The 115,343-nt window shown below is 45.3% G+C and carries 102 protein-coding genes (2 of these 102 running past the window's edge); 35 read left to right on the forward strand and 67 right to left on the reverse strand.

What is annotated here, in order from left to right:
• From FEM55_RS01700 to FEM55_RS01715, 4 genes are all read right to left on the reverse strand, one after another.
• Nucleotides 1–8 carry the 5' end (the start) of a hypothetical protein gene (locus FEM55_RS01700; protein WP_138279586.1) on the reverse strand. It extends 175 nt beyond the left edge of the window, so the window shows 8 of its 183 coding nt (coding positions 1–8); its start codon is at nucleotides 6–8; its stop codon lies beyond the left edge, outside the window.
• A gap of 86 nt (nucleotides 9–94) precedes the next feature.
• The gene (ytxJ, locus tag FEM55_RS01705; RefSeq protein WP_138279587.1) at nucleotides 95–433 is read right to left on the reverse strand and encodes a bacillithiol system redox-active protein YtxJ; all 339 of its coding nucleotides are present in this window, start codon (nucleotides 431–433) and stop codon (nucleotides 95–97) included.
• 175 nt (nucleotides 434–608) lie between these two features.
• Nucleotides 609–1,532, reverse strand: a complete 924-nt coding sequence (locus tag FEM55_RS01710; RefSeq protein ID WP_138279588.1) for a S1C family serine protease — start codon at nucleotides 1,530–1,532, stop codon at nucleotides 609–611.
• 158 nt (nucleotides 1,533–1,690) lie between these two features.
• Nucleotides 1,691–2,233 (reverse strand): hypothetical protein, encoded by a 543-nt coding sequence (locus tag FEM55_RS01715; protein WP_138279589.1) that lies wholly within the window; start codon nucleotides 2,231–2,233, stop codon nucleotides 1,691–1,693.
• A 113-nt stretch (nucleotides 2,234–2,346) separates the two neighbouring features.
• Between FEM55_RS01715 and FEM55_RS01720 the strand changes: the two genes are divergently transcribed.
• Nucleotides 2,347–2,745 (forward strand): DUF2958 domain-containing protein, encoded by a 399-nt coding sequence (locus tag FEM55_RS01720; RefSeq protein ID WP_138279590.1) that lies wholly within the window; start codon nucleotides 2,347–2,349, stop codon nucleotides 2,743–2,745.
• A 35-nt stretch (nucleotides 2,746–2,780) separates the two neighbouring features.
• Here FEM55_RS01720 and FEM55_RS01725 read toward each other — a convergent pair whose 3' ends face one another.
• Both FEM55_RS01725 and FEM55_RS01730 read right to left on the reverse strand, forming a co-directional pair.
• Nucleotides 2,781–3,824 (reverse strand): SIMPL domain-containing protein, encoded by a 1,044-nt coding sequence (locus tag FEM55_RS01725; RefSeq protein ID WP_138279591.1) that lies wholly within the window; start codon nucleotides 3,822–3,824, stop codon nucleotides 2,781–2,783.
• Between the two features lie 25 nt (nucleotides 3,825–3,849).
• Entirely contained in the window at nucleotides 3,850–4,515 is a 666-nt protein-coding gene (locus FEM55_RS01730; protein WP_171036434.1) for an SMI1/KNR4 family protein, read from the reverse strand.
• A gap of 269 nt (nucleotides 4,516–4,784) precedes the next feature.
• Here FEM55_RS01730 and FEM55_RS01735 point away from each other — a divergent pair, with 269 nt between their 5' ends.
• The 7 genes from FEM55_RS01735 (at nucleotide 4,785) to FEM55_RS01765 (ending at nucleotide 10,104) form a co-directional block, all read left to right on the forward strand.
• A complete protein-coding gene (locus FEM55_RS01735) occupies nucleotides 4,785–5,723 on the forward strand; it encodes a ring-cleaving dioxygenase (RefSeq protein WP_138279593.1) in 939 nt (312 codons plus the stop codon).
• An 84-nt stretch (nucleotides 5,724–5,807) separates the two neighbouring features.
• Nucleotides 5,808–6,434 (forward strand): alpha/beta hydrolase, encoded by a 627-nt coding sequence (locus FEM55_RS01740; RefSeq protein ID WP_138279594.1) that lies wholly within the window; start codon nucleotides 5,808–5,810, stop codon nucleotides 6,432–6,434.
• Nucleotides 6,431–7,147, forward strand: coding sequence for a pirin family protein (locus FEM55_RS01745; protein WP_138279595.1), 717 nt, complete (start codon nucleotides 6,431–6,433; stop codon nucleotides 7,145–7,147). The genes FEM55_RS01740 and FEM55_RS01745 overlap by 4 nt, the downstream gene beginning before the upstream one ends.
• Before the next feature lie 52 nt (nucleotides 7,148–7,199).
• Entirely contained in the window at nucleotides 7,200–7,502 is a 303-nt protein-coding gene (locus FEM55_RS01750; RefSeq protein ID WP_138279596.1) for a response regulator, read from the forward strand.
• Nucleotides 7,503–7,523: 21 nt separating this feature from the next.
• A complete protein-coding gene (locus FEM55_RS01755) occupies nucleotides 7,524–8,102 on the forward strand; it encodes a Crp/Fnr family transcriptional regulator (RefSeq protein WP_138279597.1) in 579 nt (192 codons plus the stop codon).
• A 142-nt stretch (nucleotides 8,103–8,244) separates the two neighbouring features.
• Entirely contained in the window at nucleotides 8,245–8,709 is a 465-nt protein-coding gene (locus tag FEM55_RS01760; protein WP_138279598.1) for a PA2169 family four-helix-bundle protein, read from the forward strand.
• A 159-nt stretch (nucleotides 8,710–8,868) separates the two neighbouring features.
• Nucleotides 8,869–10,104 (forward strand): PQQ-dependent sugar dehydrogenase, encoded by a 1,236-nt coding sequence (locus FEM55_RS01765; RefSeq protein ID WP_138279599.1) that lies wholly within the window; start codon nucleotides 8,869–8,871, stop codon nucleotides 10,102–10,104.
• A gap of 160 nt (nucleotides 10,105–10,264) precedes the next feature.
• Here FEM55_RS01765 and FEM55_RS01770 read toward each other — a convergent pair whose 3' ends face one another.
• The 3 genes from FEM55_RS01770 to FEM55_RS01780 form a co-directional block, all read right to left on the reverse strand.
• Nucleotides 10,265–10,567 carry a hypothetical protein gene (locus tag FEM55_RS01770; protein WP_138279600.1) on the reverse strand — a complete coding sequence of 101 codons (303 nt, stop codon included), beginning with the start codon at nucleotides 10,565–10,567 and terminating at the stop codon, nucleotides 10,265–10,267.
• 104 nt (nucleotides 10,568–10,671) lie between these two features.
• A complete protein-coding gene (locus tag FEM55_RS01775) occupies nucleotides 10,672–10,920 on the reverse strand; it encodes a hypothetical protein (protein ID WP_138279601.1) in 249 nt (82 codons plus the stop codon).
• A gap of 24 nt (nucleotides 10,921–10,944) precedes the next feature.
• Nucleotides 10,945–11,457, reverse strand: a complete 513-nt coding sequence (locus tag FEM55_RS01780) for a CinA family protein (RefSeq protein ID WP_138279602.1) — start codon at nucleotides 11,455–11,457, stop codon at nucleotides 10,945–10,947.
• Between the two features lie 252 nt (nucleotides 11,458–11,709).
• Here FEM55_RS01780 and FEM55_RS01785 point away from each other — a divergent pair, with 252 nt between their 5' ends.
• Nucleotides 11,710–13,317: an FAD-dependent oxidoreductase gene (locus tag FEM55_RS01785; RefSeq protein ID WP_138279603.1), complete on the forward strand. Its 1,608-nt coding sequence runs from the start codon at nucleotides 11,710–11,712 to the stop codon at nucleotides 13,315–13,317.
• A 227-nt stretch (nucleotides 13,318–13,544) separates the two neighbouring features.
• Here the strand turns inward: FEM55_RS01785 and FEM55_RS01790 are convergent, their stop codons facing one another.
• Nucleotides 13,545–15,176 (reverse strand): alpha-amylase family glycosyl hydrolase, encoded by a 1,632-nt coding sequence (locus tag FEM55_RS01790; RefSeq protein ID WP_138279604.1) that lies wholly within the window; start codon nucleotides 15,174–15,176, stop codon nucleotides 13,545–13,547.
• A 444-nt stretch (nucleotides 15,177–15,620) separates the two neighbouring features.
• Between FEM55_RS01790 and FEM55_RS01795 the strand changes: the two genes are divergently transcribed.
• On the forward strand, nucleotides 15,621–17,336 hold the full coding sequence (locus FEM55_RS01795; protein ID WP_138279605.1) for an alpha-amylase family protein: 1,716 nt from the start codon (nucleotides 15,621–15,623) through the stop codon (nucleotides 17,334–17,336).
• 200 nt (nucleotides 17,337–17,536) lie between these two features.
• Nucleotides 17,537–18,496, forward strand: a complete 960-nt coding sequence (locus tag FEM55_RS01800; RefSeq protein ID WP_138279606.1) for an MBL fold metallo-hydrolase — start codon at nucleotides 17,537–17,539, stop codon at nucleotides 18,494–18,496.
• Nucleotides 18,497–18,574: 78 nt separating this feature from the next.
• Here FEM55_RS01800 and FEM55_RS01805 read toward each other — a convergent pair whose 3' ends face one another.
• Entirely contained in the window at nucleotides 18,575–18,967 is a 393-nt protein-coding gene (locus FEM55_RS01805; RefSeq protein ID WP_138279607.1) for a cupin domain-containing protein, read from the reverse strand.
• A gap of 30 nt (nucleotides 18,968–18,997) precedes the next feature.
• The gene (locus FEM55_RS01810; RefSeq protein WP_171036435.1) at nucleotides 18,998–19,522 is read right to left on the reverse strand and encodes a DUF4142 domain-containing protein; all 525 of its coding nucleotides are present in this window, start codon (nucleotides 19,520–19,522) and stop codon (nucleotides 18,998–19,000) included.
• 165 nt (nucleotides 19,523–19,687) lie between these two features.
• Here FEM55_RS01810 and FEM55_RS01815 point away from each other — a divergent pair, with 165 nt between their 5' ends.
• On the forward strand, nucleotides 19,688–20,158 hold the full coding sequence (locus tag FEM55_RS01815; RefSeq protein WP_138279609.1) for a response regulator: 471 nt from the start codon (nucleotides 19,688–19,690) through the stop codon (nucleotides 20,156–20,158).
• A 296-nt stretch (nucleotides 20,159–20,454) separates the two neighbouring features.
• Nucleotides 20,455–20,820, forward strand: a complete 366-nt coding sequence (locus FEM55_RS01820; protein WP_229209049.1) for a hypothetical protein — start codon at nucleotides 20,455–20,457, stop codon at nucleotides 20,818–20,820.
• A 163-nt stretch (nucleotides 20,821–20,983) separates the two neighbouring features.
• Here the strand turns inward: FEM55_RS01820 and FEM55_RS01825 are convergent, their stop codons facing one another.
• On the reverse strand, nucleotides 20,984–23,671 hold the full coding sequence (locus FEM55_RS01825) for a PAS domain-containing hybrid sensor histidine kinase/response regulator (RefSeq protein ID WP_138279610.1): 2,688 nt from the start codon (nucleotides 23,669–23,671) through the stop codon (nucleotides 20,984–20,986).
• 239 nt (nucleotides 23,672–23,910) lie between these two features.
• On the opposite strand from FEM55_RS01825, the gene FEM55_RS01830 reads away from it, so the two are divergent.
• Nucleotides 23,911–26,019, forward strand: coding sequence for a PAS domain-containing sensor histidine kinase (locus tag FEM55_RS01830; protein WP_138279611.1), 2,109 nt, complete (start codon nucleotides 23,911–23,913; stop codon nucleotides 26,017–26,019).
• Between the two features lie 121 nt (nucleotides 26,020–26,140).
• Here the strand turns inward: FEM55_RS01830 and FEM55_RS01835 are convergent, their stop codons facing one another.
• Together FEM55_RS01835 and FEM55_RS01840 are read right to left on the reverse strand one after the other, a co-directional pair.
• The gene (locus FEM55_RS01835) at nucleotides 26,141–27,766 is read right to left on the reverse strand and encodes an NADP-dependent glyceraldehyde-3-phosphate dehydrogenase (RefSeq protein WP_138280605.1); all 1,626 of its coding nucleotides are present in this window, start codon (nucleotides 27,764–27,766) and stop codon (nucleotides 26,141–26,143) included.
• Nucleotides 27,767–27,871: 105 nt separating this feature from the next.
• Nucleotides 27,872–29,203, reverse strand: a complete 1,332-nt coding sequence (locus FEM55_RS01840; RefSeq protein WP_138279612.1) for an MATE family efflux transporter — start codon at nucleotides 29,201–29,203, stop codon at nucleotides 27,872–27,874.
• A 169-nt stretch (nucleotides 29,204–29,372) separates the two neighbouring features.
• Here FEM55_RS01840 and FEM55_RS01845 point away from each other — a divergent pair, with 169 nt between their 5' ends.
• From FEM55_RS01845 to FEM55_RS01855, 3 genes are all read left to right on the forward strand, one after another.
• Nucleotides 29,373–31,847 carry a TonB-dependent receptor gene (locus FEM55_RS01845; RefSeq protein ID WP_374756464.1) on the forward strand — a complete coding sequence of 825 codons (2,475 nt, stop codon included), beginning with the start codon at nucleotides 29,373–29,375 and terminating at the stop codon, nucleotides 31,845–31,847.
• Nucleotides 31,848–31,976: 129 nt separating this feature from the next.
• Nucleotides 31,977–32,426, forward strand: coding sequence for a response regulator (locus FEM55_RS01850; RefSeq protein WP_138279613.1), 450 nt, complete (start codon nucleotides 31,977–31,979; stop codon nucleotides 32,424–32,426).
• Nucleotides 32,427–32,479: 53 nt separating this feature from the next.
• A complete protein-coding gene (locus tag FEM55_RS01855) occupies nucleotides 32,480–35,716 on the forward strand; it encodes a PAS domain S-box protein (protein ID WP_138279614.1) in 3,237 nt (1,078 codons plus the stop codon).
• A gap of 62 nt (nucleotides 35,717–35,778) precedes the next feature.
• Here the strand turns inward: FEM55_RS01855 and namA are convergent, their stop codons facing one another.
• From namA to FEM55_RS01870, 3 genes are all read right to left on the reverse strand, one after another.
• Nucleotides 35,779–36,855: an NADPH dehydrogenase NamA gene (gene namA / locus FEM55_RS01860; protein WP_138279615.1), complete on the reverse strand. Its 1,077-nt coding sequence runs from the start codon at nucleotides 36,853–36,855 to the stop codon at nucleotides 35,779–35,781.
• A 115-nt stretch (nucleotides 36,856–36,970) separates the two neighbouring features.
• Nucleotides 36,971–37,177, reverse strand: coding sequence for a YwbE family protein (locus FEM55_RS01865; RefSeq protein WP_138279616.1), 207 nt, complete (start codon nucleotides 37,175–37,177; stop codon nucleotides 36,971–36,973).
• Nucleotides 37,174–39,456, reverse strand: a complete 2,283-nt coding sequence (locus tag FEM55_RS01870; protein ID WP_138279617.1) for an FUSC family protein — start codon at nucleotides 39,454–39,456, stop codon at nucleotides 37,174–37,176. The genes FEM55_RS01865 and FEM55_RS01870 overlap by 4 nt, the downstream gene beginning before the upstream one ends.
• 204 nt (nucleotides 39,457–39,660) lie before the next feature.
• Between FEM55_RS01870 and FEM55_RS01875 the strand changes: the two genes are divergently transcribed.
• A complete protein-coding gene (locus FEM55_RS01875) occupies nucleotides 39,661–40,212 on the forward strand; it encodes a GNAT family N-acetyltransferase (protein ID WP_138279618.1) in 552 nt (183 codons plus the stop codon).
• A gap of 92 nt (nucleotides 40,213–40,304) precedes the next feature.
• Here the strand turns inward: FEM55_RS01875 and FEM55_RS01880 are convergent, their stop codons facing one another.
• The 3 genes from FEM55_RS01880 to FEM55_RS01890 all read right to left on the reverse strand — a co-directional run bounded on the left by FEM55_RS01880 (nucleotide 40,305) and on the right by FEM55_RS01890 (nucleotide 43,247).
• Nucleotides 40,305–40,829 carry a ferritin gene (locus tag FEM55_RS01880; RefSeq protein ID WP_138279619.1) on the reverse strand — a complete coding sequence of 175 codons (525 nt, stop codon included), beginning with the start codon at nucleotides 40,827–40,829 and terminating at the stop codon, nucleotides 40,305–40,307.
• A gap of 111 nt (nucleotides 40,830–40,940) precedes the next feature.
• A complete protein-coding gene (locus tag FEM55_RS01885; RefSeq protein WP_229209050.1) occupies nucleotides 40,941–41,288 on the reverse strand; it encodes a hypothetical protein in 348 nt (115 codons plus the stop codon).
• A 285-nt stretch (nucleotides 41,289–41,573) separates the two neighbouring features.
• Complete coding sequence (locus FEM55_RS01890; protein ID WP_138279620.1) at nucleotides 41,574–43,247, reverse strand: glutamine--tRNA ligase/YqeY domain fusion protein; 1,674 nt, start codon at nucleotides 43,245–43,247, stop codon at nucleotides 41,574–41,576.
• 109 nt (nucleotides 43,248–43,356) lie between these two features.
• Here FEM55_RS01890 and truA point away from each other — a divergent pair, with 109 nt between their 5' ends.
• Complete coding sequence (truA, locus tag FEM55_RS01895) at nucleotides 43,357–44,106, forward strand: tRNA pseudouridine(38-40) synthase TruA (RefSeq protein WP_138279621.1); 750 nt, start codon at nucleotides 43,357–43,359, stop codon at nucleotides 44,104–44,106.
• Between the two features lies 1 nt (nucleotide 44,107).
• On the opposite strand, the gene FEM55_RS01900 is transcribed toward truA, so the two are convergent.
• The 4 genes from FEM55_RS01900 to FEM55_RS01915 all read right to left on the reverse strand — a co-directional run bounded on the left by FEM55_RS01900 (nucleotide 44,108) and on the right by FEM55_RS01915 (nucleotide 50,677).
• Nucleotides 44,108–45,697 (reverse strand): aldehyde dehydrogenase (NADP(+)), encoded by a 1,590-nt coding sequence (locus FEM55_RS01900; RefSeq protein WP_138279622.1) that lies wholly within the window; start codon nucleotides 45,695–45,697, stop codon nucleotides 44,108–44,110.
• 207 nt (nucleotides 45,698–45,904) lie between these two features.
• Nucleotides 45,905–46,867, reverse strand: coding sequence for an AAA family ATPase (locus FEM55_RS01905; protein WP_138279623.1), 963 nt, complete (start codon nucleotides 46,865–46,867; stop codon nucleotides 45,905–45,907).
• Between the two features lie 57 nt (nucleotides 46,868–46,924).
• A complete protein-coding gene (locus tag FEM55_RS01910) occupies nucleotides 46,925–48,295 on the reverse strand; it encodes a peptidylprolyl isomerase (protein ID WP_138279624.1) in 1,371 nt (456 codons plus the stop codon).
• Between the two features lie 90 nt (nucleotides 48,296–48,385).
• Entirely contained in the window at nucleotides 48,386–50,677 is a 2,292-nt protein-coding gene (locus tag FEM55_RS01915) for a peptidylprolyl isomerase (RefSeq protein WP_138279625.1), read from the reverse strand.
• Nucleotides 50,678–51,022: 345 nt separating this feature from the next.
• Between FEM55_RS01915 and FEM55_RS01920 the strand changes: the two genes are divergently transcribed.
• Nucleotides 51,023–51,505, forward strand: coding sequence for a hypothetical protein (locus FEM55_RS01920; protein WP_138279626.1), 483 nt, complete (start codon nucleotides 51,023–51,025; stop codon nucleotides 51,503–51,505).
• 12 nt (nucleotides 51,506–51,517) lie between these two features.
• Here the strand turns inward: FEM55_RS01920 and gloA2 are convergent, their stop codons facing one another.
• The 5 genes from gloA2 to FEM55_RS01945 all read right to left on the reverse strand — a co-directional run bounded on the left by gloA2 (nucleotide 51,518) and on the right by FEM55_RS01945 (nucleotide 57,036).
• Entirely contained in the window at nucleotides 51,518–51,907 is a 390-nt protein-coding gene (gene gloA2, locus FEM55_RS01925; RefSeq protein WP_138279627.1) for an SMU1112c/YaeR family gloxylase I-like metalloprotein, read from the reverse strand.
• 42 nt (nucleotides 51,908–51,949) lie between these two features.
• Complete coding sequence (locus tag FEM55_RS01930) at nucleotides 51,950–53,140, reverse strand: acyltransferase family protein (protein WP_374756465.1); 1,191 nt, start codon at nucleotides 53,138–53,140, stop codon at nucleotides 51,950–51,952.
• Between the two features lie 178 nt (nucleotides 53,141–53,318).
• Nucleotides 53,319–55,037, reverse strand: coding sequence for a GMC family oxidoreductase (locus FEM55_RS01935; protein ID WP_138279628.1), 1,719 nt, complete (start codon nucleotides 55,035–55,037; stop codon nucleotides 53,319–53,321).
• A 105-nt stretch (nucleotides 55,038–55,142) separates the two neighbouring features.
• A complete protein-coding gene (locus tag FEM55_RS01940; protein WP_138279629.1) occupies nucleotides 55,143–55,742 on the reverse strand; it encodes a gluconate 2-dehydrogenase subunit 3 family protein in 600 nt (199 codons plus the stop codon).
• A 238-nt stretch (nucleotides 55,743–55,980) separates the two neighbouring features.
• Nucleotides 55,981–57,036 carry an acyl transferase gene (locus FEM55_RS01945; RefSeq protein ID WP_138279630.1) on the reverse strand — a complete coding sequence of 352 codons (1,056 nt, stop codon included), beginning with the start codon at nucleotides 57,034–57,036 and terminating at the stop codon, nucleotides 55,981–55,983.
• Between the two features lie 123 nt (nucleotides 57,037–57,159).
• Here FEM55_RS01945 and FEM55_RS01950 point away from each other — a divergent pair, with 123 nt between their 5' ends.
• Nucleotides 57,160–57,687, forward strand: a complete 528-nt coding sequence (locus FEM55_RS01950) for a hypothetical protein (RefSeq protein ID WP_138279631.1) — start codon at nucleotides 57,160–57,162, stop codon at nucleotides 57,685–57,687.
• Nucleotides 57,688–57,691: 4 nt separating this feature from the next.
• Here FEM55_RS01950 and FEM55_RS01955 read toward each other — a convergent pair whose 3' ends face one another.
• Nucleotides 57,692–58,969: a sensor histidine kinase gene (locus FEM55_RS01955; protein WP_138279632.1), complete on the reverse strand. Its 1,278-nt coding sequence runs from the start codon at nucleotides 58,967–58,969 to the stop codon at nucleotides 57,692–57,694.
• Between the two features lie 274 nt (nucleotides 58,970–59,243).
• Between FEM55_RS01955 and hemA the strand changes: the two genes are divergently transcribed.
• Entirely contained in the window at nucleotides 59,244–60,503 is a 1,260-nt protein-coding gene (gene hemA / locus FEM55_RS01960) for a glutamyl-tRNA reductase (protein WP_138279633.1), read from the forward strand.
• 440 nt (nucleotides 60,504–60,943) lie between these two features.
• Here the strand turns inward: hemA and FEM55_RS01965 are convergent, their stop codons facing one another.
• The 3 genes from FEM55_RS01965 to FEM55_RS01975 are packed head-to-tail and all read right to left on the reverse strand — an operon-like array spanning nucleotide 60,944 to nucleotide 64,514.
• Complete coding sequence (locus FEM55_RS01965; RefSeq protein WP_138279634.1) at nucleotides 60,944–62,728, reverse strand: ABC transporter ATP-binding protein; 1,785 nt, start codon at nucleotides 62,726–62,728, stop codon at nucleotides 60,944–60,946.
• A 51-nt stretch (nucleotides 62,729–62,779) separates the two neighbouring features.
• Nucleotides 62,780–64,108, reverse strand: coding sequence for a DEAD/DEAH box helicase (locus tag FEM55_RS01970; protein ID WP_138279635.1), 1,329 nt, complete (start codon nucleotides 64,106–64,108; stop codon nucleotides 62,780–62,782).
• A gap of 49 nt (nucleotides 64,109–64,157) precedes the next feature.
• Nucleotides 64,158–64,514, reverse strand: coding sequence for a DoxX family protein (locus tag FEM55_RS01975; RefSeq protein WP_138279636.1), 357 nt, complete (start codon nucleotides 64,512–64,514; stop codon nucleotides 64,158–64,160).
• Nucleotides 64,515–64,543: 29 nt separating this feature from the next.
• Here FEM55_RS01975 and FEM55_RS01980 point away from each other — a divergent pair, with 29 nt between their 5' ends.
• Nucleotides 64,544–64,981 (forward strand): DUF6526 family protein, encoded by a 438-nt coding sequence (locus tag FEM55_RS01980; RefSeq protein ID WP_138279637.1) that lies wholly within the window; start codon nucleotides 64,544–64,546, stop codon nucleotides 64,979–64,981.
• 79 nt (nucleotides 64,982–65,060) lie between these two features.
• Here FEM55_RS01980 and FEM55_RS01985 read toward each other — a convergent pair whose 3' ends face one another.
• The 7 genes from FEM55_RS01985 to FEM55_RS02015 form a co-directional block, all read right to left on the reverse strand.
• On the reverse strand, nucleotides 65,061–65,708 hold the full coding sequence (locus FEM55_RS01985; protein WP_138279638.1) for a porin family protein: 648 nt from the start codon (nucleotides 65,706–65,708) through the stop codon (nucleotides 65,061–65,063).
• Between the two features lie 206 nt (nucleotides 65,709–65,914).
• Complete coding sequence (locus tag FEM55_RS01990) at nucleotides 65,915–67,249, reverse strand: APC family permease (RefSeq protein WP_138279639.1); 1,335 nt, start codon at nucleotides 67,247–67,249, stop codon at nucleotides 65,915–65,917.
• 49 nt (nucleotides 67,250–67,298) lie between these two features.
• A complete protein-coding gene (locus FEM55_RS01995; protein WP_229209051.1) occupies nucleotides 67,299–68,375 on the reverse strand; it encodes a hypothetical protein in 1,077 nt (358 codons plus the stop codon).
• A 22-nt stretch (nucleotides 68,376–68,397) separates the two neighbouring features.
• On the reverse strand, nucleotides 68,398–69,339 hold the full coding sequence (locus FEM55_RS02000; protein WP_138279640.1) for a hypothetical protein: 942 nt from the start codon (nucleotides 69,337–69,339) through the stop codon (nucleotides 68,398–68,400).
• Nucleotides 69,340–69,348: 9 nt separating this feature from the next.
• A complete protein-coding gene (gene purN, locus FEM55_RS02005; protein WP_138279641.1) occupies nucleotides 69,349–69,921 on the reverse strand; it encodes a phosphoribosylglycinamide formyltransferase in 573 nt (190 codons plus the stop codon).
• A 120-nt stretch (nucleotides 69,922–70,041) separates the two neighbouring features.
• On the reverse strand, nucleotides 70,042–70,737 hold the full coding sequence (locus tag FEM55_RS02010) for a TapB family protein (protein WP_138279642.1): 696 nt from the start codon (nucleotides 70,735–70,737) through the stop codon (nucleotides 70,042–70,044).
• A gap of 266 nt (nucleotides 70,738–71,003) precedes the next feature.
• Nucleotides 71,004–71,885, reverse strand: coding sequence for a geranylgeranylglycerol-phosphate geranylgeranyltransferase (locus FEM55_RS02015; protein ID WP_138279643.1), 882 nt, complete (start codon nucleotides 71,883–71,885; stop codon nucleotides 71,004–71,006).
• A 182-nt stretch (nucleotides 71,886–72,067) separates the two neighbouring features.
• Between FEM55_RS02015 and bshA the strand changes: the two genes are divergently transcribed.
• The 3 genes from bshA to FEM55_RS02030 all read left to right on the forward strand — a co-directional run bounded on the left by bshA (nucleotide 72,068) and on the right by FEM55_RS02030 (nucleotide 74,960).
• On the forward strand, nucleotides 72,068–73,207 hold the full coding sequence (gene bshA, locus FEM55_RS02020) for an N-acetyl-alpha-D-glucosaminyl L-malate synthase BshA (protein ID WP_138279644.1): 1,140 nt from the start codon (nucleotides 72,068–72,070) through the stop codon (nucleotides 73,205–73,207).
• Nucleotides 73,208–73,256: 49 nt separating this feature from the next.
• Entirely contained in the window at nucleotides 73,257–74,579 is a 1,323-nt protein-coding gene (locus FEM55_RS02025; RefSeq protein WP_138279645.1) for an NAD(P)/FAD-dependent oxidoreductase, read from the forward strand.
• A 135-nt stretch (nucleotides 74,580–74,714) separates the two neighbouring features.
• Entirely contained in the window at nucleotides 74,715–74,960 is a 246-nt protein-coding gene (locus FEM55_RS02030) for a DUF4834 domain-containing protein (RefSeq protein WP_138279646.1), read from the forward strand.
• A gap of 66 nt (nucleotides 74,961–75,026) precedes the next feature.
• Here the strand turns inward: FEM55_RS02030 and carB are convergent, their stop codons facing one another.
• From carB to nuoB, 5 genes are all read right to left on the reverse strand, one after another.
• The gene (gene carB / locus FEM55_RS02035) at nucleotides 75,027–77,870 is read right to left on the reverse strand and encodes a carbamoyl-phosphate synthase large subunit (RefSeq protein WP_138279647.1); all 2,844 of its coding nucleotides are present in this window, start codon (nucleotides 77,868–77,870) and stop codon (nucleotides 75,027–75,029) included.
• A gap of 187 nt (nucleotides 77,871–78,057) precedes the next feature.
• Entirely contained in the window at nucleotides 78,058–79,893 is a 1,836-nt protein-coding gene (locus tag FEM55_RS02040; protein ID WP_138279648.1) for a BamA/TamA family outer membrane protein, read from the reverse strand.
• 105 nt (nucleotides 79,894–79,998) lie between these two features.
• On the reverse strand, nucleotides 79,999–81,678 hold the full coding sequence (locus tag FEM55_RS02045; protein WP_138279649.1) for a hypothetical protein: 1,680 nt from the start codon (nucleotides 81,676–81,678) through the stop codon (nucleotides 79,999–80,001).
• Between the two features lie 120 nt (nucleotides 81,679–81,798).
• Entirely contained in the window at nucleotides 81,799–82,341 is a 543-nt protein-coding gene (locus tag FEM55_RS02050) for an NADH-quinone oxidoreductase subunit C (RefSeq protein WP_138279650.1), read from the reverse strand.
• A gap of 10 nt (nucleotides 82,342–82,351) precedes the next feature.
• Nucleotides 82,352–82,882 (reverse strand): NADH-quinone oxidoreductase subunit NuoB, encoded by a 531-nt coding sequence (gene nuoB / locus FEM55_RS02055; RefSeq protein ID WP_138280610.1) that lies wholly within the window; start codon nucleotides 82,880–82,882, stop codon nucleotides 82,352–82,354.
• 139 nt (nucleotides 82,883–83,021) lie between these two features.
• Here nuoB and FEM55_RS02060 point away from each other — a divergent pair, with 139 nt between their 5' ends.
• Nucleotides 83,022–83,750 carry a hypothetical protein gene (locus FEM55_RS02060; protein WP_138279651.1) on the forward strand — a complete coding sequence of 243 codons (729 nt, stop codon included), beginning with the start codon at nucleotides 83,022–83,024 and terminating at the stop codon, nucleotides 83,748–83,750.
• 380 nt (nucleotides 83,751–84,130) lie between these two features.
• Here FEM55_RS02060 and FEM55_RS02065 read toward each other — a convergent pair whose 3' ends face one another.
• The 3 genes from FEM55_RS02065 to moeB all read right to left on the reverse strand — a co-directional run bounded on the left by FEM55_RS02065 (nucleotide 84,131) and on the right by moeB (nucleotide 86,766).
• On the reverse strand, nucleotides 84,131–84,601 hold the full coding sequence (locus tag FEM55_RS02065; RefSeq protein ID WP_138279652.1) for an NADH-quinone oxidoreductase subunit A: 471 nt from the start codon (nucleotides 84,599–84,601) through the stop codon (nucleotides 84,131–84,133).
• A 122-nt stretch (nucleotides 84,602–84,723) separates the two neighbouring features.
• Nucleotides 84,724–85,680 carry a nitrilase family protein gene (locus FEM55_RS02070; RefSeq protein ID WP_138279653.1) on the reverse strand — a complete coding sequence of 319 codons (957 nt, stop codon included), beginning with the start codon at nucleotides 85,678–85,680 and terminating at the stop codon, nucleotides 84,724–84,726.
• A 39-nt stretch (nucleotides 85,681–85,719) separates the two neighbouring features.
• Nucleotides 85,720–86,766, reverse strand: coding sequence for a HesA/MoeB/ThiF family protein (moeB, locus tag FEM55_RS02075; RefSeq protein WP_138279654.1), 1,047 nt, complete (start codon nucleotides 86,764–86,766; stop codon nucleotides 85,720–85,722).
• A 230-nt stretch (nucleotides 86,767–86,996) separates the two neighbouring features.
• Here moeB and FEM55_RS02080 point away from each other — a divergent pair, with 230 nt between their 5' ends.
• Nucleotides 86,997–87,503, forward strand: a complete 507-nt coding sequence (locus tag FEM55_RS02080) for a GNAT family N-acetyltransferase (protein ID WP_138279655.1) — start codon at nucleotides 86,997–86,999, stop codon at nucleotides 87,501–87,503.
• Nucleotides 87,504–87,586: 83 nt separating this feature from the next.
• Here FEM55_RS02080 and FEM55_RS02085 read toward each other — a convergent pair whose 3' ends face one another.
• The 6 genes from FEM55_RS02085 to FEM55_RS02110 form a co-directional block, all read right to left on the reverse strand.
• Nucleotides 87,587–88,693, reverse strand: a complete 1,107-nt coding sequence (locus FEM55_RS02085; RefSeq protein WP_138279656.1) for a bile acid:sodium symporter family protein — start codon at nucleotides 88,691–88,693, stop codon at nucleotides 87,587–87,589.
• A 74-nt stretch (nucleotides 88,694–88,767) separates the two neighbouring features.
• Nucleotides 88,768–89,676 (reverse strand): RraA family protein, encoded by a 909-nt coding sequence (locus tag FEM55_RS02090; RefSeq protein ID WP_374756471.1) that lies wholly within the window; start codon nucleotides 89,674–89,676, stop codon nucleotides 88,768–88,770.
• Nucleotides 89,677–89,916: 240 nt separating this feature from the next.
• The gene (locus tag FEM55_RS02095; protein ID WP_138279658.1) at nucleotides 89,917–91,191 is read right to left on the reverse strand and encodes an amidohydrolase/deacetylase family metallohydrolase; all 1,275 of its coding nucleotides are present in this window, start codon (nucleotides 91,189–91,191) and stop codon (nucleotides 89,917–89,919) included.
• A 144-nt stretch (nucleotides 91,192–91,335) separates the two neighbouring features.
• Nucleotides 91,336–92,895: a SusD/RagB family nutrient-binding outer membrane lipoprotein gene (locus FEM55_RS02100; protein ID WP_138279659.1), complete on the reverse strand. Its 1,560-nt coding sequence runs from the start codon at nucleotides 92,893–92,895 to the stop codon at nucleotides 91,336–91,338.
• A gap of 22 nt (nucleotides 92,896–92,917) precedes the next feature.
• Nucleotides 92,918–96,352, reverse strand: a complete 3,435-nt coding sequence (locus FEM55_RS02105; protein WP_229209052.1) for a SusC/RagA family TonB-linked outer membrane protein — start codon at nucleotides 96,350–96,352, stop codon at nucleotides 92,918–92,920.
• A gap of 197 nt (nucleotides 96,353–96,549) precedes the next feature.
• Entirely contained in the window at nucleotides 96,550–97,647 is a 1,098-nt protein-coding gene (locus FEM55_RS02110) for a FecR family protein (protein WP_138279661.1), read from the reverse strand.
• 370 nt (nucleotides 97,648–98,017) lie between these two features.
• Here FEM55_RS02110 and FEM55_RS02115 point away from each other — a divergent pair, with 370 nt between their 5' ends.
• The gene (locus tag FEM55_RS02115; RefSeq protein WP_138279662.1) at nucleotides 98,018–98,470 is read left to right on the forward strand and encodes a hypothetical protein; all 453 of its coding nucleotides are present in this window, start codon (nucleotides 98,018–98,020) and stop codon (nucleotides 98,468–98,470) included.
• Nucleotides 98,471–98,547: 77 nt separating this feature from the next.
• Here FEM55_RS02115 and FEM55_RS02120 read toward each other — a convergent pair whose 3' ends face one another.
• The 10 genes from FEM55_RS02120 to FEM55_RS02165 form a co-directional block, all read right to left on the reverse strand.
• Complete coding sequence (locus tag FEM55_RS02120) at nucleotides 98,548–99,159, reverse strand: RNA polymerase sigma factor (RefSeq protein ID WP_138279663.1); 612 nt, start codon at nucleotides 99,157–99,159, stop codon at nucleotides 98,548–98,550.
• A gap of 319 nt (nucleotides 99,160–99,478) precedes the next feature.
• Nucleotides 99,479–99,877, reverse strand: a complete 399-nt coding sequence (locus FEM55_RS02125; protein ID WP_212748284.1) for a VOC family protein — start codon at nucleotides 99,875–99,877, stop codon at nucleotides 99,479–99,481.
• 315 nt (nucleotides 99,878–100,192) lie between these two features.
• Complete coding sequence (locus FEM55_RS02130; RefSeq protein ID WP_138279665.1) at nucleotides 100,193–100,651, reverse strand: RidA family protein; 459 nt, start codon at nucleotides 100,649–100,651, stop codon at nucleotides 100,193–100,195.
• 38 nt (nucleotides 100,652–100,689) lie between these two features.
• Nucleotides 100,690–102,171 (reverse strand): PQQ-dependent sugar dehydrogenase, encoded by a 1,482-nt coding sequence (locus FEM55_RS02135; protein WP_138279666.1) that lies wholly within the window; start codon nucleotides 102,169–102,171, stop codon nucleotides 100,690–100,692.
• A 22-nt stretch (nucleotides 102,172–102,193) separates the two neighbouring features.
• The gene (locus tag FEM55_RS02140; RefSeq protein WP_138279667.1) at nucleotides 102,194–102,628 is read right to left on the reverse strand and encodes a c-type cytochrome; all 435 of its coding nucleotides are present in this window, start codon (nucleotides 102,626–102,628) and stop codon (nucleotides 102,194–102,196) included.
• A gap of 118 nt (nucleotides 102,629–102,746) precedes the next feature.
• Nucleotides 102,747–104,489 (reverse strand): PQQ-dependent sugar dehydrogenase, encoded by a 1,743-nt coding sequence (locus FEM55_RS02145; protein WP_138279668.1) that lies wholly within the window; start codon nucleotides 104,487–104,489, stop codon nucleotides 102,747–102,749.
• A 166-nt stretch (nucleotides 104,490–104,655) separates the two neighbouring features.
• Complete coding sequence (locus tag FEM55_RS02150; RefSeq protein ID WP_138279669.1) at nucleotides 104,656–105,906, reverse strand: amidohydrolase/deacetylase family metallohydrolase; 1,251 nt, start codon at nucleotides 105,904–105,906, stop codon at nucleotides 104,656–104,658.
• A gap of 41 nt (nucleotides 105,907–105,947) precedes the next feature.
• Nucleotides 105,948–107,168 carry an aminotransferase class V-fold PLP-dependent enzyme gene (locus FEM55_RS02155; protein WP_138279670.1) on the reverse strand — a complete coding sequence of 407 codons (1,221 nt, stop codon included), beginning with the start codon at nucleotides 107,166–107,168 and terminating at the stop codon, nucleotides 105,948–105,950.
• Nucleotides 107,169–107,439: 271 nt separating this feature from the next.
• Nucleotides 107,440–108,546 carry a lactonase family protein gene (locus tag FEM55_RS02160; protein WP_229209053.1) on the reverse strand — a complete coding sequence of 369 codons (1,107 nt, stop codon included), beginning with the start codon at nucleotides 108,544–108,546 and terminating at the stop codon, nucleotides 107,440–107,442.
• A gap of 49 nt (nucleotides 108,547–108,595) precedes the next feature.
• On the reverse strand, nucleotides 108,596–109,309 hold the full coding sequence (locus tag FEM55_RS02165; protein ID WP_229209054.1) for a carbohydrate-binding family 9-like protein: 714 nt from the start codon (nucleotides 109,307–109,309) through the stop codon (nucleotides 108,596–108,598).
• A 346-nt stretch (nucleotides 109,310–109,655) separates the two neighbouring features.
• Here FEM55_RS02165 and FEM55_RS02170 point away from each other — a divergent pair, with 346 nt between their 5' ends.
• The 4 genes from FEM55_RS02170 (at nucleotide 109,656) to FEM55_RS02185 (ending at nucleotide 113,335) form a co-directional block, all read left to right on the forward strand.
• Nucleotides 109,656–109,937, forward strand: a complete 282-nt coding sequence (locus FEM55_RS02170) for a hypothetical protein (RefSeq protein WP_138279672.1) — start codon at nucleotides 109,656–109,658, stop codon at nucleotides 109,935–109,937.
• A gap of 139 nt (nucleotides 109,938–110,076) precedes the next feature.
• A complete protein-coding gene (locus FEM55_RS02175; RefSeq protein ID WP_138279673.1) occupies nucleotides 110,077–111,612 on the forward strand; it encodes an MFS transporter in 1,536 nt (511 codons plus the stop codon).
• 52 nt (nucleotides 111,613–111,664) lie between these two features.
• Nucleotides 111,665–111,916, forward strand: a complete 252-nt coding sequence (locus tag FEM55_RS02180) for a DUF6814 family protein (protein WP_138279674.1) — start codon at nucleotides 111,665–111,667, stop codon at nucleotides 111,914–111,916.
• 219 nt (nucleotides 111,917–112,135) lie between these two features.
• Nucleotides 112,136–113,335 carry an acetyl-CoA C-acyltransferase gene (locus tag FEM55_RS02185; RefSeq protein WP_138279675.1) on the forward strand — a complete coding sequence of 400 codons (1,200 nt, stop codon included), beginning with the start codon at nucleotides 112,136–112,138 and terminating at the stop codon, nucleotides 113,333–113,335.
• Here the strand turns inward: FEM55_RS02185 and FEM55_RS02190 are convergent.
• Complete coding sequence (locus tag FEM55_RS02190; protein ID WP_138279676.1) at nucleotides 113,325–113,828, reverse strand: GtrA family protein; 504 nt, start codon at nucleotides 113,826–113,828, stop codon at nucleotides 113,325–113,327. The two genes, FEM55_RS02185 and FEM55_RS02190, sit on opposite strands and share 11 nt — an antisense overlap.
• A 202-nt stretch (nucleotides 113,829–114,030) precedes the next feature.
• Here FEM55_RS02190 and FEM55_RS02195 point away from each other — a divergent pair, with 202 nt between their 5' ends.
• The gene (locus FEM55_RS02195; protein WP_138279677.1) at nucleotides 114,031–114,549 is read left to right on the forward strand and encodes a hypothetical protein; all 519 of its coding nucleotides are present in this window, start codon (nucleotides 114,031–114,033) and stop codon (nucleotides 114,547–114,549) included.
• A gap of 11 nt (nucleotides 114,550–114,560) precedes the next feature.
• Complete coding sequence (locus FEM55_RS02200) at nucleotides 114,561–115,094, forward strand: hypothetical protein (RefSeq protein ID WP_229209055.1); 534 nt, start codon at nucleotides 114,561–114,563, stop codon at nucleotides 115,092–115,094.
• An 11-nt stretch (nucleotides 115,095–115,105) separates the two neighbouring features.
• Here FEM55_RS02200 and FEM55_RS02205 read toward each other — a convergent pair whose 3' ends face one another.
• Nucleotides 115,106–115,343, reverse strand: the final stretch of a protein-coding gene (locus tag FEM55_RS02205) for an SMP-30/gluconolactonase/LRE family protein (protein ID WP_138279679.1). 773 nt of this gene lie beyond the right edge of the window; only the last 238 of its 1,011 coding nucleotides appear in the window; its start codon lies beyond the right edge, outside the window; it ends in the stop codon at nucleotides 115,106–115,108.

Below are 115,343 nucleotides of genomic sequence, written 5' to 3' on the forward strand. Positions count from 1 at the left end.
ATTTCCATATTCCAAATAGTTGAGTTTCTTCAAATATATGGAACAAATCCATTATTATGGAATATATCCATGCTAATTTTGCAGTATAAATCTTTTATACTTCGTGTACATGTTCCAATGTAGCTTTCAATGAAACAGCCTCGTGAGATGCATCGTACAAGCATTTTCCGTTTTTCACAACCAGAATCTGCGGGGATTCATGCTCAACATTGAAGTTACTGGCTATGGCCATGGATTCTTTTCTATTTTTAATCACATCAACAATATACAGCGGTATTTCCACATCGGGTACGGTACTCACATCTGTTTTCAGTTGCCGGTATGCCATCAGGCTGGTCATGCAACGCGGGCTATGTTTATATATAATTGCATAATTATCTGATTTATAGATATTCTGCACTTCTTCTTCATTATTGATTGTAATCCAGTTCATAATAATTTCAATAAAAGCTTAACAAAAATTTTGGCAATAATCATGATAACAATCCTTTTACCGGTTTTCATTCCATTGCGGTGACTAAAACAATTTCAAACCTGCATTAGCCGGAAATTTAAACGGTTAAAAATAAATTATGCCAAAGCATCCCAAGCTTCTTTCAGGCCGGCAATCATTTCTTTTCAGCGGGGACAATAATAAAATTCAGCAGTTCCGCATGTCTGATGACGGAAATGTTGGTAACTGAAAGAATGTGACGGTCAGTAAGTGCTTTAAATAGTTCATTGGAATTGCTGACAGGTTTGTTGTTGAACGAAATAATGATATCGCCTTCCAGCAACTGCGACCGGGAAGCGGGAGAATCCGGTTCTATGCGGGTAACGAAAATTCCATTGCGGTTCGGTAATTTGTAATGCTGCCGGACTTTCTCGTTCATAAGTACATCCTGCAACTGAAGACCAAGATATGCTTTGAAAACCTTTCCGTCCTGAATCAGCTGGCGGGCAATTTCTTTGGCTGTGTTGATACTGACCGAAAAGCTGAGTCCCTGAGCGCCCTGAATGACAGCTGTATTTACACCAATGACTTCCCCATCCGTATTAATCATGGGACCGCCGGAATTTCCCGGGTTCAACGCTGTATCCGACTGAATGACGTTATCGACCATTCTTCCCGACTGCGTCTGAAGGGTTCTGCCCAGGGCGCTTACAACGCCGGTCGTTACGGTGTGCTGATAGCCATACGGATTTCCGATTGCAATCACAAACTGTCCGATCTGCAGCTGACTGGCATCTCCCAATCTGGCCACAGAGTAGCCTCCGGCGTAAATTTTAAGTATGGCAAGGTCAGTATCCGGGTCTTTTCCGATTAGTGTTGCCTCGATTTCATTTTCGTTCAACAGACTCACCATGATTTTATCAGCTCCTTCCACAACGTGACTGTTTGTGAAAATCAGCCCGTCTGAGGAAAATATAAAGCCCGAACCTGAACCGGCAGGACGAAATTTTCCATTTGCCGATTTGTATATATCTATTTTTACAACGGCATTTTTGATCTGATCAACTGCGCCGATAATCATGCTTGAAAATGTATCCATAACTGTGATATTGATTACAATTTTCGTGATCAAAAATACATCCAGTCCGGATTTTCACGTCAATCTGGCGTGTTACAGATGCTATTGCGCCAAAAGGGCACATTTAAATTTACCAATGCTTTACATTACTCTCATTTGCAGCTGCTTTCAATACCCGATTAGTCAAGCAATATGTTTTCTGCAAACTGGTGCCACTTTTTGGTAAGGTACAAATCAGCGCATTTCAGATCTTCAGGCTCAACTTTTTCAACAAACTCTGAATTTCCTGAACTAAATTTCAGGTAGGCATTAATTTGGTTCGGCTCCCAGAAGTAGGAATAAACAATTATAAAATCAAGCTCATTTCCTTCCCTGAAACCAGCAATCCCACGGATTGTACTTAACATAGGAATCATTTCAAGATAATTTTTAGTAAACCATATAATACCAAAATGCCAGGTTTCATTTTCCCGGTCATATTCCGAAAAGCTGTAAGACTGCCCGGCTTTCAGCCAGTGATCAATAATTTCCCGGTTACTTGAATGTTTATACGTGTTAAGATGATTTTCAGTTAGTTCAGGTTTACCATACATTGTTTTGGAATGGAACCATTCATTCCAGCCTGATTGTGACTTGGCAACAGCCGGTTCAGCACGTAAGAATTGCTCGTAACTTTCCGGCTTGATGGTAATTTTTGCATAGAATGAACTCGGCTCTGACATATCGTGAATATTTGTTTACAAAACCGCCCGCTATCGTTGTAAGCTGACGTTGATAAGTATATTAAACCGCAAGCAGGTATTTTATTCAAACCTGTAATCTTTATCTTTGGACCATGTTGAAAATAGTACCGCAAAATCTGGCAGAAATCATGATCCACAATGCCCTCGAAGTTCAGAATGACCTTGGGAAAGATCATGCTCCCGTTGTTAAACTTCACTCCAAATACGGAAAGGCAATCTGGCTTTTATCAGAACTGGATCCCGCCAACAACATTGCATTTGGTCTTTGTGATCTGGGTCAGGGCAAACCTGAGCTGAGTTATGTTTCATTGTCTGATCTGGAAAGTATTAAACATGCAAAACTGAAAGTCCCTATGGTCGAGGCAGATCTTTCCTTTGAGGGCAAATATCAGATGAGTGTTTATCTCGAAGCTGCCAAGTTCCATAAAAGGATCACCGAAGATGAAGCATTGCTAAAAAATGCCGAATCCAGACTAAAGTCCAGTCAATAAGTTGTCTTTCATGTAGTTGAATTTCATCCGTCGCTTCATTTCAGGTTGAACTTTTTTAATTCTCCGGCAGGAGTCAGCAAATAGTAATGATTAGCCGGCTTTGTTTCCGCATGCAGGAAATATTTGACGGCCATGCTGCACGAAAACTGAATAACAGGTTCCAGTACCAGCGGGTTTATGATCAGATCATAACGGTCATAATCAAGCTGGCTGTAATAGCTGGAAGTTGTTTTGACAATTTCGTTATAAGCGGGTGCAGAAGCTTTTTTTCTCTCAAAACTCCGGGAAGGCCGGGAAAAAGCCTGATATGTAAAATACCGGGTTTGCGGGTAAATGGTGTTCAGGTTTTCCGATACGGTTTTCTTGAGTGTGTCCATCTTTAAGCCGGTTATTTCAAAAGATCGTGATCGGATCGTAATTTCGCGCAGGCATTGTCGCCGCAGACTGTCGATCAGATTTCGTGTTTGTTGAACGGAGCAATCTACTTTGACTAGATCGTAAATTTCTGCACTTGCCGCAGCCGTTATCAGTTCGTCCAAAGCAGCGGAATGCCTGTAATGAATACTGATATTTTTCTGCAGTTCAAATCCTGCCGGAATTTCATTGTACGTTTTGCTGAAAAGCTTGTTTTCAGCTTCCACTTCATATTTCGGAACGAACGAAATCATGTCTACATGAAAATCCCTTGCGTCGCCTCCGGCTTCCAGAAATTTCTGCCTGAACTTTTTAATTCGCTCATGAAGCAGCTGATCTGCAGTTTCGGCTGTCTCCGAAGTTTGTACAATATGGAAGGTCGCCACAAAATTTTCCGGTACTACATTGAAAAGTCCGTTAACTGTTATGACAATTTCCTCCTCATTCAGCACCAATGGCCTGTCAAGCGGGTTAGTCGCAGCATACGTCAGTATCTGCTGGCTATTGTACTGATTATTGGCCCGTGAACGCGATCCGGCATTGTAATCGTTGTTGCCCGAAACCTGTGCGTGTGATTTGATCATGCAAAAGTATAGCGCCAGCGTAATGGCCGAAAGCAGTTTCTTCATTCCGTGTTCATTGTCATAAAGGCTGAATCCTAACATTTGTTTTTGTCACGTGACAATCGGATTATCCGTTGCCGGAGTAATTATCCAGCGGTTCATCACTTACTTCTTCCAATTTCAGCTCCGTAATGATTTCAAATGCTTCCAGTAACAGTTCTTCCAGCACGTGTGTGGCAGGACTTTCTTTGAACATAGGATGTAGATGGTTCTGCAGCAGATCTTCAAAGTCATCCTGATGATAAAACACAGAACCAAACCGACCTTCCGTATCAAAATACAGGTAATTGGCGGATTCCAGATTATCATTAGTACGGTACAAACCGAAGCAGATGTAGTGCTTGTTCAAATATGATTTCATCGCCGGACTTAATTCTTCATCCAGTTCGTATCGGTCATTTCCCCAGCTTAGCCTGATCATATCTATAATACCCAGACTTTCCGTTCGGGTCCACTTGTCGGGATCATCAAGCCTTTCCATTAAATAACTGACAGAATAGATATCCATGCAGTTGTTCTCGTTCAAGTCACGGTTTTTAATGGTTCCGAATCCGGTATAAAGCTTTTTAAGCGCCTCTGGCAACTTTATACCGATCCTGTCTTCAAGCAAAAGAATTTCTTTTTCAGTGCTTTTTTCCTCAATATCTAGCACACAAATACTGGAATAAGGTTCGCCTGCATCGATAGAAACCTGATTATAGGCATGGACGGCTTTTGCAATTTTTTCGAACATATACTCAACCGAGTGATTGTAAATGATACAAGCAGAACTGAAATCAGCTATTTTCTCCTTATTTGAAAATGTCGATAACCGTTCTGCAAGCATACGGTTCTTTCTGCATTCGTTCAACATCCAACTATTCTCCGGCTTCTGTCCGTGAGCAAAAGGTAAATTTGGAATATTTTCTTCCTGCTTTCTTTCTTGTCCTAGTTCAATGCTTCGGGCATGGCAGCGGCTGTACATTTGTATCAGTTCAAGCAAACAACTTAACTTTTAAGATCATGGAAAGCACAATCAACGGAATACATCACATCACAGCCATTGCCGGCGATGCCAAAAGAAACTTCGATTTCTATACCCGTATATTAGGATTAAGGATGGTGAAAAAAACGGTCAATTTTGACGACCCGAACACGTATCACTTTTACTATGGCGACAAAGAAGGCACGCCCGGAACAATCCTGACCTTTTTTCCATGGGGAAACCAGATTCCTGCGGGCAGGAGAGGAACCCGGCAGGTGACAGAAATCGGGTATTCCGTTCCTGAAGGAAGTCTTGACTTCTGGCTGAAAAGATTCGATGACAATCATGTAACATATAATAAAGTCTCAGAAAAGTTCGGTGAACAGTACCTTACTTTCCTGGATCCGGACGGACTGAAATTTGAACTGACAGTTTCGAAAACAGCCGATAAACGTACGCCATATGAAACGAAAGAAGTAACGGCTGAAAACGCAACACGCGGATTTCACCACATTACGATCACCAGCAACAAAATAGAAGAAACGGCCAAAATCCTGACGGACATTTTCGGGTACCGTCTGGTGGAACAGCATGTAAACCGCTTCCGGTTTGTTACGGATGCCGTTGAAACTGCCGCCATTGTAGACTTGGTGGAAGCACCGGGAGAAAGAGCCGGACACGTTGCGGGCGGTTCCGTTCACCACGTTGCATTCCGCGTTGCCAATGATGATATTCTGATGCAGTTCCGTAAAAAAGTAGTGGAAGCCGGACATCAGATTACAGATAAAATTGACAGGAATTATTTTTATTCGCTGTATTTCCGGGAACCCGGCGGTGTGTTGTTCGAAATTGCCAGCGACAATCCCGGATTTGCAACGGATGAAACGGTCGAAGAACTGGGTTCCGGCCTGATGCTTCCGCCACAGTATGAGCCACGCCGGTCACAGATAGAAAAAGTACTTCCCAGACTGGTTTAAGGGAATCAAAATTAACGGAATCCGGAAGTCGGAAATGTACAGTTTCTGACTTCCGGTTCATTGAACATATTAAATCAAGACTTTATGTACACGCATCATAAAAATACAGTAACCGCAGGAAAACCCGTGAGTGAAGCAAAAAAAGCCATTGTCATGCTGCATGGCCGGGGCGCTTCTGCGGAGGATATTATTTCTCTGAAAAGACATCTGGATCTGGAAAACATGGCCATTTTTGCGCCGAATGCTTCCAGTCACAGCTGGTATCCGTATAGTTTCATGGCGCCGGTTTCACAAAATCAGCCCGCGCTGGATTCGGCACTTGCCGTCATCGGTGAAGTTGTGGCAGAAATTGAAGCTTCGGGCATTGAATCCGAAAATATTTACTTTGCCGGTTTTTCACAAGGCGCATGTCTTACACTGGAATATACCGCAAGAAACGCCAGACGTTATGGCGGCATTATTGCACTTACCGGCGGCTTGGTGGGACAGCAGCTTGCAGAAGAAAATTACACAGGCGATTTCGCAGGAACACCGGTTTTTATTTCAACGGGTGATCCCGATCCGCACGTTCCGGTTTCAAGAGTCAAGGAAAGTATTGCAACGCTGGAAAGGCTGAATGCATTTGTAACTTACGCCATTTATCCCGGCCGTCCGCATACCATTTCGGCAGAAGAAATAGAATTCGTCAACAAGCAGATTTTAAAGGTATGAAAAACAGTATTCTGCATCGATCCGCCTCGCGCTTTTCGGCGGATCACGGCTGGCTTAAAAGTGCCCAGACTTTCAGTTTTCACGGGAATTATGATCCGGACAGAATCCAGTTCGGTGCATTGCGCGTGCTGAACGACGATACGGTTAACGGCGGAAAAGGTTTTGGCCGTCATCCGCATGACAACATGGAAATCATTTCCATTCCGCTGGAAGGAACGCTTGAACATCAGGACAGTATGGGAAATGTTGCCGTGATCCGGCCGGGAGAAATCCAGGCCATGAGTGCGGGAACGGGGATTTACCATACGGAATTCAACAAAAATGAAAATGAACCTGTAACTTTTCTGCAGATATGGCTTTATCCGGACAAACTGAATGTAGTCCCGAGATACGATCAGCAAAGTTACAGCCATGGCGACAGGCATAACCGATTTCTTCAGATCCTTTCGCCGGAGCCGGACGATGAAGGCGTCTGGATCAATCAGAATGCATGGTTTCACCTGGGGGATTTTGATGAAGGAACCGCTGCAGAATACGATCTCAAAGTGGCCGGAAACGGTTTGTATATATTTGTGATCAGCGGCGAGGCGGAAGTAAATGGCCAGATGCTGAACACACGCGATGGTTACGGAATATGGCCGGAATCGCGGGTTTCCTTCCGTGCAGTTACAGACACTAGCCTGCTGATCATGGAAGTGCCCGAAAAATGGTGATGTCTTTCGGGAAAAAGCTTTTACAATATTTATCAAACCGAAACTTTCAATCATGAAAGAAATCAATATTCTGGTCCTGGCAAATCATGCGGAGATTCTTGAAACGATACTCCGGCTGATCGGTAACAATGCTAGCTGGAAGGGCATTGGGGCAGGTTCCGCTGAACAGGCTTTTTCAGCCATGGAAAAAAACAAGTTTGATTTAGTACTTTTGGGCGTAGGCGTGGATGAGGAAACCGGAAGGCAGATCATGGAATATTGCCGCAAGGCTGACCCGAAAATGAGATGCATCCGGCATTATGGCGGCGGAAGCGGATTGCTGTATTCCGAAATCCAACACGCATTACAAACTTGATAATTGTTTAAAACGGAGCTTATGTTTGAAAAAATCAATGAGTATGCATTAAGATGTATGCGGTTTGAGTCTCAGGATCTTTCTTATTTCAATTCATTGCTTCAGTTTAAAACAATTCCTAAAAAAAGCTTTTTACTTCAGGAAGGTGAAGTCTGCCAGTTTGAAGCCTATATTCTGAAAGGTTGCATCCGTACATATCATATTGATTCGTCCGGTGCGGAAGTAACATTGCAGTTTGCCGTTGAAGACTGGTGGGTGAGCGACATTACCAGTTTTCAGAACCAGACGCCCAGTCTGATGTATATAGAAACCCTGGAAGATTGTGAATTGCTCATGCTGACGCCGGAAAACAAGGAAAACCTGCTGGCGCGTGTTCCGGGTTTTGAGCGCATGTTCCGGCTTATGGTACAGCGGAACCTGGCCCAGTTGCAGGAACGGCTTTTCCGGACCATATCCACTTCCGCCGTTGAAAAGTACCTCGATTTCCTGAACCGTTATCCGGCCATTCCCCAACGTGTTGCCCAGCACTACATTGCTTCTTATCTCGGATTTTCACCCGAATTTCTCAGTAAAGTAAGAAAAAAGCTCAGCGCCAGATAATTCTCAGGAGTAGTTTCCGGCATCTTTTCATAAACACGAGCAAAAAGCTCTACAAATAAAGCCGCTTTCAGTTCCGGAAGTGGCTTTTTCCATCATGGAACAGTTGTTTGACGGTCTCCAGCATAACTAAACAAGTATTGTCATGTTAGATAAAACAGAAGTAATCGAAGTATTAAACGATTTGATCCTGATAAATAACGACCGTATTGAAGGTTATAAAAAAGCATATGATGAAACAGACGAATCGGATTATGATCTGAAAACATTGTATGGCAATCTGGCTGAACACAGCAGACAAAATGTTTCTGAATTAAACAGTGAAGTAAGTGCACTGGGCGGTGAGCCGGCAAGCGGTACAATGCTTTCAGGTAAAATATATCGTGCATGGATGGATGTCAAGGCAGCTTTCAGCAGTGACGACAGAAAAACATCGCTTGAAAATTCGGAATTCGGAGAAGACGTTGCTCAGAAAGCATATGAGACCGCACTCCGGTCAGAGGTATTGACACCTGAACTGAGAGCGCTTATTACAAAACAAAAAGCAACTTTGAAAAGCGGTCACGATACGATAAAACGACTTCGTGATTCTGAAAAAGTAGCACATTAATATTTCATCGATAAGCTAGGACGGGGTTGGCAGTTGCCAGCCCTTTTTTGTTTTACTGGTTCTCCGATACAAGCAGGTATGCGGATGTATGCAGAAGTGGCACAACATTTTAATGGTTAGCCAAAGATTTAATAACAGTTTAATACTCAAACAATACTCATGAAATTTAACTACAGACATCTAAAAACCATCCTGAAAAGTGCCGTTCTGTTATCTGCGTTCAGCTTTGCCATCGTAAGCTGTGACGATGACGATGACTTTTGGGACGCTTTCATTCCCGAGACAGATAAAGAGCCAACAACTACGCAAGTAGAAGGGTATGTATTCCGGCCTGCCCTGGTTCCAGCGGACGTAGCTAATGTTAATCAGCTTAAAGTCACATCCGGCTTTAAAGTTGCCAAATTTGCAGAAGGACTTGGTAAACCAAGGATTCTGGCTGTAAGCAGCACCGGACTTGTGTACGCCTCAGACCGGGATGCCGGAATTGTAATGCTGCTGACAGACACCAACAAAGACGGCGTTGCGGATGACAAAAAAACAGTAGCAAACATCAAACAGGCTCACGGACTGACTATTTACAAAAACAAAATGTACATAGCAGCAGTAAATGAAGTGTATGTTGCCGATATGAATGCCAACGGAACGCTCAGTCAGCCCAAGTTACTGATCGACGACCTTCCTGATGGCGGACAGCATCCGAACCGCACCATTGCATTCGGGCCGGACGGCAAAATGTACCTGACTGTTGGCAGCACGTGTAATGCTTGCCCGGAGCCAAATGGCGAAAATGCAACTATTCTGATTGCCAATGAAGATGGTTCCGGCCGCAAGGTTTTTGCAAAAGGATTACGGAACACCATTGGTTTCGGATGGCATCCGGAAACAGGCGAAATGTGGGGAATGGATCATGGCATTGACTGGCTCGGCGATGATGAGCAAAAAGAAGAGGTGAATCAACTTAAAATGGGTGCAGATTATGGCTGGCCGTACATCTATGGAGAAGGAAAATACAATCCTGCCGACAGACCACAAGGCGATACTACTTATCAGCAGTATCTTCAGAAAACAACGCTTCCTTCGCTGACCTATCAGGCACATTCAGCACCTATGCAAATGGCATTTTATAATGGAGCCATGTTTCCTGCGGAGTACAAAAACGACGCGTTCGTAGCCATGAGAGGTTCCTGGAACCGAAGTAATCCGGTAGGTTATAAAATTGTACGTATGCACTTTGAAAATGGTAAACCGGTTCGTTTCGAAGATTTCGTTACGGGATTTCTGGTTAACAACAACAAAGCACATTTTGCCCGTCTGGTCGGCGTGGCTACGCATACGGATGGTTCCCTGTTATTTTCGGATGATACCAACGGCGTCATATACCGGGTCAGCAAATAGTCTTTATAAGATATATAGGTAACGGTTAACAAAGAGAAACCGGCGTTGAATGTTCAACGCCGGTTTCTCTTTGTTATAATCTGTAACTTGTAGAACATTAAAATTGAAAGTAAGGCTGGTTACCGAATATTAACCGCAGCTGCTTCAACTTCTTTTTGATTTACTTCTTATCTCCAAGTCTTTTTACATTGCCCGTGGAAGCACTGTCGTCATGCTTGCTTCTGGTGGAATCCGGATTCAGGTTTGCCTGATTGGACGGATAACCCAGACTGTCATCCTGGTTGCCTTCACCAACGCCCATTGCTTTCGTGCTTTCTGCGCCGCTGCTGTCATTAGGCGTGGATTCTGTTTTGCTTCCCGAACCTTCACTTCCTTCATTTCCGCTGTTATCGGTAGAGCAGGAAGAGAACAGGAGCATGCTTGTAAAACCTAATATGGCAAATGTTGTTTTTAGCTGTTTCATAATTTGTGCTGTTTTCTAATTCAATTCGTGATAAATGCTTATCAATGTCATATGCAGGAAAAAATAATACCAGTAGGGCTATTTTTGAGGCTGGCCTGTTCATATCAGGTTTTTCCCCGGTTATCCCAATGGTCTTTGATGATTTTTCCTTCCTTGTCTTTGATCAGAACTCTTCCGAAACGCTGCCCGATGATTTTTCCCTCCGGGTTTTCATTGCCGATAAAAAGCAGGACCGGATTACCTCCATCGTCTGTTTTGAATGCAATATCATAACGGCCGAATTTCTTACTCACCATCCGGTCCGGTTCGTACTTTTTACTGAGTTCTTTCAACAATTTATCACCTATCTTCATCTCCAAAACGTTACTGTAAGATTTTCACTTTTCGACTTTCTGCTCCGGCACCTGCTGGTCGTAGGCTATTTCCTGCATGATCAGTTCCGCTACTCGGTCAATGGCCTGCAGAACGATTTCTTCGGGTTCTCCCTTGAATACTTCACGTACAGCAATGGATCTGTCTTGGATGAAAGCATGGAGAAATATGGTTCCGACCGGTTTTTCCGGTGTTTCGCTGCCGCCCGGCGTAGTCAGTCCGGTTACTCCAACATGGATTTCAGCAGGAATAAGCGGTTGGAGCCGTTCAGCGATTTCCTTGGTCACCTCTGCGCTCTCCGGCGTGAATTGGTCCAGAATTTCTTGCGGCACGTGCAGAATGCTTTTTTTCAGCTCGGCATCGTAGCACACCAGGCCACCTTTTAAAATCTTTCCGGAATCTTCGCACAATGCAAATTCAGAGGCGAGCCTTCCGGCTGTTGCACTTTCGGCAAAAGCAACTGTCAATTTTTTCTCTGCAAGAGACTTGCTGCAATCCGTTACAATCTGTGAAGGCATATGTAAAAGGTTTTTATTCTAAAAATATTGTCTGCCGGATGCTAAAAAACTTTGCCAGCTTAAATCTGCTGCTGAACGGTCAGACCAAACAGGAATAATCGTTGTCAAACACTTCCGGAAGCAGAAAGCGTCTTTATCGGGGAGCTTTTTCTACAAACCAGAACTTAGAGATTGTCTGTGCTTTTGTTTTACTGACAGATCCTTGGTATGATTTTAATTCATAATGGCAGGAAAACAAGAAAATTAAAGCACATGGAGAATAATGACCAAAGTTTAAATACCGGCAATCCGATTCATCCGGATCAGAACAGTAATACAAACCCGAATTATTTCAAACCAAGCCGAGACGGGGCAAATGAAAGCATCTGGCAATCATTTAACGCTGGCTTGGGCAGCCAGAATCCGGATCTTTCTTCCGCAAAAATATATGATGCCCTCATTATCGGCGCAGGCATCACCGGACTTACAACGGCATTGCTCCTTCAGAAGCAAGGATTAAACTGCATCGTGGTCGAAGCGCATAATGTGGGTTTTGGTACGACCGGCGGAACCACTGCGCATATCAACACTTTTGCTGATACCACTTACGACGAAACGGAAAAAGCATTCAATGCCGAATCTGCAAAGCTTTTTGCAACGGCTATCAACGAAGCTGTTGCGATCATCAATGAGCATGTGCAGGTGTATCAGATCGACTGCGACTTTGAATGGAAACCGGGCTATGTTTATGCCGAAGACAGCAAGCAGGCCAGGGAATTGGACAGTTTGTATCAGAGTGCGCTTAAAGTAGGTGTCAAAGTAAAGGAAACACAGGAAGTTCCGACTCCGCTTTCGTATCAAAAAGCGATTGTTTTCGATAACCAGGCACAATTTCATCCGCTGAAATACATAACCGGCTTGCAAAAGGAATTTGTTGCACTCGGTGGTACTGTGCTTGAAAATACGCGTGTTGAAGATGTGGAAACCCGGGAAGAAATTCACTATGCTATTACAAATGTGAAAGACATAGCGGCCAAAAACGTTGTATATGCCACGCATCTTCCGATTGGCGGAATCAATCCGCAGCATTTTCTTAATGCGCCGTACAGAAGTTATGTAATGGCCGTCAGGCTGAGAGATGAAAAATACCCGGATGCGTTGATTTACGATATGCAGGAACCGTATCATTATTTCCGGACACATGTCATTGACGGGCAGAAGTACCTGATCGTAGGCGGCCATGATCACAAATCCGGTCACAGCGATCCGGAAAAGTCATTTGAAGATCTGGAAAATTATGTCCGTACACATTATCACGTGGAATCGGTAGGTTATAAATGGTCGGCACAATATTATGTCCCTGCGGACGGACTGCCTTATATTGGCGAGCTGCCGCTGGCTGCCAAAGGAATTTACGCGGCAACGGGCTTTAATGGCAACGGAATGATCCTGGGCACGATCTCGGCCAAAGTAATCAGTGACACGATTCTGGGAAAAGAGAGTATTTATGCGGATCTTTTTGATCCGGCGCGTGTAAAACCTCTTGCCGGGTTCAATGAAATTGTAAAAGAAAATGCTGACGTAGCTTATAAGTTTATTGCCGACCGGCTCTCCATTGACGATATCAAGTCGCTGAACGAAATTGAAAACGGGAGCGGGGCCGTGGTGGAATACAAGGATAAAAAAGTAGCTATTTACAAAGACGATGCGGGTTCCGTACATGCTTTAAATCCGGTTTGTACGCATGCCAAATGCATTGTAGACTGGAACAATTCGGAAAAAAGCTGGGACTGTCCTTGTCATGGTGCAAGGTTCGACATAGACGGAAATGTACTGACGGGCCCGGCCAGAAAAAACCTTGAAAAAATCACTGTTGACTGATCATTTTCTGATTTAAATAAAATACAGATTTCACCAAATCCAACGTCGTTTATTAAAACATTGCTGTATTTCAAAAGCGTTAAGGCTAATGAAATACAGCAATGTTTTTTAGTTCATGATCAGTAACAAATAAAATGAACAATACGCCAATAAGGATACTAGACTTTCAAATTCTTTCAAAACCAACAGCTAAAGGCTAACAGCTAATAGCCAACAGCTAACAGCAACTAATCAGCCAGCCGGATCAGCAAACCTTCGTCGCCGCTCAGTGTTATGATATCGCCGACCTGCATGCCTGTACGTTCAATTTCGGTTCCCAGCAGTACAAGTCCCCGGTAAGATTCACGACGCGGCTTGAAGTAAGCCGGCCTGTGCGTAAGATTCAGGATAATCAGGAACCTGCTGTTTTCGTCTTCCCGGATGTAGGAAATAAGCTGCTGGTCAGAATAGACAGGTGTGTACTTTCCGACGTTCAAAGCCGGGTTTTCTTTTCTTAAAGTCAGCAGTTTACGATAAAACGATAGAATGGAATACGGATTGGCTTTTTGTGTAACCACATTCACACGCGCTGAATTATATGGTAAACGCAGCCAGGGTTTGTGCATGGAAAAGCCTGCATTGATCTCGCCGCTCCATTGCATGGGCGTACGCGCCGGGTCACGGCTTACGTTAAGTTCCGGCATGTTCAGGCCCTGCGGGTCTACAATCTCATTGATCGGAATGGGTACGTCCCGCATCCCGATTTCATCTCCGTAGTAAATAGTCGGTGTTCCGCGCAAGGTCAGCAACATCAATGCTGCAATTTTGGCCTGCGAGCGTCCAACACGGCTGGAAATCCGTGGTTTGTCATGATTGCCCAGTACCCAGTTCGGCCATCCGCCTGCAGGTAAAGCTCCTTCGTATTCGTCAATCGCCGTGGCAATCTGCGCGGCATCCCACGGAAGGTTCAGCAACTGGAAATTAAAAGGCAAGTGCGCACCCTTGTTGTCTGTTCCATAATAAGTTACCAGTTTGTGAATTGGCAAATAGATTTCCCCGACAAGCACACGGTTTTCATATTCGTCCGTCAGCTTTCGCATCATGCTTACAATTTCATGAACTTCCGGCTGATCTGTGGAGTAAACAGGTATATAATGGTCGTAGATCAGATCCTTTTCTTCAAATTTTGATTCAGGTGATGGCGGATTATCCCGTAACGCCAGGTCTTTGATCATGTGCCACATGACATCCACGCGAAAACCGTCCACGCCTTTGTCCAGCCAGAACCGCATGACATCCAGCATGGCTTTCTGGACTTCCGGGTTTCGCCAGTTCAGGTCGGGTTGTTCTTTCAGGAATGCGTGGTAATAGTATTGTCCTGTATTTTCGTCCCATTCCCAGGCCCGCCCGCCGAATACGCTCAGCCAGTTGTTGGGTACGGAGCCGTCTTCGCGTGCATCCTGCCATAGATACCAGTTCCGTTTCGGACTATCGCGTGACGATTTGCTTTCCAGAAACCACGGATGCTGATCGGAAGTATGATTTGGAACCAGGTCCAGCAACAATTTCATCCCTCTGTCATGCACTTGCTGCAGCAGTTCATCAAAGTCGTCCATGCTGCCGAAAAGCGGATGAATGGCACAGTAGTCTGAAATATCGTAGCCGAAATCGGCCATTGGAGAAAGGAACACGGGTGACAGCCATACGCAGTCAATTCCGAGCCATTGCAGATAATCAAGCCTGCTGATAATTCCTTTAAGATCGCCGATCCCGTCGCCGTTGGAATCCTGATAAGAACGCGGATAAATCTGATAGATTACTCCCTGCTGCCACCACAGGTATTCTGAAGGTGTCGGTATTTGTGTGGTTACCTGCTCCATAATTCGGGTTTATTATAAATCTCAAAATAAGGATAAAAATCGAGCCTGGAATTAGATTGCTTTTATGTAACTCATTATTAGCATTTTATAAACTTATCGCCGACTTTAAGTAAATCGTGTAATGCAAAATCCTGGGCATCAGCAAAGCAAAATGTAACAACTCATCCTACAATAATTTACAGAATAATCAACAAATCCAGCAAATCAGCAAACTAAAAGTTAACCCTAAATCAACGCAAAAACCAACCTCCAAACATCCCTAACAATCCATGACCACCCATGACCATCCGTAACCACCCATGACAACCCAATCATTGATTCCCACCCGCTAAGTTGCAAACCAACGTATGTACATGGCACGTTATTTTAGTAATCCGTAGCGACTGTAAAAGAGCGAAGTATTACAGATTTCTTAATTCATCCAAACACAAACCTGATTCCGCAATGCTCAAATCCGCATTAAAAACCCTGTTCTGTCTGATCATTACAATTCCATTATGCAAGGCACAGAAAACCGGTTCGGCTGATATCGTAAAAGATAACCTCTGGTTTAAAAACAGTGTCATTTACAATCTTGAAGTAGGTGTTTTCAAAGACAGTGACGGAGACGGAAGAGGAGATTTTGACGGCCTTGTTCAAAAACTGGATTATCTTAAAACACTGGGCGTAGATGCCATCTGGCTTGCACCGTTCCAGCCTTCACCGGGAGAAGACGACGGGTACGACATTGCAGATTATTACGGTATTGACAGGAAATTCGGAAATGCCGGCAACTTTACGGAATTTATGTTTCAGGCCAAAAAAAGGGGCATACGTGTGATTATGGACCTTGTCATCAATCATACTTCCGACACGCATCCGTGGTTTCAAAGTGCCAGAAAGGACAAGAACTCGAAATACCGTTCATGGTATATCTGGTCAAAAGAACTTCCCAAAGACTGGAACAAGGGAATGGTTTTCCCGGGTGTGCAAAAAGGCGTCTGGACGTTTGATTCTACGGCAAAGGAGTATTATTATCACCGTTTCTACGATTTCCAGCCCGATCTGAACTACAACAATCCGGATGTCAGAAAGGAATCGCAGCGTGTAATTGGTTACTGGATCAATCAGGGAATTGACGGCTTTCGGCTGGATGCAGTGCCATTTATCATCGAAGTCGGCAAAATCGGTAGTGACGAGCCGGAACTTGATTTCAAGTTGCTGAAAGATATGCGCACGTTTGCCCAATGGCGGAAATCGGACATTGTCATTCTCGGAGAAGCCAATGTGGAGCCGAAGGAAAGCAAGTTTTACTTTGGAGAGAATGCGGACGGAATCCATATGATGTTCAATTTCTTTTCCAATCAGCATCTTTTTTACGCATTGGCCACCGGCGACCTTAAACCATTTGCAACGGCCATCAGGGAAACACAGGATATTCCGAAAGCTTCGCAATGGGCTAATTTTCTACGTAACCATGATGAAATAGATCTGGGCAGACTGACGGATAAGCAACGCGAGCAGGTTTACAAAAGAATGGGCCCCGATACCAGTATGCAGCTTTATGACCGCGGCATACGACGCCGGCTAGCCCCGATGCTTGGTAACCGCAAGCAGCTCGAACTTGCAAACAGTCTGTTGTTTTCCCTTCCCGGCGCGCCTGTGATCCGTTACGGGGAAGAAATCGGAATGGGAGATGATCTTTCGCTCAAAGAGCGGTTTTCAGTAAGAACGCCGATGCAATGGACGAATGAAAAGAATGCCGGCTTTACATCTGCGGACACTGCGTTCAGGCCGGTGATCAATCAAGGCGAATACAGTTACGAGAAAGTCAATGTTGCCCAGCAATCGCGAGACCCGGAATCCTTGCTGAACTGGACTTCCCGTATTATCAAACTTCGGAAAGAATGTCCTGAAATCGGTCTGGGTTCCTATTCACTGGTAGAAAGCGGTTCTGAATCCGTTCTGGCGATTCGTTATGAATATGAAGGCAAGTCGCTGATTATACTGCATAATTTCAGTTCCCAGCCACAAAAAGCAGTTCTTTCTGCCGACAAGTCATCCAGATTATACGATCTGATGTCTGAAAAAGGCGATGTAAATGCCGCAAACGGAAAGTTCAGCCTTTCGATGGAAGGGTACGGATACAAATGGTTCCGGGTGGATCATGTGATTCGGTAGGGTGTGTTTGGTTATGTATTGTAATTTATGGTTAATGGTAAAGCCTTCAAAGTAATTTTATACAAACAGATAAATCTGGTAATTTAGATTTCAATGTTCATTAACTGATCATTTACATGGTTTGTAAATACATCGTATCGGAACTGGCACAGTTTTATCTGAGAAAGGAATAATTTTCCAACAACCTTAAACCAAATTCTATGGAAAAAGTACCGACGCAGGAAAACAAATCCTATTTTGAAGTTGCAGAAGGGGTTTGGGGACTTACTGATATATTTACCAATGTATATGTAATCCAGAACAAACCCGATAATACCTGGGTGCTTGTCGATGCAGGATTAAAGACGGCTTATCCCAAAATCAAGCTGATGGTTAATGAACTGTTCGGAGAAAATGCAAAGCCTTCGGCAATTATTCTTACGCATGGCCATTTTGATCATACCGGTTCTTTAAAAAAACTGGCAGAAGAATGGAGTGTGCCGGTTTATGCGCATTACCTGGAACTTCCTTATCTAACCGGAAAATCGGCTTACCCGCCACCAGATCCGACTGTAGGCGGCGGTCTGATGTCTTACATGGCCGATCTATACCCGAAAACCGGTCTGGATTTGCAGAACAGGGTAGAAGCATTTCCGGGTATTACACCGGACGTTCCCTTTTTGCCGGAATGGAAATACCTGCATACACCCGGCCACGCTCCGGGACATGTCAGTTTCTGGCGGGAAAAGGATAAGGTACTGATTGCTGGCGATGCTTTTGTAACGACGAAGCAGGAATCTGCTATCAGCGTCATGCTGCAGACAAAAGTAATTTCGGGACCGCCAAAGTACTTTACCTACGACTGGTACAAGGCAGAAGATTCGGTTCAAAGGCTTGCATCGCTTTTGCCGGATGTGGTGGCAACGGGCCATGGCAAACCAATGTCAGGAAAAGAAATGCAGGAACAACTGATGGAACTTGCATATCATTTTCAGGATGTTGCAGTTCCGAAACATGGCCGTTACGTACAGTCGCCTGCATTTGCAGACAGCAGAGGTGTTGTTGCGGTGCCTAAGCCGGAGTCGGAACCGTATAAAGTGATATTTGCACTGAGTGCTGCGGCAGCACTGACCGCTTTGGGATGGGCCGTTTATTCCAGATCAAAGTATTACAGAAGCTGAACACAGGTGTTCGTCCAGCAATAAAAAAGCGTTCATCCGAAATTTCGGATGAACGCTTTTTTATGAAGTCGCACATTCTTATTCCTTATAGGTAGTGATCATAATTTCAGAATCCGAAACAGCGGTGAGAGCATGCGAAATTCCGGCATGAAAAGTCATCATCTGACCGGGAGTTGCATAGAATGTCCTTCCTTCAGTCTCAATTTTCAATTCGCCCGAAATAACCTGAACGTTCAATCCTTCATCGATGGAATGATTGCTGACAACCGCATCCGCTTTCAGTGCGGAAAGGACCATAGTCACATTGTCGGATTTGTAAACGGTAATGGCATTACGGTCATTTTTCGACCATGATCTTTCCGTCTTCAGTTGATCCAGATACATGGGAATGTCTGTGAAAACATAAGGTGCATCCAGAATCCTGTCTCCGTCCGGGCGGTTTTCTGTGGATTGATTTGATTTGAAATCCATACGGCTGCTTATTTATTATGAGGTTTTAGTTTATTTTTTGTTGGCAGTCTGAAATAATGATTCAGCCATTTCCAGATGGTGCTTTAAAGCAGGAACTTTGGATTCCGCCCATTTTTTCAGATCCGCATCGGTTCCGGCACTCGATTCATTCTGAAAAATTCCGATGGTTTGTTCATGAGAAAGAATCATCATATTCATATAAACCATATCAAAAGTATTGTCCTTTACAGAAGCAAGGCTGTCGTATTTCTGTTGTTTTTCAGGGCCAAGGGTCGTAGGAACTTCCATATTCTTTTTCTTGGCAAGATTCATCAGTTCCTTGTTTACCTTGGTGTGATCGTTAACCATCATCTTTCCATAATCCTTAACGGCTTTGGAGCTGCCGTTTTTCATGGCAAGTTCACCCAGTTTTACTTCGAGTAGACCGCCTTCCGCTGCGGCTTTTACAAATGTTTTGTCTTCATCCTGAAAAGAAACAGCGTTTTTATCCAAAGTTGTAAAGGCAGTTAAAAGGCAGGTTCCGGCAATCAGGAAATAATAATGCAGATTTTTCATGTTGATTTGAGTTGATTTGTTTAATAACATTGGCCGATCCAGCCAAAACCATGCCATCCATAAAAACGAATGAAAAACAAGGTTACATTGGTACAATATTTATGGTTTGGAAAGTATGAAATAAAGAATACCTGATAATTAAAATACCCTAAACATCAACCCCTTATGGAGAATAGAGAAGTTTATGTTGTAGATGATTCAGCTGATCACAGGCTTTTGATCCGAACTATCTTTAATAAATTTTTGCCCAATTATCACGTACGTTTCTTTCAGGGAGGAAAAGAATTATATGAATTTCTGATTCTGCAGTCTTCACCGGAATACAAGGGCAGGAGGCCGGGCCTTATTATTCTGGACTTAAAAATGCCGGCTATTGATGGCTACGAACTTCTGAAATTGCTGCGTCAGACGCCGGACAACGATGTTACCCAATGGCGTACACTTCCGGTAATTATTCTCACCAGCAGCGGAACCGAATCCGATATAGACAAGTGCTATTCAGCCGGCGCCAATTCCTTTATTGTTAAACCGATGGAATTTGAAGAACTTCGTTTTCTGCTGGAAACGATTTGCCATTACTGGCTGGATTATAACCGTCTTCCAACGGTAAATACCGAACTGAACGTAACGTCCTAATTCATTTAAATCAGGTTTATCAATATAAATTTTTTTCATGCAGAATGTCATTTCTTTTCGGAATTGCATTCTGCATTTTCATTTTTACAATTTTCAATCCGAGCAGATCCAAACGTTTTTTCTGGTTACACTGAAATCGTTTCATATCCTTTTTCAAACATCGGTTGTAACATTTTTATGTATAGAAAAAGAATTGCATTCCTTTTAATAATTGCTTTGCCGAAAGATAATTGACTTTGTATAAACTGGATGTTACCTGTTTAATTTGGACAGTAACAACCAATAATTATACAGCCGTGGAAAACAACAGGGAAATTGGAGCAACTATTATATTGGTATGCATGGTGGCGTTCTGGATCGTTTCATCCATCCGCATCAGAATCCGGGATGAACGAAAAAGGAAAATCCTAAAGGAAGGTGTTCAGGCCAGGGCCAAAGTGCTGCAGATACAACCCACCGGTGAGTACCTTAACAATCTTCCCGAGTTTCAGGTACAGGTACAGATTCAACCGGAAAACGGAGCGGACTTTATAGCAGAAGTTACCGAAGCATTCCCGTATCCCAAATACGATTCCTTGCGCAACGGAAGCCAGGTAGTTGTAAAGTACGATCCGGATTATTACAAGCGGGTCATTTTCCTGCATACGGAACCTGCTACCTGAATGGTTGCGAGAAGTTACTTGCTGTTATTTCCTAAAATTGTCTGAGCAGATCGTCATGTATTACATGTACAGAAATGGCCGCTAAACATCTAGCAGCAATCAGCCAAGGGCCAGCTGCAGGTTTATCTACAGCATGCATTTTCTTTTAACCATACGGCTTCGTTCAGTGGACTTTGCTCTTCTTCCTGTTAGTAGCAATTTTGGTATAGAGTTCATTCGGACTGAAGGGTTTGCTTACAAAATCGTTCATTCCGACCTGAAAGGCGACATCCTTGATGTCCAGCATGGCTGAGGCTGTAAGTGCAATGATAGGAAGTTCTGCATATTTCTTGTCCGGAAGCTGGCGGATTTTGGCCGTGGCTTCATAACCGTCCATTTCCGGCATCTGGAGGTCCATTAACACAATGTCAAAATCTTCTTTTTGGACCATTTCGTAAGCAATAAGACCGTTTTCGGCTACCTGAAAGTCAATTTGCCATTGCTTCATGAAATTTTTCATCAGAAAAATGTTGATCATATTGTCCTCCACGATGAGCAGCTTGGTTCCTTTCAGGTCATTGGTACTGGTGAGCAATTTTTCGGTTTGAACCTTTTGCTGCTTGTGGCTGATCAGAAAATTAAGACTAAAATAGAATTCCGAACCTTTTGCAATTTCGCTGCGCACGTTTATGGTGCTGTTCTGAAGTTCAAGCAGCCTTTTGGTGATGGTCAAACCAAGCCCGGAACCGCCGTATTTCCGTGTTGTATCCGAGGAGCCTTGAGTAAAGCTTTCGAAAATAGATTCCAGTTTATCCGGTGCAATCCCGATTCCGGTATCTTCCACTTTGAAATCAATGGTGCAGGTATTTTTCTGTTGTTTGGCAATGGACGCCGATATGATCACTTTTCCGGAATCCGTGAACTTGATGGCATTACTCACCAGGTTTGTCAGAATTTGTCCTAACCTCACAGGATCACCGATCAGGTTGATATTCAGGTCACTGTCCACCATCAGTTTCAGCTGGATTCCTTTTTCCTGAGCGCGCTGCAGACTTCCTGACCGGATATTTTCAAGGATGGAAAGCATGTTGAAATCAACTTCTTCAAACTCCACTTTACCGGCTTCTATCTTGCTGAAATCCAGGATGTCGTTTAGCAGCACCAGGAGATTTTCAGCCGAGAATTTAATGATGTTCAGATACTGCATCTGTTCCGGTTTCGGATCCTGCTGCAAAAGCAGATGAATAAAGCCGATGACGGCATTCATCGGTGTGCGTATTTCATGGCTCATGGTGGACAAGAACTGTGATTTGGCCACGGCTGCCATTTCTGCTGCTTCTTTGGCTTTGATCAGTTCCTGTTCCGTTTTCTTCTGTGCATCAATGTCCATGATTGCGCCATAAAGTTTGACTACTTGTCCGGCATTGTCACAAAACGGCTTTCCGATCGCATGAATAAACTTGGTACTGCCATCCTGCATAACAATCCGCAGGTCGAAACTGGCAGGGCTGAGGTGATTAATGGCATTTTTGATATGCATCTTATAAAGCGGCAGGTCTTCCGGATGGATCATATGATAGAACAACTCCGTTTCGGGTCCTGTGCTTTGCGGTTCCAGTCCGAAAATTCGGAATGCTTCGTCTGACCAGTAGTTCTGGCCAGTAACAAGATCCGATTCCCAGCTTCCGCTATGAGTAAGTTGCTGCGATTCAGCAAGCATGGCCTCGTTGCGGCGGATAACTTCTTCGGCACGTTTACGGTGCGTGATGTCGTGCCATACTACCAGAAGAACCTTTTTGCTGTTGATGTGCACCGGACTCAAAGTAACCTCAACCGGAAAGTCTTCACCATCCCGTTTTTTATGAATCCATTCGAAGCGGGCAAATCCGCTTTCATACGCCAGCTTGTCCATTTCTCGGGACTTATCTGCAGATCTTTTTCCGTCCGGTTGATATTCAGGAGAAAATGTAGCCGGATGCAGTGACAGCAGTTCACTTTTGTCTTTGCACCGGAGCATATTGACGGCGGCCTGGTTACAGTCCAGAATACCGTTTTCATCCAGCAGCAAATGTGCATCCGTAGAATATTGAAAAATGACCCTGAGCTTTTCTTCGGCTTGCTTGTGCTCCGTTACGTCCTGCATTACACCGTACAACTTGACGGGTTTTTCATCCTTGAAAATAGCGTTTCCAATGGTACGTACCCAAATATCCTTGCCCTTTGCGGATTCCATTCCCAGTTCCAGATCAAAAGGAGTACCGTATCTGCAGGCTTTGTCCAGTGCTTCTTCCATAATCGGCCTGGACCATGGCTTATACAAGTTCAATACGGATTGTACATTCGGCATTTCGGTTTCACTGATTTCGCGAAACGCATAAATCTCGGAAGACCAGGAAAGTTTCATTCCGGCAATGTCCAGCTCCCAGACGCCTATTTTTGCAAGCCGGCCCGCCTCTTTCAGCAAGGCATCGTTTTTAATGAATTTTTCTTTCAGCGTTCTCCGCTCATGGATGTCCGTGACAACACCAACCATATGCACCGGTTTGTCATTCCGGAATTTTGCCGTTCCGCTGCATTCAAAATACTTGTAACCGCTGTTCTTTGTCTTCAGTCTGACTTCAACCTTGTATGGAATTCTGCTTTCAAACTGCGCTTTTATTGCCTCACTGACTGTGTTTACGTCATCCGGATGCACAAGCACTTCGGTAAAAAACCTGTAACCCGGCTCCACTTCATCTGCATCGTATTCCAGCATCTTAATGAAGTAATCGGACCAGAACTGTTGATCGGTTTCCAGATCCCAACTCCATAATCCGGCGTGGATGCCGGATATTGCCATTTCCAAAGATTCGATCGTAAACCTGGATTTCATTTTATTTTTGTAAAAGTATTTGTAGTAGTTAATATGGATTTGTTACGGTTTATCTCATAAGTTAAATAAATCCGCCTGTTTGTACTACATATATATAAAATTTATTTTACAAAACGTAAGTTTACTTTTTAAACGGAAGAGAAATTTTTAATGAATGTGATCAGCTGTTCTGAAATGGATTCAGGATTGTTACTTTAGCCGATAAAATGTATATTCATTGACGAATCAATATTTCCAATATGAATGCAAGTTATCAGACATTGCAAAACCGGATCGCAGAACTGGAAAACGAACTTGCAAGTATTCGTGCAGCCGTACGGGATAATGAAAATCATACGCAACCTCATGAAATAGCAGGTTTTGGTGTTGATCCTCAGGGTAATGTAAAAAATGAGGACCGGAATTGGAATGAAACGCAGGCAAGAATCCGGGAAAGTGAGGAAAGGTTTAAGGTAATCGCAAACATTGCGCCGGTACTGATCTGGCTGGCAGGGCCGGACAAGCTCTGTTACTTCTTCAACAAAGGCTGGCTGGATTTTACCGGACGTACGATGGAGCAGGAAAACGGCAACGGCTGGGCCGAAGGTGTTCACGCAGAGGATTATGAACGATGCCTGCAGATATACAACACCAAATTTGACGCACGTCAGGAATTCAGCATGAATTACAGGCTGCGCCGGTTTGACGGCGAATACCGCTGGATTTCAGACAGAGGCGTTCCGCAGTATACGGAAAGCGGTGTTTTTCTCGGGTATGTAGGCGGCTGCATGGATATCCATGATCAGATGAACTTTGCGGAAAGTCTGGAAAAAGAGGTACAAAACAGGACATTACAGCTGAAAAAATCGGAAGAATTCCTGCAATCCATTCTGAATACAACGAGTAACAGCATAGCTTCCTATGAAGCGGTTTATGATGATGCCGGTGAAATCTACGATTTCCGGATCCTGTACAGCAATGAAGAAACGTATTCCCAATATGCTATGCGCTTTGAGTCTATAACGGGCAGAATGTGCAGTGAAGTTTATCCTGAGATTTTTAAAAAAGGCGTATTTGAAAAACTGGTAAAATGTGTTAAAACAGGAAAGCCGGATGCCTATGTTACGGATTACCAAAACAGCAACGGCACCTTCTGGTTTGACGCATCCATTGAGAGCAATGGCAACCGCGTAACCGTTACCGCCAGAAATATCACCGAAGAACTCAAAGCGGATCTTCAGCTTAATGAACTAAATGAAAAACTGAAAATACAGAACTCCATTTTCAACCATTCGGAAGAAAACGCCAATTTCGGGAGTTTTGCGCTCACGCTGGCCACCAACAAACTGGAATGTTCGGATAATCTATATCGTCTTGTCGGGCATTTGCCGCAGGAATTTACGCCTTCGTTCGACCAGTTTATTTCTTTTCTTCATCCCGGTGACAGGCAAAGGGCTATCCGAGACGGCATGCGGGCGCTGGAAACCAAAAATCTTGTACAGAATGATTATCGTGTAATTACAAAGGACGGCAGTCTGAAATACCTGCGGTTAAGCGGCAAATTTATCAATGAAGGCGGCAGGCAGATCATGATTGGTGCCATGCAGGATGTTACGAAAGACATCCAGTTGAACGAAGCGCTCCGGCTGAAAAATATGGAACTGAAACGGAACAACGAAGAGCTGGCATCGTTCAGTTATGTGGCTTCGCATGATCTTCAGGAACCGCTTCGCAAGATCCGGGCGTTCAGCAGCAGGATTCTTGAAAAGCAGCCGCACTTTTCGGATAGTACAAAGGATTATTTCAACCGGATCGTTTCCGCGGCAACGCGTATGCAAAAGCTGATCGAAGCTTTGCTGAGTTACTCCAATACAGGCAACTCCGAAGTGAGTTTTGTAGATACCGACCTGAACAAAATACTCGAAGATGTCCAAACGGATCTGGAAGATCTGATCGAAGAAAAAAATGTCACCATAGAGGTTTCCAGGCTGCCCGTACTTCGGGTTATTCCGCTCCAGTTTCAGCAATTGCTTCAGAACCTGATCAGTAATTCCATTAAATACAGTAAACCGCATGTTCCGCCGTTTATTAAAATCCGGGCAGAAATGACGCATGAACTGGAAAAAGGCAGCAGTTACTGGAAAATCAGCGTTTCGGATAACGGAATCGGCTTTGATCAGCGTTACGAAAGCCGGATTTTCGATCTTTTTCAGCGCTTGCACGGCAAAAGTGAATTCGAAGGAACAGGAATTGGATTGGCAATCTGTAAAAAAATTGCGCAGAACCACCACGGTTTTATGTCGGCGAAAGGTATGCCAGGAGAAGGTTCCACGTTCAGCGTGTATTTGCCGGTAGAAATGGATGCGTAACCACCCGACCGGTTTCCGGCAAAGCAGTTCTGTTGAAAAAGCAAAGAATGTTTCGCTTTGTTACGAAGATATAGGAATTTTCAAACGGCCATTCCGAATCCGGAACAGCCGTTGAGCATTTTTAAAATATAAATTTGGTACTCAGGAAATTGGAGCTGTCTTCATGCACGATCTCGTTAATCAGTTGTTTATTGGCATCGTTCATCTTAAAGGCAACCAGTGAACGGATCGAGAAAGCACGTATGGCATCCGGTACGGACAATGTTCCTTCGGCGCTGTCTTTGCGTCCGGTAAACGGGAAAACATCCGGCCCGCGCTGGCACTGGCTGTTGATGTTGACGCGACTGACCTGATTAACCAGCGGATCGATCAAAGAAGCTACTTCGTCGGCATCGTTGCTGAAAATACTGACCTGCTGCCCGTGGGTGGATTCAATCAGGTATTCAATGGTTTCTTCCAGATCGTCAAACGGTACCACGGGAACGATGGGCCCGAACTGCTCTTCATAATAAAGCTTCATTTTATCATTGACCGGATATACAACCGCCGGATAAAAGAAGGAGCCTTCGGATTTGCCGCCGTTTTCATTCACTATTTCGGCACCGTTTGCGATCGCATCCGAAATGCACTCGTTAAGGTACTCTATTTTATTGGTTTCAGGCAGCGGGGTAAGCGCAACGCCTTTTTCCCACGGCATGCCGAATTTCAGTTTTGCAATTTCCGCGCTGAGCTGTGCAAGCAGTTCATCCGCAATGCTGCTGTGCACCAGAACGATTTTCAGGGCCGTACAACGCTGGCCATTAAATGACAGCGAACCCGTAATGATTTCCTTAACGGCCAGACTGATGTCTGCATTCGGCGTGACAATGGCTGCGTTCTTTGCATCTAGGCCAAGGACCGCACGCAGCCGGTTCACTTTCGGATGCGATTTTTTCAGCTCGTTGGCTACTTTGCTGGAACCGATCAGGGTTAGTACATTGATTTTTCCGGATTGCATCAGGCCAGGAACAATGGCGTTTCCGCGTCCGTAAATCACATTAACAACTCCTTTTGGAAAACTGTCCCGGAATGCTTCCTGCAATGGATAATGCAGTAAAGTACCAAATTTCGGAGGTTTGAAAAGAATCGTGTTCCCCATGATCAGCGCGGGGATCAGCGTTGTAAAAGTTTCGTTCAGCGGATAGTTGAACGGCCCCATGCAAAGCACAACGCCCAGCGGCGAACGGCGCACCTGAGCCGCTATGCCGTCTACGATTTCAAAGCGGGAAGAATCCCGGTCCAGGTTTTTAAGCGAATCAATGGTTGCATAAATATATTCAATCGTACGGTCAAATTCTTTGGCAGAATCCGCGATGGATTTTCCGATTTCCCACATGATCAGCTTGACAATAATATCTTTCTGCTCGATCATTTTACCCGTAAACTTTTCCACGCACTGAATTCTTTCCGCAACGCTCATCGTCGGCCATTCACCACGACCATTGTTATAAGCGGCCACGGCCGCATCGAGCGATTCGCCGGCTTCTGCTGCGGTGCAAACAGGATAACTTCCGATAAGCAGTCGCTGCGGCCCATCCGCTGTCTGAACGCATACGGGTGAATATACTTCATGAACGGGTCCGGTCCATATTTTCATTTCGCCGTTGCTGAGGTATTCGCGCTGGTGAATCAGAGCAGGAAGCCGGAACTCGTCCGGAATTTCATTTTCATTAACAAAGATGTTTTTTAAAGTGGAATCGAAATCCATTGCGTAATTGTTTTTGTGGACAAAGGATAAATTGACAGGTGTTTGTATCATGACGAAGTTTAATCATTATATCCTTAAAACAATTCAAAAGGGGAGTTGGTTTTTTTAAACGGTCCTGTTCCTTTTTGTCATCTTGAAAAAACGGGTCAGCAAAAAAATCGATGCCATCGTCAGACCCAGGATCAGCCCGAGCCACATGCCGGATGCGCCCATACCAAATTGGAAAGCCAGCACATAACCGACCGGAATTCCGATTACCCAGTAGGCAATCCCGATCAGAACCGTCGGCGTTTTCACATCTTTGATCCCGCGCAGAAGACCGGCTCCGATGGCCTGCGTACTGTCGGAAATCTGGAACACGGCAGCGAAAAGCAGGAGCAATGCGGCAAGCTGTACAACTTCGTTGTTCTTGTTGAATGCATTGGGAATGATATTCCGGAAAGTGGCAAAGGTTATGGCGCAGAAAGTACCGTAAATCAGCGCCGTGAAGACCGTACTTTTACCGATCACAAAAATTTTGGCCCAGTTTGCGCGTGCAAATGCATTGCTGACCCGGATGGAGCCCGCCTGTGCCAGTCCCATGGAAACCATAAAAGTAAACGACGCACTGCTCAGCGCAATCTGGTGTGCAGCCTGCGAAACGGCACCGAGCGTTCCGATTATAATGCCGGAAATGGCAAATGCGCCTGCTTCCATTCCGATCTGCAGGCTGCTTGGAACACCGATATGCAGCAGTTCCCGCCATGTTTTCGCATTCAGAAACCACTGCGTGCCGCGCACAGCCATGTATTTCTGAAATGTTTTGTGTTTAAGGATCACGACGGCCAGCGCCAGGAACATACCGCTTCGGGTGATCAGCGTTGCCCAGCCTGCACCTTCCAGTTCCAGCCGCGGAAATCCCCAGTTGCCATAAATCAGCAGCCAGTTCAGCAGAATATTGACCGGCATCCCTGCCAGTGATAAGAACATGGCCGTGCGCGTATGTTCCAGCCCGTCTGCAAATTGTTTCAGCGTCATAAACAGCAGCATCGGAATAATGGACAATCCCATCAACTGCATAAACGGTATGGCCAGTGTAACGACCTCAGGATCCTGGCCTAGATGATGAAGCATGTCTTTGCCGAAAACCAGCGTAAAGGAAATAGCCAGCGCGGTAAGCGTACAAAGGCAGAAGCCATTGAAAAGATAATGTGAAACCAATTTGGTGTCATTGCGGCCGTTGGCCATGGAAACCATCTGGGAAACGGAAATCGTCATGCCGATCCCGATTACAAACGGAATGTTCATGGCATTGATGACAAGTGCTGCCGCTGCGAGCTGTTTGTAACTGATGGCTCCCACCATGGCGCTGTCGATCAAGTGCAGGGCCATCTGGGCAAGTTCTCCGATAATGATGGGTATGGCTAATTTTAAAGTCTGTGATGCTTCTTCTTTCATGGTCTGCCTGATATTTTCAAAAAGGCTGCAAAGTTAGCCAAATACAGGCAAGTGTAGCAATCTTTGATCTGAATACAGGAAAGATAGAGTAAAACAAATGTGCAAACGGTCTTTGCTATATTCAATCCATAGATTCAGTTTATTGACAAAACAATTACCGCGATTCAGAATGAACATTGAAAACAGGTTAACAGCAGCATGGAAGTCAGGAAAGAGGTTAAGGAAGAAACTGGGCGGGGCCGGGTTCCTGATTCTGATGGTTTGTACGCTGCCGGATGCCTTTTCGCAGAGCACGGGAAAATTAAAGATTACAGGTAAAATCATGGATGGACAAAGCAGTGCGCCGCTCGGGTATGCAAGTATCCGGCTTTTCAGGTCAGCGGACAGTACGTTTGTATCCGGTGCCATTACCGATGAAACGGGCGGATTTATTGTCGACATTGCAGCGGGTTCCTATTATGCCCTTTCGGAATTCATCGGTTACAAGCCGCAGTTTACGTCCGGGATAAAACTTACGGCTGCCAATTCGCCGCTGGACCTGGGATCACTGAAAGTGGTCGCCTCTGCGAGAACGCTGGATGAAGTAACGGTTCAGGCAGAGAAAAGTTCGATGGAGCTGTCGCTGGATAAAAAGATATTCAATGTAGGGAAAGATCTTGCCAATGCCGGCGGAACTGCCGTTGACATTCTGACCAATGTTCCTTCCGTAGCGGTGGACGTAGAAGGAAATGTGAGCCTGAGAGGAAGCGGAAACGTACGTATATTGATAGACGGTAAACCTTCCGGGCTGGTCAGTATCAAAGGGGCGAGCGGTTTGCAGCAGCTTCAGGGAAGTATGATCGAGCGGGTGGAAATCATCACCAATCCTTCCGCACGCTACGAAGCCGAGGGGATGGGCGGCGTCATCAACATTGTCCTGAAAAAAGAAAGAAAAGAAGGCATTAACGGCTCATTTGACATCATTACAGGACATCCGACCAATTACGGCGCAGCGGCCAATGTTAATTACCGACGTAAGAACCTTAACTTCTTTTTCAATTACACCCTTTCGTACCGTAACATGCCTTCGCGCAATTATCTGTATCAGGAATTGTACCGCAATGATTCCACCATTATCATGGAAAGGGATATGAAGAGCAACCTCAAAGGCATGAACAACAGCGCAAGAGGCGGCATTGATTTTTACTTTAACCCGAAAAACATTCTTACCGGTTCCTACACATGGCGGACAAGCAAAGGCAAACGTTTTTCCACCCTGATTTACAGGGATTATCTAAACAGCATCAGTAATCCGACAGGCATCACAAACCGTACGCAGGACGAAACCGAGACAGAACCCAATTCGGAATACTCGGTAACGTACAAGAAGACATTCAACCGGAAAGGGCAGGAGTTTACCGCAGATGTTCGTTATCTTGACAACTGGGAAAAATCCGATCAGTTTTACAATGAAGACGTTTTCAGGCCGGACGGCAGTCCTTCCGGCATTCCGCATCTTCTTCAGCGCGCGCTGAACGATGAAACCGAGAAACAGCTTCTTTTTCAGGTGGATTACATTCAGCCTTTCGGGAAAGACGGCAAGCTGGAAGCCGGGGCAAGAAGCAGCTCGCGGGATATGACCAATGACTATGCCGTTACGCAGCAGTCCAGCGACGGCGGCTGGATGCCTCTGGAAAATCTGACCAATGACTTTCTGTATGAGGAAAACATCAATGCCGCGTATGGAATTCTGGGTAACAAAACCGGCAAGTTTTCGTACCAGGCAGGCCTTCGTGCGGAGTGGACGGGCGTAACCACGGAACTCAGGCAAACCAGAGAAGTAAATGAAAGAAATTACTTTAATCTGTTTCCCAGCGTGCATGTCACGTATGATTTCGCCAAGCAGAATGCTTTTCAGATCAGTTTCAGCCGGAGAGTACGCAGGCCGCAATACAATGATCTGAGCCCGTTTGCAACCTATTCCGACAACCGGAATTACTGGAGCGGCAATCCGGACCTGAATCCGGAATTCACGAATGCCTTTGAACTCGGTCATATCAAATACCTTGCAAAAGGCTCGCTGACTTCATCGCTTTATTACCGACATACCAATGGAAAAATCACAAGCATCCGGCGTGTACAGGAAGACGGAAGTTCCTACACGCGTCCGGAAAACCTGGGTACGGAAGATGCTTATGGCGCCGAAGTTACAGGATCATTTACGCCGTATCCGTGGTGGAAACTGGACGGAAGCGTGAACTTCTTCAGAGCGATTACGGACGGTACCAGCCTGGACGAGGATTTTCAGAGCGATACGTACAGCTGGTTTGTGCGTACCATGTCACGTTTTACGTTGTGGAAAACAACCGACGTACAGCTTCGGGGAAATTACGAAGCACCGCAGCAGACACCGCAGGGAAGACGGAAAGCACTGGCCACGCTGGACCTGGCGGCAAGCCGGGATGTTTTCAGGAATAACGGTACGCTGACACTCAGCGTTATAGATGTATTTAACTCGCGTCGTTACCGCTCTATAACGGAAGGAAACAATTTTTATACATTAAACAATTCGCAGGGCCGGCTTCGCCAGATCAACCTGACGTTGAACTATCGCCTGCATCAGGTCAAGAAGAAACCGAAGGAAGGGCTGGAAGGAGAATTTTAATATTCAAATATTTTATTGGAAACTTTTATTTGTATAACTTAGTGCCGAATTGCACAAAAATCCTGCGTTAAGTCTGTTTAAGCGGTTGGTGGATTATGTTTTATCGAACGAATTACTTAATTTTGGATTATGAGCACTAAACCAAATAAGTTTATTTTCCTGGCTGACGACGATGCGGACGACTGCATGCTGTTCGAGGATGCTTTAAGGGAGGTGAGTACTTCAACGGAGCTAACAACGGCTAATGACGGCGTGGAACTTATTAATTTAATGGAAACCAATGTTCCGCCGCCGCCTGACGTGATTTTTCTGGATCTTAACATGCCTAGAAAAAACGGCTTTGAATGTCTGGAACAGATCAGAAAAACCAAAAAATGGGCTTCCATCCCGGTCGTTATTTTTTCTACAACGGGGCAGGAGGAAATGGTCAAAAAAGTACATGAGCAAGGCGCCAGCTTTTTTATCAGAAAACCGGGGTCATTTCCGAAACTGAAACAGGCCATCCAGCAAATTCTTGACATTGACTGGAGTAACCACAGCTGGAAACCAGTAGCTGAGAACCTTAATTACCAATATTAAACCCGATTCTTGTTCACTTGTTGTTACTTGAATACCCGGAAACGGTGACAAGAATGATGAGTGAACAAATTTTTATGGGCATGAATGTCATTGAACTTGATTTTGAAAGGGCAAGAGCCCGGCACATTTTATTTAAAACAAGATTAAGATCAATTCTTTACGGCGCTGAAATTGACGAACAGCCTGTAACTTCTCATCTTGATTGTTCGCTCGGACAATGGATTTACAATCACGCGCTGCATGCCTACGGGCATTTGCCGGAAATGCAGGAATTGGAGCGAGTCCACCTTCAAATACACGAGACCGCCAACGTTCTGATTAATCTGTACAAAAACGGGTTAGCCGAGGAAGCGCGGGAAGGTCTGCCGGAAATGGAGCTTGTTGCCGAAAAGCTGGCTTCGCTGCTTTCCATTGTCGAAAACAAGGTCAAAGTCGAAGAAAATTTACGATCAGACCTGAATATTCCGGATGAACTGCTAATTAATTACAACGAATTGTTACAACTGAATCAAGTTCTTCAGGAACTGGATCTGCGTATCAAGGAGCAAACAGAAAAGGCGGTCTCGGCCGGAAGAAAAATAAAAGCCGGAGAAAGCAAGTTCCGGAATACCATGAAACAGGCCCCGGTCGGGATTGCGATTCTGAACGGTTACGATTTTATGGTAGAAATGGCCAATGAAACTTATCTCAGCATTGTCGACCGTAAAGAAGACGAGTTTGTAGGCCGGCTTGTATTTGATTCGCTTCCGGAAATACGGGAATATGTAGAGCCCATCTTGGTCAATGTACTCCATTCCGGAACCGCATTCCATGGTAACGAATTCGGAATAACCATTCATCGTTACGGCAGGCAGGAACAATGCTATTTCAACTTTATATATCAGCCTCTTACGGAGGAGTCCGGTGAAATTTCCGGAATTATTGTCGTAGCGACGGAAGTGACGCAGCAGGTTCTTGCCAGGCTCAGACTGGAAAGAAGTGAAAATCAGTTTCGGAATCTGGTTACACAGTCGCAGTTTGCCAAAGCCGTGCTTAAGGGAAAAGATTTTGTTATAGACCTGGCGAATGAAAGTATGCTCAGAAATATCTGGCGCAGAGACCTGCATGAAGTGCAGGGAAAAAAACTGCTGGATGTTTTTCCGGAACTTGCGGATCAGAAATTTACCGAACTGCTCAACGATGTTTACGAAAATGGCACTTTGTACCGGGAAAATGAAGCCGTTGCATTCCTGAACGGCCCGGGCGGGCTTCGTAAATTTTATCTTGATATTCAGTATGCGCCCATCCTGGAAATGGATAACAGCGTTTCAAGTATTATGGTATCGGTTAATGACGTAACCGAAATGGTCCGTTTTCGTCAGCAGATTTCGGAAGCTGCGGACCGGCTTTCACTGGCAACGGAAGGCACCAGGCTGGCAACCTGGGACCTGAATATTCAGACTAAGGAAATTATCTATTCCGGAAGGCTTGCTTCCATTTTTGGTTACGACGAATCAAAATTGCTTACTCATGACGAAATGCGCAGTCACGTTCATCATGAAGACAGAAAACAAATAGTAGAAAAAGCATTTGCAAAAGCGCTTAAAACCGGTTCGTACAGCTACGAAGCCCGGATTATTCATCCGGATAAAAGCGTTCACTGGGTCCGTACGCAGGGCAAATTACTGTACAATGAAAATCGTATTCCGCACCGGATGCTTGGAACCATGATGGACATTACGGAACAGAAGAGGACCGAACAGATTATAAAAGACAGCGAAAAACGATATAAAGATCTGATCGAAACGATGCCTGTCGCTGTTTATACCATTGATAAAAACGGTTATGTAACCCTTTACAACAAAGCAGCTGTCAGCCTTTGGGGGCGTAAACCAAAAATCGGAGCAGATCAGTGGTGCGGTTCTTTCGAAATGTATACTGTCGACGGCGAATACCTTCCACCCGAAAAAAGCCCCATTGCGATTGCTTTGAAAAACCAGCAATGCATGACATTGGAAGCATTTATCCGGAAACCCGATCTTTCATTAAGGCATATCATATCCACGCCGCAACCTATTTATGACAGCAACGGTGAAGTGACCGGCGCAGTGAACGTCCTGATTGATATTACGGAAAGGAAAGAAGCAGAACTTGCATTGAAAACAAGTGAAAGCAAATTCAGGACGCTTGCTGATTCCATGCCGCAGCTTGTCTGGACCAGTGATGCCGCAGGTATGGTATATTACTTCAACAAATCGGTTTACGAATATTCCGGACTTTCTGTTGAACAGCTTGATACCGACGGCTGGTTGCAGATCATACATCCGGATGATCGTCCGGAAAATATCCGGCTTTGGCGGCATTCCGTGGAAACCGGGATTGATTTCTTGTATGAACACCGGTTTCTCAGAAAAGACGGCGTTTACAGGTGGCAGCTCAGCCGCGCCATTCCGCAGCGAAATGCGGATGGAGAAATTGAAATGTGGGTCGGGACCAGCACCGATATTCATGACAGCAAGATTTTTATTGACCAGCTCGAATCCAAGGTGGCACTGCGTACCAAAGAACTTACAATTGCCAACAATGAGCTGGTTAAAACCAACATGGAACTTGCACAGTTTGCGTACGTCGCCAGCCACGATCTTCAGGAGCCGCTCCGGAAAATCCAGACGTTTGCAACGAGAGTGCTGGAAACTGAAAATCAGAATCTGTCGGACCGGGGCAAAGATTATTTGGCCAGAATGCAGGCTTCTTCCACGCGGATGCAGCAGCTGATTATAGATCTTCTGGCTTTCTCACGTGCCAACGCAATGGAAAAACACTACGAAAATACCGATCTCAACATTATTCTGCGGAATGTAAAGGAACAGCTCAGCGATTTGATTCAGCAGCAGCAGGCCGTAATTACAAGTGAGGTTTTGCCTACTCGGAGCGTGATTGTATTCCAGTTTGAACAACTTTTTACAAACCTGATTGCCAATGCACTTAAATTTGTAAAGCCCGATACAAACCCCGTCATCAACATCCGGGCAGGACAGTTGTCCGGTGAAATGATCGCGTTGCCCGGCATTGATTCTGCTGTTCAGTATCAATATATTTCTTTTTCCGATAATGGCATCGGATTTGACCCGCAATTTAAAGACCGGATTTTTCAGGTATTTCAGCGACTGCACAACCGGAGCACGTACGAAGGTACCGGAATCGGACTCGCTATCTGCAAGAAAATTGTGGATAATCACAACGGCCTGATCGATGCCATTGGAAAGCCCGGAACCGGCGCTACGTTCATTATTTATCTGCCGGTTTACTGAATCAGATAAACCAGCAGATCAATAATAGAAGAAAATAGACTGACTATATTTTATAAGGGAAACTATTTCAAAGCCGGTTTGGCACGGTCGTACTGAACTGGCCATACGATATCCTCGCCGAGCTGATGCGCTGCATGAAGCGGGAAATACGGATCACGAAGGAATTCACGCGCCATTACGATCAGATCCGCTTCATGATGCTGCAGGATATCTTCAGCCTGCTGTGTTTCGGTAATCATGCCTACAGCCCCGGTCATCATTTCCGCTTCTTTTTTGATTTTGGCAGAAAAAGGAACCTGATAGGAGGGCCCGACCGGAATTTTTACAGAAGGAACCAGCCCGCCGGTAGATACATCAATTAGGTCAACACCCGTGTTTTTCAAGATTTTAGCAAGTTCAACGGACTCATTTTCATTCCAGCCATTTTCAGCCCAGTCCGTAGCGGATATGCGTACAAAAAGAGGGAAATCTGCCGGCCAAACCTGCTGAACGGATTCGATAACTTCAAGCAGGATGCGGATGCGGTTTTCAAAGCTGCCGCCGTACTCATCACTGCGTATATTGCTGAGCGGCGATAAGAACTGATGGATCAGATAACCGTGCGCGGCATGTATTTCAATCACCTTAAAACCCGCTTTCAATGATCTTCCGGCAGCAGCGGCAAAATCTCCGATTACTTTCCGGATTCCCTCGATACCCAGTTCCTCCGGAGCATTTTCAGTCTCATGAAACGGAATCGCGGAAGCGCCGACCGTTTTCCAACCACCCTGATCTGCCGGAACCTGCCCGCGGCCTTTCCAGGCCGGAAAAGTACTTGCCTTACGACCTGCATGTCCGAGCTGAATCCCGGCTACGGAACCCTGCGCAGCAATAAAGTCCGTGATCTGTTTCAGTTTTTCTATATGCTCATCTTTCCAGATACCGAGATCCTCCGGCGAAATCCTGCCTTCGGGAGAAACGGCCGTTGCCTCGGCAATGAGCAGAGCGGCACCGCCAACCGCCCGGCTGCCGAGATGCACCAGATGCCAGTCATTGGCAAAGCCGTCGACGGATGAGTACTGACACATCGGCGATACGACAATGCGGTTTTTGAAACTTATATTTTTAATAGTAAGAGGCGTGAATAATTGCGAAGACATGAAAATTGAAAATTATTGTTACTGAAAATTTCATTGTTGTTCAACATAACGAACTGATTCCTCAAACAATTCCGCAGGTTGGTCAATTGGAGGGACTGCAATGAAACAATCGGCTTTAATCCGTCTCAATATGCTTGACCCGTCCGACTTCACCTGTTTCCAGCCTTACTTTAATGCCGTGCGTATGCACCGCGGACTTCGTCAGAATGTCTTTCACAATGCCATGCGTCAGTTTTCCGCTGCGCTGATCCTGTTTCAATACAATGGAAACCGCTGCACCCACGGAAATATTTTTACGTTCTGTACCTGTTAATGCTGTCATATTGCTTTTTCCTGATTTTCCAAATCAATGTTTGTGACGGGTTTTGCCTTTGCCGAACTGATTTTCTGCAGAATTTTGATTTCATCAATCGTAATCGTGCTGATGAGTTCAAACAAGCCGTTGATGGTTTTCAGGTCGGACAGCATTTTCCGTGCCGGCGACTGATCTGCTTTCTGGATACCCATTTCCTTGATTTCCTTTTTACGCATGGCAAGCAGCTCGATCAGTTTCTGGTTTTGCGGCAAAGACTCACGCGCAATTTCGATATGGCCCGGAACATGGCCGTCCAGCAAATCGATTGCAGTCTGAAGTTGTCGGTCAATCTGCTGGATCATCATTTCAAATTCAGCCTTAAACTCGCCATATTCCAGCGTCTGAGCGTAAGTGGACAAAGAGGCAATGTAGGAAGTCAGCATATAGCTTGTTGCAACAAACTGATGATACTCTTCCATATGCAACTGCCGACGCTTGGGTTCCGACAGCATTTTCTGAAAATTGTCCGACAAATTGGCCATCGCAATGATGGCATCTTTGCGGAGCAGTTTAAATTCATTGATGTCCAGTTGTTTTCCTGTAAACTTGGCGGCAACGATGTCGAAATACCTGCGATTGGCATTCAGAGCTGTTCGGATGTACTGATTAATCTGCGAATGTTCCCAGACCGGCAGTACATAAGATGAAATCAGATAGGCGATAACGGATCCAATGATCGTATCCAGGACTCGTTCTTTCAGCAGCGGCGTTATATGCTGGGGATTCAGGAAGTTGAAAGAAATAATTACATAAAGTGTAATGCACGTGGAAGCAATGAAATAATTGATCTTCAGGAAACTGTAAGCCATAATCATCGCAAACATCATAATCATGAACAGTGCGGTACCGTCATGAATCAGGTATAAAAACAGAAAACCCGAAATGACGCCTGCCATTGTTCCCCCGATCCGGTGCAGATTACGCTGTTTGGTAATACTGAATGCAGGTTTCAGAATGACGACAATCGTTAAAAGTATCCAGTATCCATGCCCAAGCTCAAAAAACAGCGAAACCGTGTAACCGACCAGCAAACCGAGCGTAATACGTACGGCATGACGAAAGTGGCTGGATTTCAGCGACAGATTATCGAGCAGGATACGCGGATGATATTCCTGTTTTGGTATAAAGTTTTCGGTTGCCACATTCAGGCTGTAACCCTGGCTTACTTCGGTATCGTAAGTGGTGGCGCGGTGCAGCTTTTTGATGCGTTCGGTTACGTCCTGCAGACTGTTCAGAATCTGGCGCAGCATCATGAAGTCTTCCAGATTATCATGCGTCATGGTATCCTGGCGCATACGTTGAAAAGCCTGCTGGCATTTGTTGAATGCTTCATCCAGATCATGTTTGGGATGCGAGGGAAAACCACTTTGCACGGCAATGCCAATCTGCTGTATCTCTGCCGATAGCCATTGTATGTACGTTCCGAACAGCCTTAGTATTTTGGAATGATCAAATGCCCGGTGCAGGTTGATATAGTTTTGCTGGGAATTCAGAATCCTTTCAAACAGATCAATGCTATCGAGGAACATCAGCATCAGGACTCTGCTTTTGTTGGTCGATTCGGTTACGATTTCCCGTGTTTTAAAAAGAATTTCGCGCAGGTTCTCATGATTTTCACGGAGTATAACCTGCTGATGGATCATGCGGCTGAACAGTTCATCATAATCCGGTTTGGCCAGATAATAATCCGCTTTAATGGAAAGCAGCTTACCGAGTTCCACAAAATTTTCGCCCAGCAACTGCTGGATTAGTTTGTACGGCATCAGCGTCTGAAGAACCATAAACAGGATGAAATACCAGATTCCGCCAGCCGAGAAAATCAGTGCCGTTTTCAGCACCATGTCGCCGCTGAGATGATCGTCGATATTGAAAACAAACACAAGCAGCGCAATAAGACCAATGCTGTTGACCCGGTTGCCATATACGCCCACAAGCGAGAAAAACATGCCGAAAAGGATGATTTCGGCAAAAATGATAAAATGAATATGCCTTAACAGTCCGGTGGTGAGTGCTACGGCAAAGCAAGTCAGAATCGCAATGAGCAGTGAATTGCGGCGCCGGTGATAAGGACCGGGGTTATCCGTTCCGCCAATCAGTAACGTTCCGAGCGGAAATGCGATCATGTCGCTCAAAATTCCGTAATGCTGAAAAATCAGACTGGGAATAACTGCGCCCAGCGTTAATCTGACGCCCGTGGAAAGGTAATGACTGGAAATGAACTTCTTAAATTCGTCGAGGTAATTCATGAAAACAAACCGACAGTAGCTGGTGCAATACTACTATTTTAATTTCACAAGCTGCAAAAGCCATACCAATTTATAACCGGTTCAAAACGTGCTGCAAACCGGAAAGTGCGCGGTGTTTTGTAATTCCTGAAAATTTGCGGAGATTGTTCAGGCAATGTATTTTGTTTTAATAAGGCATTTTCCAAAGTTGATGTATGTTCTGATATGTTGATTCTGAATTTTAATCCGTTTCCGGTTCTCGAAACCAGCCGTATGCGGCTGCATGCCTTGTCTGCAACAGCACATGCGGAAGGAATGTATTTGCTTCGCAGCAACACGGAAGCCATGAAATATATCGGCAAGCCGCTGCTGGGTTCCGTTGCGGAAGCACGAGAAATCATTGACTTATACAACCGCAACCTGAGAGAATGTATTGGTATAACCTGGGGAATTTCATTGAAGTCTTCGTCGGATTTGATTGGTTCCATCGGTTTTCATAAGCTGGATATTTTCAATCACCGGGCTGAAATCGGCTATATGCTGCATCCGCATCACTGGAACAAAGGATTGATGAGCGAAGCCATTGTCAAAGTGCTGGATTATGGTTTCCAAGTAATGTATCTGCACAGTATTGAAGCAAGAATAAATCCGGATAATGAACTTTCAAGAAAAATCCTGTTGAAACAGAATTTCATAAAAGAAGGTTATTTCAGGGAAAGCTATTATGAGAACCGGAAGTATCTGGATACAGAAGTATATTCACTATTGAGAAAGTAACGGTCAGCCATCAAATCCTTAAACTGGTTTGATCGAAAATAAAAAAGGACTGCAGTTACGCAGTCCTTTGTATCTTGTTTCTCTTTTATATTCTAGTTATCCGAACCGATTTTCAGGATGGCTTTGTCAATAAAGTACTGGCCTGTACCTTCTTCACCAATGACATCAAAAAGCTCGATGGCACGGCGTGCATTGTCCTCTTCTTCGATCTGCTCGTTTACAAACCATTGCAGGAATGATTCGGTTGCATAATCTTCTTCTCTGCGACTTTGGGTAACAATCCGGTTAATGGACTGCGTGACGGCGATCTCGCTTTGCAATGCTGCTTCGAAAACACTTCTGAAAGACGTGAATTCCTGCCTTACCGCAGTAATTTCCGGTGAAACGGCAGTTCCGCCAACTGTCATGATGTAATTGAAGATTTTCAGCATATGCGTGCGCTCTTCGTCTGATTGTTTCAGAAAATAGGCCGCACTGTTTTTGAAACCGTTGCGATCGCACCAGGAAGCCATTGCAAGGTATTTGGCCGAAGCTTCGGCTTCCATTTTAACCTGGTTATTCAATAATATTTCTATTTCCTCTTTCAGGGAAGTTCTTTGTCTCAATAAGTCTTTCATGGTTACTTGCTTTTTATTATATCTAACTAATTGCAAATATCATACGAAAGTTCATCAATACAAGGCGAAGGCGAAATTTGGAATTGGTCTAATATGATCTGAATGAGCTATTTAGACTAATTCTGAATCTTTGTACAAAATCTGGTGCAGCATGGAATTGAGTTCAATTGCAAAGAAAGTGCCGTTTACAAGTTCTCTCAGCTGAATAAGCTCACACAAGGTCAGCTTGTGATAAATATTCAGCTTCGGCGCTTCAACAAATTCATAATCAGACTCATCCGAAAGATCAAAAATTCTGCTGTGAATATCAATGGCATTAATCAGCCTGCGGAAATTCAGAAAATCCTGTATCCGGAAAGAAGCTTGTATTTCACCAAAATGAAGAATAACTTTTGATGTTAAATCACATTGCAAGCTGTGACCTTTGGCAGTACTGAACAACTCGTTTAGGGTATTCACTGAACAATGCGGTTGAATCGTGGAAATTGTTGCACAAAGATAACTGCAAACACTTTTCCAAACAAGTTTATTTAAAAGCAATCTAATTAAATCCTAGGCTGAGCAGAAGGGAAGAAAGGAGGAAGGAAGTAAGGAGGAGGGAAGTGAATGGGAAAAAAAGAAAAGGGAGTCGGAAGTTACGATTATTGTAAATTCCGAATCCCTTCCTTTCCTCCATTCTCCTTTTTCTCCTTCCTCCCTCTTACCCTTTTTTCCTTACTCCTTTTCTCTTCCTCCTCCGGAAAATCAGCTAACCGCTGCTTTGGCCCAGTTGTCGCGCAAGGTAACGGTTCGGTTGAATACGGGTTTTTCGTTCGTACTTTCCGTGTCGGCGGCAAAATATCCTTTACGCAGAAACTGGAATGAATCGCCGGGCTTGGCATCTGCCAGGGCTGGTTCGGCATAGCCGGTAATGACGTGCAGTGAATCCGGATTGATGTAATCCTTAAAGTCACCTTCTTCAGAAGCAACATCTTCCACGACAAACAGGCGGTCATAAAGCCGTACTTCAACCGGAACTGCATCTGCAACCGACACCCAGTGCAAAGTCCCTTTTACATTGATTCCCGTTGTATCATGCCCGCTTTTGCTGTTTTCAATATAAGTACAGCGGACTTCGGTTACTTCGCCGTTTTCATTCTTTACAAAATCCTCACACTGAACAATGTAGGCACCTTTCAACCTGACTATTTTGCCGGGAGCAAGCCGGAAGTATTTCTTGGAAGGCGTTTCCATAAAGTCTTCTTTCTCAATATAAACCTCACGTGTAAACGGAACCTCACGCATGCCGGCGGCATCGTCTTCGGGATTGTTTTCAAGCTGGCACATTTCGGTAACGCCTTCCGGGAAGTTCGTGATAACGACTTTCAGCGGGTCCAGCACAGCCATTCTTCTGAGTGCCTTTTTATTCAGGTCTTCCCGTACGCAGAATTCCAGCAAGCCAACGTCAATCATATTTTCACGACGGGCAACGCCGATACGGTCACAGAAATCCCGGATGCTTTCCGGTGTATAACCTCTTCTTCTCAGGCCGCTTATGGTTGGCATTCTCGGATCGTCCCAGCCATGCACATGCCCTTCCTGAACAAGCTGAAGCAACTTTCTTTTACTTGTAACGGTGTAATTCAAATTGCGGCGTGCAAATTCGTACTGATGCGAAGGATATATTTCCAGTTTTTCAATAATCCAGTCATAAAGCTCACGGTGCGGTACAAATTCCAGTGTACAGATCGAATGCGTTACGGTTTCAATGCTATCGCTTTGTCCGTGTGCGAAATCATACATGGGATAAATGCACCATTTATTTCCGGTACGGTGATGATGCGCATGTTTGATCCGGTACAAAATCGGATCGCGCATCAGCATATTGATATGCTGCATGTCTATTTTGGCACGAAGCGTCCGGCTTCCGTCCGGAAAGGCGCCGTTCTTCATCTGCTCAAAAAGTTCCAGGTTTTCATCCGCCGAACGGCTACGGAACGGACTGTCGGTTCCGGGCTCGGTCGGAGTTCCTTTCTGAGCGGCTATTTCTTCTGACGTCGAATCGTCTACATAAGCCAATCCTTTGGAAATCAGCTTTACAGCATATCCGTACAACGTATCAAAATAATCCGAGGCGTAGAGTTCATGTTTCCATTCAAAGCCCATCCAGCGGATATCGTTCTTGATACTTTCCACGTATTCTGTATCTTCCGTAACCGGATTGGTATCATCAAATCTTAAATTGGTATACCCCGGAAATTTTTTTGTAAGGCCGAAATTAAGGCAAATACTGGAAGCATGGCCGATATGCAGATAACCGTTCGGTTCCGGCGGGAAACGGGTTATAATCTGGGTATATTTCCCCGATTGCAAGTCGGCTTCAATGATTTCTTCAATAAAATTGAGGCTTTTTTCTTCTTTTTTGTCTTCCGCAAACATACGATACTGGAAATATTATTCGATTTTCAAAGTTAACCTTCTTCGCAACAATTACAGCAATCAAGCCTTTTAAATCGCAAATCTGTGCCGTTTACCTTATTTTTGGAGCATGCGTTATTTTATTGAATTCAGTTATAAAGGAACGGCCTACAATGGCTGGCAAAAACAGAAAAATGCCCTCGGCATACAGCAGGTTCTGGAAGAGGCGCTGGCTAAAATTTTGAGAACAGCCGTTGAACTTACCGGAAGCAGCCGCACGGATACAGGCGTACATGCAGAACAACAATTTGCGCATTTTGATTTGATTAATCCGCTGGAAGATCCGGATGAACTGGTTTACAAGCTTAACGGCATTATTCCGAGAGACTTGGCAATACGTAAAATCATGATTGTTCCGGATGAAGTGAATTCCAGATTTGCAGCGACATTCCGGAAATATGAATACCGGATCAGCCGGAAGAAAAACCCGTTTCTGATCGATCAGGTATTTTTTCTGAAAGCGGAACTGGACGTTGCCGCCATGAACGAAGCCGCAAGTTTGCTACTTATCCACAGAAATTTTGAAAGTTTCAGCAAGGTGCATACAAGCGTAAACAACTTTCTGTGCACCATCACGCAGGCCGAATGGATCGATGCCGGAGAAATGCTGGTTTTCCATGTACAGGCCAATCGCTTTCTCCGGGGCATGGTCCGAGCGCTGGTCGGTACGATGCTGGAAGTAGGAAAAGGAAAGAAAACAGTTGCGGATTTTGAGAAGGTGATTTTATCCAGGAACAGAAAAACGGCCGGTGCACAGGCTCCGGCCGAAGGGCTTTTTCTGGTAAAAGTCGGTTATCCCGAAACGCTTATCTTTTCCTAATTCAAATGGCGTCTTTGGTCATTTGGTTGTCAACCCGTCTTGAAATTCCCAGTGGATTGCTGTTTTTAAGTTCGTCGGGCAACAGTGCGTCCGGCCAGTTTTGAAAGGATTGCGGACGCACAAACCGTAAAATGGAATCTGTTCCGACGGATGTAAATTTGGCATCCGCAGTGGCAGGAAACGGTCCGCCGTGGTGCATGGAAGCACAAACTTCCACACCGGTAGGAACGCCGTTCATGATAAATCTGCCGGAAATAGCCGCCAGTTTTCGCAAAATAGCTGGGTAGGAGGCCGCTTCATCCGTTTCTGCCATCAGTGTCGTTGTCAGCTGGCCTTTCAGATGCGAAACCGCTTCGAGTAATTCCTCCGTATTTTCGCATACAATAAGCAGTGAAAATGGTCCGAATATTTCTTCGTGCAACTTCGGATTGGCAATAAAAGCCTTTCCCGCAACCTGCGCCACAGAAGCCTGCGCCTGATTTTCTCCTTCCGAATACAGATCGGAAAGTGCAAGTTGCTTAACATTTTCCTGTTCAAACAAGTGTGATCGGCGGCTGTAATAACTTTTGCAGATCCCGGCCGTCAGCATCGTGGCCGAAGCGGTTTTTTCAATTTCAGTTTTGTAAGATGCTGTAAATTCCTGCGAACCTTCCGAATTCGTTATAAATACAAGTCCCGGATTGGTACAAAACTGTCCGGCTCCCAACGTAACCGAAGATGCGACCGTTTTGCCAAGCTGCAGTGCATTTTGTTTCAAATAATCGGGCAGGATAACGATCGGGTTTACACTGCCCATTTCAGCATAGACCGGAATGGGTTCTTCCCGTTCCTGTGCGAGCCTGTAAAGCGCCATGCCGCCTGTAAATGAGCCTGTAAATCCCACTGCCTTGCTTGCCGGGTGTTTGACCAATGCCGTTCCTACTTCATAGCCGTCGTCATAAAGCATGGAAAAAACGCCGTCGGGCATTCCGGTCCTTTGTGCGGCTTTTACGATGGCCTGTGCTGTCATGTCACTGACGCCCGGATGCGCCGGATGTGCTTTTACAATCACCGGATTTCCTGCTGCAAGTGCCGGGCCGGTGTCTACACCGGCGATGGAATATGCATAAGGAAAATTACTCGATCCAAAAACGATAACTGGCCCGATCGGAACAAGCATTTTCCGGAGATCCGGCTTTGGAAGCGGACTTCGGTCGGGAAGGGCCGTATCAATGGATGGATTTACCCAGGAACCTTCGCGTACAAGTTCTGCGAACTGCATAAGCTGTGTAATCGTGCGCGCTCTTTCGCCTGTAAGCCGCGCAACCGGAAGTCCGGTTTCCAGGCTTGCCCTTTCCAGCAACGCATCGCCGAGATTCATGATTTCCTCTGTAATTGCAACCAGAAAATCAGCACGTCTGGCAGCAGGCAAAGCAGCATAATCTGCAAAAGCTTTTTCCGCCAGTTCCATCGTGCGGCTGACCTCCTGCTGTGTTGCCGTATGAAACGTCTCCGGCAAATAGGAACCTGAATCAGGGACGTAAGACTGAAAGGTATGTTCGTTTTCGGCAAAAAGTGTATAGCCGATTATATTTTTACCAAGTATTTCCATTTTTGTTTTTTGTTAATTAAATGAAATGGTCTTAAAAATAAAAGTTTGTACTGATCCGTGAATCGGTACAAACTTTTCATACTGTTCTTTAAGTAGCTGTTAGCAATTAGCTGCAAGCTGTTAGTTGAATATGTGATTTGTAAACAAAAGCCGGTTAAAGTTTAATTCCAAATTGTTTTATCAACTACTTCAAACATTCATTTGCTGCTACACAAGACGGCCAATAATATCATCCACAGAAATGCCTTCCGCTTCTGCCTTGAAGTTTCGAATAATTCTGTGCCGGAGTACGGGCAATGCCACCGCTTTTACATCTTCAATATCCGGTGAGTACTTGCCCGAAAGCAACGCATTGCATTTGGCAGCCAGAATAAGCGCCTGTGACGCCCGCGGTCCGGCGCCCCAGTCCAGATAATCGCTTGTATCTTTAATGGCCAGACCGGCAGATGGACGGGTTTTATGCACCAGTTTTACAGCATATTCAATGACGTGATCTGTAACCGGAACGCGCCGCACCAAGTGCTGGAAATCGGTTATCTCTTCTGCGGTAATTACTTTGGAAACCTGATGGCGGTTATCGTTGGTCGTGTTTTTGACAATACTCACTTCTTCCGCATAGGAAGGATAATCCAGCTGAATCATAAACATAAAACGGTCGAGCTGTGCTTCCGGAAGCGGATAAGTTCCTTCCTGTTCAATCGGGTTTTGCGTAGCCAGTACAAAGAAAGGCCGCTGCAGGGAATGTTTTACACCGGCAATGGTCACCGAATATTCCTGCATGGCTTCCAGCAGTGCCGATTGTGTTTTTGGCGGTGTACGGTTGATTTCATCAGCCAGGATAATGTTGGCAAATACCGGCCCTTTGATGAATTTGAAGTTACGGTTCTGATCCAAGGTTTCAGAGCCGAGAATATCCGACGGCATCAGATCGGGTGTAAACTGTATTCTGTTAAAATCAAGATCCAGCGAAGAAGCAATGGTTTGGATCAGAAGTGTTTTTGCAAGTCCCGGAACGCCTACAAGCAGGCAATGTCCCTGACAGAATATAGCGGTAAGCAATCTTTTAACAACCTCATCCTGCCCGATGATTACATTCCCGATTTCACTACGGATTTTTTCGTAAGCTATTTTCATAGCTTCTGCTGCTTCTACGTCCGATGAATACTTCACAATATGCCAGATTAGATTTAAGAATATTTCAAACGCATTAAATGACAGTTGTACTTCCTACATATCATCTGCCTGGGCGAGCCCGAGGACTTTACAATTCCGGTATTCGGGCTCAATACTGATAAAAACATCGCCTTGTGCCTTTTTAAACCATTCTTCCAGCGCATTGTTCCGCTTGTTGCTTAGAACGATCTGCGCCAGTTTTTCATAATCATCATGCAGGTTAGCCGTATGCGGTTCCGATTTGCTTTTGTACCAGATGATACGCATCGCACTTCTGCCGTCTTCGGTACGGTAAGATACCGGCTGGCTCAGATCGCCCACTTTCATGGTGTCAATGGCAAAATACAAAGCCGGGTCCATCGAAGCATCCAGCGTAAGACGTGCAAGTCCTGTATTTCTGTCCTGAATCAAGCCGCCTGCTTCCGCCGTTTCCTTGTCTTCTGAATTGTCCAGTGCAGCTTTCGCAAATTTCAGCGTATCTACAGAAATCAGCTTGCGGAGGCTGTCCAGCGAACGGATTGCCTCGGTCATATCTGTTCCTTTGTTATAATCAGGACGTAGAAGAATATGTCTTGCGTGATATTCCGCGCCTCTGGTTTCAATTAGTTTGATCAGGTGAAAACCGAATTGTGATTCTACAATATCCGACATTTCGCCCGGTTTCAAAGCAAGTGCGGCGCCTTCAAATTCCGGAACCATCGCACCGCGTTTTGCAAAGTTAAGGTCACCGCCGTTCTTTGCGGAACCCAGGTCTTCGGAATAGATCTGTGCCAGCGTAGCAAAATCCTCGCCTTTTTCTGCACGCTGTTTCAGGTCAAGAAGCTGCTGCCTGAGTTTGTCCTTTTGTTCCCGCGTTACCGTTCCCAGTTTCACAATATGCCCGATTTCCACTTCGGAAGGAATATATGGAAGGCTGTCTTTTGGAATTGAATTGTAGAATTTACGCACTTCATTCGGTGTGATCTTTACGTTACCCGAAATCGTGCGCTGCATTTTTTCAACGACTTTCTGTTCCTTTACCTGCTGGCGGAGTTCGCTTTTCAGGTTGTCAATGCTTTTGCCGTAAGCCTCCACAATGTTTTTTTCCGAGCCAAAGCGCTGGATCATATAACCCATCTTTGCATCCAGTTCTCCGTCTACTTCCTTGTCTTCCACAATTACCGAGTCAATTTCCGCTTTTGCAAGAAGCATTTTATTGATAATCAAAGATTCAAGCAGCTGGCATTTTTCAGGAGCCGTTCTGCCTTCGGCCTTGTACTGCGCATACATATCTTCAAGCTCCGAGTTCAGAATGTAGTGATTGTCAACGCGTGCGATGATCTTGTCAATGCTTACACCTTGCTGCCCCTGTCCATAGCTGATCAAGCCGAAAAGCAGTAGAAATACTGTTGTCAGCTGTGCCGTCATAAAATTGTTTATTTTCATAGAATTGTTTTGTTCCTCTTCAAGTTCAGGATTTTGCATCCGGGTTATAAGAACGTTGATAGTTGTTTGTTTTGAAAGGCTAAAATACACTTAACGCTTTATTTTTTCTAATTCTGCCGCATTGACTTTTACCGGAAATTTTTCCTGAAGTCGTGAAACCCATTGTTTTTCCAGTTCTTTCTGATAATCATTGATTACACTTCCTCTTGCTTCCATAAAGGTCTTTGGACGCGCAGGTTCTATTTTCTTGATATCAGCCCAGAAAAACATATTGTTGTCCTTGAAAGTTTGTTCTCCGGCCTGCCATTTCATTTTACTTAAAAGCGGATTGTCCTGCGTGAAATACCCGTCACGAATCATAACGGCATCCGGCGTTTCCGAATTATAAACTTTCTCCACATCTTTCCGCGACTGGCTGTAGAACTGAAAGCTCACTCTTCTATTACGCTCCGGTTCGGCACTTTGACGAAAAGAGCCGTAATCTTTTTCAATAATCCGCAGAATGGGAATATTTCTGCCATTAAGGTAACCGATTACATTCCTGATTCTGGCCGCCGAGGCCATTTCGGTTTCTTCCGCAGACCGGTAACCGGCAATTTCCACAATGTAGTCCGGATTTTTTTCCATGATAATATAAACGTCCGTCAGTGCTTCCAGCTGTTCATTGCTGATCTCGGTTCCATTCACCGGAAACAGTATTTCCCTTGACTTTCTTTCCAGCTTGTAAGGACTTTGGGCCAATGTTCTTCGTATTGAATTGACAGTCTGAGTGTCTTTTGCAGAAATGATGGTACCCACAGCACGTTCCGGAAACTTGTATTTATCCTTAAAGCGTTCATAATAATTTACCTGTCCAGCAGAATCGGAAAGGGAACGCTGCCATACATTTTCTTCCATTATCTGCGAAAGCAACACACCTTCACGGATTTCGGTCATCAGGCTTCGGAATTCTGGATTGGATTCTTCCAGATGATCTTTCTCGTAATCAACAAGGCTTTCTGCAAGATACTCGTTATAATAACGGCGGAATACGACAGCTGGCGACGCATCTTTCGGCTTTGGCTGCTGTTTTCTTTTTACGTAATCCAGAAATGAAAGTGCATGATACGTATTCTGTTCAATTCTGAAAATGATGCTTTGGGACCAATCCGTTGAAACAGGTCTGATGTAATCCCATTTTCCGGTCAGGATTGTGCTGTCGCCCAAAACCGAAACTGCATTCCATTGGTCGGCAAATTCTTCCACTGCATACTTGTCCTTCAACCTTTTAACATTGGCGAGTTCAAGCACTTTACCGCGCGAATCCGTGATAACCTTTTTTCTCAGTGTTGGAGCCATTTCACTCAGCGGCTCAAGGTTCTTTTTCTCGATCAATCTGAGAATATGCCAGCCATACATGGTCAAGACAGGCTTTGAATATGCATTGACTTTATTGAGTCCGAACGCAGCCTCTTCAATTTCGGGAGCCATCTGGCCGGTTCCGAACAGCGGCAGCAAGCCGCCGTTTCTTCTGGATTGCCGATCGTCCGAGTAATTTTCCACCACCAAATCCCAGTCTGCACCGTTCTGAAGCTGCGTATAGGCCTCATCGATACGGGCTTTTGCGGATTCTTTCTGAGCCTGTGTTCCGGCGGTATCCAGCTGCACCATCAGGTGTGCAACCTGTACCGTGCCGCGGCTTGTGCGCTTGTCCGTGACCTTGATGATATGATACCCGGCCTTTGTGCGTACGGGCTGGGAGATTTTACCCGTCTGTACATTATAAGCAGCTGTCTCCAGCGGGTATACGATCTGGAAGGCCGTAAAATAGCCAAGGTCTCCCTTGGTTCTCGGCGCAGCAGGATCTTTGGAAAACCTGGCCGCCATGTCTCCGAAATCCGAACCTTCTTCCAGTCTTCCCCGCAAGGTAACGGCTGCACGGTATGCTTCCAGCGTATCTTCCGGAGAAGCGTCTTCTGTAACCGGAATCAGAATGTGCGAAGCTCTTACTTCCTGTTTAAGCCGGTTATACGCCTCATTCACCAGTTTTTCAACAAGTTCCTTATCAACAAGGTGGTTTTTGGCCAGCTGTTCTCTATAGGAATTCACTTCCTCGCGGTAATCCAGCGTGGTGTCTCTGCCTTCCTGTATTGCCTGTAAAACTTTAATTTTCTGATCCGTATATAGTGCTGCGTATTCCTGCGGTGTAAGTTCACGGGAAGAATCCGATGCAAATTTGTTCTTGTCATATGATTCCTGATATTCTTCCAGTGAGAATTTCTGATTCCCGATCTCAATCAATGCTGGCGTTTCTGTAATTACCGGCGGTGGCGGTGCAGAAGTTTTGCAGGAACTGACTGTAAGTATGGCAAGCAAAGAAATATTTAAAGCGTATTGAGACATATCTGTATAATTCAAAACAAAAAAGCTTCCGGAGCTGACCTAGTTTAACATAAAATGCTCCGATATATTGTATGGCAGCAAAGTTAGGCGCTTTCGCATCAGTTAAAAATTAAACAGGCAGGTATGTATGTATCCAGTCCAAATTCCCCACTTTTGTAAAACTACTATGGTATTTGTACCCCACATAGTGTGACTGTTCTGCTACAAAGTATATCTTCAATCCAGGAATTGTACTTAGTGGGGAAATACTATTTTAATTCGTGAAATATGACAATAATACAAGTTTGGGGCATAATTTTTATACTGAAATGCGAAGCTCGTATTAAGCTTAAAACCTTCAGAATCATGGAAAATGTTAAGGGAGAAGAATTGATTATGATGATCAAGGCATTGTGGAATGAACAGAAAAATCGTGAAATCCTTTACCTTGAAGCACTCAGAAAAGATGTTAACGGATCGTTCCGCAGGGTTTTAAGCCAGGGTCATGTCAGTGCCGTTTTGTTCCAGCGTGAAATAGGCTGGATCTATGATTATTTCAAATGTTTTCTAAATGATAAGGAACTTGATGAAAAAATTTCCGGATCATCCCGGCAGGCTGTCAGGATTCTTGAAGAGGCAGAACATCAGGAAGATATAGCAAGATGCCTGAAAAAAAACGAGGCGACCACGTTACAGCTCTACAAATCATTACGCGGTTATATGGACAAGGATTCAGAAGCCAGAAAAGTGCTGGATGAACACCTTGCACGAATTTCCGAGTTTTACGAAACATTGCGTAAACTTGAAATAGGCAATCGGAAAATGATCAGTTATACGGTCGCGGCGTAGTTCTGCCATGAATCAGATTTGATACAGTTCAATGGGTAAATCGTCCGGATCAGCAAAAAAGGTGAATTTTTTTCCTGTAAACTCATCAATCCGGACGTCCTCCAAAATAATTCCTTTAAATTTGAAATAGGTAATTGCAGCTTCAATATCTTCCACCTGAAAAGCAATATGCCTCAATCCGCATGCCTCCGGCCGTGAAGTACGTTTCGGAGGTTCTGGAAAAGAGAACAATTCAATACAATATTGTCCGTTCAGCGACAAGTCCAGCTTGTACGAATCCCGTGCTTCGCGGTATACTTCCCGGTCTATTTCAAAACCCAGAATTTGGGTGTAAAAGTGCTTCGACTTTTTATAGTCGGAGCAGATAATGGCAATATGATGAACCGATTTTAAAAATTGCATAAGTTTCAGTAAGTGGCTTTTTGTAATTCCGTAGCGTTGCGGTCAGATCCGGATAAATAACTTTTTCTTGTACATCCAGTATAAAATCCACCATTCGATCAGTAAAATGATGGCGCCGCTGACCAGTGAACGCAGGCCTTCTCCGAAAATCAGGTCATAATGCTGGCTGATGTGAATCCGGAAAGACTGATCAATAAAACTGTCAATCGTATGGGCAAGAATATAGGCTGCTATCGAATTGGTTCCAATGACAATCAGTGGAAAGAATACGGATTTGTTTTGTTTGATATCCACCAGAAAATAAAAAACTGCAAGCAGTAAAAAGCACCATCCGCCGCTGAATAACGTCCACGCAGGGGTCCAGATTCTTTTAACAATCGGATTGATACCTGAAAGATTAAGCGCTACGGACACAACAAAAAGAACGGCGGAAGTAATGACAAGCCGTTTGATCAGCCATTGGGAAGAAGGCGCGGATTTCAGCCATTTTCCTGCAATAAGTCCCAGAATCATAGTTCCTAATGTCGGAATGAAGCTTAATGTGCTGTAACCGCCTCCATTGAAATGGAACGGCTTCTCGCGCGGGAAAAGGTTCAGAAACCATCGGTCAAATGCCCAGGCCAGGTTGGTATTATTGTTCCAGTGCGCTGCAAATCCTTTCAGGTTATGTTCCCAGTCTGCCGTAATACCTGTTTCCGACCAGTCGAAGTAGGGGCCGGGCAAAGGATACAGTGCAAATGCCAGTCCGTATAAAAACAGGATAACGGCCAATGCGCTCCATTGTATACGCTGTGTACTGAAGCCCAGTGCAAAAAGAATCGGGTAACCCAGTCCGATCTGTGTAAGCGTGTCTTCAAAGGTAAAATTCGTTTGTGATGCATGCATGGACCGCAGAAATATGCCCAGCAGAACAAGAATGAGCGAACGGCGCAACGTCTGCAGCCACATAACGCTATTGCTTTCATTCCGGCTTACCCGGCCAGCCATGGAATAAGGCAGCGCAACTCCGACCAGAAAGGAAAATGACGGCTGGATCAGATCATGAAGGGAACATCCGACCCAGGGAACATGGCTTTGCTGAAAATCCAGGAACGCCCAGAACCAACTTTCCGGAAATGATTCGGCGACCTGACTGAACCGTAAAACTTCTGCCATCATTAAAAACATGACAAATCCACGATAGGCATCGATGGACGTAATGCGTTGTGGCGCAGGCGACAGGAAATCTTTCAAAATGGTTGCAGGGTTAAATACAGTATGCTGCCGTGCGGATAGAACCAGTTTTGCACAGCCATTAAGGGTTATTATGGATATAAAGAAAAAACCCCGCCGGATTTACCCGGCGGGGTTTTTGTTTGTTGAAAATATGTTCAGAAGTTCACAAAACGGCTTTAACTGCTTCACCGGATCGTTAAACATTCATTTTCTTTAGTTCCTTTACAGCATGGTCAGCAGCGCGGGCGGTCATGGCCATATAAGTCAATGACGGATTGACGCAGGAAGCGGAAGTCATGAAAGAACCGTCCGTTACGTACACGTTTTCAGCACCCCAAACCTGATTGTGTTTGTTCAATACTGAAGTTTTTGCATCATTTCCCATACGTGCAGTACCCATTTCATGGATACCGATCCCCGGATGCTTCGACTCGTCGTTGTAAGGTGTAACATTTTTCAAACCTGCCGCTTCCAGCATTTCGGCGGCGTCGTTCATCATGTCCACGCGCATTTTCTTTTCATTGTCGCCGTAAGCAGCATCAAAAACTACAAGCGGCAATCCCCATTTGTCTTTTTTGGTCGGGTGTAGTGTAAAACGGTTTTTCTCGTCCGCAATCATTTCCCCGAATCCGCCAATGTTCATGCTCCATGCGCCGGGTTCGGAAATTTTCTTCTTGAATTCAGCACCGAAGCCTTCTATGCCGGCTCCACCGGACCAGCTGTCACGGCTGGCTCCGCCCTGATAACCGAATCCGCGGATGTAATCGCGTTTGTCGGTTCCCCAGTTGCGGTATCGCGGAATGTAAATGCCATTGGCACGTCTTCCGAAATAGTACTTGTCCTCGTACCCTTCTATATCGCCCCGTGCACCAACGGCAAGGTGATGATCCATAATGTTACGTCCAAGCTGATCGCTTTCATTGCCGAGGCCGTTAGGAAAACGTTTGGATGTGGAATTCATCATCAGCGATGCCGTTGCAATTGCAGATGCATTCAGGAATATGATTTTTGCGTAGTACTCCTTGGTTTCCAGTGTATTCTGATTGATAACACGAACGCCAGTAGCTTTACCGGCTTTGTCATCGTAAATAACTTCGGAGACAATGGAATCCGGAATCAGCGTCAGGTTTCCGGTTTTCTGTGCTGCCGGAAGCGTAGCCGACTGCGTGCTGAAATAAGCACCATACGGACATCCGCGCATACACATGTTACGAAACTGGCACGCAGCACGTCCGAGTTCGGTATGGAAATCCTTGGGCTGGGTCAAATGGGCAGCCCGTCCCATAATGACATGGCGTCCGGCAAATTTCTTTTCCACTTCACCTTTAACATGTTTTTCCACACAGTTCATCTGCATCGGCGGCAGATATTGTCCGTCGGGAAGCACATCAAGGCCGTCCCTTGCTCCGCTGATCCCTGCGAATTTTTCAACGTAATCGTACCAAGGAGCAATGTCGTTGTACCGGATCGGCCAGTCGATGGCGATGCCGTCTTTTGCATTTGCTTCAAAATCCGCCGGATTGAGGCGGTAACTCTGACGTCCCCACAGAAGAGAACGGCCACCCACATGATAGGCCCGGATCCAGTCGAACTTGCGGGTTTCATCATAAGGGTTTTCCTTGTCATTTTCAAAAAGGTAACGGTGTTCCTCATTCGCAGTATAACCGGTTCGGATATTGGCCCAGTATTCCTCTTTTGCCACGGTGGTGACACGTCCCCGGTGTTCGAATTCCCATGGCGCAAGCGTAGCGGTTTTATAATCCGTTATATGCTTGATATCGCGCCCTCTTTCCAGCATGACTACTTTAAGGCCTTTCTCTGTCAATTCTTTGGCAGCCCAGCCGCCGCTTATTCCGGAGCCGACAACAATGGCATCATAAGTTGCCTGTTTTGCAGCTTTCAAATTTAAATTCATATTGAATATATTTCAATTTTAAGGAGTTATGCCTAAACGTACCCGAAATTCACACAGACAGCCATTGTACCAGCTGCACCGAATTTCTTTGCGTTTATGCGTCAATTACATTGCCCAGGCTTTTTGTCCCGGTTTCAAGTCGATGCATCCGTCGTAGCGGCCCGGAACGGCCACGTATTCCAGTGCCTGCGTAGCACCGGCTTCTGAGGTAAAATATCCCAGAAGGGTCAGTTCTTTTACCAGCTGGAAAAACGGAACGCCGGCATCTGTATATTCCTTACCTGCTTCCGTATACTTTTTCTTTTCTTCGCCTGCCTTTGCAGATTCCGTTCGGGCGGCAGTTTCCATTTCCTTAAGAATCTTAGTCTGTTCGGCAGGAGATGCTTTCATGAAATCCCTTTTTTCCAATTCTTTCATACCCTCGTTAAAGCTCGACTGATCTTTTTCCGCATAGCAGTCTTTCAGCATTTTTTCAATGAATTCGCCCACTTTTGCGTCTTTTGCACCGGGTGTATCCGTTTTTGGAATGATTATTTCGGCAACTTCCGAAACCAAGGCCTGTCTGTCCTGTGAAAAGGGAAACGAAATACCGGTTGAAGTTTCATTTGCCGATTTACAGCCTTCCAGAAAAGCAAGCATAGTAGGAGCGGAGAGGGCTCCGCCCATTAAGAGCGCCACACGACTGATGGCTTCGCGTCTTTTCATTATATGTAATTAAATATAGGTTAACAATCCTGAGTGTAAAAATACATTCGATTAATGCAATTTTTAATAATCCGGCTAATTTAGGAAAATTTCTCTGTTTTAATCCTGTTAGAATGATTCTATATAATGAATTACAGATCTATTTTCCTGTCGTTCAGCAAACTGGAAAGAAATTAAATTTGCATTAATGTGAAGGTCACGTTTATTTATTATTCCTCTGAAATGATGTAAAAACGTTTTATAGTACCATTAAATTGCAGCCGCGTATATCCGAATTGTCAAAACGGCCCATGACATAGAATGTGCCCGGATCATTCCCGAAACGGCCGAGATCCTGCGTCTCTATAAACGAACAGCTATCCAGGTTGGCAAGGTCAATGACATTGATCCCGCCGGTTTTGGAACTGCCGAAATGATGATCTGAAATGGCAAAAGGATCGTTGATGTCCCTCAGCAAAATACGCATGGAAAAACCCGGAACAAACAGTCCGGAGCCATGCGAATAACCTTGGGAAAGCAGTTCGGTCATGCCGTATTCCGAATGGATCTGATCAGTGTAAAACGAACGGGTAAGTAGGTCGTGCACTTCCTCGCGCAGCAGTTCCTGCCTGCGGCCTTTCATTCCGCCTGTATCCATGATCGTAAGGTTATTCATGTGCTTCATGAAAGACAGGTCTTCGTTGCTTTCCGCCAGGTTCAACAACGCAAATGTCACCCCGAGCAGCAAGATGTTTTTTCCATCGGGTTTGTCGGCCAGAAATCTTAGTTTATTCAGCATTTCATTTACATCATCGAGGTAAAAACCGGAATATTCCGATTGCGACGACTCAATAAAATGTTGCATCATATACACCAGGGAAGAGTTGTTTCGTTCAAGGTAGGACGGCAGCAATGCAAGAATGTGAAAGTGCTTCAGGTCGCCATAATGTTCCTGAAAAATGCGTGTGGAAACGTCTTTGTAAAGCGGAGCGTCAAACAAATGGTGGCTGCTTGTTTGCTGGCCCGTAGTGCCGCTGCTGTGAAACACTGCGGATGCAGCAGGCGGCATGCCGGTCTGAACCGTATGGTTCTTGAAAAATGGGATGGGCAGGAATGGGATTTCAGTTAACTTATGAATAGCATCGGGATTCACATGCAGGTAATGCAGATATTGATTGTATACAAGATTGTAATTCGCCTGATAACGGAATATTTTCAAGGCAAGCTGCTCGAAATCAGAAGCTTTAAGTTTTAAAATCTGATTCCTGAGTTCTTCCCTTATTTCGGTCTGAGAATTGTTGTTTTGAAGTTCCAATACTGTTACTTTCGTATAAATTAAGTACAAAGTTAAAAGACTGAAATTCCAAATGCGAACAGTGTAATGAAAAACTGTTCGAAGTCGTTAAGATAAAAAGCTGTACATATAAATATCAGTAAAATGAAAATGAAATTTTCCCTGTTCGTTGTTTTGGCCGGAGCAGCATTGGGCTGTGTGGATATTCCTGATTTTGACGATACGCCGAAAATTTATTATAACGGAATCAGTCAGTATACAGCGGTGAATGAAAAAACAGGTAAAAATGAACGTGAATACGTAACGGTAACCATTGATTTTGAAGATGGTAATGGTGACCTGGGCGCCACTACCGAGGAAATAGCTAACCCTGCTTTTGCAGATCCGTATGGAGAATGGGGGAATTACGAGCTGATTACCTATCTAAAAGGAGCAAACGGAACATGGCAGGAGCAATCTCTGGAAGGTGATAAATACAAATGGATGCCTCCGTTAAAATCGGATGGCAAGCCGGGCCCGATTAAAGGAAAGCTGGATTTCAATGCCAACTTCCCATATTTCGGCAGCTTCGTCATGCGGTATGTGAAATTCAAGGTCCGCATCCGTGACAGGGATTTGCATGTCAGCAACCAGATTGAAACCGACAGCATTCTGGTTCCTATTGTGGAATAGTGGCTTATTCTATAATGGTTGCACGCAGGGAAATCCTGAATGTTGTTCCTTTGCCGATTTCGGAGCTTTTTACGTAAAGCTTTCCCAAATGATAATTTTCGATAATTCTCTTCGCAAGTGTAAGGCCAAGTCCCCAGCCTCTTTTTTTCGTGCTGAAACCAGGATTGAAAATCTTGTTCATATTGGCCTTGCTCATGCCTTTTCCCGTATCCCGGATATCAATCCAGACTTCCTTCATCAGCGGCGGGGCTTGTAGCGTTACATGAATCTCGCCGATTCCGCCCATGGCATCTACTGCATTTTTACAGATATTTTCAATGACCCATTCAAAGAGGTTCTTGTTTAAAAGCACCGTTTGCTCTTTGGCGAGCTGGTTGTATACCGAGAACTTTACTTTGGAAGATACCCGCTTTTCAAGGTAATCTATAAAATTGGCCACGATTTCAGAAACCGGCTCTTCCTTCAGAGTCGGCACCGAACCAATATTGGAAAAGCGCGTCGTGATCATTTCAAGCCGGATCACATCTTTCTCAATTTCTTCTGCAATAGACGGATCGATGGCCGGATCACTGCGGAAATATTCCACCCAGGCCATCAAGGACGACAGCGGCGTTCCCAGCTGATGAGCGGTTTCTTTGGCAAGTCCGACCCAAACCCTGTTTTGTTCCGCCTTGCGTTCCGAACTGAAAGCCAGATAGGCCAGATAGCCGATAAAGAGCATGACCGAAAGCTGCAGAAAAGGATAATACCTTAGCTGTGTAAGCAAAAAAGAATTGCTGTAATAAATATATCCGGTCCTGTTTTTTCCGAGTTCTACGGGAATCGGCGGATGTTCCAGCTTCATATCCGCTAGCTTTTCCTGTATGATGCGCTCTTTTTCCTGCGGACTGATTTTTTTGGGAAAGCTGATGTTGATATACTGGTTTGCAAGGTTATTTTCATTCACATAAATCGCCGGGATCTGGTAAAAATTTACGGCATCCTGAATAACCTGATAAACAACATTGAAGTTTTCATCAAACGGACTGTTAAAAACGTAGCGCAAGCCTTCCGCGTACAGCTGGACTTCTCTTTCCTCACGCTGTTCCAGTTCTTCTACCAGCTTGTCGGTGTAATACAATGACCCGATACTCAGCAGCAGCAGGATCAGTCCGATCGCATATTTATAAAAGCTTTTCTGATCGTAGGTATCCGCCAGTGAACGGCGTAACCGCTGACTGTTTAATATAGCGACCGGGTGCAGCCGGAAACGAGGCTTGAATTTGGGGGCTTTGCTAATCATTTACAGGTTCGGGCACAATATGCCGGAATTTGATGTTATGTTGTACAAATAACGTAAAATTATCATGCTTAGTGGGTTCTGCCCGATTTAAGTTTGGTTGAAATCACCCCTTTATTCAATACATCAAAGTGCTTTCTGATCTGTGACGGTTCCCGTAAATTCACCGTTTTTGAACCATTTATTTATAAAATTTCTAAATAAACCAACCATTTTCCAATCACTTTCCTATTGTAAATTTTGTGCCGTATTTTTGTAAATCGAATTAGAAATAGTGATGTATAATCAGTTCAAATCAATAAGTTTATCACATCGGAATGCTCCTCTGGCCGTTAGGGAACAGCTTGCATTGAATGAGGCGGAGGCAAAGGGCATTATGCTACGTCTGAAAGATTTCTTTGATGTCTCCGACGTTCTTGCGGTTTCTACCTGTAACCGGACCGAAATTTACTACTCCTCTGCTGCTGACCTGAATAATGATATCATCAAATTGCTCCTGATTGAAAAAGGAATTGCTGATATTGATACTTTTAACCAATATTTCGAGAAATTTTCCGACGGGGACAGCGCGGTAAGGCATTTGTTTCAGGTTGCAACCGGACTTCAATCCCAGGTTGTCGGTGACATGCAGATACCGAACCAGATCAAGCATGCCTATCAGTGGTCTGCAGATCTCAACATGGCCGGACCGTTCCTGCACAGACTTCTGCACACAATATTTTTTGCTAACAAACGCGTTGCCCAGGAGACTTTTTTCCGTGACGGCGCTGCTTCCGTTTCGTATGCGGCAGTAGAATTGCTGGAAGGACTTATGCCGAACCCGAAAGTTCTGATTGTCGGTTTGGGTGAAGTCGGAACAGACGTGTGCCGGAACCTCGCACAAAAGCAGGGAATGGAAGTTTCCATCATAAACCGGACCAAAAGCAAAGCCGAACAGCTTGGTGCCGAGTTGGGCTTCAGAGTGGCGGAGTTTTCGGATGTTGAAGCAGAAATTTCCCGCGCCGATATTATTGTTTCTTCCATCGTAAGGGACGAGCCTTTCTTTTCAAAGGAAATGATGGTCCGTTTACGTGGAATGTCGTTCAAGTATTTCATTGATTTGTCGGTACCTAGAAGCGTTTCGCCGGAAGTGGAAGAAATTCCGGGTGTCATGCTTTATACAATTGATTCCGTCCGTTCCAAAGCAGATGCTGCCCTGCACCGCCGTCTGGAAGCTGTTCCGCATGTTCGTGAAATCATCCATGAAGCCATGCTGGAATTCAATGACTGGTCAAGAGAAATGATCGTTTCTCCAACCATCCAGAAGTTGAAAGGTGCTTTGGAGCAGATCCGCAAGGAAGAACTGACAAGGTTTACTAAAAACCTGAGTGAGTCCGAAATGGAAAAAGTAGACCGCATAACGACGAGCATGATGCAAAAAATACTCAAATTACCGGTATTGCAGTTGAAAGCAGCTTGTAAAAGAGGTGAGGCCGAAACTTTAATAGATGTGTTGAACGATCTGTTTAACCTCGAAAAGGAAAAAGAAAATTCCTGATATTACATTTGATTACTATGGCTTGTCCCGGGATTCTAAAAAGATTCCGGGATTTTTATTTTTAGTTATGTCTGTTGTTTAAAAAAGAACGGAGGGCATTGCCCTCCGTTCTATGTATTACCTTACCCTCCACAATAATTAACTTGTTGTTGAAGGCTTTATCCAATCAATGATTCGGCTTGTAAATCAATCAATTGAACAGCAGTAGATTTTATTACTCCATTTTAACCAACAAAATCCAAAGCATAAGCCTTCAAAAAAGACTTACGTAAAAAAAGTCCTGATGGATTCAAAGAGGTTAAAAAAAATTGAAATTTTTTTTCAAAAACGAACAGTCGATAAGTTGTACTGAAAAAGCTGATATCAATGCGGGTAAATAATCGTTAATGATCCGGGTTTTAGGAAGTACGTCGTTAAAGTACTTTAACGAAAAACATGATTTATTCCTTGGCAATCAACTCGATCATTTTATCCAGATTAAGGCTTCTTGCGGAAGCATCGAAGATTTCCCTGTATAAGCCTTCTTTTTCGTACAGTTCCGCATGCGTGCCGCTTTCTTCCATATGCCCTTTCTTCATGACATAAATCTGATCGGAATCCAGTATTTGTGAAAGGCTGTGCGAAATAATGACAACCGTTCGGCCTTTTTTGATCGCATCCAGACTGTTTTTGATCTGCTCCGTGGCAATGGCGTCCAGACTTGCCGTTGGCTCATCCAGGAAAATTACCGGCGGATTTTTAAGAAACAAACGGGCAATGGCAATCCGCTGCTGCTGCCCGCCGGAAAGCATTTGTGCATCGGTTTCGTACTTGGCCGGAAGTTCCATGATCTGATCATGCAGATATGCTTTTTGGGCTGCTGCAATCAATTCTTCCATGGACGCATCCATTTGCCCGTAACGGATGTTTTCAGCAATGGAACCTTTGAAAATATGGTTTTTTTGAAGCACCATTCCGATTTCATTTCGAAGCGCAGGCAGATTGTAAGCGCTTAAAGGTAGTCCGTCCAGCAGCAGCGTTCCCGAATCCGGCGCATAAAAACCGATCAGCAAATTGATCAGCGTACTTTTTCCTGCGCCCGAAAGCCCGACCAGCGCCGTTGTCTGTCCGGATTTGATAGTTATATCAATACTAAACAGTGCTTTGGTGCCGTTGGGATAAGCAAATGAAACATTTTGAAGAACATAATCGCCTTTGATGCTTTCCGGTGTAAAATCTCCGCTGCGTTCCACAGCATGATCCGCATCCAGAATATCGAAAAATCCTTCTGAATAAGTCAGTGCATCGTTCATCTCGTCATAAATCCTGTGCAGTTGCCGGATTGGGGCCGAAACGTTATTGAAAAGCAGAATATGGAACATAATGGCACCAATGGACATCTGATGATCCAGCACAAGATAGGCGGTCAGAATGATGATCAGCACGACGCCGATTTGCTCCACAAAACTTTTTATGCCATCATATGTAAAGTTGGTACGACGTGTTTTAAGCTGCGATTCCATGAGTTCCATCTGCGTTTTGTACTGCTTCCGGCCCTCGAATTTTTCACGTACAAAGGATTTGATAACAATGATGGATTCAATCAGATTGATCAGGCCGCTGCTTTTGTTCTCGCGCTGTGTTTTCAGTTTTCTGCGTACACCCTGAAGTTCACCCGCCTGTTTGAAACTTACCCAGAAATATACCGGCAAAATGGCCAGCGCAATGGCTCCCACATAGAAATTGGCAGAAAACATGATTGCAAGCGCCACAATCGAATTAGCGAACAGCGGCAGAATATCAATGAAGAAGTTCTGGATCAGTTTGGTAAGACTTTCCACGCCCCGATCAATCCGGGTCTGAAGCTTTCCCTTCTGGTTGTCGTTGTCACTGTAAAATGAAAGATTGTAAGTCAGAATGCGGCTGACGGCTTCCTGCGCCAGATCGCTGGAAACCTTGATCCGTATCTTTTCACCAAAGTAACGCTGCCCGAAAACAATGAACGTATTGACAATTTCCTTGACAAACAAAATGATGGAAATGCGCAGCAGCAAATCTCTTCCTTGCAAAATTCCCCAGTTTTTATCCAGCATGGACTGAACCGTATCCACCGTATAACGCAGAACCCACGGGTTCACCTGAGCCGTAACCGCACCCAGCAAAGTGAGAAAAAGCGCAAATGTGATTTGCTTGTAATAAGGTTTGACAAAAGGCTGCAGACGCTGGAATATTTGCCAGATGCTCATATCGGATTCAGGAAAATTATGTTGCCAGAAATAGGTCCCAATATCCGTGCCTTACTTCTTGCCTGAACGTTTGATCGGCCTTCCGTATTTTTGCATTTTTTCCTGCGCGTGGTTTCTTCTGACGTTTACTTTTTTGTTTTTGTCCAGTTTTTCATGAAAAGCCAAGCCGGTCGATTCCCTTTTCGGAAGCTTGAACTCGATATTTTTCATGTAAATTTTTGTCTCTTCATCTGGCGTCAGTATTTCTGAAATTTTAAGATTTTCCGGAAGCGGCATGATAGGAATTCTGAAATTCATCAGTTCCTCAACATTTTCCTGAAATTCCTTTTCTTTTTCGGTTATTAAGGAAATGGCAATGCCCTTTTTATCGGCCCGTCCCGTTCGGCCGATCCGGTGAATGTAATTTTCCGGTACTTCGGGCATATCGAAATTGATCACATGCGAAACTCCGGCAACGTCCAGTCCGCGTGCAATGATGTCCGTAGCAATTAGAATCCTGTAAGTTCCTTCATGAAACTGCTTCACCGAGTTAAACCGGTGATTCTGTTCCTTGTTGGAATGGATAACGCCGATTTTGTTCAGATAACCGAGTTCCAGTTGTCCGTAAAGCTGATCGGCCAGTTTTTTAGTTGCCACAAAAATCAGGACCTTGTTCATTTCCGGATCATTGTCCAGCAGCAAATCGAGCAGATTTACTTTTGTGTAAAAATTAGGTACTTCGTAAGCAAGCTGCTCTATATTTTCGAGCGGCGTTCCGACGGGCGCGGCTTCAATGCGAACCGGATTGTTGAAATACGTCTGCATGAGATTTTCCACTTCCTGCGTAATCGTTGCGGAAAAAAGCAGGTTCTGGCGTTTTTGCGGAAGTAAATCCAGAATGTTTTTAAGCTGCGTCCGGAATCCCAGATTCAGCATTTCATCCACTTCGTCAATCACCAGTTTTTTTATTGCCTTGGTTTTCAGGGAACCGTTCAGCGCAAGGTCGAATAACCTGCCCGGCGTTGCGACTACAATATCGGCGCCTTCTTTCAGTTCCGCCATCTGGACTTTTATATTGCCTCCGCCATAAACGCCTACGGTCTGCAGAGTCATGTAGGCACTCAGTTTCCTTACTTCCTCCACAACCTGCACAACAAGTTCACGCGTAGGGACCAGAATCAGCAACTGCGGAAGACGGTCCTTGGAATATTCGATCTGGCGAAGAGAAGGAAGCAAATAGGCGAAGGTCTTTCCGGTTCCGGTTTGTGCAATTCCACACACGTCCTTTCCGGACATCATAACTGAAAATACCTTCTGCTGGATTGTGGTCGGAACGGTATATTCCAGATCTGCCAATGCCTGAAGCAGCGGTCTGGATAAATTTAATTCTTCAAAAGTCATAACCATTTTTCAAATAAAGTACAAAGATACTTTATATCTGGCTAAACACTCACTTTGCGGTATAAAGCCATGCCCACCAGATCAGCAGAAACTGTAACGGAAGCCTCAGCAACGCAAGCCATAAAAACGGATTGTGCGTGTGATAATAATCAATTGCCATGTAGATATTGGCCGGAAAAACGGCAATCAGCAACAGTATAATCAGCCATGCAGCAACTGGACAAACTGCCGGAAAAAAGAGCATCAAGCCCAGTACGATTTCAAATACACCGCTGATATAAACGAGCTGTAATGGAAACGGCAGGAAAGGTGGCATGATTTTCAGGAATGTATCCGTACGGAGAAAGTGCATGATGCCCGCTCCGATGTACAACAAAGCCATGATGTAAAGGGCACTATTTTTCATCTCCATTTATTTATACCAAAGTTCCTCCAATGGCCAAGCAAAATTATCAAAATCACGTCCGTTATTACCCTGCGCATCATTTTGTTTTTTATCCGGTACTGATGATCCTGACCGGCGCCAGCATTTATTACGCTGTTAAAAGTGATGAATATACGCTTATATGGACCTTTATTGCCATCGGCCTGTTTATGACCGGCTGGCTCTCGTTTATGCTGCGGCAGCACTATGCTCTTAATAACCAGAACCGGATTGTACGGTTGGAAATGCGTTTCCGGTATTATTTACTGACTAACCAACGGCTGGATTTACTGGAAAATCAACTCTCATTCGGGCAGCTATCGGCATTGCGGTTTGCCTCCGACGAGGAACTTGTTGCACTGACCGAACGGACCCTCAAAGAAAACCTTGCTCCGAATGAAATAAAGAGGTCGATAAAAAACTGGCAGCCGGATCACATGCGTGTTTAGACGTTATAAGTAGGTTTAACAACAAAAAAGGGCATTTCCAGTCAAGAATTGCCCTTTTTTGTTAAAGTGATGCTTTAACCTAGCGCGTCTTGAACTTGCCGGTTTCCTTGTTATAAGTTCCCAACGGAAAGCTCAGGCCAAGATTTACGCCCCAGTTGCTGTTTTTCAGTTTGGTGTTGTCATTCCTAAGAACGTTAAACAATCCCAAACCGTAACGCGCGTCGAAGTTCAGCCAGATTTTATTCAGAATCTGATAGTTCAGACCTGCACCGAAAGTTAGTCCGAGATCAATCGGGCTGAAAATCCGGTTATCCTTTGTGCCGTTGATGTTATCGCCGTTCTTGTCTTTTGCACCTACGAGAAAGTTGACGTTGGGTCCGGCGAACACTTTGGGCCGAAGTCTGTTTCCGTATTGTCCAAAGTAAAACGTGGCCAGTAGCGGAACCTGAATGTAGTTCAGATTCACTTCGTTTGCCTTGTTGAATGTTTGGGCACCCAGTTGGGTAAACAACACGGAGCCGCTGAAACCAAAGCCGGTTTTGGAGCTGTAATTATAAAAGCCTCCGACCGTAATTCCCGGTTTCCAGTCCGTGAAAGTATTAGCCACATCGCCTCTGAAATTGGCAATGGAAATTCCGACAACAGGTCCAATGGATACATTTTCCTGCGCTTGTGCATGAACGGTACATAGCATCACCGCAAATACCAGAATAATACAATTTTTCATTTAGGTATGTTTTAATAACGTTAGTTTGATTTGTACGGCATTTAACAATATCGAGCCTGAAATGGACAGAATATTAAAATCCTAATTGTCAGAGTTTTTGGGTGACATTTATTCTGCCCGGCATGAAGCTAAAAATGAAAAAACGGGGAAATACATCTACAAAGTTGTTGTTTGTGAAGTTCTGACTTTCTCCATAATATGTGCTGCTATGTACCGATTTTCTGAAGAATCCAGAACAGTGGTGCTCCTGCGAGAAAAAGTACCCAGCCGATTACAGCCGAAGAAGGGTCTGTAAGGATGACGTTTGCTGCTATGGCTAGCAGGAAAAGTACAAAAAAACCGGGCAAATACGGATAACCTCCAATGGTGAAGCCTTTATGCGGATCATGAACGCCTGCCTTTTTCCGGAAAACAAACAACGTTGCAGCGGCACTTGCCAGCGCAATACTGTCCACAGACATGACATAATTGACAATTTGTTCAAAGGTATCCAAAACCCAAAGGGAAAGAAGGGTAGTAACGATCAGAAATGTGAGAGCAAATTCCTGAACCTGTGTTCTGGGATTCACTTTCTTGAAAATACCGGGTAAAATGCGATCTTCCGCAAGTGCATAATACACCCTTGGCAAAGAAAGCATGGTTGCATTTATAAATCCCAGAACAGAAAGAAAAATCGCCAGCGAAAAGAAATTTTCACCCCAAGGCCCAAATAATACCCGGGCCGTGTCTGCAGCAATCAGGCTGGATTTGCTTAGTGCCTCAAATCCCAGAACGTTGTAATATGTGTAATTCAATGCAAGGTACAGACCTAAAATCAGGAACATGCCCAGGAAGATACCGCGCGGTGTGTTTCGCACCGGATCTTTAATATCTGCTCCAAAATTAAGCGTTTGCTGATAACCGCCAAATGTGTAGAAAACCGCGATAAGGCTTGCGCCGAATGCAGAAAACCAGTTTCCGGAAAAAGCAGCTGAAGGAACAGATTCGCTTACATTCCTGTCTGCATTGGTGTAAAAAATACCAGTACAAAGAACAAGCATCATCAGGATTTTCAAACTGCTCAGGACATTTTGGGTACGTGAACCGGATTTTATACCAAGCATGTTGATGAGATAAAAAAATGCCAGCGTTATAATGGCTGTCGTGCGAATGCCGGTTGAGCTGCGTGCAAATTCCGGCAGGAGCGGGTTAATGTATTCCGAACCGATCAACGCAACACCGGCCATTCCGGCGCCGTAAGTCAGGACGATGACCCAGTTGATCATGAACGCATATAACGGATGAAAAGCCGTGGATATCAGCTTGTAAAATCCGCCCGGAAAATGGTGGCGTGAACCGATCTCGGCAAAAACAAATGCACCGATGAGGCTGACAATGCCTCCTGCAATCCATGCAGTGAAGAAAATTCCGGGACTTCCGGCCTGTCTGGCGACAATGGCGGGCGTGCGGAAAATGCCGATACCGATTACAAGACTGATTACGATCATACTCAGGTCAAACAGGCCGATCTGGGGACGGATTTTATCGGAAAGTTCAGGCATTACACCGGGATTGAGCAGTGAAAGTTATTATGGTAAGTTACATACGGAACTATAATTCATCATCATCGTCCGGAAATTTTTCATTCGGAATCTGATAGGTTTTTAAATACGCTTTCAGCTGAGAAGGCACTTTCCAGTTTTTCAGCACGATCTTAATGTTTTTGATCTCCGTTTTAAGCTCATTTACATTCGTATTGAATTTGACAATGACCGTTGTTCTGGAATTTGCATGCTGATAGGGAAGTCCGCAAACGGCAGCAATCTTTTTCTGAACCGCTTCCTTTTCCGCTTCCAGTTCTTCCACTTGCTGTTTCAGCATCTTGTTATAATAATTGAGCTGGTTTTTAGTCAGGTTTTCAAGCTTGTCCTGATCAGTCCTTTCCAGTTCAATCTGAAGTTTAAGCAGTTTCAGTAGGTTATTTTCCTGATATGCCTGCGTAATCTGCTGCATGATATCGGTTCTGCGCACCTTTTCAGTATCATCCGTTTCCAGGTCCGGATGAAAAGATTTGACAAGATCCATGTAAACAGCTCGCACCGTTTTGGATGTTTTCTGCTGCTCAGCATGTAGTTTTGCTGCCCTGATCTGCGCTGCAATGCGATCTGCACGCTGTTCTGCTTTTATTTTCTGCTGTTCTTCTTCGGGTAACTGGTGAAACTCGTCTTCTTCGGGTACTTCCGTTTTGTTTTCACTTTCAAGTAAAAAAGCCGGATCTGTAATTTTAAACTGCTCCTGTTGCAGCTGAATGGCCGTTTCAATATCTATATCACTGTATTTATTGTAAACCGGCTTTAAATCTTCAAACCCGTAATTTACAATCAGGTCGAAAGCACTTTCGGTAATCAGGTAAGCCAGTTTGGTCTGATACGCATTTCTGAAAAGATCATTGGTGTAAGTACGATCCATCAAATGCACGATTTCTGCCCGAAAACCCTGATATTCCCGGATGAGCGGATTCAGATCTGTCGGAATCCTTTGCAGCATTTCCTCATAGGCGCTTTCCAGTTCAGGAATCAGCCGGTTCAATTCTTCAATATTTTGCAACAAAAGGTTAAATTCCTTCTGACGCTTGTTCAAGCCTGTTTTTTGTTCTTTTATATGTAAAATGGAAGTATTGTTCATCATGCGGAAATTCAGGTTGGAATTTTTAAAAATGCAGTCCGAGTTCCTGATAAGATATCAGAATAATGGCTATTACGGCGAGTACAAGTCCCAGTTTATTGAGTTTGTTCAAACGTTCGTTGTACATAAGCCATGCTGCGAACGAAGAAGCCAGCATACTGAGAATGTTGTAAATAGGAAAAACAAATGCCGCGCTGTTTCCGAATGACGATAAAGCCAGCAACAGAAAATACAGGGAAAGAAAATTGGGAACGCCCAGAATCAGTCCGCCGATTACGCTTCGTAACGCTAGTTTTTCCTTTCCGAATGTTAATTTGAACAGCAATAGAACAGTACCGATAATAATAGCGCCGGAACAGGCTATGATCATGAATACGGTGGTGTTACCGGGTGTATAATATTTTGCAGAAAGGAAATTGATCAGCGTATTATTGGTTCCACTGGCGAGGAACGTCAGTACGGGCAAAATCCAAAGGGAAGGATAAAAGGAGGAAGGAGGAGAGGAGAAAGAGGCGGCGTTGAATTCGGAATCTGTTTTCTTTTCAGCATTCTGAATGGCTCCTAGCGCCAGTGCGATAACTGCTGTAATCAGTCCTGCATAATTGATTGCTGTAAAATCCTTGTTATTGTTTTTGAATACAAAAAGTCCGAAAATAACCGGAATGACCAGTGACATATTGCCGGCCAGCGAAGCGGAAGTTACGCTGACTTTCTGTGCGGTGAGTCCGATGAGCATAAAAGCCGTTACGAACAACGTTCCCAAAGCAAGCGTAAGCAATGTGCCCGGCGAACTCCACTGAACCTTACCGAATGCTGCAAGATCGGGCGTGAGCAGCAAGCCTGTGAAGACACAGGCATAATAATTAAACACAATGGCATGAAAAGAATTTATCTGAAAACGGGGGTACGCCCGCATGATCAGGTAAAGAGCAACTGTAAACAGAACGGCCAGCAGAAAATAAAGCATAGGAAGGAATTAAGGCATTTTTGCCAGAAGTTCATCAATGACGCGCGGGTAATTTTCATGTTCCAGCAAGTGGATTTTATTTTCGATAGCTTCCACCGAATCATCCGGATCAACGTTGCATGTGGCCTGAAAAATTACATCTCCTTCGTCATAATGTTCATTTACATAATGGATCGTGATGCCCGTCTGTTGCTCTTTTGCTTCGACGACAGCTTCATGAACAAACCGTCCGTACATGCCTTTTCCACCGAATTTGGGCAATAATGCCGGATGAATATTGATCATTCTTTTATGGAAAGCGTTCACAAGCGATGGCGGTACAAGCATCATGAATCCGGCCAGTACCACAAGGTCTATTCGTTCATTCTGAAGAATGCGAAGAATTTTTTCAGTCTGATAAAAGGTCTTTTTGTCAAAAAAAACAATCGGGATCTGAAGAAGACAGGCGCGCTTGATTACACCGGCCTGTGGATTATTTGTAAAGATCAGCGAAACTTCGACATCGGTTCTGTCCTGAAAATACTGGCATATTTTTTCGGCATTGGATCCGGAACCGGAGGCAAAAATGGCAATACGTTTCATTCGGTAAAAAGGTTTATAGTGCAGTTCAGCGGAAAACGGATTCTGAAACTTTGGCAAATCTATAAAAAAGAACGGCTTACGATCCTATCGCAGCCGTTCTTTCGTTTATCCACAATGAAATCAGTATATTCTGCTCAGCTCACTGTAACTGATTAATTTCCCTTTTCTGTAATTTTCCGTTTTAATATCCCAGATAACGCCGGGTGCCCGGTAGGAAATACTTTGCATGGCTATTTTGACGGGGATGCCCATGGCCATTTCCATGTTCATGTCCGAAGTGATCTTGTAAGCGTTGAAAGTTCCGGCGGGCACGTTCAGTTTTTCCTGAGCGGTTACATTCCGGTTATTTATCATCAGGTTGAAAGTTACGGGTACCGGTCCCGATTTGCCGGTTCCTTCCACAGAAGCATCTTTCAGCTTTTCACCGACTGACAGTTCTCCGGGAAATTCGATGTTGTCGTACGTAAATTCCATTTCCATGCTTTGAAATGTTTTGAGCTGTTCGTGGTTAATGAGCGAACGCACATCCATCTGCAGAACATTGCCGTCACATTTCATTTTATAGGAATTCTTTAGTTCTGATTTGCCTTTTGTGTTGAAAAACTCCATATCCACGGTAAAAACAGTACTCGAGCCTTCTTTCATGATTTTAGCAAGCTTGTAAATGAACTTTCCGGCCGGCTTGCCTTTGCTGTCGAAGTTGCTGGCTTCAAAACCGCTGCCTTCTTTTAAGATAACACCTGCACATTCCTGCGCCCTGGCATACAAGGCAGAAATACAGATGAACAAAATACACCAGATCAGGTTTTTTTTCATGGCCGTAAAGTATAAATCAGCTATTCGCTTTTAGTTGTTCGCATTCAGCTGAAAGCTTTCAAAAAAGTAAATATCAAAAAAGAACAAACTGCCAAAATCTAATATGACAACAAATGTTTGTAAAAACAACTAATTTCAATTCATGACAATAAATGACAATTCATGATTACAAGAACATTTGCCCCCTCAAGTAACCCAGTTTAAAAAACACATACAGCAAGTTTTTAGCCAGCGGCAAGTGTGAATGATCCGACGGTAATCCGGATTCAGGCCCAGATCATGGTAAGGAGTCCCAGCAGCATAATGATTTTACAAATACCGCTGATTTGCTTGAAATCACGTCTCGTGTCTGCACGAGAGAGTTTCAGCAAAAGCCAGGATAGCGGAATCAGAAGAAGAATGAAAAGGATAGTGAGCAAGTAATTGTTCAAAGCCTGCGCAAGGACAAACAGCGTTACGACAAATACGGAAATAACGGCATACAGGAAACTTTTGGTACGACGTATGCCCCAGATAATGGGCAGCGTACGGCAGCCGTGCGCTTCGTCGCCTTTGATGTCTTCCATATCCTTTACAACTTCCCGGATCAGCGAAATAAAAAACGAAAATACAGCGTATATAAAAACCAGGTGCCGGTTTTCCGGATAATGCAAAGTCAGTATCAGCAATGTAAGGCCCGTCAGCATGGAAACGATAAAGTTGCCGATAAAAGGCATCCGTTTATAGCGCGCGGAGTAAAACCAGAGCAGCGTAATGGAACAGACATTGATCACAAATATATACGGACTCACCACAAGCCCGAGTGCAGCCCCTAAAATATTCAGAAGCTGATGCGCGCCCATGGCCCAGCGCCGTTTCAAGTATCGTCCGACCACAACCCGCTGCGGTTTGTTGACAATGTCTATTTTAATATCGAAATAATCATTGATGATATATCCGGCGGCGGCTATGCACACCGTTGACAGCGATAATAAAAACAGGTCAGAATCGGCAATGATCTTGCGCCAGTTCTGCCTCGGGCCGATCAGAAGAATGCGTGTGAGATATTGGGTAAGAACCACAATGACCAGATTGGTCATACGGACCAGGCGGGCACTTCCGGCAACATATTCCCACAATCCGATTTTTGGCCTTGCAGACACATTCATGGAGGTTATTTCAGAAAAAAGTAGATTCGGGCATTAAAATTATTCATTTTATACCATTAACGACAATTCTTCACATCTTTATCCATTTCGGGGATAAAAAAGGTTCAATTGTTGTTAGCATTCTGAAGTCTGTCATTTGAACGGCTTTATTGTTCCAGCTTACAACTTTTTTTAATGAAATTATGAAAATCGGTATCGTATGCTATCCAACCTTCGGTGGAAGTGGCGTGGTAGCTACTGAACTGGGGAAGGCACTTGCCAAAGCTGGCCACCAGGTTCATTTTATAACTTACTCGCAGCCGCAAAGATTAGACTTCTTTAATGAAAACCTTTATTACCACGAAGTAAATATTCCTGCATATCCGCTGTTTCAATATGCCCCATACGAATCCGCCTTGTCCAGTGAAATGGTGCACGTGGTGGAAAATGCAGGTCTGGATCTGCTGCATGTTCATTACGCGATCCCGCATGCTTCGTCCGCTTTTCTTGCCAAACAGATTCTGGCGCAGCAAGGCATTCATATACCGGTCATCACAACTTTGCATGGTACCGACATTACGCTGGTCGGCAAGGATGCTTCTTATGAGCCGGTTGTCACTTTCAGTATCAATCAGTCAGACGGCATCACAGCGGTGTCCGAATCATTGAGGAAAGATACTTATACGCATTTCAATATCACCAAAGAAATCGAGGTCATTCCCAATTTCATTGATCTTGACCGTTTTAACCGCCAGAAGAAAGATCATTTCAAACTGGCTATCTGCCCCAACAATGAAAAGCTGATCGTGCATACATCCAATTTCCGTAAGGTGAAAAGGATTGATGATGTGATCCTGATTTTCGAAAAACTGCGTAAACTGCTTCCGTGCAAACTGTTGCTGGTAGGCGATGGTCCGGACCGCGCGCGTATCGAGCGCCAGTGCAAAGAACTGGACATGCTGTCGGACGTACGTTTTCTTGGCAAGCTGGATGCAATTGAAGAAGTTCTTTCCGTAGCTGATCTGTTTTTGATGCCTTCGGAATCGGAAAGTTTCGGACTTGCTGCACTGGAAGCACTTGCCTGCGAAGTTCCTTTGATTACCTCGAACGCCGGCGGATTGCCCGAACTGAACCTGCATGGCATTACCGGATTCCTGAGTGATGTCGGAGATGTGGATGATATGGTTAAAAACGCGGCGTATATTCTGAATGACGATAATCTGCCGACTTTCAAGATCAATGCGCTGGCGCGTGCCAAAGACTTCGAGATTTCCAAAATTCTGCCTCATTATGAAGCTTACTACGAGCGTGTTGTTGAAAACAGCAAAGCTATAGAAATATAGGTACGGTATTTTTAGGTCTGGTTGTTTATTGAAAATAAACGATCAGACTATGTTACCCAACATTCCGTATACAAATTATAAAAGAGTTGTCATTGTTGGTGCCGGTTTTGGCGGGCTTGCATTAGCCCGTGAAATTGCCAAAAGAGAAGATCTTCAGGTCGTGCTGATCGACCGGAATAATTACCATCAGTTTCAGCCGCTGTTTTATCAGGTTGCCATGGCCGGACTGGAACCCAGCTCCATTTCTTTCCCGCTCCGGAAAGTTTTCCAGTCCAAGAAAAACGTACACATACGCATTACTGAAGTCCACAAGATCAATCCGCATAGAAAATCGATCGATACCGATCTTGGAGAAATCACTTTTGACTACCTCGTTATAGCAACCGGAGCAGTTACCAATTATTTTGGGATGAAGGAAATCGAGGAACGCGCCATTCCGATGAAAACAGTTTCCGAAGCGCTTGCATTGAGAAACCGCCTTCTGCAGAATTTTGAAGACGCGTTATCCGTAGATTCCGAAGACGACAGGGCAGGGTTACTGAGCGTTGTAGTCGTAGGCGGCGGCCCGACAGGCGTGGAGTTGTCGGGAACCTTGGCGGAAATGAAGCATTTTATTCTTCCCAAAGATTATCCGGAAATGGATTTTAAATCCATGCAGATTTATTTACTCGAAGGTTCCGGCAAGTTGCTGGGCGCCATGTCGGAGGAATCGTCTGCGAAATCACGCAAATACTTGGAAGATATGGGTGTTAACGTCCTGACAGATCAGGTTGTCACCAGTTTTGACGGAAAATATGTTACAACCAAACAGGGAACGACGATCCGTGCAGATAATCTGGTGTGGGCTGCGGGAATCAAAGCAAATCCGCTAAACGGCCTTCCGGCAGAAGTAATTGTGCGCGGCGGACGCATCAAAGTAGATCAATACAACCGTGTGGAAGGGTATGACTATATTTTTGCATTGGGCGACGTTGCGGCAATGAATGAAGGCAAATGGGAAAACGGGCATCCGCAGCTTGCGCAGCCGGCCATTCAGCAGGGCGAAACACTTGCTAAAAACATCTGGCGCGTTATGGATGGCAAAAAAGCAGTGCCGTTCAAGTACAAGGATCTGGGTTCCATGGCGACAGTCGGAAGAAATAAGGCAGTAGCAGATCTTCCGTTCGTTAAATTTCAGGGTTTTCTTGCGTGGCTTACGTGGATGTTTGTTCACCTGATTTCCATTGTCGGTGTGAAAAACCGTGTACTGATCCTGATCAACTGGCTCTGGAATTACATCACTAATGACCAGTCGTTACGATTGATCCTGCGGCCGAAAACCATTGCGCAGATTGCAGATAAAAACGAGAAAAATGAAGAAGTACTGAGCTGACAAGCATGCTGTCCCGCCCGTACTTTCTGATAACCTTTCAACCGACGGATTGCATCATTTACAGGTTTTCGTTACATTCGTGTGCTATTTTGTGCCAGATTTGCGTTATACATTAAGGTAATAAACAATTGAAAGATGAAATTAGTATTCAATATTATTCTCATATTCCTGCTTCTGATCGCCTTTGTTCCGTTTTTCAGAAGATTTATTTTCCACTTGCTTGTAGGACGCCAGCTGATTAAAGAACAGGAAAGGCAATACAAGGCACAACAGCAGCAAAGAGCAAGAACGGGCGTAAAAGTTGACAACATACCGCCGGACAACGGCCAGTCTTCACGTTTTCAGGGTGGAGAATACGTGGATTATGAAGAAATAAAATAAAATTACTGCATAAAAAAGCAGCCCGGATCAACCGATCCGGGCTGCTTTTTTATATAAAGAGACTTTTTATCTGCTCAGGAACAGATTGCGTTCGCCGTAAACTTTCTGGAAAAAATCATCCTGTAAATCATCAATGAAATAAATCGCTTCACCAGTGGATTTCATTTCAGGTCCGAGCTCCTTGTTTACATTCGGGAATTTGTTGAAAGAAAAAACCGGAATTTTGATAGCCCAGCCTTTTTTAACCGGATTGAAAGTAAAATCTTTCAGCTTTTTGGTTCCAAGCATCAGTTTCGTTGCATAATTTACATACGGTTCCTGGTAGGCCTTGCAAATGAAAGGGACGGTTCTTGATGCACGGGGATTGGCTTCAATAACGTACACCACGCCGTTTTTGATGGCGAACTGCACATTGATAAGACCGATCACGTTCATGGCCAGCGCAATTTTCCGTGTATGTTCTTCAATCTGACGGATTTCATCATCCGTCAGGTGAAATGGCGGCAAAGTCGCATGCGAGTCACCGGAGTGGATTCCTGCCGGTTCGATATGTTCCATCACACCGATAATATAGGCATCTTCACCGTCACAGATTGCATCCGCTTCCGCTTCCAGCGCACCTTCGAGAAAATGATCCAGAAGAATATTGTTATCCGGAATATCGTGCAGGATTTTTACCACATGCTGTTCCAGTTCTTTTTCGTTGATAACGATTTTCATACTCTGGCCGCCGAGCACGTAACTTGGACGAACCAGAAGCGGAAAGCCCAGCGAGCGCGACAATTCCACTGCAGCATCCGAAGTTCTTACGGTCCCAAACTGAGGAAACGGAATTTCAAGATCTTCGAGCAGGGATGAAAAACGTCCGCGGTCTTCTGCCCAGTCCAGCGAATGGTAACTGGTGCCGATGATCTTGACACCATATTTTTCAAGTTTTTCGGCCATTTTAAGTGCCGTTTGCCCGCCAAGCTGCACAATGACGCCTTCCGGTTTTTCATGTTCGATGATGTCAAAAACATGTTCCCAGAATACCGGTTCGAAATAAAGCTTGTCCGATATATCCGGATCGGTGGAAACCGTTTCCGGGTTGCAGTTGATCATGATGGTTTCATACCCTTCTTCTTTGGCCGCCAGTACACCGTGCACGCAGGAATAATCAAACTCGATTCCCTGCCCGATCCGGTTTGGTCCCGAACCCAGCACCACTACTTTTTTGCGGTCACTGACAATCGATTCATTATCGGGATGTTCTTGCGACGAATTGAAAGTGGAATAGTAATAAGGCGTGCGGGCTTCAAATTCCGCCGCACACGTATCAACGCATTTGTAAACACGGTTGATTCCCAGTGCCTTCCGCTTGTCGTAAACCTTGCTTTCTTTTGTGTTCAGCAAATGGGCGATCTGACGGTCTGCATAACCTTTCTGTTTGGCATTCAGCAGCAGCTCTTTCGGCAGATCTTCCAGGTCGAATTTTTCAATCTCATGTTCCAATTCGATCAGTTCTTCAATCTGGCGCAGGAACCAGGAATCTATTTTGGTCAGATTCTGGATTGTTTTGAAAGACAAGCCTATTTTAAAGGCATCGTATATATGGAACAGCCGGTCCCAGCTCGGATGCTGAAGACTGCGTTTGATCGCTTCCTGGTCGCGTAGTTCACGGCCGTCCGCACCCAGTCCGTTTCTTCTGATTTCCAGTGACTGACAAGCTTTCTGCAGCGCTTCCTGAAAATTGCGTCCGATTCCCATGGCTTCACCGACGGATTTCATCTGAAGACCAAGCGACCGGTCGGCACCTTTGAATTTGTCGAAATTCCAGCGCGGAACTTTTACAATAACGTAATCAATGGAAGGTTCAAAAAAAGCAGAAGTACTTCCGGTAATCGGGTTGATCAGTTCATCCAGATTGTAACCAATCGCCATTTTGGCAGCAATTTTGGCAATCGGGTAACCCGTTGCTTTCGATGCAAGTGCCGAAGAACGGGAAACACGCGGGTTGATTTCAATCGCAATAATCTGGTCATCAGCCGGATTTACAGAAAACTGAACGTTACAGCCGCCGGCAAATTTTCCGATTCCGTCCATCATTTTAATGGCAAGATCGCGCATTTGCTGATACAGCGTATCCGGCAAAGTCATGGCCGGTGCAACGGTAATGCTGTCGCCGGTATGAACGCCCATCGGGTCAAAATTTTCAATGGAGCAGATAATGATGAAGTTGCCGTTACTGTCACGCAGCAATTCAAGCTCATATTCTTTCCAGCCCATGGCACTTTGTTCAACAAGTACTTCGTGAACCGGAGAAGCATGCAGGCCGTTGTTAAGTGCTCTGTCAAAATCCTCTTCCCGCTCTACAAAGCCGCCGCCTGTTCCGCCAAGCGTATAGGAAGGACGGATTACAAGCGGGAAACCAATTTCCTGCGCAATTTCCTTGCCTTCCAGAAAGGATCTTGCAGTGCGTCCGCGGCATACATTTACATTCAGTTCAAGCATTTTCAAACGGAATTTTTCTCTGTCTTCCGTTGTCTCAATGGCTTTTATATCCACACCGATAATTTCGATGCCGTATTTTTTCCAGATTCCTGCCTTATCGCAGTCGATAGCAAGGTTTAATGCAGTCTGGCCTCCCATGGTTGGAAGAACGGCGTCAATGGGCTTACCAAGTGCCTTGTGCTTTTCCAGAATCTCAACAATATATTTCTTTTCAAGCGGCAAAAGATATACATGATCTGCACTGATCGGGTCCGTCATGATGGTTGCCGGATTCGAATTGATCAGTACAACCTCAATTCCTTCTTCGCGAAGGGAGCGGGCTGCCTGTGAGCCGGCGTAATCGAATTCGCACGCCTGACCGATGACAATTGGACCTGAACCGATAATCAGAACGGATTTAATATTGGTGTTTTTGGGCACAGTTAATGATAATTTGTAGAATAAAAGAAATTAAATATCAACAACTTTTGGCTTTGCCTGGGATTTATGAGCAGGGGTACGTCCAAAAATTCCACAAAGTTAATTCACATATCTGAAAAAGAAGATCAGGTTGGCGGAAATTACTGTTATTTTTTAGGCTGACAGCAATAATAAACTCAGATACAGTTTATTGCAGCGGCACAATGGAAGGTGCTGAAATGTCGAAATCCCTTAAACGGAGCGGAACATTGCCGTCAATCGCAAATCGGATGGAAGAGGAGTTTCCCGGAATATTCGGGTAATACCCGATCCGTAACTGAAGTGTATTAAACGTAAGACTTTCATTTCTGAGCCGCAGGCCAAACCCATAACCCTGATAAAGCGGCCCGCTCCAAAGCGACTGTACGCCGTTGACAAGCCCCAGATCGGCAAAGACAAAGTAGGCAATTCGGAATCCGAGCAAACTTTTGTCAGAAAAAAACACTGTTTCGGTTCCGAGTGTCAGCCTTTTGGTACCGATAAGCTGCTCGCTGTTGATGCCTCTGATACCCTGTTCTCCGCTGATATTCAGGTAGTCCAGCGGATCTCTGTTAACGCCGTGCGTATAACGGAATGCCAGAAACTGCCGGAAAAAGCTGTATCGAAACGGAATCAGGTTGCTGATGTAATTGAGCTGGCCATGCAGTACGCCTTGCTGTGCATTGCCTTCCTTGGAATAAGTGCCGATATTCACCAATCCGTACATATAACCCAGATTGTATGGAAGATATTTTCCCGTAGCATATTGCAGCCCGCCATAACCTCTTGCCCCGAACTCTGTATTTTCCTGTCCGATTGTCAGCGCAAAAAGATTTCCGACTGGAACGTCTTCGGTACGGCCGAAACCGTAAATCAGTACGTCGCGTTTGTAATTACGGTTGGAATAACCCAGACTGATCAGGGTCGCACTTCGGTTCCAGTAAATGCGGTTGAGGTCCGGCGCTACTTGCGGGCGGTCCCGAAAGCTGTATTTGTTGTGCCGGATGGCAGTCACAAGCCTTGAATCCTTGCTCAGCCGGCTTTCCGGAAAAGGAAATTTGAAAGCCCTTCCGAGCCAGATATCATAGTAATTGAATTCCGTGGGATAACGGATCTGCACTTCGGTGTCGTCCAGAAGCCGTTTGTATTGCCGGAGCCGGGTATGCCCGACATCTACTGCGCCTGCATATTTGGTTTCATTCGTTAAAAACCGCCTGAAAAAATGAATGGATTGTTCCTGACGGTCGCGTTCAAAAATCAGGTTTGCCTGTCCGGTAATAAAGGTTTTTCCGATATAAGGAATCGTGTAAATGGTCCTGAACTGAAACTTCTGAAGCGTATCTCTGGCATCCCAGCGAAAAGCTGTCCGCTGCGAATGCGTCGTTCCGCGCACATTGATGTTTTCCAGCCCGATGTTGAATTTGTTAAATGAATTGAACCCGCCTGAAAAATTCAGCGACCACGCATCCTGTATCAGTACAATGACATCAGCCATCCACGTTACATCCTTTCTGGGCACCACCAGTATACGCGCATCCACAATCGTCCGGTTGGTTCTCAGCAGACGTTCGTTGTCTTTCAGCACCTGCGCTCGAATGTCGTCGCCTTCCGAAAAGAGCAGAAATGATTTCCGGATAATGCCTTCGCGCGTATTGGTATGCAGGCTTTTACTCACAAATCTTTCCAGCTGATTCCCTTTCCGCGTGGTGTCGTACACGGATTCACCTAAGATATTGAGCTGCCGAATGTATATTTTCCTGATCACCATTCCTTCGTATGGTGTAAAAGGATTGGTCTCGATTTCTTTTACCTCAGTTACTTTTCCCTGATTGTAAACATCCCTGAAAAGAAGCCTGTAAACGGCGCGCGAAAATTTGGTCTTCGACATCCGCGTTTTCAGGTTTGTATAGCGCGTACTGTCTCTGCTGTATATTTCCAGGCTGTCCGGATTTTGCGCCGACGCCAGTGTGGAAAGCAAGAAAAACAGCAGGATATATCTATACATGTACAATTTTATTCCAAATCAACAGATTTAACGTAAACGTACCAACGACAGATATAGTGAGATCCAGCAAATGGATTTAAAAACCGGAATTTGAAAGGGGTAAAGTTACTTTTTATCGGCTTCCAGAATCGCCTGTGCCGCTTTTTCCAGTGTACTCGGAGCAGGCGCTTTCTTCTGAGCGAATTTACCGTTGGGCCGCATCACAGCAAACGTGGCCGCATCCAGCGGATTGAGCCTGAAAAGAAGATCCATCATCTGGTTGCTGTCGAGGAACAAATGGACGCCTTTAAGCTGATGGCGTACAACATACTGCCGTAAACGTGCTTCCTGGGAAATACTCTCATCGCCGGGCAAATGAAGATAAACGAAGACAACATCATCAGGCACATTGGCCTGCAATGCCGGAATGTAGTCAAGTTCTTCTCTGCTCCGCGGATCGTCCAGGTTCCACTTTGTAATGTAAATGGTTTTTCCCTTGTAACGTTCTGTTATGCGGTTCAGCCAGGAAGTGCCGTTGTCATTGGAAGCCGTGAAAAAGTAGCCGGGCAGAACTTCAACGGGATCAGCTGTAACATTCTTGAATTCAACTGCCGTTCTGATGTTGGCGCTGTCTTTGACTTCCAGGTTTACGATTTCGTCCAGCGACTGCCTGAACTGCGGAATGCCTATATTCGACTGAATGTATTTGCTTAGAACAAGCTGTTGTTTATAGGAAAATTTGTACAGATTCTTTGCCAGATAACGCACTCTCAGGAATTCAGTAGCGGTGCTGTCAAAAAGCTCGCTGTAAAGTTTGTTTTCTCTTTCATAATTGAAAAGCAGGTTCAGAACCATTTCGTTACGCGCAAAAATTTTGTTCATAAAATCAAGCTCGCCTTTGTCTCTCAAACCGCTGCCGGTTATGGCATCCAGCCGTTGCTTTTCTTCCTGTGTCAGATTGGCTGCATTGTTCCGGATCAGGGAAGACATCAATCTTACCGGAAGCGTGTTGGTACGTGACGGATTGGTGTATTTCTTTTCCTCAACCAGAAGATCTGCATAATTGCCGAAGCGGTTTGCCCAGATGACGCGCTGCGCCGTAAGCGGCGGACTGGAAAGCCGTTGCAGACTGTCCAGCAGTTCCTTGGGAACCTGCACCTGGTTGCTTAATGCATATTCGTATAAAACCTGCAGTTGTTCCTCATCCGAAATGGATTTTGCCCATTGATACAATGCAGGCGAAGCTACTGTATTTTGCGTGGCAGAACGGACTGCAGACAAACGAAGCTGTGCACGGCTTTGCGCCAGACGTTTGGCATCTTCCGGACTTCTTTCCCAGAATGACTTGAAAAAGTCAGTTCCAAGTTGTTTGCTGGAATTCAGAAGCCGGGTTTCTTCAGTCAGGAATTGTGCATACTGATTATTGGCATCTGCATTTACGCCTGAGAAGTAAAACAGTTTTTTTGCGTTTCGCAATGAATCGCCGTTGAAGACAATTTCAACGGTTCCAGCCGAGCCAAGAAACGTAGTAAATGCTTTTCCGCCGTAATCCAGATAAAATTCCTCTTTTGGAAAAAGAATGGGCAAGGAAACCCTGAAACTTCCGTCTGCCTGAAGCGGCGCTTGTTTGCTGAGTTCAGATTGCGGCTGCAGTATGTTGTTTCTGGAAAATGTAATGGAAGGAGCCTGACGGTATAACCGGCCATTCAGATTTAAAATTTTTCCTTTGATAATCAGCGAATCGGTAGCTGCCCATGAAACGGATAAAAATCCTGTGAATATAATAGTGAGAACGATGAGGCGCATGAACGTATTTGTTAGGAATTGATAACGAAAAATAGTGAGGCTTTTTCGTGCTGCCAAATTTGTTATTTTTATTCCGTTCATAATTGGCAGCTATTCGTCCGGCTGTAAGTTTTTGATTGGTTATGCCCTGTCTTCATTTTCGGGAAGCTGTTCCGAATTGCCGTCTTCATAGCGCACATAAATGCCGTGATAACGTTCCTGAACAGTATAATCTTTTCTGAGTGGATGGCCTTCCCAGTCTTCAGGCAGTAAAATACGCCGGAGGTCAGGATGTCCCTCAAAGTATATGCCCATCAGGTCAAAGGCTTCTCTTTCATGCCAGTCGGCAGTGCGCCAGATGTGGCTTACAGATGGAACCGAAGGCAAAGTTTGATCCGGTGTATTTCTGGGGAAAACCGTTTTGAGCGCCAGATTATGACCGTAAGGAATGGATGTCATGTTGTAAATTACTTCCATTGTTGCTATTCCCGGCCCGTTATCCATCGCGGTGATGCATTCCAGAAAGTCAAAATACAATTGTTCATCTTCATGCAGAAAGCGGCATATTTCAGCGACATCTTCCAACGGAACGATCAGAATAGGCTGCGTGCCTTTGGTATCTATATCCAGTCCGGATTCGGTAAACCGGGCAGCGATCAAAGCGGTAATTTCCTGAAAAGTCATGATTTTGGGTTTATGCTACGGGCAATGCTGCATTTTCGGATTCCATTTCCAGGAACAGTTCCGGAGCAATGGGGTGTTCGCCTCTTATTTTTTCCTGCAGTTTCAAAAAACCGCCGATCAATGCTTCCGGACGCGGCGGGCAACCCGGAACGTATACATCCACAGGTATGATCCTGTCAACACCTTTTACGACATGATAGCCGTGTTCCCAATATGGGCCGCCGCAGTTGGAACAGCTTCCCATCGAAATGACATAGCGCGGTTCGGGCATTTGTTCGTAAAGCCTGCGGATACGGTCGGCCATCCGGAAAGTCACTGTTCCGGCAACGATCATGACATCAGACTGTCTCGGAGAAGGCCGTGGCAAAATTCCGAAACGTTCCAGATCATAATTGGATGCATAAGCCGCCATCATTTCTATTGCACAGCATGCAATCCCGAATCCCATCGGCCACAAGGACGATAACCTTGCCCAGTTCATCAGGTCTTCGGCATTGGTGAGAATAATGCCGCCGTTGCCTGTTTTTATTTTATCACTCATCATTCGTATTTATCTTTGAAAATTTTCAACGCAATGGATACTGCCGTATGTGCATCATCCATTGAACATAAAAGTAACCATAATTAGCTGTAATATGTTTCCGGTTTTCACGCACAAAGCAATTCCGTTGTTCCATCATATGAAAAACAGGATACTTCTGTACTTACTTCTTACAACAGCCACTTTTACGTCCGTTCAGGCGCAAACCGATTCTACACTGCGGATTTTTGACAGCGGTTTTGGCATTTACGCCGAACTGGGAATGCTTCCTGCAAACAAAGCCATAAGAAACGAGCTTGCCAAAATGAACATCAAACCTTTTACGGCTTTTATGGGCTCCGTAGTGCTCACAAGACGGAGGGAATCGCCGCGCTGGTTTTCAGAAGGCCGCATCATAGCCATGAACAGCACCAATTATACAACCGGAAAAAACGGCTTGAAAGCAGATCTTGCCGGCATCGGAATCGGAACGGACGGCGGACCCAAACTGATGAACAACCCGCGCTGGAACCTCACCATTCCTTTCGGAGCTGACGTAATGCTCTACCGGCTGAGTATCAAAAGCGACGGTCAGGTTGCAATCGGACCGTTACTGCAGAATCCGTCTGCTTACAAGCCGGTAAGATTACTGAATGCCAACATTAACCTGCATGCAGGAATCGGCGCGGATTACAAGATGGATTTCTTGCCAAAGTTTAATGAGAAGGTATTTTTAAGCGGCAAATTAACATATCAGCAGCCGCTTCTGGCAAAAAGGAAATGGAAATCGGAAAGTGTAACGGTAAGCGATTTGCCATCACTGAAACTAAACCAGATCTTTTTCCAGATCGGGCTTGTATTTTTCCCCAAACGCAGGATAAAGTCATGATTTTTAGCTGTTAGCTATTAGCTTTTAGCGAATAGATTTTGGCTTTTAGCAACTGGCTTTTAATTCCTTATTCGTAAATCTTACAAACAACAAATGACCAAACCCCGCCAACTTCCCAAAACACGCACCTCAAAACAAAAAATGACAAAAAGCAGCAAACGTCACTAAAAAGCCAAAAAACAACAATTGACCAAACCCCCACCAACTTTCCGAAACATAGACATCAAAACAAAAAATGATAAAAAGCAGCAAACGTCACTAAAAAGCCAAAAAACAACAATTGACCAAACCCCCACCAATTTCCCGAAACACGCACCTCAAAACAAAAAATGACAAAAAGCAGCAAACGTCACTAAAAAGCCAAATCAAAACATCCAGCCTTAACTCCTGCGATATTTTTCATTAACCCTTTTATACATGTCCATTGGTACGGGCGATTTTACCTCCGGAACCTTCGGGTTTGGCCTTACCCAGTCCAGATAACCTTTTGCCCATGCATATGCCAGACCTAAAATAAGGATTCCGATAAAAACGCTCATTTCGGCCATTGCAAACCAGCCCCACGCGCCGTTTGTCTGCCTGATCAGCTCTTCATTTCCAAAAACAACAGACCATGGAAACAGAAACAGAAGCTCTACTTCAAACAGCACGAATATGAGCGCAACAACATAAAACCGTACATTGAACTGAATATTCGCATTTCCAACCGGATCTTCGCCGGATTCATAAGTTGTCAGTTTTTCTTCGTTCGGTTTGGCCGGACGCAGAAAGCGGGCAATGGTCAGCATGACGCCGAGCAGCGTCAGTGCGGCAATGATAAATAAAAAGATATAGCCGAAATCGGAAAGCATGATTACCCGGATGTTTGTGCAAAGCTACTGATTTTGGGCAAGCAGTAAAGTTTGTCGTCTAAAAATGAAAAAGCCATTGTTCCGGCACCGGGTACAATGGCCTAAAATGTTCAGGTTTGTTTTCATTTTCCGGGTTCCTGCAGCCAGACTACTTTTTGTTCGGACTTGTGTTCCTGGCCGATGACGTGGCGGTACAAATCCGGACGGCGTGCTTTCAGATATCTGAAACCACCCGCCTGTTCCAGCTTTTCGGGCGTCAGTGTAGCAACGGCAATATCGTTGCCCAGTTCACGGCACTCGGCAATGACGTCGCCGAAAGGATCAAGGATCATGGAACAGCCGTTTTTAAGCTGGTCATCATCCATACCGACGGGATTGCTGAAAACGGCATAAACCGCATTGTCATAAGCACGTGCCGGCAGCCATTTCATCAGCCAGCTCCGGCCTTTCAAACCATCAAATTCCTGTCTGAGCGAAGTAGGATCTGCTTCCCTGTTTTCCCACAATGCGGGATCCACAAAGCCGGCGCCGGGACGGGTAGAAGGTGTACACATGGTTACGTGCGGCATAAAGATAATGTCCGCTCCGAGCAATTTGGTTGCTCTTACGTTTTCCACGATATTGTTATCATAACAGATCAGGATGCCGCATTTCCAGCCGTAAAGCTCAAAAACAACGTATGCGTCGCCGGGTGTCAGATGCAGATTTATAAACGGATGCAGTTTTCGGTATTTGGCGACCAGCCCGTTTTCATCCACGCAAACATACGCTTTGTACATTTTGTCATCCGCATCTTTTTCAAAAAGTCCGGCCAGAACGGCAATCCTGTTTTCTGCCGCAATGCGCTGAAGTTTTTGAATGCTCGGACCGTCGGGAATGAACTCTGAAATTTCGAGCATCTGTTCGCGCGACAGATTCCGGGCAAAAGTGTAGCCGGTAATCGAACATTCGTGAAACGCAATCACTTTTGCGCCTTTTTCAGCCGCTTCCTTTGAAAGCCGGCTGATCACCTCCAGATTGTAATCCTTGTCACCGCTTTTATTCTCAAACTGTGCCGTAGCAATTTTTAAATTTTCCATGTTTTGCCCATCGCATTATTTTCCTTTACTATCTGTAATTCACCATTGCTTCGCCCAGAAACTTTGTCCTTTGAAACCGCTCTGTAAAAGCAGACGCGCAGCCTGACTGCTCCGTTTTCCGCTCTGGCAGTAGAAGATGATCTTTTTATCCTGTGGAAATGACGCAATGCTTTCCGGGATTTCGGATAACGGAATATTGATTCCGCCAAAGTTATCTGCTTCAAATTCGTTGTATTCCCTCACATCCACCAAATGAACTTGTTCCGGATCTTCCATCTGCAGACTTTCAAATTCTTCATAAGTAAGTTCGCCGATAGCCGGTTCCGGTTTTTCAGCCGTTCTTGGTTCGGAAGGTTTGATGTCGCCGGCAGCAGCCGATCTTGCAAATTCAAACAACTGCACGGAACCGTTAAGCGCATTGATCAACATCAGTTTGCCGGACAAGACATCACCTATTCCGCAGATTATCTTAATGGCTTCATTCGTCATGTAAGTACCGATGATGCCCGGCAGAATTCCGATTACGCCGGCTTCTTCGCAGTTGTCGCCATCCTCTGCATCGGGAAAAAGGCAGCGGTAAGTTGGGCCGTTATGGTAATTGAATACGGAAACCTGGCCTTCAAAACGCAGGATGGAACCGAAGACAAAGGGTTTGTCCAGTTTAACACAAACATCATTGACAAGATACCGCGTAGGGAAATTGTCCGATGCATCAATAACCAGATCATATTCGGAAACGATTTCAGCAGCATTTTCTTCCGCAAGCCGCACCGGATAAGAGTGTATTTGAACAAAAGGATTGATTGCTGATAATTTATTTGCAGCCGTTGCCGATTTGTTTTTGCCCACATCGTCACTGGAATATAAGATCTGGCGGTGCAGGTTGGTGACGTCAACGGTATCATCATCGACAATTCCCAGGCTGCCAGCGCCGGCCGCCGCCAGATAAAGCAGCACCGGGCAGCCCAGCCCGCCCGCACCGACTACAAGGATTTTTGATGCCTTGAGTTTTTCCTGTCCGGCCAGTCCGACTTCAGGTAAAAGAATTTGCCTGCTGTAACGTTTGCGTTCCTGAATTTCGAGCATTTGTTCATGATTTCAGTTTAACGAAGCTATTAAATTCCCGGATAAACTAAAACTGCGCCGGTATGTACTTTCGGAACGGCATGGTCAATTCAGGGTAATGAGAACTGCGATTTGCAAATAAACCGCAGATGCTTTGGCGATTTGCATGTGCGGAGCATACGAAATTCTGAATTTTATGGGGTAACTTTGAGACCGTTAAATCAACCTGTTATTGAACTTACGTTATTTTGATGGATCTTATTATCAGAAGTGCTGCTCCGAAGGATTTGCCTTCACTGCTTGAAATTATAAACCACGCCATTCTGAATACTACCGCAATTTACGATTATGAACCCCGTACACTGGAACAGCAAAAGGCATGGCTGGAACAGATGTTCATCGACGGAATGCCTGTGATTGTTGCCGAATCGGACGGTGAAGTGATCGGTTACGGTTCCTATAATATTTTTCGTCCGAAAATCGGTTACAAATTCAGCGTTGAACATTCCATTTACCTGGATGAAAAATCCCGTGGAATGGGAGTAGGGGGAAAGCTGCTGGGCAGTCTCATTCAGCGTGCCAGGGAATCGGGACTGCATACAATGATTGCCGGAATTGATGCAGCAAACCGCGGAAGCATCGAATTTCACAAAAAATACGGTTTTGTCGAAAAAGGGTACCTTAAGGAAGTAGGTTTCAAATTCGATCAGTGGCTGGACCTTGTATTTATGCAGCTGCAACTTGAAGATGACGATTGAACATAAAAAAACGGTCTCGGAATCAGCGGATGTAAAATGAATTACAATTCCGGATTCCAAGACCGCTTTTAAACCAACAAGAGTTAATGTGCGCGGCCGGTTTCCACGTACGTTGCTTCGTCACCGGTCGGTTTGCTTTGCCACCACGATGCCAGAATAGAACCCGTGATGTTCATTAAAGGGCCAAAAATAGCCGGAGCCAGCCCGACCGTGGCCATTTTACCCATTTCCTTGGCAATTCCCGACGCCAGTCCGCCGTTTTGCATGCCGACTTCAATGGCAATGGTGCGGCAATCTCTTTCGCTCATCTTGAACAGCCTTCCGGACCAGTAACCAAGCGTATAACCGGAAAGGTTATGAATCAGTACAAGCAGGAGCAAAGCAGGTCCGATGGTAAGCAGACTGTCGCGGCCGGCAGCCGTGATAATCACGATGATGAATGCAATGCCCGCCATGGAAACAAGCGGCATGGCGGCATCCAGCCATTTTACCTTTCCACTGAACAGTCTGTTGAAAAGAAGTCCGGCACCGATCGGGATAATCACCATTTTGATAATATCCCACATCATATGCAGCGTATCGATCTGAACGAAAGCACCGGCCAGCATACTCATCAGCACCGGCGTGACAATCGGGGCAAGCATGGTTGAAATCGCAGTGATTGTAATGGAAAGCGCCAGGTTTGCTTTTGCAAGATAGGAAATCACATTGGATGCCATGCCATTCGGCGAGCAACCGATGAGGATTATGCCCGCTGCAATTTCGGGCGGAAAACCGCTGATGCTCGCCAGCGTGTAACCGATGGTCGGCATGATGATAAAATGGCTTACAACGCCGATCAGCACGCCTTTAGGCATTTTTACAACGCCTACAAAATCACCGAAACTCATGGACGTTCCCATTCCGAACATAATGATCTGGATCAGCGGTGTAATCAGCGTGGCCAGTTTGAAGCCGTTTACACTCTGGAAATGCTGCGGGTAATACAGGGCCGTTGTGACCGCTGCAAAAATAATGGTGGTGTAAGTAAACCCTTTCAGCTTTTCATACCCTCTGAAACTGATGGCCAGCGACAGAAAAAATGCTATAAAGAATGGCCCCGCCTGCGGTAAATTGCCTGAAAGCGCAAGATAAAGTGCCACGAGCAGGCATAAAGCAGCAATGCCGGACAGGAGCTTGTAAATATTCATACGGTTGTTTTGCAATAAAAAAAGGTGAATGGAAATTTCGGAAGCAATGTATTGTAAAGACTGGAAACGGCTAATTACCAGGTTCTTTTCTTCATATATTCATCCAGTTCCGAACGTTTCATCGGAATTTCATTCGGATTATTGTCCAGCCATTTCAGGAAATCGCCTTTTAGTTTATCCGACCATTGGCTGTCGATTTGCCCAGGCGTATATTTTCCTTCTTTCAGCATCTGGATTCCGAACTTGTCGCGCAATGCAATGAACTCGGCGGTAACCACTACTTTTTCGGCCAGGTGGGCAGGAATAAAAATAACGCCTTCTCTTTTGGCAAGCACAAGATCGCCGGGCAGCACGATGGCACGCCCGATACGGATCGGCGTATTCAGTCCGGAAAGAAATACATCTTTAAGGTAAGACGGGTCCCAGTCTCTTACGAATGCATTGAAACCTTCAATTTTGGAAAGCCCTTCCAGGTCGCGTGAAGATGCGTCAAAAATGACACCGTTTCCGGATTTTGCAAATATGGAGTTGCCGAGATTATCGCCGATCAAAGTTCCCTGCGCTATTTTCCCGAAACCGTCCGCAACATACACGTCGCCTTTGCTCAGCTGATCAATCGGCCAGGAATTGGTATTGCCGATACGGCCGTTTTTGGCACCACGGTCTTTGATATTTTTTTCAACATCCGGCCGGGAAGGCATAAACTGGGCCGTCAGGGCACGTCCGGCAATGGGCACATCCTGATGAATCATTTTCCAGTTCCCGTCAAACTGGCAGTTGTAACCTTCATTCTGCAGTACAACCCAGGCTTCTTCAATGGCAATTTCTTTTACCCTGCGGATCAGATCGTCGGAAACTTTGGGCCGTCCGTCCGGAAATCGTTCTCCTTTCCATTCCGAGGTCAGGAAAATCAGTTCTTCTTTGGATATGGTCTGTGCATTTACAACTTTGGGAAAACTCAGGCTCAACGCCAGGATTGTCATAAAACCAATGAAAGGTACTCTCATAAAAAAATGAATTAAGCGCTGGGACTTTTGTCAGGATCAATAAAGGATGAAATAATTTCCGGTAACGTATATCTGTATAAAAGCAGAAGGAACGCCGAATATCATGGCTTAAATTTAAATTTTCAAGCCGGAGCGAATATCCTGCTGAAATCCGGCTTGAAAAAAGACGTCTGAATGCTTTGTAAGAAATATTTCAGACGTCCTGTTCGGAGCGGGTTAATTGCTGGAAAGTACCAGAGGATTGGTAATGCCGTTGAGATCGTATACCACTTTTCCTGCGCGGATCGTCAGTTCCGCTTCCAGTTTATGTTTTCCGTGAATTTTTGTTCCGGTATAATCAAAGAAGCCAAATGTGCCGGTGTCGTTAAGCTGGAATTTGCCGTCGAGCATCCGCAGAACGGTTACATCTGCACGTGAGCCGACCGAAAGGTTCCCAAGCTGTTCGCGGTGAATGGCCTGCGCCGGAGCCCAGGTGCTTGCCTTGATCACGGCTGGCAGATCCATGCCCATGGCGAGGAATTTGGACATGACGTTCAGCATATCTTTCATCGCATTGTTCATGCTGCCCGTATGAATATCCGTACTGATCGTATTCGGGTAAAAACCGCTTTTTACAGCCGGAATAGCCTGTGAAAAGGCAAAACTGATCCCGCCGTAACCTACGTCGAACAAAATGCCTTTCTTACGCGCTTCGTAAACGAACGGCTTTACTTTTCCGGTTGCAACGTCCAGAATCGGTTCTCTGCTGCTGAGCTGTCCGAAGCAGTGCGTGAAAATATCGCCGGGACGCAGATGTTTCATAAACAGTTCTTCGATGGAAAGCACGGGCTTGCTTCCGCCAAAATCGATCATGACGGGAACATTGGCCAGTTTTCCGGCTTCCACAGCACGATCCGTCGGCGTCCAGTTGTAGCCATTGTAATGCGCCAGTTTGATGCCGACTACGTCTTCAGGGTTTTCTTTGGCAACACGGGCAGTTTCAGCAGCGTTCATGTCTTCGATGTTCTGCTCATACGTTCCGCCGCGCATCCCTTCACCCACGATGTTGAGAAATGCAAGTACGCGTGTTCTCGATGCATCAATGGTTTGTTTTTTAAAGGCAGGAAACGATTTCCATCCGGAGCAGCCGGCATCCACAACGGTCGTTACGCCCGTACGGAAAGTAAAACCGTCCGGCTGAAGCGCATTGGGTCCGTTGCTGTAAGTCTGGTCCATATTGGTTCCGTAAAAGTTATGCGAATGCATGTCGATCAGTCCGGGCGTTACGTACAACCCTTTGGCATTGACAACCTGCATTCCTTCTTTCGGATCAATGTTTTTGGCGACGAGCATGACGGTATCGCCTTTCAGCGCCACGTCCATGACGGTATTGATATTGTTTTTCGGGTCGATAACTGTTCCGCCCTTGATTACAATGCTGTACTTCTGGGCACTGGCGGCATGCAGGGAAAAAAAGAAGGCCAGACCGGCCAATAGCGATTTCTTGTTCATGATTAAGGTTCAGGAATAGTTGGTAAACGGGTGTTTGTTCTGGAATTTCTCGCTTTCAAATGCTGCTTCAACTGGCTTTTGAAGCATAAATCAGACTTCCCGGTCAATTCCGGAAAGTCTGATTTCACTTGTTGAATCCATATTTTATTTATCCCACCAAACTTTGCTGGAAAGCGTGTTGGTGCCGCCCTGTCTTGTTCTTGCTTCGTAGAAGTTAACTTTATTATAAAGTTCTTCCGAATCAGGAATTACAAAGCGGGTCGGGATCTGTCCGCCTGTCAGGTTGCCGGGATAATTAGTTGGTGTCAGCCTTGGGTAACCGGTGCGTCTCCAGTTGGACCAGATTTCATATTCATCTTCCAGGAAAAGCGCAACCCATTTCTGTGTCGCGATCTGCTCCATTTTATCTGCCAGTGTTCCGGTTTCCTTGTATGGATTTTGTTTCAGGTAAGCAGCAATTTTTGCGTCGGAAATAATGCCGCCTGCTCCGAAAGCCGCCCATTGTTTCATGCCCGAAGTTACTGCGGCGTTGTATTCAGCAGCAGGCGTTGTGGCCGAGTACCAGCCTCTCAGTCCTGCTTCTGCCAGCAAAAGGTGCACTTCTGCTGGTGTGAAAACCAGTAACGGTGCATTGTATTTCAGGATCGTGTTCGGATTTGGCTCGGAATAAGTATCGAAATCTGCAGGTAGCGAGTTGAAAGCTGCATTCGGCATCCCTTTTTGCAAAGCCGTTGCCGTATCCGCAACATAAGGAGCAGTAGCAGAAGCCTTTGTCCAGACAACCGAAATGACATTCAGACGCGGGTCTTTGGTCGTTTTCAAATGGTCGATCAATGTTTTCGCCAATTTTCCGCCTTCCACATTGTCGCCGCCGGGCGTTACATAATCTGTGGACATCAAACCTGCCGCGATAAAGTTGCGGCTGGCCGTGATGGAACCATCCACATAGGCAATCGTTGCCATATCTTCATCTGCTGTGATCACGCCGCCGGCAATGGCTTTCTTTACCCAGGTTTCAGCCGTGGCTGCATCCACTTCTGTCAAACGCATGCCCAGACGAAGCATCAGCGAGTAGCCGAATTTTTTCCACTTGTCAATGTTGCCGCCATAAATCAGGTCCGCGTTACCGAATGTCTGCTGCGATGCGTCAAATGCATTGATCGATTCTTCCAGTTCTTTCAGCAAATCCGCATAAATCGCTTGCTGCGTATCGTATTTCGGCGTAAAGTTCTGGCTCGAAAGCGCTTCTCCCGCTTCAAAATAGGGAATATCACCGTACAAATCGGTCAGGCGGTGAAACAGGTATGCTTTCCAGATGCGGGCAACGGACAGCCTGTTAACGTCTGCCGGATTTTCTGAAACCGCGTCGATCACCTGCGCAATGTCAATTACCGCACCCTGACTTACCGGATCACCTCCATACAAGTTCCAGCTTCCCTGGCTGTAACCAAAATTGAAATATTTGTCTCCCGCCGCAGGAACTTCCTTGTAAGTTGCAAAATGCTGCATGGAACCGCCGATTGTAAGGTAAGCCGCGCCTGTGAAGTTGTTGCTCACGGTTACCAGCTGCGCCCGTGTGAAAAGAAAGCCCGGAACAACCTCCGTGGAAGCATTCGGATTTACATTCATTTCTTCAAAACCTTTATCGCAGGAAGCGATGAACAGGGCCGGAGCCAGATATAATACTTTCACTAAATTTCTCATATTCACTAAAATCTTTTAATGATTAAAATTTCACTGTCAGGTTCACGCCCAGGCTTCTCGTTCTCGGCACACCAAATGCTTCCAGCCCCTGCGCATTGCCATTGGTATAGCTGGACTCCGGATCGAAGTAGTTGTTGCGTTTGTCTTTGTAAAGCAGCAGCAGGTTACGGCCGACCAATGAAACCGAAGCAGCCTGCAGTTTCAGGAATGAAAGCTTGCTGACATTCAGGTTGTAGCTCAGGATAACCTGGCGCAGCTTCACAAAGTCGTTGTTGAACGTGAAAATGCCCGTGTAGTTTTTATCATTGTCATAATACGTATCTACGTCCTTTTTCTCCCATGTTTTTGTAAAAGGAGCGCCCTCAGGCGTTACACCTGTTACCGTTACACCGGTTTCACGACCCGGAAGTGTTTCTTTTGGCAAGCCGAAACGATACGCATACTGATACATGTTCGAGTAAACCACGCTTCCGAATTTACCGTCCACAAGAATGTTCAGCGAGAAGTTTTTGTACTTGAAATTGTTGGTGATACCCATGGTCAGCGGAGGAATACCATTGCCCAGTTTTTCAAGATCGCCTCTTACTGCGTAGCCGCTGGCTGTGTTAAAAACCACATTTCCATTGCCGTCAGTTTTCTTGTTGTAACCCCATACTTCACCGTAAGTACCGCCTACATAGTTATTGATCAAGCCACCGCCTACACCGGTTCCGATGCTAAGGCTTGGCAGGTTATCCGCCAGTTTCACGATTTTGCTTTGGTTGTAAGCCATGTTGTAGCTGATATCCCACGTGAAATTGGTTTTACGAAGCGGCGTCGCAGTCAGCAAAAGCTCGATCCCTTTGTTGCTCAGCTCACCTACGTTCAGCAGTGCGGACGTGTAACCCGAAGAAGCGGCGATGGAGCTTTGAACAATGTCATTGGTTGTCTTACGGTTGTAAAAAGTAAGGTCAAGGCCGAAACGGTTGTTAAGGAATCGGGCTTCCACACCAGCCTCGTAAGTCGTCGAGGTAAGCGGACGCAAATCAGGGTTAGGCACCAGCGCCGAAGCCAGCTGCTGCACCGGACGACCATTGTGACCGCCTTGCGCCATTTGATAGCTTTGGTAAATTCTGTAGGGATCTACGTTTACGGCACCCACTTGTGCCCATGATGCACGCACCTTGGCAAAGCTGATGGCTGCCGGCATGTCGATGGCTTCCGAAAGAATCACTGTTCCGCCTATAGCCGGGTAAAAAATGCTGTTGTTGGATTTGTTCAGAACCGAAAACCAGTCCTGACGTCCCGACATGGTCAGGTAAGCCAATCCTTTGTAACCCAAATCAATCGATCCGAAAATGGAGTTAATTCCGCTTTTCCGGTAATTGGGTGTCGTGGTGGAAGTCGCAAGGTTGGTAAAGCTGTAAAAGCCCGGAATCGTGAATTCAGCACCGCGGTATAACATTTCATCATAAATGCTGCGCTGCGTGTTACCGCCAAGCAATGCGGAGAAGCTGAAATTTTCGAATTCCTTGTTGTAATTCAACGTCAGCATTCCGTTGGTTTCCGAAGAAGACGTATTGTTGGATTCGTAGCGTCCCAGCGGTTCGTAAGCATTGTTGGTAGGCACCACAAATTCGTATTTGAAATTGTAGTAATCCTGGCTCACGCTTCCTTTGATGAACAGGTTTTCAAGCAGATCGTAACGCACACTTGCCTGGCCTAAAAACCGGTTCTTGCGGTCGTCGTTTTTGAATTTGTTAATGACAAAATAAGGGTTCGGCGCAGCAGGAACCGGGTTCCATTCTACTTCTCTGCCTGTAACCGCATCATAGCCGGGTGCCAGGTTACGGATATCCACCGTGTTGGCGATCAAATGCGTTGCCCAGTGTGGATTGTAATCGGCATAGCCTACTTTCGGACGGTTGTGGCCGCCTTCAATGTTATACTGCACAACTGTTTCGATGCTCAGTTTCTTGCCCAAAAATGCATTCACATTCAGGTTGGCAATTCTTCTTGTAAAATCGGAATTGGGAACAATGCTGTTTGATTTGGTATTGTTCAAACCAAAACGGAAGTTAATTGTCTCATTTCCGCCGGTAAATGCAATGGAATTGATGTAGTTTGTTCCCGTTCTGTAAAAGTTTTTAAGGTTGTCTTTCTGAGGAGAATAGGGGCGCATCTGTCCGTCAAACTGGATAACAGGCGTGCCGTCCATCTTGGCACCGTACGACAAGCGGCCTGAGCTTTTTGCCTGCGTTTGCGTCATGGGTTTTACGCCGTCCACACCTTGCCCGTATTCATATTGCCAGTCTGGAATAATCGCCAGGTTTTCCGTTGTGAAGTTGCTGTTGAACTCCACACCGATGCCTTTCTGAGCACGTCCTTTTTTTGTTGTAATCAGAATAACGCCATTTCCTGCACGCGCACCGTACAAAGCTGCTGCCGGTCCGCCTTTCAAAACGCTGATGGATTCGATGTCGTCCGGGTTAATACCGCCGATCCCGTCACCACGGTCGGTGTTGTTGCCGTTTCCATCCGATGCGTTGCCGCCTCCAGGAACGCTGTTGTCCATCGGCATACCGTTGATGACATACAAAGGCTGGTTATTTCCGCTCAGAGAACCGTTACCGCGGATGATGATACGGCTTGAACCGCCGGGGCCTGTTGACATACCCGTTGCATTCACACCGGCAATTTTACCGGTCAAAGCATTGGCCACGTTGTTTTCACGTGCTTGTGTGAACTCGCTGCCTTTTACTTCGGTAACAGCATATGCAAGTGCTTTTTTCTCCTTTGAAATACCCAATGCAGTTACAACGACTTCATTAAGCGCTTTTGCTTCGGGTGCAAGCTGAACCGAAACCATCGTCTGGTTTCCGACAGGAGCTTCCTGAGAGGTGTAGCCTACAAAGCTGAAAATCAACACGGCACTTGCTGCTTCCTGATCCGGAATATCAATAAAGTATTTGCCGTCAGAATCCGTGGAAGTTCCGCGCTGCGAGCCTTTTATCAGTACGCTTACGCCCGGCAGACCGGAACCGGTTTCGTCCGTAACCACACCCGAAACATTGCGTTTGGGCGCATCTTTGGCAGCCGGAGCAATTTCCGAAGCGGCCGATTCTCTTTTCAGGATAATACGGTCCTGCACCACTTCATACGTCACTTTGTGCGGAGCCAGTATTTTTACCAAAACCTGCGAAAGGGTTTCATCCTGGAATTTGAAAGAATACTTCTGATTATTGAAAATCACCGGATTGTACATAAACTTGACCTTTGTCACATGCTCGATCCTTTCCAGCGCCTGATCCATTTCGGCATTGGCCAGTCGTAACGTTACTTTTTGATCCAGAACTTTCTGGCCGCGCACGTCGTAAGCATGCACCAGCGTGCCGAAGGCAATAGAGAGCAAGGCTTGATACAGTGAAATGCGCATGATTCGCTGTAAAGCATTTTGAAATTGTACTTGTTTTGACATAATTTTGGTTTTGTCGGGTTTGAAATTCGGCATTAAATTCCCGTGATAGCCGTCATACGGACATCGTAAGCGTAAATAAACCGGGGATTAGGCGAGTCGGTGATGTTGCAGCATCATCGGCTCTTTTACAGGTAATGGAAAGAAAAAACTGTTGTCATAGGCGTTAACGGGTTTGTTGTTTTAACTGAGGATTAAGATCAGCAACCTTTACTGTTGATGATAATGCTTGCATCAAGCTGCTCATATTCAGCGCCAAGGGTTTTGCATATCAGGTTAATCTTTTCAAAAAGCGGTTCGTCGGACAGGGATGCGGTCAGATAACAGTTGCGCATGACTTCCGCATCAAACACGATTTTCACACCGTAAGACCTTTCCAGCGCCGCGAAAACTTCCGAGATCGGAGTACCCTTGAATTCAAACGACTGTCGCTGAATCGGCATTTCCAGCAGGGTAGGGTTGGGGATCAGGCTTCTGGTGAGCCGGAGTTCTTTCGCAGCAAAAACAATCTGCTGATTGGGCGTAAGAACCATTCCGCCAAGCCGGTCATTCGACTGCTGCTTTGACAAGGCTTCTTTTGTCATCGGGAAAACCGAAACCTTTCCGGTTTTTACAACCACTTTTACTTCACTGTCGTCAAATGCACTTACTTTGAAGCTGGTTCCCAGTACTTTTGTAGCCAGCGTATGGGCATATACGAAAAAAGGTTTATTCGGGTTTTTGGCCACTTCAAAAAAAGCCTCGCCGATCAGGAATACTTCCCTTTTGCCGTGTTCAAATTTTATCGGGTACGTAATGCGGCTTTTGGGCTGTAACAGTACCGAACTTCCGTCTTCCAGCAAAACCAGCCGTGCCTTTTCGGAATTGTTTTCTTCCTGTACAAGCGGTTCCGAAATCTGGCCCAGAATGACTTTGTATTGATCTGACTGCTGCTGCGAAGCCGTCTGTTTGTTAAACCACCAGCCTGCAAATATCAAAACCAGAACGGAGGCGGCCATCTGGTACCAGTGCGGCCTGAAACGGATATGTAAAAATGGCCTTTTAGCTGTTTTCTCACCAATGGCATGCGAAAGCCTGTAAATTTCATTGGCAATTTCGTCCTCTGAAATGTTGTTGAATGCTGCTTCGGTTTGCGCAAGCAGGTTATTTGCACTGGCAACCAGTTCGTGCCTGTCCGGATTGTTTTCCAGCCATTCCGTCCAGAACACAGCTTCTTCCGCGTCACTGAACAAAACCCACCGTCTGAATGACGGATCAGCGGCCAGTTCTTCCGGAAGAAAATTTCGGTAATCTTGCATATAAGGCAAATAATAGTATGGCTGATTTTATGAAGGATGCAGGTTTCTTGGGCTAATACTCTTTTTCTGAGAATTATTTTCTAAAAAAAACAGTGATTGCAGCCTGATGATATTTTTAAAAGCCGTTTACTGCTTTTTATCATTCCTTGATCCATTACAGAATTCCAGAAGAACAGACGTCTTGCTGAGTACCCAGCATAATTGATGTCTGAATAAGCAACGGTTTGATAAACTTGGAAAAAGCAGTTTTTTACCTTTTGCTCACTGAACTGTAGCCGATTGCTCATCGTCTTCGCTTAATTGGATCCGTTCAGTTTACTTCGGAGCAAGTAAACAAATGGTTTCATTAACAATTAAACATCGATTCATTATGAAAAATGTAGAAAACTTGCAGGTTACCAGTGGTTTGTTTAAATCCTTTTTATGCAGCCTGTTCTTGCTATTTGTTTTGTTTCAGTTCACTGCCTGCAAGCACGATGAAGATCGAAACAGTATATCGGGAATTTACGGTGCTATCGTCGATAAAGACGGCAAAGGTGTCGAGAATATAGAAGTTCAGATTTACGGGAAAGCTGGTAATGAACCGCGCGTGCTGTTGCAGAATGCATTTACCAATAAGCTGGGCAACTATGATGTCACCGTGGATGTACCCGGAAAGTTTGAAATTATTGAGGTATCTGTTCCTTTTACAGAAATAGAAGGATCGAAAGAAAAGGTTTTTGGAAAGCCGATTGATGATCCTTCATCTGCGAATATAGGATCAGGCTATGCCCGGATTGGCGAGAAAACGCGCATGGATTTCAAACTTGTAGAGAAATGGTAAAAGCATAAACGGCGGTTTTATTGATGTGCCTACAAGACTGGTCCAAAGGATCAGTCTTGTATCAGGTTGATGTTAAATTAACGCAGAAATAAAACCAGAATCGAAATTGCCGTACCAACGCTTTTGATCTGTGATTTCAGGCAGGCAATTCCTTTAAACAGCAGATTGGCAACAGATTGTCGGTTAACCTGCATGAGATCGGCAATTTGCTCGTTATCCATTCCTTCGTAATATTTCAGGAATATGGCTTCTTTCTGGCGACGGGGAAGTTCTTCCAGTGCAGTTCTTACTTTCGCCTTGTTTTCATTGAACAGCTCATTTCTTTCGATCTCGGTTTCTACAGTTTGAAAATCGGAAATCTGATTGACTTCGTCTGCGTCAAGTTGCGCAACGGCAGGATGATGACGGCGGAGTTCCTGAAAAAGCTGATTTCGCAGGGCTTTCAGAAAATAAATCGAGACATACTGAATGTGTATATTCTGCCTTCTTTCCCAGATGTGGATCATCAGTTCCTGAATGGAATCTTTGATAAATTCCCGGTCTGATGTAAAACTGGTGGCGTAATTGAACAAAGTGCGGTATTGCTTGTCGGCCAACTGACAAAATGCAAGACTGTCGCCGGCCTGGGATTGGTGCCAGAGATTTAAAAGAAGTTCGTTCTCTTCAGCGATGCGTTGTCTCTTGTTCAAATCAAATTGGGTCAGGCAACAAAGTAACTTCAAAATTGCCGAAGAAAGAAATTTAAAGACAACTTTTATTTTTATGAGGAAATAATATCCTGATTAAAATCATTTGAGCCAAATATAAATTGGAAAATGACATAAGTCTTAGACTGGCACGTTTTCAGCAATGCAGGCGATAGCCGTAGCGGTAAACATACCGTTTGAAAATCAGTAAGGTACTGTCAAACCGAAAGAAAGCTGCATGCATCGAAATTGTAAAACAACTAATCCATTTTACGTTTTGGATCACCTGTTTCTCTCCGTCCGACAATGATTCTGCTCTTTACTAGGAGGTTCGGATATTAACCATCCAGTCAATTCCGAATTTATCCTGAAAAGCACCGAACAGATCGCCCCACATCTGACGGTCGAGCGGTACGACAATGGTGCCATTTTCACTTAAAGCCTCATATTTGCTGCACAGGGAAGCCTCATCAAACCCGCTGAGCGAAAGGTTGATTTTGCCTGTGCCCAACGGCATTCCTTCGGGTGCATCGCCAGCCATAAACTCGATCTCGCCGCCCATAAGCGTTCCGTGCATGACATGATCACGCATGCCATCCGGACAACTTCCGTCCAGGTCGCCGTAAGTCATTATGTTGAGTTCACCACCGAAAACGGTATGATAGAAGTTCAGCGCTTCGCGGCAATTTCCGTCAAACATGAGATAAGGATTCAAATCCATTTTTTCCATGGTTCAAGATTTAAAAACAAGTGATTTTGAAATAATCTGAATAGGACAAAGGTAAATGCCGGCGGCTAAATCGTGCGGGTGAGATTGCGACAAGGAAAGGGGGGCTTTGTGACAATTAATGATGTCAGAACAAAGTTTAAAATAAACCCTGTCTTAGGTGTTCTTGGGCACATAATGAGCATCCGGGGACCTTCGTCGAACCCGTTACCATTACAAGGTATTTCCTGCAAAATTTTATTAATAAAAAGCCATTCAGTCTGTTAGAACTGAATGGCTTTTTATATTTAAGAATACTTGCTGAATTTTCTAGATATAAGCAATGCAGTCGATTTCAACAAGTGAATCGCCCGGAACGCCGCCATAAACGGCAACGGTTGTACGGCATGGCGGTTTGTTTCCGAAACGGCCTTTGTAGGCTTCGTTCATGGCTTTGTAATCGTTCAGGTCGTGAAGAAAAACACTGCATTTCAGTACTTTTTCCATTGAAGAACCTGCTTTGATCAATTCCTTTTCCAGTTCGTCCAGTACGTGTTTGGTATGTGCCGTAATGTCGCCTTCAAAATGTGCACCTTTTCCGGCTATAAAAACCATGTTGTTGAACTTGGTGTGACCGGAAAACAGTGGAACGTCCTGATACATGACCACATCGCCTACTTCCTTTTCAGGAGCAACATCCGCTTTCGCTTTTGAAGCAACGCCAAGTCCTGCCACACCTGCAACAGAAGCGAATAATTTTTTTAGAATGGATCTTCTTTCAGACTTCATAATGGATACTATTAATAAGGTTGTTTAATGCAATATAATTATGATCTTTTCTTCCTGCTTCTTTTTGCCAGCTTGTCATTCGCCGGCAAGGTTACTTTCCAGATGCTGCCGCCGGCCTTGTTACCGCCTTGTTTTCCGCCATATTCAATGATGTACAGAATGTTTCCAACCAGAAGCGCGTCAGTAGGAGCGGTAAATCCTTCTATCAGGCGTGTCGTTTTTACCTTGTAATTATCAGTTGCCTTGTCATAAACAAGATCCAGATCCAGCAAATCCCGGCCCTGCCTTCTCAGCGGACTCGGGTTGGTGACGCCGTTTCTTGGCCCGCCGGTGTAGCGGATTACAAATCCGTCGCCGGCCAGGTCTTTCCCGAGTGCATTTTCATTGTCAAAGAACAGCGCAAGCGGCGAGGAATGTGCATTGAAAGTTCCGACTGTTGCGCCGGTTGTATCGCCGTCCATGACAACGCCTGTCTTTCTGTCGCGGTACTCGTTTGCATCCGGGCCCAGATTCTGTACAGCAGGTGTAAACTGAACGTTTGCCGGTCTTTTAGGAAATTCCGGGTCGTTGTGAAAGTACTTCATCAGCCATGCAAAAGCAAATTTGCTCAGAAAAGGATCTTTTTCAGGATCGGGCTGGAAGTCGGGATATTGCTGCGGATTTTCGATGCCGCCCATGATCCAAGGGAAACCGTAATGATGTCCCTGTCTTACCCAGAACATATCTTCAGGATGATCGTAATCTCCTGAATTTGAAACGGCAAACAAATTTCCCTTCGGATCAAACGCCATATCATAGGCGTTGCGGATTCCTTCTGCGTAAATGTATCCGTCGGCTTTCAGTTCGGCTTCATCTGCTGAAAGCAAGAGATCCTTGGAATCAATCGAGAAACGGAATATTTTGGCTGTGAGGGCATTGTCTCTTGCATTCGGGTATTCGCCGCCGTTATCCTGAACTTCGCCGTGATCCGTGCGTGCGCCGGTATTTACATAAATGTATTTTCCGTCCGGACTGATTTCCAGTGCGTTCCAGCCATGGTCAAAAGTGGTTTTATTGGCACCGTATTCAACCGTATTGAAAACAACGGTCATTTCGGGCTTTTCCACACCGCTTTTCATTTCATAGCGGACCATGCGGCCTTTGTTGCCTTTATTGTTGTTGACGTTGATATTACCCGCAAGAAAAAGCGTGTTTCCCTTGAAAGCAGCGCCTTGCAGACGGATTATGCCATGATCTTCGGCAGAAAGCAGTTTTTTACTTTCAGGCTGGCCATTCACAAGGACGACTTTGAGTACATCACCGAAAAATGTGGTATAATAAATTTCACCTGTAACCGGATGGCGAATAATCCGTACCGCTTCGGGTTCTACTTTCATGTAGTGCTCGATTGTAATATCGTCACGAAGCGACTTCGGCGTTGCCGTGCCCTGTTCCTTGGTTTGTGCGGAAGCCTGAAATGCGATGCCGGCAACAAGCAAGGCGGCTAAACCGGGTTTGAAAATGCGGCTGAGTGTGAGCATGGTCTATAATAAGGTTCAGGATTTACTCATTTTTACCTAAATGGCGGATGTATGCTACAAGCTGCCATCTTTGTTCGGCAGTAAATACATCTTTAAAAGGCGGCATGTTGCCTCTTCCGTTGGACAGTTTCCAGAAAAGGGCGCCGTCACTTTGCTTTTTAACCAGCGTGTCGTGAAAATTTGCCGGCTTCTGGCCAAGCGCACCACCAGCGGCACCGTCGCCGTAACCTTCATCGCCATGACAGGAAGCACAGTATAAAGTAAACAGTTCTTCACCCTGCGCCAGCGTCAGCGGTTCTTCGTGATACGGGCTTTTAAGCGTGTCTGCCCATGCGGGCGCAACCCAGCGATCCTGGTTTGAATGACTGTAATTTTTAACGTTTTCCGGTGAAAATCCGGCGAGGATTATGCCGGAAAATAAAAACAGGCTGGCGGCTGTATATTTATTTTTTTGCATTAATGTTTTAAAAAATTGTTTTTTGCTACTTTTGCCATTCTCCCTCCATCCCCTTAAAGGAACACTCAATTTGCCGGAGAGTAATATCCAACTTAACGGGGAAGGAAGGAGAACAACTTTATTTCAGGTTGTCAACCGAGGCTCTTACTTTCGATACATCCTCCGTACTTACTTCACCGGCATTGTTACCGAAGTTGGTTCTGATATGCGTTAAAACTTCTGCAATTTCTTCGTCCTTTAAAAAGCTGTGCTGCGGCATGACGTTGTTGTACGATTGCCCTTTTACTTCAATCGGACCTTCAAGGCCATTCAGCAGCACTTTGATCAGCCGTTCCTTGTCACCCGTAACCCATTCCGAGCCGCCAAGCGGAGGGAAGCGCTGTGAGTCGCCCATTCCGTTTCGCTGATGGCATGCCGTGCAATATACACTGTACACTTTTCCGCCTGCAACCGGTTTGTCTTTGTCAAGATCATCGTTTACAATATCCGGTGTGCGGATATGGGACATGGATTTCCTTTTTTCCATTTTGGCAAGGGAAGCTTTCGTAAATTTCTTCTTGCTGCCTTTATACGTTACTTTCCAGATTTTACCCTTTTCGGTTTCGGCAATGTAAATGGCACCGTCCGGCCCCATGGCGATTCCCATTGGCCTGTAAACGGCATCGCTTGTGTTGACAATCGGGTCAACGCCGGCAAAGCCATCTGCAAAAACCTCGTATTCACCCGAAGGCTGACCGCTTTTGAACGGTACAAAGCCGATAAAATAGCTGGATTGCGGATACGGAGCGCGGTTTGTCGATCCGTGAAAGGCAATGAAAGAACCGTTTTTGTAATGTTCGGGAAACTGGTTTCCCTGATAAAACAAAATGTCATTTGGAGCCCAGTGACCCGGAAATCCGATCAGCGGCTTTTCGTACTGATCGCAACGGCCCACTTCTTTTCCGTCGCCGCCGTATTCCGGGTTAAGCACTTTTTTGCCCTGCATCTGATCATAATAGCAATAAGGCCAGCCTGCATGCGTGCCTTCCTTAATCCTCAAAAACTCTTCCGACGGCAGCAGCGCACTTTGCCAGCCCGAAAAAAGCTGGGGCCAGAGTCGAAGCAAATCATCACGGCCATGCTGAACGGCATACAGGTTGTTGTCTGCAAAATTCCAGTCGAGGGCTACAACGCTTCTCAGTCCGGTTGCAAATTTGAGCCCGTCTTTCTGGTGCTGACCGGTTTTATTTGCATCAAAGCGCCAGATTCCGCCGTGATCTTCCAGGATCGGGCAGGGATCCATCCCGACCGAGCCGGGCGTACGGTTTTCTTCCTGGCATGCATTGGAGTTGGCTCCGAAAGGCACGTACATAAAACCCTTGTCATCGAATGTAAGCGGCTTTGCAATGTGCTCGTGCATGCCGTGCGGATGATCATCCGTCAGGATTACTTCTTCCTCACTTTCGGGAACCAGCTTTCCGGGTGTCAGTTTGTAACGGTAAACGACCAGTTCGGAGCTGAAATAAAGGTAGCCTTTGTAAATCCTCATAGCGGTTCCGTAAGCTCGTTCCTTTGCAGCGCCGCCAAACCTTTTGATGATATCGGCACGTCCGTCCTGATTGGTGTCACGCAATGCAATCACTGATTCGCTTTTGTCGGCAAAGCGTGCTTTTACATAGATGTCGCCGTTATCGTTGATGGCCAGATGTCTGGCTCTTCCGGGCAGGCTGTCCACAACAACAGTTGCTTCAAAACCTTCCGGCAAAAACAACCCGCCGTTTTTGGTATTAACAGGCGGGTTTTCCTGATCGGAATGCTGCGTAAACCCCAATGCAAACAACAGCAGCAGCGAGGCGGACAGCTTTAAACGTTTGGTGAACATGAGTAAATTTTAAGGGTTTAGGAAAAAAGCTTTTTTTGCTATGGGCTGTTAGCTAACAGCTTCCGGTTCTTGGATTTAATTTTGTTTTTATAAAAGTTATCATCTTACCGACAGTCGCTGAAAACTGCGGGCTAATCGCTTTGAGCTAATTACCGCAACTTTACACTTACTTCAGATAGATCGGTTTTGCAATGCCGTTCAGGTCGTATACGATTTTGCCGCCCATGATGGTCATTTCACATTCAAGTTTTTCCTTGGCTTCCATTTTATAGCCGGTCTTGTCATAGAATCCGAAGTTACCTTTTCGCATTGAAAAAACAGCAACATCGGCAATGGCATTTTCTGAAATGTGGCCAAGGTTATCACGTTTGATCACTTTGGCGGGCGCCCATGTACTTGCCTTGATGACCGAAGGAAGGTCCATACCCATTGCATAAAACTTGGACATGATGCTGAGCATATCTTTCATGGAGCCGTTCATGCTTCCCGTATGCAGGTCCGTACTGATGGTTTCAGGGTAAAAACCAGCTTTGACAGCCGGTATCGCCTGCGAATAATTAAAGCTGGCGCCACCGTAACCCACATCAAATACAATGCCTTTCTTGCGCGCTTCCAGCACAAAGGGTTTCACTTTCTGCGTGGCCTCGTCCACGATAGTTTCTCTCACATTTCCTTCCAGCAAAGTATAGGCATGCGTGAAAATATCACCTTTGCGGAGGTGCTTCATAAACAGGTCTTCCAGCGGCAGCGGAGGCGTGCTTCCGCCAAAATCGATCATGACCGGCATGTTGGCCAGCGTTCCGGCTTTAACGGCGTTGTCAACAGGTTTCCAGTCGTTCCCGATAAAATGCGCCACTTTGAAACCGACAATATCATTTCTGTTTTTGATCGCAACCGCAGCGGCAAGGTTCGGGTCCATATCGCTGGTGTCCTGCTCGTAATTTCCGCCTCGCATGCCTTCCCCGACAATATTCAGAAAAGATAATACACGTGTTTTGGAATTGAAAATGACATTGTTTTTAAATTCCGAAAATGATTCCCAGCCGGCCCCGCCCGCATCCACAATCGTTGTAACGCCTACCCGGAACGTAAATCCGTCCGGCGGCACTGCAACCAGACCGTTACTGAGATAATGGTTCGGCTCCGTGCCAAAAAACACATGGCCGTGAATATCAATCAATCCCGGTGTAACGTACATGCCTTTCGCATCCACAACCTGCCGGGCTTCAGACGGATTGATGTCTTTGGCAATTTTCCTGATTTTTCCTTCGGAAATCCCTACATCCATAATCTGGTTAAGATTATTTTTCGGGTCTATGACAGTTCCGCCTTTGATGAGGATGCTGTAAGTCTGGGCAAATGTAGCCGCGCTTTGCAGGCACAGCATGTAAAAAACAATCAGAAATCTGTACTTCATTTGATAAGGGCTTAGGAATAGCATTAAGGTATTATGGAATGTCAGACAACGGCTTTGGACAGTTCTTCTTTCAGCCGGGATGCCACGATTTTTTCCTCGCCTGATTTCAGCATCCAGGCGGTAATGGTCAGTGAATTGTTTTCAGCAGGCATGATTTCAATCGACGGATTTCCCTTGCGCAGGTTTTCCTGAAGAACTTTTACCGGAAGGCTAACTTTTGCCGAGTCCCATGAAACTTTCAGGGTAGGCGTATGATTTCCGAGTTCGGGAACGGTCACTTCCGTGCTTACGCCGGCTACGCTTTTGGCCGCATTGCTGATGTGCGAAATGCGGTCTTCCCACATTTTCCATTCCTTTTTATGATCCATTTTCACAAAGTTGTCCAGCGCAACGTACATGCCGAGGATTTCTTCCTTGTTTACTTTCATGCCGCGGCCGATTGTCGATCCGCGCGGCGGCATGCTCAGTCTTGCTGCTTCGATCAAGTGTTTTTTACCCATCAGGATGCCTGCGCTTTGCGGGCCGCGCATGGCTTTTCCACCCGAAACGCAAACCAGATCAAAGCCCATGTCGTTGAATTTCCAGAGATTTTCAACAGGCGGAACGTCGGCAGCCATATCAATCATGGTCGGGATGCCATTCTTTTTGCCGATCTCGACAAATTTTTCATGCTTGATCTGGCCAAGGTCGGCCTGAATGTTCAGGAACCAGAGCATGGCCGTTTTTTCATTAATTGCCTTTTCCAGTTCTTCCAGCGTTTCCACCTGAACGATTTTGCAACCTGTATTGGTAAGTGCATGGGAGTAACCGATGTTATGGCCTTTCTGGATAATTACTTCCGATTTCATTCCGGTTCCTTCCAGATGCGGCAGCGCTTCCACTTTTTTCTGGTCCATTCCGGTCAGCACGCCTGCAAGTCCGAGCGTTAATGCTGAAAAACAGCCCGCTGTGACTACGGCTGCTTCCGAGTGACAAATGGAAGCAATTTTTTCGCCTACCTTGGTCTGTACTTCATCCAGAATCATAAAATCCTTCGATGCACCCTGAATGGTTTCCACGACTTCGTCCTGCATCAGCGAGCCGGTCATGAACGTGTAGGTACCCGCTGCATTAATAAAAGTACGGATGCCGAGTTCTTTTGCAATGTTTCTGGCAGGCCCTCTGGCGATCAGGCCGGCAGTATCAAAACTGCTTTGTCCCAGAAATCCGCCGATCAGCGGAAATGTGGATAAATGCTTGATTAAATCTCTGCGGTTTATCATAATGGTAAAGGACGAAATAAGGTGACAAAGGTTTTCGGGATTAACAACAATTGTTTTACAGCATAAGGATGCAGATTATATGCAAGAATACTCTCCTTTGTATAATAAATTTTTTTATTTAGTATAAAGATGAGAATAATGTTTGGCATGCATGAATCCTGATGCTTTTTTATTCTGATGTTACTCTTGTTAAATGCAAATTCCTGTAAAATTTACTCTGCCGACTGCATATGTACTTTATTTCAGTCCTTTACCTGTAATAATCAGTTCATCAATCCAGAAAAAGCTGTTTTACACAAACCGGCGTCGGAATGCTGATTTCCTTGCCTGAATAAGTAAGTTTTCCGTCCGCAGCATTTCTTGTAAAAAAAACGGCATTGTCGTTATCCCGGTTGGTGACAATAACGAATTCTCCTTTCTGATCGACCAGGAAATTGCGCGGGTGCTTCCCATGTGTGGACACATGGCCTGCTACGGTCAGTTTGCCTGTTGCAGCATCCACTGCATACACCGCCAGACTTTCATCGCCGCGATTGGACGCATACAGAAACTTCCCGTCTGGAGAAAAATGAATATCGGCAGCGTAGCTTTTACCTGTGAAGTCGGAGGGCAGCATGCTTACCCTTTCCATCGGAACGAGAGCGCCGGAATTTTTAACGATCTGGAAGGAATTGACAACCGACGCCAGTTCACACGCCGAGTAACCAAAATTTCCGTTCGGGTGAATAGCGAAATGACGAGGCCCGTCTCCGGATTTTACCTCAGCATACGGAACCGCAGCCGGCGTAAGTTTTCCGGTTTCGGGATGCACGGAATAAACCATGATCCTGTCGATTCCCAGGTCGGACGCATAAATGTATCTGCCGTCGGAAGAAGGAATTACCGAATGCATATGCGGTTTCTGGGACGGTCCGCCTTTATCCTGGATGGAGTCGGCTGCTGCGCCGATGCTGCCGTCCTTGTTGAGCAGATAAACGCCAAGCTGACCGCTTCCGTAATTGGAAATATATAAAAACCTGCCTTTCGGGTCAACGCTGACGTGGCACGGACCTTTGCCGAGCGATGGCATGGCGTTCAGGCTTTTGAGCTTTCCGCTTGCCGCATCAATGGCGTAAGACGATACCGTATTGTTGCCTTCATTGGCTGAATAAAGATATTTTCTGTTCGGGTGAAATTCCAGGAACGAAGGACTGTTTTTGTTGGTCAGTACTTGTAATTCTTTGTAGGAAAGATCTTTTCGGTCAAACTCGTAAACATAAATGCCTTCGCCTTTTTGCGTGTAAGTGCCCACATAAAGAATTTCTTTTGATCCGTTTTTTTGTGCGAAAGTCATGGCTGCTGAAATTAGGCAAATGAGCGTTAAAATGGTTTTCTTCATATTGGGTTTTGTTAGATGTAAAATGCTGTTTGTGAAAAGTATGTGGGATTTATTCAAAGATGAGCGTACCGAATTTTTTAAACTCGTGGAAACTGCCGCCTGTTTTTTGCCATGAATAATAAGTGGTTTCATTGTCGTAATCAATGCGGTAAAAGTTGCCTTTCCATCTGGTACCGGATTTCGGGGCAGTGGGCGGCGCAATCGGGTTCATGAGTGCGAAGGGAATGAAGAATTCTGCTTTCCAGCCTTCCACGGAAGCCATGCTTTTTTTCTGGCCGCCTTCCGTACTGGTTGCATGCTGTACTTTGTTGCGTTCGTTGTAGTTCCAGGGTTTCCATCCCTGCGCCCTTCCATTGATATTGGGAACAAGGATCGGAAGTTCGTAATCCAGCGGAGAAAGTTCGTACTCGAGATAAACAGGTACCGAAGTGTCCGGCCACAGAAAAACTTCCACGACGTCTTCTTCATACAATGCACCAAAATCTTCGGTAATGGTCGCCGTCAGTTTCCGGTCCGTACAATTGAAGAGGAAGTACATTCCCTTTTCAGAATACAGAACTTTGACCTGTGTGGAAAACTGCTTTCCGGGTGCCGGCTGTCTGGGGCCTTTCTGGACGGTGATATCAAACCACTGTGCTGCGGCCCAGTTCGGAGCATTTCCTTCTCCGTTTACTTTGAAGTCGGAAGTCTTTTTAATTACGAGAGAAGAATCTGCAGTGCGGGCATGAGAATGGCTTAGCGCCGTCACAAGGGACATTAACATAAACAGTAGTACAAACTTTTGCTGCATCGGTTAGAAATAGGTTTAGGAAAATAGAAAAGGTAAAGATTATTTAACACTGTCCTGCGCGGACAGCCGGGTTTGTGGGTTTAAAGGTGTAGATGGAATTACGCATTGTATTCTGCTGAGCCGTTATTCAGGCAATTTCTCCGGAAAGTGAAGCAATGATTTTAAAGCAATTTCATCAGGTTTTTACACATAACCAAATGACAATGTGCCTTCATGATATGTATTAGGCGTTTTTTGCGGGTATTCATGCATGTTGTGGAATGATTATTTAAGAAAGTAAGACAAATTGATATTCTATAACCATTTAACTGTAAATGTCATGATACGCGAAAGAGGAGAGCCTGCGATACTAGATACCAGCAAGCCGATATTAGAAGCACCTGTATTTCCTGATTATCCGTCCAACACGCAGACACAACGTCCGGTAGCAGAAGATCCGGACCTGGTTGGAGACGATGACGACGATGAAGATGATGTAGACATTGATGATACGACGGTTGATGATGAAGACGACGATTTCATCGATGAGGAACCAGTCATTGTTGACGGAGATGAAATTATCGACCTGGATGACGACGACGAAGATGATGATTTGTTGTAAGCCGGTCAGCCGATAAAATATAACTGATACTCAGAAAGCTTCCGTTTACGAACGGGAGCTTTTTTGTTTGAAATGAGTAATGAAACCGGACTTGCGCCTTATTGAGCTAAATGTTTCGTTTCTTACCATTCCTAAACCAATGCATTCGACAGACAAAAATGTTACACAAAGCATTACGCAGGTAATTGCTGCCTCTTCACTCGGTACATTAATAGAATGGTATGACTTCTATATTTTCGGCAGTCTTGCGGTCATCATCGGGCAGCAGCTTTTTCCAAGTGATGCCGGCGCTTCCGCATTGATCAACACACTGGCGATTTTTGCGGCAGGGTTTATCGTACGGCCTTTCGGCGCGCTGGTTTTCGGACGGCTTGGCGACCTGATCGGCAGAAAATATACTTTTCTGCTGACGCTGGTTTTGATGGGCGGCTCTACTTTCCTGATCGGGCTGATCCCGTCTTATTCAAGCATCGGCTATGCGGCGCCCATTCTGGTATTGATCCTGCGACTTGTGCAGGGACTTGCGCTGGGAGGTGAATACGGCGGTGCTGCTACATACGTTGCCGAACATGCACCTGTGGGGAGAAGAGGCTTTTTTACAAGCTGGATACAAACCACGGCCACACTCGGATTGTTCCTGTCGCTGGGTGTTATTGTGCTCACCAAAAACATCATCGGCGCAGACAAGTTTGCTGACTGGGGCTGGCGGATTCCGTTTCTGCTGTCCATTCTGCTTGTCGGCGTTTCGGTTTACATCCGGATGAAAATGCATGAGTCGCCGGTTTTTTCCAAACTGAAAGCAGAAGGAAAAATTTCCTCGAATCCGTTAAAAGAGAGTTTTCAGAAAAAGGCCAACTTTAAAATGGTGCTTTTGGCTTTGTTCGGCGCGACAATGGGGCAGGGCGTCATCTGGTATACAGGCCAGTTTTATGCGCAATCGTTTCTGGAAAATACCTGCAAGCTGGATTTCAATGAATCGCGTTACATCCTGCTTTGGGCGATTCTTTTTGCAACTCCGTTCTTTGTCGTATTCGGAACATGGAGCGACAAGGTCGGGAGAAAATGGATCATGCTGGCGGGTATGCTGCTGGGCGTCGTGTTTTACAGGCCTATATACCAGTACTTTATAGATGCCACGAATGTAAAGGAATTTGAAAAAACCGAACTGAAAAGTGCAACCTCGCCGATTGTGGAAAGAGGCCTTGTAAAAGACACAAAGGATTCCATTATCACCACGACTTCCTTCAAAACACTTCAAAGCGGAATGACATTCAAGGAATCCAATGTAATCATTATTCCGGACGACGTACTCGCGCCTATGCCGGAACCGCAAACGATTATCAAAGACGTAACGCTTCCGCGAAGTACCTATATAACTATCATCATGCTTGTTTTCTTCCAGGTTCTGCTTGTTACGATGGTTTATGGCCCCATTGCTGCCTTTCTGGTCGAATTGTTCCCGACGCAGATCCGCTATACTTCCATGTCGTTGCCATATCATATCGGAAACGGCGTTTTTGGCGGACTTGTGCCCTTTATTGCGACGCTCGTTGCTTCATTCAGCGGCTCTACGCCACTTTCCGGACTTTGGTACCCGATCGGAATTGCAGCGCTTTCCTTTGTGATCGGTGCGGTTTATATTGATAACAAAGGCGACAAAAATGTAATGGATTAAGTGAAAAGCAAACCTTGCGGAATTCTGAAATTAAAGTTAAAATACTGAAAAAATGAATGGTTTGAAAAAGTTGCTCGGAATAGTGTGGATGCTGCTGGGTCCTGTGATTATTGCCTTTTTATTCATGCAGGCAATAGATAAAATCGCCGCTTCCGCAGAAGGTGTTGCGCGGACAAATACGACTTTGCAATGGTTTATTATCATCCTGATTTTTATACCAATCTGTGCAGGTCTTGTCATTTTCGGTTATTATGCGTGGAAAGGCGAGTACGAGCATTTGCCGGAAAGTTCGTCTGATTTATAAGTATGCCTTGTGCCGGAATTGGTTTTCCATTTAAGAACAGTTGGCAACAGCATCCGTACGATCACCAGAAAAGGAACAGCCGGATCATTGATCCGGCTGTTCCGGTAAAAAAGTCTCCATGCCGGAATAAAAAAACTTCTTTACCGTAAATGATGTTTTGTCCGTTGTAAGTTATAGGTATTGTATGCATCATCCCTGCCATCTGACCAAGAAACAATCATGAAAGAAGAAGTTTTTATCTTATCCGCAGCACGTACCCCGATCGGCAGCTTTGGCGGAAGTCTGGCATCAGTTCATGCGGCAAAGCTTGGTGCGACCGCCATTCAGCAAGCCCTTGCAAAATCGGGCGCAGATCCGGAACGTGTTCAGGAAGTTTTGATGGGCAATGTGATTTCGGCTAATATGGGCCAGGCACCTGCAAGGCAGGCGGCAGTTTATGCCGGGTTGCCGACATCCGTTATCTGTACAACGGTCAATAAAGTGTGTGCCTCGGGAATGAAAGCGGTGATGATGGGCGCACAGGCCATTCAGCTCGGCGATGCGGAACTGATCGTTGCCGGCGGAATGGAAAGCATGTCGCAGATTCCGTATTATTTGCCAAAAGCCAGAAACGGGTACGGATACGGGAACGGAGAAATTATTGACGGGCTTTTGAAAGACGGCCTTACAGACGTTTATGACCAGATCGGAATGGGCATCTGCGGCGACCGAACTGCTTCCGAATATTCACTTTCACGCGAGGAACAGGACGAATACGCCATACGTTCCTATAAACTAAGTGCGGAATCCACCGAAAAAGGATACTTTTCCAAAGAGATTGTTGCTGTTGAAGTACCCTCCCCAAAAGGCGGCGAGCCGGCAATGGTATCCGAAGATGAAGAATTCAAACGTGTAAAATTTGAAAAAATAACCTCGTTAAAACCGGCATTTTCAAAAGACGGAACCGTTACAGCGGCCAATGCTTCCACCATCAACGACGGCGCGGCGGCCCTTGTACTGAGTGGAGAAGCAACGGTAAAGGAATCCGGCATCAAGCCGGTTGCCCGCATTGTAGCTTACGCAGATGCAGAACAGGATCCTGCTTGGTTTACAACTACGCCGGTTCTGGCTACGCGGAAAGTACTTAAGAAGGCCGGTTTGTCTCTGGAAAATATTGATTATTTTGAAGTAAATGAAGCCTTTTCGGCCGTTGCACTGGCGTATGTCAAAATACTTGGCCTGGATATAAACAAGGTAAATGTATTTGGCGGGGCCGTTTCACTGGGACATCCGCTGGGCGCTTCCGGCGCCCGGATTCTAACAACCTTGCTTTCCGTTCTGGAACATAATGATGGCAGATACGGACTGGCAACCATTTGCAACGGCGGGGGCGGCGCTTCCGCAGTCATTATTGAAAAACTGTATAAAATCAGCGGATAAGCACTTTGAGCCGGTTGTAAAATCCTGTGCTTTTGAAGGTGAATGTTTTGTGAAGAATGTAATTGCTGACAAAGCTGAAACCCATCCCGGTGAGGTATGAACCCATTTCCGTTACATTGACTTCCTTTCTGGAAAACGGCAGTTTTAACTTGTAAATCTCGAATCCCAGTACTTTGGTTGCGAGTGTAAAGGAGCCTACCGTAAACAACTGTGTCACAGCCAGTGAAATCAGCGCAACCATAAAAAATTTGATCATTTCCCGGCGTGTCTGATTGCTTTTTCTGGCATCGAAAGCAAACAGTTTGGTGAGGATAAAACCAACTACAAACCCGACCATATAAGACGGAACAATGGACGCACTCCACGAAATATCGAACCAGTCCTGAATTAAACTGCTGGAAATCAATTGAATCACTGCACCTGTGCCTGCAACAAGAAAATACGCTATTAGATCTTTGGCATTGAAAATACTTTTCTTCTTTATTGGGGCCACCGGTGTGATATTTAGTAAAAAATCGGACTTTAACTGGCCCCAATATTAGAAAGAAAATGCTCCTGAAACAATAAAGTCGCATGAGTTTGATCAACAGGGCGTATTTCCCGGATGAAGATACGATGGCACTATTTTTGTTGTACCCGGATTAGTTATTTCTTTCACGGCCAAAACAGAATTTCTCCGGCCATACTACTCTGTTATGAAAAAATTTATTCTCAGCGCTTCGTTCTTCCTTTCTGTAATTTCAGCAAATGCGCAAGTCCAGCGGTGGGCAGTCGGCTTTGAAGTAGGCGAGCCTATTGCAGTCAGTGTACGAAAATACGGCGACCGCAACGCTCTGGATTTAAGTGTCGGTACTTATATCGGTCTTTTCAAGGGTAAGGATAATTACAAAGTCAGCAATGATTTGCTGGGCGGCGTAGGTGTGATGTTCAATGGCACTTATTTATGGTATGTGCCATTGCTGAACGATAGAATTACGACTTATGCGGGTGTCGGAATTCAGGTCAATTCGCGCCGCTATTATCCGAACCGGGATGTGAAGTCGGTTCATACCACCAACATTTCAACAGGACCATCAGGAACCGTCGGGATTGAATTCTTTTTCGGAGCCAGACCGGCTTCTTTCTTTGTGGAAGGCGGCGGCTATGCAGAACTGATCCCGAAAATATTTTACTTTAATCCAAACCTGAGCGTAGGCCTCAGACATAACTTTTAACACTTGAAATCTTGAAAAATCTAGTCTATTGTATTATCCTTTTTGTAACGGGAGTTTCCTGTTCTGAAACTTTGCAGCGGAACTACGACCGGAGACACGGAAATTATTCAGGCGATCGGTACAGCCGGGCCGAAAGAGATAGAATCAACCGGAGAGAAGATGCTGCAAGCCGCAATGCTTACAGAAGAGATTACGAAAGAGTTACTTCAGATGATTTAAGCATCCGTGCAGGTTCCGGTGGAGACACCGGCAGCAACGCCCAGCTTCTCCTTCAGTACGAAGATATGGACAAAGTCGGCGAAGTGATCATTTACGAACTCGACGTACTGGAAAGGCGCTGGAATGTGCTGCTGAACGAGTACAAAACCGCAGATCAAACGCAGAAAGAAACCATTTCTACCGAACTCGATCAAATCAGTGCAGATCAACTCACGCTTTACAGAGCATATACCCGCATTTACCGCGAGGGTAAAACAAACTGGCCGATTGTTAAAAGGGAGGTGGAAAATACATTGCGAACCGTCAGAAAAGTAGCGGATAAATAAGACAGGAATATTTACCAGCCGGCACCTTTGGTGCCGGTTTTAATGCGGCACAAGTAACTATCCACGGTCATATAGAGCGTAGATCCGTCATTTCCCCACGCGCAGTTGGAAGTAAGTTCACCCATCACAATGCGCCCGAGCAGTTTTCCGGCCGGGCTGATCACAAACAATCCGCCCGGTCCGGACGACCAGAGATTTCCGTCCTTATCCACTTTGAAACCGTCCGGCAAACCGGCTACCCCCGACTTG

The organism is Dyadobacter sediminis (assembly GCF_005860765.1).
GTDB lineage: Bacteria > Bacteroidota > Bacteroidia > Cytophagales > Spirosomataceae > Dyadobacter > Dyadobacter sediminis.

What these genes read in the sequence shown, in the direction of transcription:
- purN (WP_138279641.1), bottom strand. Translation starts at nt 69,921, where the DNA reads ATGAAACGTATTGCCATTTTTGCCTCCGGTTCCGGATCCAATGCCGAA.
- FEM55_RS01985 (WP_138279638.1), bottom strand. Translation starts at nt 65,708, where the DNA reads ATGAAAAATTGTATTATTCTGGTATTTGCGGTGATGCTATGTACCGTT.
- FEM55_RS02045 (WP_138279649.1), bottom strand. Translation starts at nt 81,678, where the DNA reads ATGCGCCTCATCGTTCTCACTATTATATTCACAGGATTTTTATCCGTT.
- FEM55_RS01965 (WP_138279634.1), bottom strand. Translation starts at nt 62,728, where the DNA reads ATGAGCATCTGGCAAATATTCCAGCGTCTGCAGCCTTTTGTCAAACCT.
- FEM55_RS01760 (WP_138279598.1), top strand. Translation starts at nt 8,245, where the DNA reads ATGTTAGATAAAACAGAAGTAATCGAAGTATTAAACGATTTGATCCTG.
- FEM55_RS01995 (WP_229209051.1), bottom strand. Translation starts at nt 68,375, where the DNA reads ATGATGAACAATACTTCCATTTTACATATAAAAGAACAAAAAACAGGC.
- FEM55_RS01795 (WP_138279605.1), top strand. Translation starts at nt 15,621, where the DNA reads ATGCTCAAATCCGCATTAAAAACCCTGTTCTGTCTGATCATTACAATT.
- FEM55_RS02135 (WP_138279666.1), bottom strand. Translation starts at nt 102,171, where the DNA reads ATGCTCACACTCAGCCGCATTTTCAAACCCGGTTTAGCCGCCTTGCTT.
- FEM55_RS01800 (WP_138279606.1), top strand. Translation starts at nt 17,537, where the DNA reads ATGGAAAAAGTACCGACGCAGGAAAACAAATCCTATTTTGAAGTTGCA.
- FEM55_RS02175 (WP_138279673.1), top strand. Translation starts at nt 110,077, where the DNA reads ATGCATTCGACAGACAAAAATGTTACACAAAGCATTACGCAGGTAATT.
- FEM55_RS02110 (WP_138279661.1), bottom strand. Translation starts at nt 97,647, where the DNA reads ATGCAAGATTACCGAAATTTTCTTCCGGAAGAACTGGCCGCTGATCCG.
- FEM55_RS02090 (WP_374756471.1), bottom strand. Translation starts at nt 89,676, where the DNA reads ATGACAATCCTGGCGTTGAGCCTGAGTTTTCCCAAAGTTGTAAATGCA.
- FEM55_RS02015 (WP_138279643.1), bottom strand. Translation starts at nt 71,885, where the DNA reads ATGAATGTGTCTGCAAGGCCAAAAATCGGATTGTGGGAATATGTTGCC.
- FEM55_RS01835 (WP_138280605.1), bottom strand. Translation starts at nt 27,766, where the DNA reads ATGGATTTCGATTCCACTTTAAAAAACATCTTTGTTAATGAAAATGAA.
- FEM55_RS02000 (WP_138279640.1), bottom strand. Translation starts at nt 69,339, where the DNA reads ATGCTTTATTTTCTGCTGGCCGTTCTGTTTACAGTTGCTCTTTACCTG.
- FEM55_RS02145 (WP_138279668.1), bottom strand. Translation starts at nt 104,489, where the DNA reads ATGTTCACCAAACGTTTAAAGCTGTCCGCCTCGCTGCTGCTGTTGTTT.
- FEM55_RS01970 (WP_138279635.1), bottom strand. Translation starts at nt 64,108, where the DNA reads ATGACTTTTGAAGAATTAAATTTATCCAGACCGCTGCTTCAGGCATTG.
- FEM55_RS01975 (WP_138279636.1), bottom strand. Translation starts at nt 64,514, where the DNA reads ATGAAAAATAGTGCCCTTTACATCATGGCTTTGTTGTACATCGGAGCG.
- FEM55_RS02165 (WP_229209054.1), bottom strand. Translation starts at nt 109,309, where the DNA reads ATGTTAATGTCCCTTGTGACGGCGCTAAGCCATTCTCATGCCCGCACT.
- FEM55_RS01880 (WP_138279619.1), bottom strand. Translation starts at nt 40,829, where the DNA reads ATGAAAGACTTATTGAGACAAAGAACTTCCCTGAAAGAGGAAATAGAA.
- FEM55_RS02185 (WP_138279675.1), top strand. Translation starts at nt 112,136, where the DNA reads ATGAAAGAAGAAGTTTTTATCTTATCCGCAGCACGTACCCCGATCGGC.
- FEM55_RS01785 (WP_138279603.1), top strand. Translation starts at nt 11,710, where the DNA reads ATGGAGAATAATGACCAAAGTTTAAATACCGGCAATCCGATTCATCCG.
- FEM55_RS01935 (WP_138279628.1), bottom strand. Translation starts at nt 55,037, where the DNA reads ATGAATTTAAATTTGAAAGCTGCAAAACAGGCAACTTATGATGCCATT.
- FEM55_RS01915 (WP_138279625.1), bottom strand. Translation starts at nt 50,677, where the DNA reads ATGTCTCAATACGCTTTAAATATTTCTTTGCTTGCCATACTTACAGTC.
- FEM55_RS02180 (WP_138279674.1), top strand. Translation starts at nt 111,665, where the DNA reads ATGAATGGTTTGAAAAAGTTGCTCGGAATAGTGTGGATGCTGCTGGGT.
- FEM55_RS01815 (WP_138279609.1), top strand. Translation starts at nt 19,688, where the DNA reads ATGGAGAATAGAGAAGTTTATGTTGTAGATGATTCAGCTGATCACAGG.
- moeB (WP_138279654.1), bottom strand. Translation starts at nt 86,766, where the DNA reads ATGCTCGAAATTCAGGAACGCAAACGTTACAGCAGGCAAATTCTTTTA.
- FEM55_RS01710 (WP_138279588.1), bottom strand. Translation starts at nt 1,532, where the DNA reads ATGGATACATTTTCAAGCATGATTATCGGCGCAGTTGATCAGATCAAA.
- nuoB (WP_138280610.1), bottom strand. Translation starts at nt 82,882, where the DNA reads ATGAGTGATAAAATAAAAACAGGCAACGGCGGCATTATTCTCACCAAT.
- FEM55_RS02160 (WP_229209053.1), bottom strand. Translation starts at nt 108,546, where the DNA reads ATGAAGAAAACCATTTTAACGCTCATTTGCCTAATTTCAGCAGCCATG.
- FEM55_RS01740 (WP_138279594.1), top strand. Translation starts at nt 5,808, where the DNA reads ATGTACACGCATCATAAAAATACAGTAACCGCAGGAAAACCCGTGAGT.
- FEM55_RS01765 (WP_138279599.1), top strand. Translation starts at nt 8,869, where the DNA reads ATGAAATTTAACTACAGACATCTAAAAACCATCCTGAAAAGTGCCGTT.
- FEM55_RS01810 (WP_171036435.1), bottom strand. Translation starts at nt 19,522, where the DNA reads ATGAAAAATCTGCATTATTATTTCCTGATTGCCGGAACCTGCCTTTTA.
- FEM55_RS02060 (WP_138279651.1), top strand. Translation starts at nt 83,022, where the DNA reads ATGAAAAACAGGATACTTCTGTACTTACTTCTTACAACAGCCACTTTT.
- ytxJ (WP_138279587.1), bottom strand. Translation starts at nt 433, where the DNA reads ATGAACTGGATTACAATCAATAATGAAGAAGAAGTGCAGAATATCTAT.
- FEM55_RS02100 (WP_138279659.1), bottom strand. Translation starts at nt 92,895, where the DNA reads ATGAGAAATTTAGTGAAAGTATTATATCTGGCTCCGGCCCTGTTCATC.
- namA (WP_138279615.1), bottom strand. Translation starts at nt 36,855, where the DNA reads ATGTCTTCGCAATTATTCACGCCTCTTACTATTAAAAATATAAGTTTC.
- FEM55_RS01725 (WP_138279591.1), bottom strand. Translation starts at nt 3,824, where the DNA reads ATGTTAGGATTCAGCCTTTATGACAATGAACACGGAATGAAGAAACTG.
- FEM55_RS01990 (WP_138279639.1), bottom strand. Translation starts at nt 67,249, where the DNA reads ATGCCTGAACTTTCCGATAAAATCCGTCCCCAGATCGGCCTGTTTGAC.
- FEM55_RS01890 (WP_138279620.1), bottom strand. Translation starts at nt 43,247, where the DNA reads ATGTTTGCGGAAGACAAAAAAGAAGAAAAAAGCCTCAATTTTATTGAA.
- FEM55_RS01750 (WP_138279596.1), top strand. Translation starts at nt 7,200, where the DNA reads ATGAAAGAAATCAATATTCTGGTCCTGGCAAATCATGCGGAGATTCTT.
- FEM55_RS01735 (WP_138279593.1), top strand. Translation starts at nt 4,785, where the DNA reads ATGGAAAGCACAATCAACGGAATACATCACATCACAGCCATTGCCGGC.
- FEM55_RS02170 (WP_138279672.1), top strand. Translation starts at nt 109,656, where the DNA reads ATGATACGCGAAAGAGGAGAGCCTGCGATACTAGATACCAGCAAGCCG.
- FEM55_RS02150 (WP_138279669.1), bottom strand. Translation starts at nt 105,906, where the DNA reads ATGAAGTACAGATTTCTGATTGTTTTTTACATGCTGTGCCTGCAAAGC.
- FEM55_RS02030 (WP_138279646.1), top strand. Translation starts at nt 74,715, where the DNA reads ATGAAATTAGTATTCAATATTATTCTCATATTCCTGCTTCTGATCGCC.
- FEM55_RS01825 (WP_138279610.1), bottom strand. Translation starts at nt 23,671, where the DNA reads ATGAAATCCAGGTTTACGATCGAATCTTTGGAAATGGCAATATCCGGC.
- FEM55_RS01950 (WP_138279631.1), top strand. Translation starts at nt 57,160, where the DNA reads ATGAAAATGAAATTTTCCCTGTTCGTTGTTTTGGCCGGAGCAGCATTG.
- FEM55_RS02195 (WP_138279677.1), top strand. Translation starts at nt 114,031, where the DNA reads ATGAAAAAATTTATTCTCAGCGCTTCGTTCTTCCTTTCTGTAATTTCA.
- FEM55_RS02155 (WP_138279670.1), bottom strand. Translation starts at nt 107,168, where the DNA reads ATGATAAACCGCAGAGATTTAATCAAGCATTTATCCACATTTCCGCTG.
- FEM55_RS02040 (WP_138279648.1), bottom strand. Translation starts at nt 79,893, where the DNA reads ATGTATAGATATATCCTGCTGTTTTTCTTGCTTTCCACACTGGCGTCG.
- truA (WP_138279621.1), top strand. Translation starts at nt 43,357, where the DNA reads ATGCGTTATTTTATTGAATTCAGTTATAAAGGAACGGCCTACAATGGC.
- FEM55_RS02080 (WP_138279655.1), top strand. Translation starts at nt 86,997, where the DNA reads ATGGATCTTATTATCAGAAGTGCTGCTCCGAAGGATTTGCCTTCACTG.
- FEM55_RS01955 (WP_138279632.1), bottom strand. Translation starts at nt 58,969, where the DNA reads ATGATTAGCAAAGCCCCCAAATTCAAGCCTCGTTTCCGGCTGCACCCG.
- FEM55_RS02125 (WP_212748284.1), bottom strand. Translation starts at nt 99,877, where the DNA reads ATGGATTTGAATCCTTATCTCATGTTTGACGGAAATTGCCGCGAAGCG.
- FEM55_RS02070 (WP_138279653.1), bottom strand. Translation starts at nt 85,680, where the DNA reads ATGGAAAATTTAAAAATTGCTACGGCACAGTTTGAGAATAAAAGCGGT.
- FEM55_RS01830 (WP_138279611.1), top strand. Translation starts at nt 23,911, where the DNA reads ATGAATGCAAGTTATCAGACATTGCAAAACCGGATCGCAGAACTGGAA.
- FEM55_RS01870 (WP_138279617.1), bottom strand. Translation starts at nt 39,456, where the DNA reads ATGAATTACCTCGACGAATTTAAGAAGTTCATTTCCAGTCATTACCTT.
- FEM55_RS02105 (WP_229209052.1), bottom strand. Translation starts at nt 96,352, where the DNA reads ATGTCAAAACAAGTACAATTTCAAAATGCTTTACAGCGAATCATGCGC.
- FEM55_RS01770 (WP_138279600.1), bottom strand. Translation starts at nt 10,567, where the DNA reads ATGAAACAGCTAAAAACAACATTTGCCATATTAGGTTTTACAAGCATG.
- FEM55_RS02025 (WP_138279645.1), top strand. Translation starts at nt 73,257, where the DNA reads ATGTTACCCAACATTCCGTATACAAATTATAAAAGAGTTGTCATTGTT.
- FEM55_RS02115 (WP_138279662.1), top strand. Translation starts at nt 98,018, where the DNA reads ATGAAAAATGTAGAAAACTTGCAGGTTACCAGTGGTTTGTTTAAATCC.
- FEM55_RS01730 (WP_171036434.1), bottom strand. Translation starts at nt 4,515, where the DNA reads ATGTTCGAAAAAATTGCAAAAGCCGTCCATGCCTATAATCAGGTTTCT.
- FEM55_RS01840 (WP_138279612.1), bottom strand. Translation starts at nt 29,203, where the DNA reads ATGAAAGAAGAAGCATCACAGACTTTAAAATTAGCCATACCCATCATT.
- hemA (WP_138279633.1), top strand. Translation starts at nt 59,244, where the DNA reads ATGTATAATCAGTTCAAATCAATAAGTTTATCACATCGGAATGCTCCT.
- FEM55_RS02095 (WP_138279658.1), bottom strand. Translation starts at nt 91,191, where the DNA reads ATGAACAAGAAATCGCTATTGGCCGGTCTGGCCTTCTTTTTTTCCCTG.
- FEM55_RS01805 (WP_138279607.1), bottom strand. Translation starts at nt 18,967, where the DNA reads ATGGATTTCAAATCAAATCAATCCACAGAAAACCGCCCGGACGGAGAC.
- FEM55_RS01780 (WP_138279602.1), bottom strand. Translation starts at nt 11,457, where the DNA reads ATGCCTTCACAGATTGTAACGGATTGCAGCAAGTCTCTTGCAGAGAAA.
- FEM55_RS01865 (WP_138279616.1), bottom strand. Translation starts at nt 37,177, where the DNA reads ATGACAGCATTAACAGGTACAGAACGTAAAAATATTTCCGTGGGTGCA.
- FEM55_RS02050 (WP_138279650.1), bottom strand. Translation starts at nt 82,341, where the DNA reads ATGACTTTTCAGGAAATTACCGCTTTGATCGCTGCCCGGTTTACCGAA.
- FEM55_RS02140 (WP_138279667.1), bottom strand. Translation starts at nt 102,628, where the DNA reads ATGCAAAAAAATAAATATACAGCCGCCAGCCTGTTTTTATTTTCCGGC.
- FEM55_RS01745 (WP_138279595.1), top strand. Translation starts at nt 6,431, where the DNA reads ATGAAAAACAGTATTCTGCATCGATCCGCCTCGCGCTTTTCGGCGGAT.
- FEM55_RS01775 (WP_138279601.1), bottom strand. Translation starts at nt 10,920, where the DNA reads ATGAAGATAGGTGATAAATTGTTGAAAGAACTCAGTAAAAAGTACGAA.
- FEM55_RS02130 (WP_138279665.1), bottom strand. Translation starts at nt 100,651, where the DNA reads ATGAAGTCTGAAAGAAGATCCATTCTAAAAAAATTATTCGCTTCTGTT.
- FEM55_RS01980 (WP_138279637.1), top strand. Translation starts at nt 64,544, where the DNA reads ATGGCCAAGCAAAATTATCAAAATCACGTCCGTTATTACCCTGCGCAT.
- FEM55_RS01845 (WP_374756464.1), top strand. Translation starts at nt 29,373, where the DNA reads ATGAACATTGAAAACAGGTTAACAGCAGCATGGAAGTCAGGAAAGAGG.
- FEM55_RS01850 (WP_138279613.1), top strand. Translation starts at nt 31,977, where the DNA reads ATGAGCACTAAACCAAATAAGTTTATTTTCCTGGCTGACGACGATGCG.
- FEM55_RS02065 (WP_138279652.1), bottom strand. Translation starts at nt 84,601, where the DNA reads ATGCTTTCCGATTTCGGCTATATCTTTTTATTTATCATTGCCGCACTG.
- FEM55_RS01715 (WP_138279589.1), bottom strand. Translation starts at nt 2,233, where the DNA reads ATGTCAGAGCCGAGTTCATTCTATGCAAAAATTACCATCAAGCCGGAA.
- FEM55_RS02010 (WP_138279642.1), bottom strand. Translation starts at nt 70,737, where the DNA reads ATGAAAAAAAACCTGATCTGGTGTATTTTGTTCATCTGTATTTCTGCC.
- FEM55_RS01900 (WP_138279622.1), bottom strand. Translation starts at nt 45,697, where the DNA reads ATGGAAATACTTGGTAAAAATATAATCGGCTATACACTTTTTGCCGAA.
- FEM55_RS01920 (WP_138279626.1), top strand. Translation starts at nt 51,023, where the DNA reads ATGGAAAATGTTAAGGGAGAAGAATTGATTATGATGATCAAGGCATTG.
- FEM55_RS01940 (WP_138279629.1), bottom strand. Translation starts at nt 55,742, where the DNA reads ATGAAAAGACGCGAAGCCATCAGTCGTGTGGCGCTCTTAATGGGCGGA.
- FEM55_RS01720 (WP_138279590.1), top strand. Translation starts at nt 2,347, where the DNA reads ATGTTGAAAATAGTACCGCAAAATCTGGCAGAAATCATGATCCACAAT.
- FEM55_RS01875 (WP_138279618.1), top strand. Translation starts at nt 39,661, where the DNA reads ATGTTGATTCTGAATTTTAATCCGTTTCCGGTTCTCGAAACCAGCCGT.
- FEM55_RS01790 (WP_138279604.1), bottom strand. Translation starts at nt 15,176, where the DNA reads ATGGAGCAGGTAACCACACAAATACCGACACCTTCAGAATACCTGTGG.
- FEM55_RS01910 (WP_138279624.1), bottom strand. Translation starts at nt 48,295, where the DNA reads ATGAAAATAAACAATTTTATGACGGCACAGCTGACAACAGTATTTCTA.
- bshA (WP_138279644.1), top strand. Translation starts at nt 72,068, where the DNA reads ATGAAAATCGGTATCGTATGCTATCCAACCTTCGGTGGAAGTGGCGTG.
- FEM55_RS01855 (WP_138279614.1), top strand. Translation starts at nt 32,480, where the DNA reads ATGATGAGTGAACAAATTTTTATGGGCATGAATGTCATTGAACTTGAT.
- gloA2 (WP_138279627.1), bottom strand. Translation starts at nt 51,907, where the DNA reads ATGCAATTTTTAAAATCGGTTCATCATATTGCCATTATCTGCTCCGAC.
- FEM55_RS02085 (WP_138279656.1), bottom strand. Translation starts at nt 88,693, where the DNA reads ATGAATATTTACAAGCTCCTGTCCGGCATTGCTGCTTTATGCCTGCTC.
- FEM55_RS01755 (WP_138279597.1), top strand. Translation starts at nt 7,524, where the DNA reads ATGTTTGAAAAAATCAATGAGTATGCATTAAGATGTATGCGGTTTGAG.